Source organism: uncultured Erythrobacter sp., from assembly GCF_947502395.1.
In the GTDB taxonomy this organism is placed as follows: domain Bacteria; phylum Pseudomonadota; class Alphaproteobacteria; order Sphingomonadales; family Sphingomonadaceae; genus Erythrobacter.
In genome coordinates, this window is sequence record NZ_CANMZM010000003.1 from 113089 (window position 1) to 225082 (window position 111994).

Genomic DNA, 111994 nt, shown 5'->3' on the forward strand with positions numbered 1-111994 from the left:
GCAGCAAGGCCGAGCGCGAGGCCCGCTACAAGACCGAGACGCAAAAAGCGACTCACGAGAGGTGAACGCGAGGTCATATTAGAGAGGTTCATGGCATATCCTTCACAAAATCGCCAGTGTGCAGCCTTGCAAAAAGGGTCCACGCTGAAGGTCGTCGCAAGGAGCTGGCGCGTATCGCCCTCGCTTATCGTCCAATCTCAAAGCGCCGGCTTCTCAAGAGAAGTCATTGGGCTATATACTTGGACGAAGACACCTATGTGCGGTCAGCCACTCGCGTAGTCGACATTACCCTTAGGGTCTGAACCAAGTTTGAACACAAGGCGAGGGTTCAAGCTACCCGCGCACGAGGCCAAGCGCCGTGTAGGTAGCATTCAGCGTGGGGATCCCGTGCTCGCGAGCCTGAGCTGCCCCGCGTGCAAGGATTGCATCAAGCGCCTCCTGGTCATCTTTCAATTCCATAAAACGTGCGTTGATAGGTCGCAGCGTTTCCACCAGCAGCTCCCCCAAGGCTGGCTTGAACGCGCCAAAGCCTTGCCCACCAAACTCCGCAAGGATGTCGCTAGTATTTGTGCCGGTCAGGGCACCGTAGATCCCGACAAGGTTCTTAGCTTCCGCGCGGTTATCCAGGCCCGCCTCTTCGCTTGGTAGCGGTTCTGGATCGGTCTTGGCCTTTTTGACTTTCTTCATGACCGTATCGGCGTCATCGGTGAGGCTGATGCGGCTCATCTCGGATGGGTCCGACTTGCTCATCTTCGCCGTGCCATCGCGAAGACTCATAATCCGGGCTGCTGCAGGAGGAATGTAGGGCTCTGGCAAGGTGAAGAGCGGCGCGTCCTCAGGGCAAAAGTCATTGTTGAACTTCTGCGCGATGTCCCGTGCCAGTTCCAAGTGCTGCTTCTGGTCTTCGCCTACCGGCACATGGGTTGCTTGATACAGCAGTACATCTGCCGCTTGCAGCACAGGATAGGTAAAAAGCGCAACGCTCTGCCCTTCGCGGTTCTTGCCTGCCTTGTCCTTCCATTGCGTCATGCGGTTGAGCCACCCCATGCGCGCCGTGCCATTGAGGAGCCATTGGAGCTCAGCATGGGCAGGCACCTGGGCTTGGTTGAAGAGGACAGTTTTTGACGGGTTCACCCCGCAAGCAACCAGAGTTGCGACCATTTCTCGCGTGTTCTGGGATAGTTCATTCGGGTTATGCGGCTGGGACAGCGCGTGAAGGTCAGCAAGGAAGATAAAGCACTCACCGCCAGCAGCCTGTGCCTCGTCCTGTAGCTTCACATAGTTGACGATCGCGCCAAGGTAATTGCCAAGATGCGGCTTTCCGGTGGGCTGGATGCCCGAAACAACTCTCATTAGTTTAGTCTTTCTTCTGATAGGGTGTGGCTGTGGCTGCGCTTTCTAAAGCGTCAGAGCCATCGCCAGGCCGCCCGCCCGCGCACTGCGTAACGCAGCGGGGCTGAACGGTGAAAGAAGAATGGATCATTCATGCAATCGGCGCATAGCAGATGAGGGTAGAGGTGCAAGGCTGGCTCACTGCTTACGAGTGAGTTGAACAATGCGCTGCTTGTCGACCGCACCAAGAGTGAAGGCCAGTCCGAAATAGACCGCGCCGGCCGCTCCGACGAGGACACCTAGTGCTCCGAGACGTGCCAGCACTCCAGCAGCGTACCAATCGGCGAGGTAGGCATTCGCGTAGTACAATGACGCTCCCATCCCGGCGGCGGCAAGCGCTTGCTTGGCGATACGGAAGAGCAGCAAAGCTGGCATGCGATAATGGTCGCGCAACGCCAATACAATCAGCAGAAAGGTGACATTGATCCACGCGCCTACAACACTGGCGAAAGCAACGCCGACCACGCCATAGGTGTCAAGGAAGAAGATGGCCGAGACGATGAACACGCCAAGAGCGATGAACGCGGCCACCACCGGGGTGCGCGTATCAGCGCGGGCATAGAAATTGGGCACCAGCACCTTCACCAGCACATAGGCTGGCAGGCCCAGCACCAGGGTTGCGAGGACCTCTCCGGTCACAGCCGCATCGGCAAGGTCAAAACGACCGCCTTGAAAGATCATCGTAACGAACGCCTCTGCACAGATCGCCAAAGCAACGGCGGCCGGAATGGTCAGCAGCATCGCCAACTCAATTGCATCCGATTGCAAACGGTCAGCACTTTCCTTGTCATCGCCGCCCACAAACTTGCTCAGCGAAGGCAGGATCGCAGTCGAGAGCGCAATCCCGATGATCCCGAGTGGCAGCTGATTCAGCCGGTCGGCATAGTTCATGTAGCTGACCGACCCATCTTCGAGCTGGTTGAGGAAATAGAGCTGCACCAGAGTGTTGATCTGATAGGCACCGCCACCAATCGCGGCGGGCAGTGCGATGATCGAAAGTCGCTTCACCTCCGGCGTGATACGCGGCCACAGTAGCTTGGGTCGAAAACCCTCAACCCGTACCCAATAATAGAGCCAGGCAAGCTGCATTACCCCCGCGCCCGTCACCGCCCACGCGATCCCATAAGCGACGTCAGTGACGCTAGCGTCGGTGGTTTGTGCATACCATTCGCCCGTCAACAAGGCTGCGATGAGGACAAGATTCAAGATGATCGGAAAAGATGCACCTGGGGCAAAGCGCGAGACTGAATTGAGCATCCCAGTGAACAGCGTCACCAGGCTCACCAGGATTATGTAAGGGAACATGATCCGCGCAAAATCGACAGCAAGCGGAAAGGTCTTGCCGTCAATCGGCTTCTTAGAAAGCAGCCAGATCACCCCAGGCATGACGATTTCGAACACCGCCACCAGCGCGATCAGAATAGGCAAGAATACACTCAGCACATCGGCGCTGAAGCTCTTGGCCTCCTCAAGTCCGGCTTCGGGGTCGTCATTCCCATGCAAGCGCTTCGAAAACATCGGCACAAACGCCGCTGAAAATGCCCCTTCCGCGAACAACCGGCGAAAGACATTGGGAATTATGAAGGCCTGAAACCACGCGTCGGTCACGCCATTCGCCCCAAGGACGCGCGCGAAGATCATCTCGCGCGCCATCCCAGCGATACGGCTGACAAGAGTGAGGGAACCAATGGTCCCCACGTTGCGCAACAGGCTCATACGTCAAGCTTATGCGATCCGCCTCATCTCATGGCAAGGTGGCCAGACCGGGCATGCCCGATGAAATGTCTAGGCGTCACTCGTCGGTGTGGGTGTGGTCACACCGCCTTCTTGCGCACGGCGTGCTTGCAGTTGCTGGATATAGAGGCCGTTGAAATCAATCGGCTCAATCATCAGGGGCGGGAAGCCAGCATCGCGCACGGCGTCAGCGATCACGCGGCGTGCAAATGGGAAGATAATCCGCGGTGCTTCTGCATAAAGGAAAGCATGCGCCTGATCTTCAGGGATGTTGCGAATGCCAACCAGCGCGCAATAGGACAATTCTATGATATAGGCTGGACCTTTCTCGGCATTTGCCGAAATATTGATCTTCAGCTCGATCTCGCTGATCTCCTCGCCCTTCGGTTCAGCGCCGATGTTGAATTGCACGTCCACCTTGGGTTGGTCGGCCCATTGATACACTTCTGGTGCATTGGGATTCTCAACTGAGAGGTCTTTCACATATTGCGTCACGATCGCGGCGGCAGGCTGGTTGTCCACGCCATTTGCGCCGGCGTTCTGGTTGTCGAGATTGGTGAGAACGTCGCCTTCGTCGGCCATAATCTTGTGTCTTTCGCTTGAATACTTGAGCGTCTTTGGCGCAATGCAGGTGAGCGTCCAATCCTGCCTCTTCTACCAAGGACTTTTGATCCGGTGAGCGCGCCTAGCAGGGGGCGCGCAGTCAGGCAATCCTTCCTATTGGCCTTCCTGTTGGCCTTGCAATCGGCAAGCCAACAATATCTGCGTTTGGACCCGGTTCGTGCTGATCGAGCGCCGAAAGTCGCCCCTTATCTCAAATAAAGCCCGGTTCTGGCGGGATTAGGGCGTTGGCGAATTGAATTTTGTGCCTATTTATGGGAGTGAGAAACGTGGCGTTGACGCATCTTGCGCCAATCCGGGCCGTATCTCGTGTTGGCATACACTTTGAATTCAGTCATTGTGGCTATGGATGGGAAGTGAACGCAGGCACAACAGTGGCCAAACCAAGGAAGTAATGTGATTCTAGAAATCGTCATCCTCGCAATGATCGCAGCCTTTTTGGGCCTGCGCCTATACGCGGTGCTCGGTCGCCGGGCAGAGCATGAGGAGGAATCAATTCCTCAGCGTTTCGATGCTGGCGAGAATGCACCTGCACAAACACCGGCAGCCGCACAAAGTCCGCAAGCTGCGCAACCGCGCCCCGCAGAGCTTGAAGGTGTTATGCCAGCGGTCGAACGCGGCATTCGCGAGATTGCCAGCGCCGACCGTAATTTCGAGTTTACCTCGTTCATGGAAGGCGCAAAGGGCGCTTATGAAATGGTGCTTGAAGCGTTTTGGTCGGGCGACAAAGACACATTGCGTGAGCTGTGTGATGAAGACGTCTATGCTGGGTTCGAAGGTGCGATTGATGCACGCGAGGCAGATGGACATACTCTGCAGAACAAGTTGATCCGCATTGAAGAAACCCGTGTTCATGCGGCAACTCTTGACACCGCAAAGTTTAGCAAGATGGCGCGCATTTCCGTGCTGTTCGTTGCCGATATTGCGGCGGTAACGCGCGATAATGAAGGCAATGTTGTAGCAGGCAGCCTCGACGATGCGGTCGAAAGCCGCGACATCTGGACCTTCAGCCGCGATGTCTCATCGCGCGATCCGAACTGGATCCTTGATGAAACCGATCAGGGCTGAGTTGGGGCTGGGACGGACGCATGTTTGGGCTGCGCAGAACAACAGCGGCCAAGCGTACCGAAACGATTTGGCTCGAAGGGCCTGAAACGCGTCAGCACGCTCCGCGTTCGATTGGCGCTGGCATCAGCGCTCTCGCATCGCTGGTCCTTCTTTCAGGCTGTCTGCGCCTGGTACCCGATGCAACGCCTCCACGTCCCGATCTGGCGACGCCTCCGCCTATACCGGCTGCAAGCAGTGCGGCTTTTGCGGGCGTGCAGCGTGGTCCCAGCGTTGGGGCTCTTGGAATCGGTCAAGGTGATGCTGGAACGGCGCTTGCCGCATTTATCGAAAGCTGCCCCCAGCTTCTTCGCCGCGAGGACAAGAGTGGGCTTTCCTACAATGCTGATTGGCGCCCTGCATGTGAGGCTGCTGTCGGATGGTCGATGCGCGATGCGCCCCGTTTCTTCCAAACCCATTTTGAAACAGCGCGCATTGGTGATGGACGTGCCTTCGCTACCGGATATTTCGAGCCGGAAATAGCCGGCTCGCGCACTCGCCGTCCCGGTTTCGAAGTTCCAGTGTATGTCAAACCCGATGATCTGGTGCGCGGTTGGCCCGCTGACGTTCCTCAATCCGAGCGTACGGGCCGTGCGCCGCTTGGGCGCTACAACGCCAAAGGCACTTTTGAACGTTATCACGACCGTGCGGCTATCGAAGACGGAGCGTTAGAAGGCCGCGTTCCGGTAATCGCTTATGCCGCTGATCCTGTCGAATTCTTCTTCCTGCAAATCCAAGGTTCGGGCCGTTTGCGCACACCGGAAGGTGACATCATTCGCATTGGCTATGCCGGTCAAAACGGGCGCGGATACACGGGCATTGGCGGGGTGATGCGTGAGCGAGGTCTCTTAGGCAATGGTCCGGGTCAGTACTCTGGCTCAATGCAAGGGATCATGTCGTACATCCGCGATAATCCGCGTGAAGGCCGCGAGCTTATGCGCATGAACAAGAGCTGGATATTCTTCCGCGAATTGAACGGTGACGGGCCCTTGGGCGCGCTTGGTGTGCCAGTTCGTCGTGGCGCATCTGTTGCAGCTGATCCATCCTTTGTCCCGCTGGGAGCTCCGGTTTGGCTCGATCTGGATCGCAATGAGGCTGACGGGCTTTGGATTGCACAGGACACTGGCGGCGCAATTAAGGGGGCCAATCGGTTCGACACATTCTGGGGAGCAGGCGATGATGCGCGCCGGATCGCCGGCGGAATGAGTGGGCGCGGTTCTGCCTTGTTGTTCTTGCCCAAGGGCACTGTTGCTCGGCTCAACTCTGAAAGATGAGTTATCCGCGCGGCCTCAGTGAACCCGAGCAGCGCGCTTGGGCCCATCTTGCATCGAGTGTGACACCCCTTGCTGGTAAGAAGGCACCCCAGCTGGCAGGGCCGGTTGAAAGGAAAGCGGCACCCAAGGCAAAGCCAGTAAAAGCAAAGCCTAAGCCTTCAGCTCAATCGCCTTCAGCCTCAGCTGCGAGGCGCCCATTGATGCGCGCTAACAGTCCAACTTCTGCAAAGAGACGCATGGCTTCCAGCCAGTTGGATGGCAGTTGGAACCGCAAACTCAAATCCGGCCAGATTGCACCCGATTACACGCTCGACCTCCACGGCCATAATCTAGACCGTGCCTATGACCGGATCATGAGTGGTCTGGATCAAGCGCGTATGATGGGGGCTCGCGTTGTCTTAGTGGTTGCGGGAAGAGAGCGTCCTGTGGATCCGGCTGACCGTGCATCAAAGCGCGGCGCGATACGGGCAAAGTTGCTCGATTGGCTAGCGGTCAGTCGTCATGCCGAAGCAATCGCAGCAGTGCGGCGCGCCCACATCCGGCATGGCGGAGAAGGCGCGCTTTACTTGGTACTCAAAAGGCCGGATTAGAGCTTAAAGGGTGTGAACCACTCACCCAAAGAGCATCACATTCATCAAACGACCTGGTAGGATGATCGCGAAGATGCCGGGGATCATAAGTGCGCCAAGGAACAGGCTCACGATTTCGGCCTTGTGGCGCTTGATATCACCCTTGCGAGCGCTGCTCACGATGATCCACGAAGCGCGGTAGGTGATCGGCACGAAGACGTGGATCCATGACAGCGCCATGCCTTCATGAATGAAGAGGGTGGAGGTTGCAGTCACCACCATCAAAGCAACCCAGAGCTTGCCCAGCGCTTTATGCGTCGCGGTGCCCTTTGGAGCGATCAGCAGATAGAGCCCCAGAGGCACGCAAGGGACCACTGTCGTCACATGAAACATGACGGCTGCATTGCCGAGGTGGGGGAGGTCGGGGGCAAATCCCAGAAACGCACGGGCAATGGCAGCAACGCAAACAACGGTCATCGTGGTGCCGGCAAACAGGACCAGCGCCCTGGTGAATAAGCCCAATTTCATCACGCCCTTGGGCTGGTTGAGGCGTTTGAAGGTATCCAGCGGGTTTGAAAGTGTTGCGGTCGTCATGGCGGGCCTTTCGAGTTCGTTGCGTCGTTGAAACTCAATCTGACCAGTGCCCATTCGCCAGCAATGCTCCTTGCGCGTTTCGGCTCTTCCCTTCGTGAAATGGCTCAAAAGCCCCCGATTTTGTAGGCTTTGCCACTTTACGAAGCGCGAATGGGCAGGCATTTTGAAGGCCTATGAACGGTCCTTCAGGCGAATTGGCGAATGCGCCACAATTGGGAAACCGAGCCGCTTTCCTGCGCGGAATGCTGAGCGATCTTGCAATAATGACCGCGATCGGCTTGTTTCTAGGAGTGCTTGGTCCGTTTGGGACAAGCGACCTGCCCTTCACGGTGCGGCTCTTAAGTTGGCTGGTCTTCGCCTATATTGGCTATGCTTGTTATCGCCCCATGGCTCCTCTGGTGGAATGGGCGGAACGCGCACTGCACTTGCCGAGCATTGGTCTTTGGATTGCTGCTGCTGCGATTTCGTCTGTGCCCATGACCTTCTTGGTTTTGGGCATAGGAAACCTTCGCAACCCTTTCCACTGGCCGGGTCTGGATATCGCGCTCACTAGCTATTTCTACGTCTTTATGGTCGGCGGGGCGGTGACACTGCTGTTCAACATTCTGGGTCTACGTGGTAGCGGTGAAGCGAATGGGCCAGTCCATAGCGAGGCCTCGGCTGAAGCAGCGACCAATCCTCCACCGCAAGAACCGACAGCCTCATCGCAACAGGTCCAATCAAGCCCGCTACTCGATGCTCTTTCGCCAGTGCTCGGCAGCGACGTGATCGCTCTGCAGATGGAAGACCACTACGTCCGCGTCCACACCGCGCTTGGCTCGGAAATGGTGTTGATGCGGCTGCGCGACGCGATCGTGCATGTTTCTGACATTGAGGGGCGTCAGGTCCACCGCAGCTGGTGGGTGGCCCGTTTGGCCGTTGAGGATGTGCGCCGCGAAGGGCGCAATGTACGGCTGGTACTACCCGGCGGTTTGGAGGCACCAGTCTCGCGCGCGCAGGTGTCCGAGCTAAAGGACGCGGGTTGGATTTAGCCTCGAGCTTCTCGGAACATTGGGGTCATTATCGGGGAAGATGGAGTGGTTATCTCGCCCATCATGCTAAAGCCGTGGCGCTCATAAAGCGAAATGTTTCGCGGATTTGACGATTCCAGATAGGCAGGCATCCTCGCCTCATCGATTTTGTTCAAAGCGTGTTTCATAAGGGCAGCGCCCATGCCTTGGCCCGTGGCAAAGGGATCAACGGCAATCATTGGGAGATACCAGCACGGCTCTTCTGGGTGGTAGCCATCCATCTGAGCGAAGAACATGCCGATTTCCTCCATGCGTTCTGGTGCAACTGTCTCTGCAGCAAGAGCGCCAATGCGTTCTGAGTCTGGTTCGACATTTGGGGGAAGCCACAATGCAGCGGCTCGTCCGCATGATGTTTCGAACACTGATCCGTGCTCAAAGCCGTTGCCGCCAAAGGCATCGACGAATTTGGGCTGCACGTCAAAATACACTGCTGGATCAGGCCAAACCCATCTCGCAACTGGGTCCGAGGCAAAGCCAAGAGTAATTGTCGCAATGACGGATGAGCGTCGAGCTTTGTCAGCAGCCTTGATTTGCGGAGGCACCACCAAGCTTCTCCTATATTATGGAAACCGGAAAGCAGGATAGGCGATTGAGATACCGTGGCAACCGCAATAAAAAGGCCCCCGGCGAGCGTTTCGCCGAGGGCCTTTAGTGACCCAAGTCAAGGAGCCTGGGGGGATGGCTCCGATCTTGGTTCGGCATCTCGCCTTAGGAGCTACCCCTAGAAACGACCTGCATTCATGACCTTGGTGAAGGCTGCGACGAAGTCGTTCACGAACTTCTCGCCTGCACCGTTCTCCGCATAGACTTCCGCTTGTGCGCGAAGCTGCGAGTTGGAGCCGAAGATCAGGTCAGCGCGGGTTGCGCGGAACTTCTCAGCGCCGGTCTTGCGATCTGTGCCCACATATTCCTCATCGCCGGAGCCATCGACCGGGGTCCATTTGGTGCTCATGTCGAGAAGGTTGGTGAAGAAGTCCGTGCTGAGCACGCCCGGACGGTCGGTGAAGACACCGTGGCCGGTGTTGCCGCTGACCGCACCCAAAGCGCGAAGACCGCCGACCAGAACGGTAAGCTCTGGAAGTGAAAGGCCCAAAAGGTGCGCCTTGTCGATCATCATGTCTTCAGTTTTCACCGAGAGCTTGGTCTTCAGATAGTTACGGAAACCATCGGCAAGCGGCTCAAGCGGCTCGAAGCTCTCTGCATCGGTTTGCTCAGCGCTTGCATCGCCGCGGCCACCGGTGAACGGTACGCTTACGGTGAAGCCAGCGTCGGCTGCCGCTTTCTCAACTGCTGCGTTACCAGCAAGTACGATCGCATCAGCAACCGAGATAGAGCCACGAAGCTCTTCGATCTTGGCAAGAACGTTTGAAAGCTCTGCTGGATCGTTTGCTGCCCAATCGTTTTGCGGTGCCAAGCGAACACGTGCGCCGTCTGTACCACCACGGTGGTCAGAGTTGCGGTATGTGCTGCCTGATGCCCAAGCTGCTTTCACAAGCTCGCTGACCGACAGGCCAGAGGCGAGGATTGCTGCTTTAAACGCGTCCGCTTCAGCTGCCGAAGGCGCCGTGCCAGCAGGCACTGGATCTTGCCAGATCAGGTCTTCTGCTGGAACTTCTGGGCCTTGGTAACGAGTCTTTGGACCCATGTCCCGGTGGCACAGTTTGAACCATGCACGCGCAAATGCATTGTCGAGCTGCTCTGGGTTCTCAAGGAAGCGCTTCGAAATTTTCGCGTATTCCGGATCGCGCTTAAGAGCCATATCAGCCGTGGTCATCATGGTTGGGACCTTCTTGTTCGGGTCCCGCGCATCTGGTGCCATGTCTTCTTCAGACTGATTGATCGGCTGCCACTGGTTTGCGCCAGCGGGGCTTTGCACGAGCTCATAGTCGTACTTGAACAGCAGACGGAAGTAGTCGTGGCTCCACGATGTTGGGTTGTTCGACCAGGCGCCTTCGATGCCTGAGGTCGTGATGTGACCCTTGGCGATTTCATCGGCGTCGGTCAGCCAACCAAAGCCTTGCTGGTGCAGAGCTTCGCTTTCAGGCGACTCTGAGAAAGTGTCCGATGGCTGTGCGCCGTGCGCCTTACCAAAGGCGTGACCACCAGCAGTAAGAGCGACGGTTTCCTCGTCATTCATCGCCATATTGGCAAAGGTGCGACGCATATCGCGGGCCATGCCTTCGGCATCGTGCGGATTCCCGCCTGGACCTTCTGGGTTCACATAGATGAGACCCATTTGGATCGCTGCGAGTGGGTTTTCGAGCTCCATTTCCTTGTCAGGCTGGATGCGAGTTTCAGCGCCGGTGTCGACCCATTGGTCTTCCGTGCCCCAATACACCATTTCTGGCTCGTAGACGTCTGGGCGACCGCCGCCGAAGCCAAAGACGGGCCCGCCCATGCTTTCGATCGCAACGTTACCAGCAAGCACGAAAAGGTCAGCCCAGCTGATGCCTTTGCCGTATTTCTGTTTGATCGGCCAAAGAAGACGGCGCGCCTTGTCGAGGTTGCCGTTGTCTGGCCAGCTGTTGAGCGGCGCAAAACGCTGTTGACCTGAACCTGCACCGCCGCGGCCATCACCTGTGCGATAAGTGCCAGCTGCGTGCCATGCCATGCGGATGAAGAACGGGCCGTAGTGACCATAGTCCGCAGGCCACCAGTCCTGATCATCAGTCATCAGGGCCGTCAGGTCTGCTTTCAACGCGCTGTAATCAATCGCATTGAAAGCAGCGGCGTAGTCAAAGTCTTCGCCATAGGGGTTGGCGGATTTGCCTTGCTCGGTCAGAAGTCCAAGGTCGGTTGCCTCAGGCCACCAATCTTTGTTCTGGCGGCCCAGCAGCGTGCGGCTTGCGCCGTCGCCGTGGAATGGGCAGCCGCTGATATCACCGGTCTTCGCGTCCATTGTCTCTTCTCCTTAGGGGTCGTTAGGGATCATTACGCCCGACTCGTCGGCGGGAGCTCTGACCCCTCACTGATTGAAATGAATGCCCCGGTCCAATCGATTAAACTGTCGAGATTGATTGCAAATTCCGATGACGCGATGGGTATTCTTGCAGATCGCGAAGCATCAGCGAACGAGCACAACTCAGTCGCAACCTTCAATCGGATTTCGAGAAAAAGAGGAACCGGAAGCCGCCGTAACCGCAAAGGGGGGTAAGGGGAGGGAGCCAGCAGGCTTCCGGTTCTTTAGGGCGCAAACCCAAACTTGGTTGGGCTTGGCCGAGTTGGAGGGACGATCCGGCGGGGAGAGGGGGGATTAGCCGGTAACGTCAGTATCGGGTGGGGTGGACCCGATGCATTCTGAAATAGGGGAATCCGTCTGCAATGGAAGTTGAGAGTTGCGATCAATGCAATCGAAAAAACTGATGTAACCTATTCGGGGTTTCGTGTTCGCGAGCCCCATACCCGGGTGCTGCGGATAAGACAATCGCGATCTAGGGGACGTGACAACTATGGATAGCCTTGCAGAACAGTATTTTAGACTACTCACTATTGGGTGCGGCGGCCGCTTTGTATGGCAAGACTTCAAGATCGTTCCGTTCCAACTGGGCCAAAACTTCTTCCCAGCCCCATTTCGTTCGCCAACCCATCTGTGCCTGAGCAGCGCCGGGATCGTAAACCCGATCGATTGATCGCGGCAGATCCCAACCGCGAGTGGCGAATGCTCTGGCGAGTTTGGGAGCTCGTGCCCGGATGATGGCGGGGGCATCGCTTACAAGTCCTTCGCAGTCCTCGCGGGTGAAGGGTGTTGCCCCCGATAAAATGAACCGCGTGAAAGCTGGTCCCTTATGGTCAAGCGCAAGTCTGTGCCCTTCTCCCACATCACGAGCATCCACGCCGCGATGAAGGCGGTAGGTTGCCATAAGGGCTGCATTCTCAGGAAAGCAGCGCGACATGCGCAGCACGCGAACCGGCAGGTCAATAGTTGCCAACGCTTCCAGACGCTCTTCGCCAGCAAGTTTGCTGCGGTGGTAGATGCTCTTGGGCAAGGGGGCGGTCGTCTCATCGACCCATGTGCAGTTCGCTGGCACAATCGCGTGACCATAAAGCGCGGTGGTAGAGGTGTAGACGTAGCGTCCAACTCCACTCGCGCGCGCCCATTCATAGAGTTGCCCGGTCGCCTGTACATTGACGCGTTCAAACTCATCATCGGAGACTTCGCCTACATGCGGCGCGTGGGGGCCAGCAGTGTGAATGACTGCATCCGCGCTTTCCAGCAGCGGTCGCATTGTCCCCTCATCAGCGCAGTCACCCATTACCTGCGTTGTTGAGAAGGCATGAGTATCAACGCCAATCACCTCATGCTCGGGAGCAAGACTGCCGAAGATGGCGCGACCAATGCGGCCCGAGGAACCGGTGAGGATGATCTTCATGTGGTGGGTCTTGCCACAATCATACTGGTGCGGAAAGCTATCTGATGATCTTCGTTGTCGCCTCTCGAATAGAGGCACGCGCAACCATTCGCATCGATGCTACCCGTTCGGGGGGTAATCCCCAATTCCCCATGCTTTGAACTCCTGAAGCCGCGACATAGGCCTGCCAAAGCGCAAACCGGAATGGGTCGACTGGCAAAGCTTTTTGGTAGGATTCGCTAAACTGGGCCGCGCCCTCTTGACCGTAGAGATAGCTTAGTTCGAGGCACGCGCAGGCCACATCAGAGATCGGATCGCCAAGGCCAGCATCCTCCCAATCGATCACCGCTGCGACAGCATTATTTTTCCAGATGATATTCTGCGGCCAGTAATCTCCGTGGAGCAGCGAAATTCGACTGGTTGATGGACAATCGCCGAGCAAACGCAAGGCTGCTCGTAACCGGTCCCATTCAGCATCTTCTCCCAGAAAGCCAAGCAGCTCCGGCACTGGGTCACTCCGTGGCGGAAGCGCAGGAAGAGCCGCGGTGTCTGATTGATGAATCGCGACCAATTGTTGCGCCATCGCGTCAATGCGCTCACCCACGCAGTCTGAGGGAATCTCAGTTGAGCCCTCGACATACTCGAGCAGCACATAAGGGTGCTCCAAGATCGCATTGCTTTCGTCCTTGTCCAGCGGTTCCGGAACCGGAAGGCTGGCCGAGGCTAAAGCGCGCAGCAAATCAAATTCAGTGCCTAGAGGAAGGCCACAGTGCCGTTTCCCGTGCGCGCGCAAAACAAGTTTTCGCGGCGTGCCATCCGCAAGAATGAGTTCCAAAAGTGACACATCGGCGCTAACACCGCCGGCGAGAGCGCTAAATGACTGAAGCTGTGCTCCAGGAAAGTGGTGCGCGATCAACCGCTCAAGGGTTCGCTTAGCGGTCACATCCGCCTCAACCCATTTGCGCGCGGTGCAGCAATTTTTGATCGGCCAGCACCAGCGCCATCATTGCTTCGACCACTGGAGCGCCCCTAATGCCTACACAGGGGTCATGCCGGCCTTTGGTGCGCACTTGTGTCGCCTCCCCGTCAGAGGTGACGGTGTCGACAGGTGTCAGGATTGAAGAGGTTGGCTTAAACGCGACCCGGCACACCACAGGCTGACCCGTGGAAATGCCGCCAGCCGTACCGCCTGCATGATTGCTGGCATAGACGGGTTTGCCGTCTTCACCCGGCGTCATTGCATCGGCATTTTGCTCACCCGTCAGGCGGGCTGCTTCAAAACCATCGCCAATCTCAATGCCCTTCGTCGCGTTGATCGTCATCATGGCTGCGGCAAGCTCGCTGTCTAGTTTCGCGTAAACAGGCGCGCCCCATCCTGCCGGGACACCTTCTGCCACGCACTCGACCACCGCGCCCAATGACGAGCCACTTTTGCGCGCACCATCAACCAATTCCTCCCAGCGCTTGGCAGCCCAACTGTCAGGGCAGAAGAAGGGGTTCTTGGTGATGTTCTCATAGATAATCGCATCGCGGTCGATTGTGTCGCCGCCGATTTCGCAGACGAATGCCGTGATTTTGACCTCGGGGATAACCAACCGTGCGATTGCGCCAGCGGCCACGCGTGCGGCGGTCTCCCGCGCACTCGATCGGCCGCCACCGCGATAATCGCGAATGCCGTATTTGGCATCATAGGTGTAATCGGCGTGGCCCGGACGGTAGCTTTTGGCGATCTCTGAATAGTCTTTTGAGCGCTGATCGGTGTTCTCGATCATCAGATGAATCGGCGTGCCCGTTGTGACCTGTTCGCCCGCATCATCGGTAAAAACGCCTGACAAGATGCGAACCTGATCCGCTTCCTGCCGCTGTGTGGTGTATTTGCTTTGCCCCGGACGGCGCGCATTCATATAGGGCTGAATGTCCTTCTCGGTAAGCGGGATATTCGGCGGGCAGCCGTCAATAATCGCGCCCAATCCCGGCCCGTGGCTCTCTCCCCAAGTGGTAAAGCGGAAGACCCGCCCGAAGGTGTTATAACTCATAAGGGCAAGCCAATAGCGCGTGAGGACCTTTTGTCGAGAGGATCACTTGCGCAAAACGGCCAGTTGGCTCTGGCGCTTGCCGGGCGTTTCCTTCAAGAACAAAACGCGCTCAAGCCGCTAAGCGGTAGCGCCAAGGAAGACGTATGATTGCAAAGCTTTCCGGCAGGCTGGATTCCATTGGCGAGGATTGGGCCATCGTCGATGTGCAAGGCGTGGGCTATCTGGTCCACTGCTCTGCGCGCACCTTGTCGGCTTTGGGCGAGGTGGGCGAGGGCTGCACGGTCCACACCGATATGCAGGTGTCGGAGAACGACATGCGCCTGCTTGGCTTTGCCCAAAGTGCAGAGCGCGATTGGTTCCGCCTTTTGACACAAGTGCAGGGCGTGGGCTCCAAGGTGGGCTTGGCGATCCTCTCCGCGCTCTCGACCGGCGAATTGCGCGATGCCTGTGCCAGCGGCGATGCGGCCAGCGTGGCGCGCGCGAACGGCGTGGGGCCAAAGCTTGCGGGGCGGATCGTCAATGAGCTGAAGGACAAGGCAGGCGCGCTTCCAGGTGGCGGTATGGCTGGCGCTGGCGTGGGCGGTGCAGCTCCCAAAGGCGGCGCGAGCGCAGATGCGGTTAGCGCTTTGGAGAACCTCGGGTTTAAGCCAGCGATTGCGGCGCATGCGGTGTTGCGGGCGGTGGAGGAACTGGGCGAGGGTGCGAGCGAGGGCGACTTGATCCGCGTGGCGCTGAAGAAGGCGGCTGGGTGATGGGAGGCCACACCCTTACTCGTCATCCTGGACTTGTTTCAGGATCCATCCTGCCTCCCACTCTGTTCCAGCGGAGGCAAGCCGAGCCCGACGGTCAGGTCATGCCAATCGGGGTTCTCGCTCTCGATCAAATTGATCTTCCATTGGCGTCGCCAATTCTTGAGCTGTTTCTCCCGTGTGATCGCGGAGGGCATGTCGCCAAACATCTCATATCGAACGAGCCGGTGGACTTTGTGTCGCGAAGTGAAGCCCTCGACGGCGCCCTCACGGTTCTGCCAAAGCCGTTTGATCAGGTCGCTTGTGACACCGATGTAGAGCGTCCCGTAGGGTTTGCTGGCAAGGATATAGACGCACGGGTTCCGCTCAATGGGCATGGCTCAGAGCGTTACGCGAAATGGACCCTGAAACAAGTTCAGGGTGACGAAATTGGCAAAGCATCCCGATTAAAACCCCGTCATGCTGAACTCGTTTCAGTATCCATTTGTCAGCTTGATGCGGAGAGAACGGGATGAAGTTCCTCCGCAAACAATCAGCCACTCAAGCCTTTGAAAAAGAGCTCATGGAACTCTTGATCGGATTGTATGTCCGATTGGAGAGAGATACCAGCCAGTGGTCTGTTCTTATTGGCCAAGACTTTGTTATAACAACGCTCAGCTGGCGTTTGATTGGTGCAAAGAGCATCATCGTTACGGACGAAGACGATGGCCATAAGTTCGGCCTACCTGAACCAGTCGATGCAAAAGTGCAGGCTAACGACGCGCTGAACGGATACGTGATAAGTAGACTGGACATTGATCGAAAGACCGGAGATTTGAGCATTCAAGTGGGCGATGGGCTAATCTTCCAGATAGTTTCTTCATCAAGCGGGTACGAAATCTGGCAGGTATATCGCAAAGGTGAGTTCTTCGGTGTCGTTGGAAGTGGGGGGCTATATTGACCGACGCTGACCCACCCATCCACTCAGGCGAGAACCAGCCCGGCGATCCGGACACAGCTCTGCGCCCAAAGCGCCTCGCTGAATTCATTGGTCAGGAGAGCGCCAAGGACAACCTCTCGGTCTTCATCGCCAGCGCTAAAGCTCGCGGGGAGGCGATGGATCACACCTTGTTCCATGGGCCGCCGGGGCTTGGAAAGACCACGCTTGCTCAGATCGTCGCGGGCGAGCTGGGTGTGGGTTTTCGCTCTACGTCAGGCCCCGTGATCGCCAAGGCCGGAGACCTTGCAGCGCTGCTCACAAACCTTGAGCCCCACGACGTCCTTTTCATCGACGAAATTCACCGATTGAACCCGGTGGTGGAGGAGGTGCTCTACCCCGCGATGGAGGACCGCGCGCTCGACATCATCATCGGGGAAGGGCCTTCTGCGCGCAGTGTTCGGATCGACTTGCCGCCCTTCACTTTGATCGGCGCGACCACCCGCCAAGGGCTGCTGACAACGCCTTTACGCGACCGTTTCGGCATCCCCGTGCGCCTCCAGTTTTACTCCCATGATGAACTTGATTTGGTGGTGACGCGTGCAGCGAACCTGCTGGGGTTGGACATTGAGCCTGCAGGCGCGCGTGAGATTGCGCGTCGCTCGCGCGGGACGCCGCGTGTGGCAGGTCGCTTGCTCCGGCGGGTGAGAGACTTTGCTCAAGTGGCAGGGCAAAGCACCGTCACGCAGGCAATCGCCGACAATGCGCTGACCCGGCTTGAGATCGACCGGCTGGGACTGGACGCGATGGACCGGCGGTATCTCACTATGATTGCGACCACTTACAAAGGCGGTCCCGTGGGCGCAGCGGCGCTGACCGCAGGGCTCGCCGAGCAACGCGACACGGTCGAAGAAGTGATCGAGCCCTACCTTATTCAGTTGGGTCTAATTGCACGAACAGAGCGTGGCCGTATGCTTAATGATGCCGGGTGGGAGCACCTTGAAATGGCCAAACCGATTCTTCGCGGGAACCCCACGCAGAGCGGCCTGTTCGATGAAAACGGCTAACATTGCGGTTAATTTCGGTTCCAAAACGGGACAGCGAACCTGAAAACATCCCCGATCCGCTCCCTTAGGGTGCTGAAGCGGCCTCCGAACATGGTTAACCGCGTTGCGGTGAAGCGAATTACAAGACCATCATAGTTTTGGATTTGGTGAAGGTGCGGACCGGCTGCGCCTGACCATTACAAGCTAAGGTTCGGTTTTATGTCGATCAAAATGGTAACAGCTAAGCTCGCGGCAACCGCTGCCGGCGTTGCGCTTCTGCAGGGTGGGGCGGTTCGGATGGCCGAGCCGATGAACACCGATGAGCCACGTTTCGCCTCCGATGCGGATGGCAAGCTTGTGGACTCCAAAGCGCTCCCCGTGGCTCAGCCGATCGGCGAGCCGCGTTATCTAAAGACGCAAGGGGTGGCTCAGCCACGTTACGTGAAGACGGACCGTGCCCGCGAATTGCCGCCTCTTCCTGAGGTGGAGCCTGACCGTCGTCGTCGCATTGTTGAGCGCACCATTGAGTGCCAACCAGTGCCGGGCGGCTACGCGCCTTCAGGTGCGACTGGTGCGGTTGCCGGTTCCGCACCTCTGCCCGACGGCGCAGTCAACGCCTATTTCGATGACGCGGAATGCCCACCGATTGCCCAGGTCGCATATGCGCCTGCTCCGCTTCCACCCCTTCCGCCTATCCGCGGCGGCGGTGGCGGCTTTGGCGGTCCAATCGCTGTTGGTGGCGGGCTCGGCGGATTTGGTGGTGGTTTCGGAGGAGGTTTCCTAGGCGGTTTCTTTGGCGGCGGAGGCGGCGGTGGATCGTCTTCGGGCGATGTCTCTATCTCAACCACAACCGGAGGGTCAGGTGGTTCTGGCGGTTCTAGCACCAGCACCAGCGGCGGCAGCACCAGCACCGGTGGCGCCAGCACATCGGGTGATGTGAGCACCTCAGGCGGTACAAGCTCGGGCGGAACGCCGACAAGCACGACGACAACGACGACGACAACCACTACCTCAGGGAATGTATCGTCCTCAGGTAATGTCTCAAGCTCGACCACTTCGGGCAACGTTTCAACTTCGACTTCGGGCAACGTTTCAACTTCGACTTCGGGCAATGTTTCGAGCACTACGTCGACGACCTCTGGCAACGTCTCAAGTTCCACGACTTCAGGGAATGTGTCGAGTACATCGACGACCTCAGGAAACGTATCGAGTACGTCTACGACCTCGGGGAATGTATCGAGCACGAGCAGCACGTCGGGCAATGTCTCAAGCACGAGCACGACCTCCGGCAACGTGTCGAGTACAAGCACGACATCCGGCAACATCTCCAGCACGTCAGGCAATGTCTCGAGCACCAGCACCGGTGGAGGCTCATCGTCGAGTTCTTCCTCCTCGTCCTCCAGTAGTTCGTCCTCATCAAGCTCTTCGAGCGGCGGTAGTTCGGGCAATATGGGCGGGACCAGCTCTGGTAACATGGACGGCACTAGCGGAGGCTCAGGTTCGTCTTCCTCCAGCAGCAGCTCTTCTTCCTCGTCGAGCTCTTCAGGCGGGAGCAGTGGTGGCAACACCAGTGGGGGTTCAGGCTCCTCATCGTCTTCCAGCTCAAGCTCTTCTTCGAGCAGCTCGTCTTCTTCGGGCGGCGGAAGTTCAGGCGGTGCGACCAGCGGCGGCAGCTCGGGCAACTTCAGCAGCTCAACCAGCTCGTCCAGCAGCTCCTCGTCGAGTTCTTCGTCATCGTCTTCGGGCGGTGCAAGCTCCGGCGGCTCGAGCAGCTTTGGTGGCAGTTCTTCGTCTTCGAGCTCAAGCTCTTCTTCGAGCAGCAGTAGCTCTTCTGGCGGTGCATCGAGCACAACATCAGGCGGCACTTCCGGGCATCCTGGTGGCAGCACCGGCGGTTCAACCAGCTTTGGCGGCTCGTCCTCATCCAGCTCAGGCTCCTCCTCATCAAGCGGCAGTTCTTCAGGCGGCTCCGGCGGTTCTAGCAGCTTTGGCGGCAGCTCAGGCTCCTCGTCTTCGTCTAGTTCAAGCTCTTCCTCGAGCAGCAGCTCGTCGGGCGGTTCTGGTGGTTCAACCAGCTTTGGCGGTAGTTCCAGCTCTTCGTCTTCTGGCTCAAGTTCGTCGTCCAGCAGCAGTTCGGGTGGCACATCTGGAGGCTCAACGAGTACTTCTTCCAGTGGCAGCTCAAGCTCCTCGACTTCGACCAGCTCGGGCGGAAGCACGAGCTTTGGCGGAACAACCTCGACCTCAGGTTCTTCGTCAAGCAGCTCAAGCTCTAGTTCTTCAAGCTCCAGTTCAAGTGGCGGCACATCGACCAGCAGCGGCGGCACCGACGTTCCAGCTCCGCCAATGATGATCCTGTTTGGCCTTGCCGCAGGTGCGATCCTTTCGCGCAGAGCACTCGGCAAAAAGATGGCCGGTGGAAGTCAAGGTGCCGAAGTCTAAACGCTCCTAAAAGGGCGGCTAACAAAAAAGGCGGCTTTCCAACTCGGGAAGCCGCCTCTTTTAGTGATGAATTGGAACTCTGATCTAACCGCCAGTGTCTGGCTCTAGGCCTCTGCCAGAGCGTTGCATGCCCTGCGTCGCATCTCGGCTGCGCTGTCGCATCGATTCCCATTCTTTTTGAGTTCCGCAAAGGCGTTTCTTAAAGCGAGAACCGACAATGGCAGTCCGACGACAAATGATCTTGTCCTCGTCATTCACAACGGGCTCTTCTGAGACGACCGAGGCCTCTGGCTCGGCGAGCGCGACTTCGGTAACATCTGCGGTTCTCTCAGGAGCCGGGGGTGCTTCCGGGGCGGAGACAGGTGGCGCGGCCTGAACTGACGCGAGCAAACCGGCAGTTAAGACTGATGAAATGAGCATTTCGAGTATTCCCCCTAATGAAGTGCCTGATATCTGGCATATGCCAAATCCGTCCTAATTCATTGCTTTCGCAAAACCAGTTGTGTTCGACCAAGTGTCAATACCTGCGCACCGGTGGTTTCTTAAGCGTCATTACCTCGACGGCGCCCGCAGTTCTCCCGCATTATGCGCTTCAAGGTGAGCGAACTCATACCCAAAAGGTGCGTTCGACGGTGCGTCCTTTCCATCATTGCCGCTCGGTGCGCAGGCAGAAATTGCCAGCGCCATCAGAGTGCAGAATGTGAGGCGTCTAATCATAAGTAGAATGCTGGTCCCTTAAGCAGCAAGCTTTCTCAAAACGTAATGGAGGATGCCGCCATTGCGATAATATTCCATCTCATTTTCAGTATCTATACGGCAAAGTGCTGTGAATGTGAAGTTTGAACCATCCGCTCTTGCCGTCTCGACTTCAACATCTTGACCGGGTTTAAGGCTTGCGAGACCCTTAATCGAGAAGGTGCAATCGGCATCGAGATCTAGGCTTTGGCGCGTGTCACCCTCTTTGAACTGCAAGGGGAGAACGCCCATGCCCACGAGGTTTGAACGGTGAATACGCTCATAGCTCTCAACAATGACTGCGCGCACACCGAGCAAGATCGTGCCTTTGGCAGCCCAATCGCGTGACGAGCCAGTGCCATATTCCTTGCCGCCAACCACGATAAGCTGCGTGCCGTTTTCCTTATGACGCATCGCTGCGTCATAGATCGGCATTTGCTCGCCATTGTAGGTGGTGACGCCGCCTTCAATTCCGGGGGTCATCTCGTTTTTGATGCGGATATTGGCAAAGGTGCCGCGCATCATCACATCGTGATTACCTCGGCGCGAGCCATAGGAGTTGAAGTCCTTTCGAGCGACCTGATTGCCTTTGAGATAGGAGCCAGCAGGGCTGTCTTCCTTGATCGCACCAGCAGGTGAGATGTGATCGGTCGTCACACTATCGCCAAGGATAGCAAGCGGCTTTGCATCGACGATGTCGGTGATCGGTGCAGGCGTCATCTCCATGCCTTCAAAGTACGGCGGATTGGCGATGTAGGTGGAGCCTGCGCGCCACTGATAGGTGTCGGAGGGCTCAACCGTGATCGCCTGCCAATGCTCATCGCCGTCAAACACGTTGGCATAGCGGTCAACGAACATGGAACGATCAATATTGGCCGCGCGGTGCTCAGCGATTTCGGCATTGGAAGGCCACAGGTCTGCGAGCATGACGTCATTACCGTCTTGGTCTTGGCCAAGCGGTGTTTCGGTGATGTCTTCAGTCACAGTGCCTTTGATCGCATAGGCGACCACCAGCGGCGGGCTGGCCAAGAAATTTGCGCGAACGTCAGGCGACACGCGGCCTTCGAAGTTGCGGTTGCCTGAAAGTACGGAGGCAGCGACAATATCATTGCCGTTGATGGCTTGGCTGATGGGCGCCGCGAGAGGGCCCGAGTTGCCAATACAGGTTGTGCAGCCATAGCCCACGAGGTCAAAGCCTACCGCGTCGAGGTCATCCTGAAGCCCTGACTTCACAAGGTAGTCTGTTACCACCTGGCTGCCCGGAGCAAGTGAGGTTTTTACCCAGGGCTTTGGCCGCAACCCGCGCTCATTTGCCTTCTTGGCAACGAGGCCGGCGGCAATCAGAACATCTGGGTTCGATGTGTTGGTGCAGCTGGTGATCGCCGCAATCACAACATCGCCATCGCCGATATCGTGATCGGTATCAGCCACATCTACGCGTGCCGGTTCGCTCTTCTTATAGACCTTCTCAAGGTCATCATTGAACAGCTCATCCACCATCGGGAGCGTCATCCGATCCTGCGGGCGCTTTGGTCCGGCAAGGCTTGGCACCACGGTCCCGACATCAAGCGAAAGCGTGTTGGAGAACACCGGCTCATTCGCTGGATCAAACCACATGCCTTGGGTCTTGGCGTAGGCTTCGACCAGAGCGATTGTGTCCTCAGACCGGCCTGTTAGGCGCATATAGTCGATCGTCTTGTTATCGATCCCAAAGAAGCCACAGGTCGCACCATATTCGGGCGCCATATTGGCGATGGTAGCACGGTCAGCGAGGGTGAGGTTCGCAACGCCCTCTCCGTAAAACTCGACAAAGCGGCCGACCACGCCGACTTCGCGCAGCATCTGCACACAGGTGAGTACAAGGTCGGTCGCGGTCACACCTTCGGCCATTTTGCCGGTAAGCTTAAAGCCGACGACTTCCGGGATCAGCATCGAAATCGGCTGGCCCAGCATGGCAGCCTCTGCCTCAATCCCGCCTACGCCCCAGCCAAGAACACCAAGCCCGTTGATCATGGTGGTGTGGCTGTCGGTGCCCACGCATGTGTCAGGATAGGCGACCAGTTCGCCGTTTTCGTCTTCGCTCGACCACACGCCGCGGCCGATATATTCAAGGTTCACCTGATGACAGATACCCGTGCCAGGAGGAACGGCGGAGAAGTTTTCAAAGCTCTCCGCGCCCCATTTGAGGAAGTCATAGCGTTCTGCATTGCGCTCATATTCGAGCGCCATATTGGCTTCCATCGCTTTGGGGTGGCCAAACTCATCGACCATCACAGAGTGATCGATCACAAGGTCAACGGGCACTTGTGGATTGATCTTGGCCGTGTCTCCGCCAAGTTTCTTGATCGCATCGCGCATGGCGGCCAAGTCCACAACGCAAGGAACGCCGGTGAAGTCTTGTAAGAGCACGCGGGCAGGGCGGTATTGGATCTCCTCGCCCGTCACTGGGTTCGCCTGCCAGTCGATGATGCCCTGAATATCTTCGCGCCCAACGGTGAAACCGCCATCCTCAAAGCGCAGCATGTTCTCCAGAAGCACCTTCATCGAAATCGGCAATTTCGACACATCGCCCATTTGCTCGGCTACTTTTGCAAGCGAGTAAAAGGCGTAGGATTTGCCGTTCACATCTAAGGTGGAGCGTGTGTTGAGGCTGTCTTTGCCGGTAGCGGTCATGAGCGTAGTGTCCCTTTGGCTGGCCCCACGTACATCTCCTGTCCGCGAGGCGACATTTCCTGCAAATGATCTGGGCAAGGTAGGCCACCAGGTCAAGGCAAAGCCTTGAATGGGCTAGGTCTGGGCAGCCTCGGCCTTGCCAGTCTGCCCTTTTCGTGTAGCCAGCCAGCAACCGGTCACAATCAAGAGTGTTCCAGCGAGAGTTGGGACTGTGACGGTCTCGCGGAAAAAGGCCCATCCGAGAACACTCGCCCAGATGAACCCAGAGTACTCGATCGGAACCAGTGCCTGTGCTTCGGCCCGTGCGTAAGCCCAGGCCAGTGACATGGCACCGAGCACGGTGAGCATGCCCGCTGAGACCAGGGGTACGAGCGCTTCGGTTTCAATCGGCGTGGCCAGGAAGGGTGCGAGCGCGAGCAACACAATGCCGCCTACGCCGCTGTGAAAGGTCGCAACTTCAACTGGCCCCGCCAGTTGCGACTGCTTGCGGATCACAATGAAATTGTAGGCATAGAGCATGGCAGAGAAGAGCAATGCGGCGAGGCCCAAAGCAACATCATCGTCAAAATTGCCCTGGCCAATTTTGCCGCTGATTATGACCAGAGTGCCTGCGAAGCCCAACAGGCTCGCGAAAATCGCCTTGGCATGGATTTCTTCGCCCAAAAGTATACGTGCAAGATAGAGCGCAATCAGAGGCGCAACGAAGCTGATCGCAATCGCTTCTGCCAGTGGAAGTTTCGTGAGCGAATAGAAGAAGCTCAAAGCCATAATGGCGCTGATTATTCCGCGCTCTAAATGCAGTTTCATGGTTGGACGGTCAGGCCAACCCGTGCGTTTCCAAAGCCAGACAGGAGCGATGATCGCTGCTCCAATGAGCGAACGCAGCACCGTTGCGGTGTATGTGCCCGTGGTGAGCGCAGCCTCTTTCATAAAGGCATCCATCATCGACAAGAACCCCACGCCTGCCAGGGCAGCGGCGAATGGGAGCCAAGGAGCGGATGATAGGGACCGTGACATTGTCGGTGCTCTCTAGTCACCTCTTGGCGTGCAGTCACGTGGATCAGTGCTATCCGTGTCGGGACAAGTTTTCACGGCCGATTCATCGCGAGGAAAGCTCTTGCAGTTGATAGCAGGGGCAAAGACACGATATATTCACCGTAACAGGGTTCGAACGTGGTCTAAATGCTCACATTGAGCAGGCTATATTGGGTGGAAGAAATGCACAAACGGGTAGGCACTGTCATGATTGGATGGGTCGGAGCGGCAGCTTTGGCCACGGGTGCGCTTGCCCAAGAGGAGCAGGTTGATCAGACACAGCCCGCAACTGAAGCTGATGCCCCGTCCGAAACTCCATCCGATACAAACTTCGACGAAGCATTCCCGCAAATGGTGTCTGAGCCGCTGGTGCAGGGCGATTTGGCGCCTCCCGGGCCCATCATTGAAAGTTGGGAACCCGAACAGGTCACGGCCCTTGTCGCGTTTATCGAAGGGATCGGGGCTGAGGGACTGGACCCAGCTGACTACGATGCCGAGGCGCTGAGGGCATTGGCTGCGGAAGGGCCTTCTGAAGCGCTCGACCAGCTCGCCTCAAAGAACTTTGTCTGGCTGGTTGAGGATCTGCGCGATGGGCGCACGCCGATGGAAGCTCGGGTGCAGTGGTTCGTGGTCGATCCCGACCGTGACCGGTTCCGTTCACGCGAACTCTTGGCTGAAGCCATAAGCACCAGCGATATCGCTGGAACGCTCGCCAAGCTTCACCCCACTCACCCTGACTACGCCGCCCTACGAGCAGCGCTGGCCGTGACCCCTATGGAGAATGCCGAAAAGCACAAGCTTATCCGGGCCAATATGGACCGCTGGCGTTGGCTTGCGCGTGATCTGGGCAACCAATATCTGATTACCAATGTGCCGGAATTTCAACTGCGCTTGACCGTCGCCGACAAGATCATCAGCACTTATCGCACTGTCGTCGGCAAACCTGGCCGCACCGCTACTCCGCAATTGGCCGAAGTTGTTTCAGGCGTTGTCTTCAACCCCACCTGGACCGTGCCCCAATCCATCGTGAAGGGCGAAGGGCTGGGCCAACGCGTGCTCAATAATCCGTCATGGGCGCGCTCGAAAGGCTATCGCGCAACCCGGCACGAGAGCGGCTGGATCAGCGTTGTACAACAACCCGGACCCACCAATTCGCTGGGCCGGATGAAGCTGGAGATGCCTAACCGCCACGCGATTTTCTTTCACGATACGCCCTCACGCCATTTGTTCAACAACGACATGCGCGCGCTTTCACATGGTTGCATCCGCACCGAGCGGGCTCTCGAACTCGCGATCACTATGGCAATACTTGGCAAAGGTGCGACACGCGATGAGGCGGTCGAGATCGCGACCTCCGGTGAGTACACCAAGGTGATGATTGAAAAGAAGATGAGCGCCTATATCACCTATTTCACCATGGGTGTGGACATTGATGGCGAGCTTCGGACCTTTGACGACATCTATGGCCGAGATGCGCCGGTACTGGCGAGCCTCGACAAACCGCGAGTTCAGAAGCGCTCGGGCGAGAGCGATGATGAAGTTATCGTGATCGAGAACAACCCGCTGGCGGGTTAGCCCAGCTTAGAACGCCCCTGGTACGTACCTCTGCATGGCACTCGGATTGTCAGGTGTCAGCATTTGCAAGTTCGGCTTGTTTAGCGCGAGCTGCTGTTCGCGGGACAGCATCGCGCCATCTTCCTGTATGCCAAGACTGTCAGTGTAGAGCAGCCGTCCGCCGGAAAGGTTCAAGAGGACGTGCCGGAAATCGTCGGTCCCAAAGACAAAGCACCCTTGTGAGCGGCCCATTTTGCCCCAGCGTTGCAAATGTGAAGGCTCGGCATAAGCCGCGCGGTGCATCACAATATAGCGGCGCAGTGCTGCTTCATTGGTGGGCTCCAGCCCACCAAGTCGAACAGATGTGCCATACCGCCCCTGATACCACTCCCAAGTGACATAGGCCCCGCGGCTACTTGCATGGGAGCCTTCCTCATTGGAGTAGCTATCGAGCCAGCCGTCATGGTTGCGATCAGAGCCAGACCCATGACTTACATGGAAAGCCTGAACCTCTTCGAGCCTTAGATTGACCAGATAAAAGCGTCGCTGTGCTGAATGCACGCCGTAGTCACAAATGCCGACAATATCGCGCCGCCAGATGGCATCGCCTGCCTTATCGAGCTCTCGCTTCGCCACTTCGAACAATGTCCGGTCAAGTGGTGTTCCTGCGCGCGGCCTTGCGGCCAGTTTCGCTGGTAATGCTGGGAGCGCGGCCGACCCGACCAGCGCAACGCCGGTGGCCAGAGAACCCTTCAAGAGATCGCGGCGATTCATATCGGACATACTATCTAACGGATAATGACGTTCCCGTGAATCCCCAAAAATCCTTAGTCTACCCTCTCGTGAATGGCTTTGGCGGCCATGCCCAATTTGATGACTCCGGGCATATTGGTCTTAATTTTGAGGGCGATATCGGAAAGCGCTTCAAGCCTAGGGTTGCCTTCCGCCATCATCCTCGCAATCGCTGGCCCCGTAGGATGCAACCGGCTCTTGGCATTGAAAGCATTGGTCTTTTCATTACCAGAGAGGATCGCCGTGCTCATCAAATTGGACATCACCGCGTAAGGATAGGTTTCCGTGCTGTCGGTGAGCGGGGTTGGCGGGGTGAGATTATTCTTCTCTTGGTCCGTTTCGAAATTGGCCTCGATAAATGCTGCCATCGCGGCGCTGTATGGGACGAAGGGCGACTGCACAAGCTGTAGAGTGATCGTGTCGCCGTCAAAGAAAGGACGGGTCTTGTCGCGCTGTTCAAACGGCACAGCGCTGGCGGTGCAATTGATGAAAAGCGTGCCTTCGGGCATATCCACGCTTTCCCGGCCAAACACCATGGCCGAAGGCTCCAACGCGGTCACTCGCCTGTTACGATGGACCTTGGTGATGTGCCTTAGCAGGGCCACTTCGGCCTCAGAAATGACTGCAAAGTGGAACATTTTGGGTGTCACGCTCTCATCGATCCGCAGCATCGTGCCGCGCTCATCAAGCTTGGCAAACATCTCATCGCCGGTCTCAGATTCATTGGCGCATTCGACCAGATCGACCTGGAACTGCACCAAATCCTCAAGCCGGTGATAGGCAGGCTGAAGAAGCTTGCGGTTGAACATCCAACTGTCGCGCGGACGCACCCAGTCGATCTTGTCGGCTGGCACACCCGCCTCAAGCAACCAAACGGCTGTGTCCATAGCGGTCTTGCCGCCACCGATGATGCAATAGTGCTGAGGCAGATTATCTGTCTCCATCCAGAGCTTCGGCAAGTCTCCGGGCACCGCAAAACGCGTGCCTTCGGCAATATCAAAGCCCGGCGTGTGCGTCGCGGGGACGCTGGTCTTGAACCATGTGCCATCGACCAGCTTGCGACGCACAACAAAACTGTGTTCTTCGCCTGATAGGATACTGCGGGCGCTGTGCCGCCCACCCCGGCCGCTTAGATACTCGGTCAAAGGTAAATAGGTGACCCGACCACTCGGCACCAAACGCTCGGTCATCAGCTTGCTGTAATAGGAAAGGATCTCTGCATGTTTCGCGAGTGGATACATGCCAGCGTTGTGGCCATGCTCATCTACTCGGTCTGGGCACATCTCCATCGAGTTGACGCCGTAGGTGGCGCTAGGCTGGTGCAGGGCGACGAAGGAATAGGCATCGTTCCAATGCCCGCCGGGCCGTGCGTGCTTGTCGATTATCGTAATGTGGCAATCGGGATCTTCATCGAGCAATGTATCGACAAAGGCCAAACCCACAGCGCCTGCGCCAATGACAAGGTAATCGGTTTCTTGGGACCTCATGCGCGCATTTTCCTTTGGGACCTAAGGGTTTGCTATGGTGCCTCTCGAATCACGAAAGAGACCAGATATGCTGTACCTAACACGCCTCAGAACCGTTTTTGCGAGTTTTTGCATGTTAGCTGCCGCAACCGCTGCGATGGCTCAGGAAGGTGAAGCTCAAGTGAGAGAGGATGCAGGCTCGCAGAGTTACGAGGTATCTTTGACTGAGCTAAAGATTGTGCGCAGCAGCCGGACGGATGTGCCTGGTACAATCACGGTAGAAACAGCCGAAATCCCTGAGCAGCCTACGCGGATACTCGATCAACGGGGCGCAGAGCGGATGATGCGCAATGAGGGCGTGACGCTGCAATGGATCGATTGGGAAGAGCGTGGCCCAGTTTGGGTGGGCGTGACAGAAACCGGAAATTGGTCGCTTTTAGGTGGGCAAAGGGGCGAGGATGGTAGCTTGCTCGAACTAGAGGGGTTTGTAACGGAGATTGGCTCTGACTATTTCATTTATGAAGGAACGATCAAAATTCGTGGTGCTCCCGATGCGGATCGGGGATGTGGCAGAACTAAGCAGTGGCGCTTTGAGGTGACGCAGAACCGTTCCTACTATCGTCTGCGTGAATTTGAGTGGTGCGACAGTCTGACCGACTACATCGACATATACTTCCCACCAAGCCTTCGGTGAGAATAGTGCCTAACTCCCGCTCAGCACCATGCGGTTGCCTTCGATCTGGACCGAGCTGATCTGGCCCAAATAGGACTGGCCCAGAAGAGAGATATCAAGGCCTTGAGGCACGATCATCGCCCTCACATTGCGCCGTGTGAACCCACCGACATCGACAACTTCGAGCTGTCGCTCAACGCCATAAACGGTGCCGCTGGCACCGCGTGCGACAGGGCTAACCTCACTTTGATCCCAGTATATGCCAGCTGCACGTGCATCCGATCCGGTAAGCGCAATCACACTGGCACCGGTGTCGACTAACATGCGGAGGCTTGCGCCATTCACGGTGGTGCTGGCGTAGAAATGCCCATCATATTCGCGCGACAAAGTGTGGGTGCCGGCGTTCCAATCACTTGTTCCGGCGGTTCCGCTTTGGGCAACTGCACTGCGCGGGACCCAATCGCCGCCATTGGGCGAACCATTGCCGTCAAAGCTCCCAGCGACAAGCGCTGCGAAGAGGCAAATTCCTGCAGTTAGGGCGAGCGAACGTCCAATCATGGCAGCAACGTCTAGGGCAAAAGGTTTAAGACGCTCTAAATCTCGCGTTTTGTGCAGCGTTCTCATGGGCCATGGCGAGCATTGAGCGGGCGTGGCGTGCAGCCACTTCTCGCTGATCGTCGCCGTAACCTCCGCCCAATGCAGAGGCTATAGGAAGGCCCCGTTTTCTTGCTTCGCGCACAACAAAACGGTCGCGCTCAATCAACCCTTCGCTCGTCAGTGCAAGGCGGCCCAGTTTGTCGCCTTCGTGGGGATCGACACCAGCCTGGTAGAAAACGAAATCAGGTGCAAATCCTTCCAAAAGCTTGGGTAAATGGTTTTGAAGGACCGTCATATAGGCCGCGTCTGCCGTGCCATCTGGAAGGCCGATATCGAGATTGGAGCGTGCTTTGCGCACCGGAAAATTCTTCTCGGCATGGACGGAAAAGGTCACGATGTCCTCGCGCCCCGCGGTTAGACTGGCGGTGCCATCGCCTTGATGGACATCGAGGTCGACAATGAGAATGCGCTTCGCATCGCCCTTCGCGATCAAGCGATTAGAAGCGACGGCGAGGTCGTTGAAAACGCAATACCCGGCGCCTGTGTCTGCAAGCGCATGGTGGCTCCCCGCAGCGCTATTGGCAGCATAGCCGTGTTGCTTAGCGAGCTTTGCCGCGAGCCATGTACCTCCATTGGTATGACGCACCCGGTCGCGGATCGCTTCGGTGACTGGAAAGCCAATACGCCGTTCTTTGGCGTGGGGGACTTCTGCGCGGAGAACTTCATCGACATATTCAGGATCATGGACCGCTTCGAGCCATTCGCGCGGGCAGGGATCGGGGGCATGTTCGGTGATAGCGCGACCGGCACTTCGCAACTCTTCCATCACCAGGAAATACTTGTCGAACTTGAACGTGCCCCGCTCAGGTCGAGGCGCCATGTAGTCGGGGTGATGGACGACGTGGAGCAGGGTTACGCGCCCTTATCCGCCATGGTCACCAGCTCACCGTAAATCTCATCTTCGCTGCGGCTGGCAGTGTTGCGCCAGCTTTGAGCGGTTTCTGCATTGAGTGCTTCACCCTCGTGCGAAACCACCAACACGAGCGGCGTGCCTTCCTGTTCTCCAATGCCGAAGCGGTTGAGAAGATGCTGATTATGGCCATCACCGGCTTGTGGGTAGCCAACATTGATAAAGACCAGCTCGTAACGCTGTTCGATCATGCCGCCGATCCGCTCGCTTTGTGTCCACCCAGCAAAGGCGCGGCTGTCATGGCACCAGTTGGCACCAAAAGCGATGAGGACGTGAACTTGCCGCTCCTGCGCGCGCTTCAAAGCAGCGTCCACCGCCGCGCCCGCATCAATAGACGCATCGTAAAGCCGTGCCTCAGGGTAGTCATGGTCCCCCTCTGCGCCCGCTACCACAGCGCCGCCGATCACCAGAATGGCGGCGAAAAGGCCTGACAATATCGCTTTGATCATTGTTCTTTGGGGCTTTCCTCGATTTCGATTCTGCCGATGGTGAGCTTGTCGATCCGTGCCTTGCGGATTCGCATCTTACCTATTGCGAGCCTACCGATTGCCAGCGCGCCAATCGCAAGGGCACCCAATGCAAGTGCTCCTATAGCGACTGCACCAGCACTTGTCCTGCCGACAGAAAGCGCTTCTGCTGAGGCTTGCTGAACCGCTGTGTCTTCACTCGATCCAGTCTCAAGGTTTCGGGCCTTGGCCATTCTATTCTGCCGCCTCTACAGCATGCGGATCGAACGCCACCGCTTCGCCCGCCTCAATCGCAGCGGCTTTGTCTTCGACCAGCTTGACGATGTGGCTGAGCATGTCCTCATCCTCTATCGCATGCGCTTTGACGCCGGAGAGGTAGACCATGTGTTTGCCATTGCCACCGCCGGTAAGCCCAATGTCGGTTTCGCGTGCTTCGCCCGGGCCATTGACCACGCAACCGAGCACCGACAAGCTCATCGGGGTTTTGATGTGCTCAAGGCGTTTTTCGAGGGTCTCAACCGTTCGGATCACGTCAAACCCTTGGCGCGAGCATGAGGGACACGACACGACTCTCACCCCTCGAGTCCGAAGGCCGAGAGATTTGAGCATCTCATAGCCGACTTTGACCTCTTCCTCCGGCTCAGCCGAAAGCGACACGCGGATGGTGTCACCAATGCCTGCCCAAAGAAGCGAGCCCATGCCGATGGAGCTCTTGACGGTTCCGCCAATGAGCCCGCCAGCCTCGGTGATGCCAAGGTGCAGCGGGCAGTCCACCGTCTCGGCTAGCCCGTGGTAGGCCGCGACAGCGAGGAACACGTCCGAGGCTTTCACAGCCACTTTGAAATCGTGGAAGTCGTGATCTTGCAAGAGCTTGATGTGATCAAGCGCGCTTTCGATCAGCGCCTCTGGGCAAGGTTCGCCGTATTTTTCGAGCAAATCCTTTTCGAGGCTGCCAGCGTTCACTCCAATGCGGATTGCGCATCCATTGGCCTTTGCAGCGCGGACCACTTCAGCAACGCGCTGCGATGAGCCGATATTGCCCGGATTGATCCGCAAACACGCAGCGCCCGCATCGGCGGCTTCGAGGGCACGTTTGTAGTGGAAGTGAATATCAGCGACGATCGGAATACGTGCAGCCTTGGTAATCTTGCCAAAGGCGGCGGTCGCTTCCTCCGTAGGGCACGAAACGCGGATGATATCGCAGCCGACCTCTTCACATCGCCGGATCTGGTCCAGCGTTGCCACCGCATCTTCGGTGGGGGTGTTGGTCATGGTTTGAACGGTGATCGGAGCTCCGCCACCCACGGGCACATCGCCCACCATGATCTGGCGGCATTCCCGCCTATCGATATCGCGCCAAGGTCTTACGGACATGAAGGCCATATAGGCCCGGAATCATGAAGGGGCAATGACAGCGTCCCTGCCGTCATTGCCCCTTCGAACTTTTGAGATTTACCAGCGAATGAGTGGCGGAACGACGAGCCGTCCAATAACTGCGGAAATCCCAACAGGCGCAACATGCCAAAGACCGACATGCGAGAAGGTGTCGAGCGGGCAGGTGATGCCATAAGCAAGGGTTCCAAGTGCGCCGGCAGCAATGCCGGTAAGCCAGCTTGAACGCTCAATCGATACTGGTGCGCCGCGCCGCAGCCAAAGAATCGAGGCGACCATCACAATGGCTGCTGCAGACAGAGAACCCGTTAGGCACATCAAGGCGACCGGGTCATTTAATCCTTCGTGTGCGTGATTGCCGTGGCCAGAAAGCAGGCTTAGAGCTGCTCCAATGGGCAAAACGCCGACCATCAACGCGCCCCAGAAAGCCGCACTGCTTTGCCCGCCAACGCGGGGCATCGCTCCATTCACAACGCCCGCACCACTGGCGGCACCGAGCAGAAGAAGCAACCCATGCGTAATTAGGAAGTATCCCGATGCTTCGCCGGTCAACAATCCGTCCCACCACTCGTAAACGGCGATGGAGACGACTGCGGCAATAATCGTCGCAAATGCGATGAGAGCAACGCCGTCCGAAGAGCGTACGCGCTTCACCGGGCTCACATCTTCTGTCAATGCTGCGATCAGATCGTCGCGGTTCGAATACTTGTCCATGTCAGTCAGCTTTCTCAACCATCATGGCCAATTTCTTGAGGCCGCGATGGATATTAACTTTCACCAGGCTTTCACTTTGCCCGGTCTTTTCGGCGGCTTCGCGTATCGAGAGCCCCGAGATTTTTACCATCTCAATCACTTCTGCCTGTCGGTCCGGAAGTTGACCGAATAAGCGATCCAGACTCACCCGAGCCATAACGACTTCTTCTTCGCTGTCTTCGACCGCATCATCATCCATGAGTTCCTGACCCTCATGTTTGTAGACTTTGCGCAGGTGATCGACCCAGCGATAGCGTGCAATGGCTGCGAGCCACGGCAAGAACGGACGGGATTGATCCCAAGTCGCCCGTTTTGAATAAAAGGCGATAAGCACATCCTGCACCAGATCATCGATCGAGTGCGGTGGGACACGCCTTCTAAAATATCTCTCAAGCCAGAGCCCGGCTTCTGAAAGTAGCACGTTAGTAGCGGCTTTGTCGCCGTCTTGTGCCCCTATCATCAGCCGGGCAAAGGTTGGCTCGTCTGCAACCATATTAGGCAGCCTTTGCTCCGAAGAAACGGTCACCCAGACGGTCGAGCGCAAACATGCCTCCGCCACGGCTGATCAGGATTGCGGCCATTGCAATGATGCCTAGCGCCCAACCCCAGAAGTGTGCACCAGTGGGGTAGATGAAGATCTGAATCACGATCGCCATCACCGCAAGCGCTGCTGCGCCAAAGCGCGTGAACAGACCTGCGAACAACAGGAGCGGGAAAAAGAACTCGGCATAAATCGTCATAGGCATGGCGATATCCGTTGGGATCGGAAGCCCTGCATACTCATCTTGAAAAATGTAAGGCAAGAACTCGCTAGGTGTGAACCAGGTGCCTTCTGCCACTTTGGTGTTGTACGACCGCCAGAACACGCCGCCAAGCGCGATACGGATGCCAAGCAAGCCGAGGCTTTCGACAACTGGGCCTGAGAGAAGCTGCACGATGCGTCCGTACAGCGAAGTGATTGCGTTCATTGTATCCTCCTCAAAAACCATGGACGAAGGCGCTTGGTCGAATTGCCTGAACTTTGCGCTGTTGTCTTGGTCTTATTGAATTTCATCAAGGTTCCTATAACTCTCTCGCACGCCCTTTGATCCGGGAGGAACGGACAGCGAGAGAGCTTTAGGGGGCAACCGAAACCTATTAGCGGCGGATCGGTTTCAGCGAGCCATTGCCTTTAGGGGTCTTGATGGTGGTGCAAGTGCCCTTGTCAACATACTTCCAGGCGTTGCCCTGATAATCGCGGGTCGAGGTGCCGGCACAGCTGGTACCTGGCCCTGCAGCGCAGTCATTCTTACCTGCGAGCGAAATGCCGTAGCACTTTTCTTTGGCGCCTTGAGCAGCCACTGGCGTAGTGGCGAGCCCTGCAGCGATGCCTGCGGTAAGAGCAAGACCTGCGAGTGAAGCAATTGATTTCTTGTTCATGGATATTCTCCAAACTGTCATTTCAATAAAAATTCGGTGTCCCATTGTGTTGGAACTGTCTCGTCTTTCGCAGCAGGAACAGGGTCGGTTACACTTTTTAGAAAAATCTCATTTCTCGCGCTCGATATCATGGCTGTAACGGCCCCGGTACTTCGCGCGAACTTTTCCATGAAAATGTCCGCGTCACTTGCGGTCACAAATCTGCTAGGGAGGCATCTATGAGCTCGCAATCAGGCAATATCGCAACCTACTCTGGCTTTGGCCTTGGCCTTAGGCGCACCCATTATGATGACTTTCTCGAAGGTGATGTGCCGGTCGATTTTGTTGAGGTGATTAGCGAAAACTACATGATCGAGGGTGGTCGCCAGATGCGCATTCTTGAGCAGGTGCGTGAGCGATTGCCGGTGATTATTCACGGCGTTTCGATGTCGATCGGTTCGGCGCGCGGCCTTGATGAAGATTATCTCGCGAAGCTCAAACAGTTAGAGCAACGGATCGAACCATTGTGGGTTTCTGATCACCTCTGTTGGACCCGCACCAGCGCGCACAATTCGCACGATCTGTTGCCTATGCCGCTGACTAAGGAGGCACTTGCGGCGGTGTGCAACAATATCGACCGTGCGCAGTCCGTGCTTGGCCGCGCGATGTTGTTTGAGAACCCATCAAGCTATCTCACTTTTCCGGAGGATGAGATGAGCGAATGGGAATTTCTGACAGAGATGGTTCGCCGCACGGGGTGCTATCTGCTGCTTGATGTGAACAACATCTATGTGTCGTCGAAGAACCACGGTTTTTCTTCCCAAGAGTATCTCACCGGTCTCCCTCTTGATCGCGTGCGCCAGATCCATCTGGCGGGGCACGACCCGGCAACAGCTGACCGGGATATCATCATCGATACGCATGACCGCGAGGTGATCGAGCCCGTGTGGAAACTCTATGCCAAGGCGCTGGAAATGCTCCCCCATCTGCCCGCAGTTATGATCGAGCGCGATGAGAATATCCCGCCGCTCGGTGAGTTGCTGACTGAGCTAGATCGGGCGCGCGAAATCGCTGACCGGGTGTTGGAGCCAGCATGAGCAGTTTGGCAGAGCGGCAAGACGCATTTCTGCATTCCATTCTGGATGAGGCAGCACCTCTGCCGGACGGATGGGGGAATTCGCAAGCCGCAGGCATGACAGTCTATCGCGGCAATTACCGTTCAGCGCTGATGGGTGCTTTAGCCGAAACCTATGAGCGCACCGCCCTATGCGTGGGGTCCAAGGCTTTCGCGCAGGCCTCAATCAATCATGCGATTGCGCATCCTCCCAGCGGATGGACCATCGATGAGGCGGGGGAGGGCTTTAATGAAACCTGCGCAAAACTATTTCCCGAAAGGTCTGAAGTGGCGGAGCTCGCGTGGCTCGAATGGACGATGTTGGAACTTGCAACCGCACCCGATAGCACGCCCATAAATGCCCAAGACTTTGCTGCAGTGAGTGTCGATTTTGTTGACGAAGATTGGGGTGAGCTTCGCCTTGAATTTCAGCCTCGCGCAACGGCTCGCCTAGTCGGCCATGATCTTGAGACGCTTTGGCGAGCGCTTGGGGGTGATGAGCCCCTACCGGATACCCGATTTGACGCCCCTCATACCTGCATCGCATCACGCGCAGGAGAGCGTCCTACGTTCACGATTTTGGAAGCTGATCACGCTGTCGCTTTCGCCGCCATTCAAGATGGCGCGAGCTATGGTGAGTTGATCGCAGTTCTCATTGGCGAGAATGAAGCGCCGACACCTGAGGATATCCAAACTGCAGCGATGCGGGCAGGGGCCATGCTTGGTACCTGGCTCAATGAAGGCCTGATCGTCGCGATCAATCCTTGACTTGGGGGAAGGGTGCTTCACTCTCGTTCCCCAAGGAGAGAGACATTGTTGACCGACACCTCAATCGAACTGCGCAGCGCCAAGCCCAGCATCCTGATGCGTGTAGTCAAATGGGTGATGTCCAGGCGTAAACCCGTTTTTCCACACACTGCGCCGGAATTTGAAGCTTATATGGCTGGGCGGGCATTGCCGAAAGATGCGGCCATGCCGAAGAAGTTCCGCACCCAGTTCGATGTTCAAGAGTGGGAAGCTGCCGGGCAAAAGGTGATTACGCTCCATCCCAAGTCGGGGCCTGGTGAGTGGCACATGCTCTATTTCCATGGCGGCGGATTTGTCCTGCCGATGTTCAAAGAGCATTGGCCACTCGCACAGGCGATGGTCGAGACACTGGGTATCAGCATCACACTGCCGCTCTATGATGTCGTACCTGAAAGTCCTGCTGCACGGCAGGATGCACTCGCCGATGCGGCATTTGCAAAGCTTGCCGAGAGCCATGACCCAGTCAAAATTGTACTAAATGGTGACAGCGCAGGAGGGCACATGGCTCTCAGTCTTGCGTTGCGTCTCGCCAGAGCCGGCGGCCCGCAGCCAGGAAAGCTGGCACTGTTTGCGCCTTGGCTTGATGTGACAATGGCCGATCCGGCGATCGCCGCAGTCGAACCGCATGACATAATGCTCAAGATTGGCACATTGCGCTCTTGCGGCAAGATGTTTGCTGGTGGCCGGGAACCTTCTGGTGCCGAATGCAGCCCGTTCTTCGCCGCCAAAGAGGACCTTGCAGCTCTCCCACCGACCCGCATCTGGACCGGCCGGCACGATCTCTTCATCATCGACAGCCGCAGCTTCACTGGCAAATTGCGCGATGCAGGGGTGGATGCCAAACTATATGAATATGGGGGCGCACCGCATGTCTTTATGGCCGTGGTTCCCACCCGCGAATCCAAGGATTGTCTGCACCTCTTGCGTGAGTTTCTCTCCGAATAGCGGCACGAAAAAAGGGCGCACTGGACTTGCCAACGCGCCCTTAAGTTCTGCGACCCGACGCCGCAGCTAGCGACCCGAGGTCTCGATCACATCTGATCGAGTTGCTCGAGTTTTTGGCCCCCCGTTGTTGCCCAGTTTTGGGCAACAGGCCTGCATACCGTTAGTGGCGTGACGAATTTGTGAATTTCTGGCAGCGCTTTTTTCGCCCCTGCTCATGTTCTGGAGGTTTAATACACGGATTCACGGTGGGCTGTGGTAAAGCCATGTAAATTGTAAAATCAGCCTGATTTGACAAGGATATCTGCATCAGAATCGGATGTACTTTACCTTCAGAAAGCCGCGCCGGTCATCTGTTCAGACAAAGCCCACAGTTGATCGGCGCTCGCTTTGTCCAAGGCGTAGCTCCGTACGCCACTATTTCTCGAAATGTCATCGACCTTGGCGATATTACAGTCTTCACAATAGACCCCGCCTCGACCTTCGAGCTCCGAAGCGGTCGCGGCCCAAACCTGTGTTGCGGCGCCCTGGGGGATGCTCTTGAACTTGAAATTGGGATCAGACGCGGTGACGTTCTTGATCAGCTCTTGCTCGGCTTTGTCGGAGAGGTGGCGACTAAGGTTGGTGTTAATACCGCCTGGGTGGACGGCGTAAGCGTGGATGCCCTTGTCACCATATCGATCTTCAAGCCCTTTGGTGAAGAGGATGTTGGCGGTCTTTGAGCGGCCATAGCTCACCCAAGGTGCGTATTCTCCTGTCTCGAAATTGGGATCATCAAGATCGGCTGGGCAAATGTGATGGCCTCGGCTCGAGAGGTTGACAATGCGGCCGCTTCCTTGGGCATCGCTGCCCGCTTCAATCAAAGGCATCAGTTGCTTGGTGAGCGCAAAGTGGCCCAAGTGGTTAGTGCCAAACTGCATCTCAAACCCGTCAGCGGTCTGCGTTTTGGGGCAAGCCATAACACCAGCATTGTTGATGAGGACGTCGATCTTGTCGAAGCGCTGATTGGCTTGAGTGCCTGCCTTCTTGATGCTTTCAAGCGAGGCGAGATCGCAGGTGAGTGTTTCGACACGCGCGCCTGGCGTCTCACCCTTGATTGCCGCGACCGCTTCATCCATTTGGGCCGGATTACGAGCGGTGATGACAACATGAGCGGCTTTTGCCGCCATCGCGCGGGCGGTCTCTTGGCCCAGCCCCGATGACCCGCCTGTGACCAACACTGTCTTGCTGGAAAGGTCTATGCCTTCAAGCACCTCGTCCGTGATGGTTGTCGCTCCAAAGCCGCTCATGTGTGTGTCCGTCCCATTCCTCTGGCCAAAATCAGTGTCTGGCGTGCTGACCTTAAAATGGGTAGCGATGCAAGCTATGAAAAACGCATTTCTCACGATTGTCGCCGCCACGCTTGCCTCAGGGCTGGCCCTGCTTGCCCCCACAAACGCTTTTGCCGATGACCACGCCGAAGCTGAGAAGCCCAAGTGGTCGCTCGCGATCCACGGCGGGGCCGGGACGATCTTGCCTGAAAACATCACGCCTGAGCAGCGCGTGGCTTACGAGGCAGCACTGCAAGAGGCATTGGATGCCGGGACCGAGGTTCTCAAAAACGGCGGCAGCGCGATGGACGCGGTGACAGCGGCGATTATCCCGATGGAGGACAACCCGCTGTTTAACGCAGGGCGCGGCGCGGTGTTCACTTGGGAAGGCGAGAACGAGCTCGACGCCTCGATCATGGATGGCCGTGATCGCAGTGCAGGTGCGGTGACTGGGATCAAGACCGTCAAGAACCCGATCCTGCTTGCCAATAAAGTGCGCACAGACAGCCCGCATGTTTTCTTAATGGGCGAGGGCGCAGAGCAGTTTGCGGGTGAGCAAGGGTTCGAAGTCACCCCGCCTGAATGGTTCGCGACCGAGCGTCGGCGTGAGAGCCTTGAACGGATGAAAGCGCGCGAGTTGTCTTCGCTCGATGTTGATCTGAAGTTCGGGACCGTTGGCGCGGTGGCGCTCGACCAGAACGGCAATCTTGCGGCGGGCACTTCGACCGGCGGCATGACCGGCAAGCGCTGGGGCCGGATTGGCGATGCGCCGGTGATTGGCGCTGGGACCTATGCAGATAATCGTTCGTGCGCGGTGTCAGCGACGGGTTGGGGTGAGTACTTTATTCGTGTGGGCGTGGCTCAGGAGATTTGTACGCGGTTGCGGATAGGCCCCTCACTCAACGAAATCCTCGAACGTCCAGAAGGCGAACGACGTTTGATCACCAATCCAAAGTCGTTTGTTGATCCGCAAGTCGTCGCTTCGAATGCTCAAAGCACAGCCGATAGCGTCATTGCTGAGATCCAAGAACTCGGCGGAGATGGTGGCATCATCCTTGTGACCCCCGAAGGTCACGCAATCTACAGCTTCAACACCGCCGGCATGTACCGGGGCCGCGCGAATAGCGATGGGCTCAACGAAGTGGCGATCTTTGGCGGCGAGGAGGCCGAGGCCTCGAACACGCCAGACCATTAATACAACACCCATTCGTGCTGAGCTTGTCGAAGCACAGCCACCGTCTGCGAGCGTCCTTCGACAGGCTCAGGACGAACGGGTTTGGTGAGGCGCGTTACAACTCCCCCAAATCACATCCGCGCGCTTCCAAAATCGGCTTCATCTCCCAGAACGCCGCCGGGGTGCGGGTGAGCGGGATATAGGGGTGCAGGTGGTGGACGATATGGAACTGCATCCACATCGATCCCCAATTGCCCACCTTCGATTTCCACGCGCGCGAATTGCGATAGCGGCTCGTCTCATTGCTAGGATGATGCGGTGCCCATGACAGGAAGAACACTATGTAAGTGATCGCGATGTGGTAGGGCAGCCACCACAGGAACAAGGCCTCCATCGCGTATCCATTCCAAGCCAGCGTTCCCAATATGCCGATAAACCCAAGCATATAGCCAAGCGTTAGCAGCAGAAGGTCAGGCCGTCCTGCGCGCGTTATCGAAGCGGTATAGTCCTGACTTCGCTTCGCACCCGGTTGTCGTTCCTGAATTGCGCGCCAAATCGCTGACCAGGGGCCTGCAGCCTTCGAGGTGATGTCCACATCACGCTCGGGATCATTGGTGTGACGATGGTGGTCGAGATGCGTGATGCGCAGCACTTGGAACGGATAGATCAGCATCCAGCTGGTTCCATGTCCGACAAGCTCATTCAGCCAGCGCCACTTGGTGCCGGGGCGTCCGATAATGTCATGTTGTGCTTCGTGAGTGGGTAGGTACACCAGAGCCATGTTCACGGTCGCAATTGGGAAGGCGATCCAGAGCGGCAAGATCTCGAACATCACCAGCGGCCAAAGCGAGAGCCAGACAGCCATATTGCCGAAAGCCCAGACCACCGCTTCCCATGGGAACATACCTGAATGCTTTCGAGCAATTTTGAGCTCAAGACGCTTAAGCTCTGCGTCGGAAAGCTGTGAGAGATCGTCAGGGACAATGACCGAATGCGCGTTCATATCCACCTCCCTGAAACTTGCGCAAAGAGCCCCCAAGTGCCGCCTAAGATGAGCGCAAAGAGTAGGGTGGATATCCCAAAGGGTGCACCCAAACCGACCGCTCGCATCCCCTGGTCGATGACAGGGACAAGAAACGCAAAGGCAAAGATCAGCGGCAAAAGCCACACGATCGCCTTTAGGGTTTTCTCCAATATCATATTACGCGGCCTCCTTACCAGTATCTGGCCATTCGACCTCAGGCGAAGACAACGCTGCAATCCGCCTGAGCAACTCCTCGCGAAACTCCTCCGAAGCATCGGACGCGAGCACAGTGTAAAATCCGATCCGCTGACGCCTCAGCATCTCGTTTGCATCGATTGCTTGATGAACCCAATCATCGAGCGGTGCGCGGTAAGTGGCGAACATTTGCAAGGCGAGTTCGTGTGAGCTTAAGTTGCCTCGCAATTGACCAACGCTTTGGGCAGCGTCGCAGGCATATTGGGCCATCTCAATAGAGCGGCGCGCAGTGTGAGCCCCGGCATCTTCGCGCGTTGGATGATACGAAAACGCAATGCCCATCCGCTCAAGCGCGATAAAAGTGGCGCAATTGACTTCGGGTTCAGCCAAGATCTGGGCAAACGCTTCATCAAGGATTGCATCGGCCATCTCAATTGGACTGTTGCGCTCATCAAGATGCAGGCGCTCCCACAATTCATCAATCGAAGCGGTGGCCATGGCGCTTACAATGGCGAGTTTGTCCCCGATCAGATTGTAAAGCGTGGGTGCCGTCACCCCGGCTGCCTCAGCAATGCCGCGGGTTGTCAGCGCATCATAGCCATCGCGTGCAATGATAGTGCGAGCCGCATCAAGAATGCGGTTTTTGCGGTCCGCTATCGATTGGGCACGTTTGCTGGACATGAAGCATGACTACTCCATCTTCCAACTTTTATCAATGATAAAATTTAATCAATGATAAAATTATTGTTCTCACACCTTTTCGAAGCTTTCGACAAAGGCCCCTAGCACTTGGCCAATTTGGGCCAATGGCTCTTCATGGGCCTTGTCATAAGAGTTGTCTGTGCCCGCCGGGCGGTAGTAGGTTGCATAGGCCAAGGCCCCGCGCGTGGGTGGTTCGACGAAGCCGATGTCGATGTAGATCCCACCCGTGCCCGGTGCGAGGCCGGTTCCAGTCTTATCGCCCGCTCGCCACTCTTCGGGCAGACCTTGGCGCACTCGGTCAAGTCCCGTTGGAGTATCAACCATCCACTGCCGCAAGGTTGCTTGCTCGCCTTCGGGCAAGGCATCGCCATAGGCCAATTTTGCCACCGTGCGAGCCATAGCTGCAGGTGTAGTTGTGTCACGAATTTCGGTAGGCGGCACGTTGTTGAGCGCTGGTTCAATACGATCAAGCCTACTCACATCATCGCCAAGCGAGCGCCAAAAGGCGGTCAGGGCCGCTGGCCCGCCAATCTCGCGCAATAGTATATTAGCCGCTGCGTTATCCGAATACTTTTGTGTCGCCTCGGCCAGCTCGCGCAAGGTTGCTCCTTCGGAAAGCCTGCGCGTGGTGAATGGCGAGACGAACATGAGATCATCCTCACTCCACATGACGCGGCGATCCGCATTGTCCTCACCGCTCGCATTGCGTTGCAAGATCATTGCTGCCAACGAGAGTTTGAACGAAGAGCAATGGCCGAAACGCATGTTGCGATTAATGCCGACCGATTGTCCGCTAGCCACGTCAACGAATTCAGCGCCAAGCGTGCCGTTAGTTTTTCCTTCGATCTGACGCAACATGGCTTCAAATCGGTTTCCTGGGCCAAGCTCTGGCACGGCGACCTGGGGGAAATCAAGCGAGCACCCGCTAACGGCAAACCCAGCCAATGTGAGCGTACCGCCAACGAATTGCCTTCTGTCGATTGTCATGAGTGTTTGTCCGCCTTGCGTTTTCCAAACCGCATATCGCCTTCAAGCTTTGCCCGCAGCTGTGCGTAAAAGGCTTCAAGAAAGGCTCGTTCATCACCTGCACCCGGATCCCAGCCTATCTTGCGACAGATCGCCGCGTGCACAGGCTCAAGCGCTTCATCCTTGTCTTCGCGCAGCACTCTTTCGAGAACTTGCAATTCGTGCTCGCCGTAGACCGAGAGTTCAGTTTCCCCGAAGTTATAGCGTGCACCCGTCACATCGCTTGAACCACTTGTCGCTGCAGCTCCGCTGGTGGAGAGCGTCTCGGCCAACTTGGTTCTCGGGGCTTCGACAACCCAAGTTCCCGCAATCACATCTCCGGCGCGCAACTTGTCCTTGTTAAGGAAGGGGAAGAGCATAAAAATCGCAAACCAGATAAGGCCGGCTAGTCCGAAGTTACCTGAGTCTCCGACAGAGGCCCCTTGAATAAAGGCAAGCGGCAGGAACAGCTCCATATCGCGAATAAGGTTGCGGGCGATGACCGCTTCAGGAGTTAACCTGCCACCGGCGCGCGCAGCCACTCGAATACCAACCATGCGCTTGCCCCAAGTCGCGCCACGCGGTCCCAGTTCGAGCACCATGAAATAGCCGTATCGGGTAAAAAAATAGACGAGGATGAGCACAACAACCAAGAACTCAAACGCGCCCTGGGTGTTCTCATCCTCAATTGATGCCAGTTCTTCAGCAAAGCCGCCAACCATGAAGGCCATGATCAAGAGAAGCAGTATCGGGATCGCGGTCAAGATGATGTAATCAATGATCAGCGCGCCCAGTCGGCTACCTCGCGAAGCGAGCCTGATGGGTACGCTAATCCCCTCTGGCGTGACCAAAGTACGCTGCTGTTTGGCAAGCCTCTTGGTGTTTGTAGGGCTCATCATGCCTCCTCCAAACGGCGTGGCGCGTATAGGAAGAAGTATGCTAACCAGAAGGCGAGGAAACTCCCGCCAATTGTGAGGCGTGCTTCGACACTGCCGACCAGTTGGCGGGCGTACGATTCAAGCAGCCCCGCGATCACCATCATGATGGTCACGCCGACCATGACGACTGCGCCACGCCTCCCGCTTTCGGTCGCAGCGTCGAGGACCGATTTGTGGCCCGGGAAGGCCATCGATCGGCCAATATGCATACCAGCGGCCCCGGAAAGCAGGATCGCAAACAGCTCCGTTGTGCCGTGGACGCTGAGCCATGCGGCAAACTCCACCTCAAGGCCTTGGCCGGCGAACACCCACATCATCGCGCCCAACATCGCTAGATTGTGAACAAGCAATAGGAGCGATGGAATGCCAAAGGCGAAACCCAATGCGAAAGCCAGGATGGCGACACCAGCATTGTTCTGGAAGAGGAAGGCACCGAAGATCGCGAGGCCGTCAGTGTCGGTCTTCGTGCCCAGTGTTTCTAACAAGTCCTCGCGGCTTGCACCGGGAACGCGCGTTTCGCCAAAGCCGCCCGGGACCATGCGATAATACCATTCGGTGTCTTGCGCGACGAGCAACCAGCCTACAATCGCGCCCGCGACCATCACAAAGAGCGCGACACACACATCAAGCCAAATTGCGCGAACCGCGCGGCTCCACCCGCCGAGGATGAACTCTTTGAACCAGGCGAAGAACCCTTTGCGCGGGCCATAGACCTGAAACCATGCGCGCTGCACCAACGCTTCTAGATAGTTGAGCGTTGCGGCATCCAGTGACGTCTCGCGTGCGACAGAAAGGCTCGATGCGGCCGTGCGGTAAAGCGTGGGAAGGGCGAGCAGATCCTCATCCTTAACCCCGCGAAGGCCACCTTTTTCCATGCGTTTCACAATGTGTTCGAGCCGGCGCCAATCATCTTCTCGCTCGAGACGAAAACGGTCGGAGCGAAGGGCGGCGCTTTCGATATCGGGCGGCGCATTGACAGCGGATTTCCCAAACCACGAAGACAGAACGGGAGTTTTCATCCGATCGCCTCGCTATTTTTGATCGTATAGTATCGGTCGATGAGGTCGTAGCCGATCTGGTTGTAAGGTGCTTCGATAACATCAACGCCCATTTGCCGAAGGCGTTGGAGCACAATGCGGCGCTGCTGGAGCAGGGTGTCGGCGGTGACGCTCCGGGCGAGTGTCGCGATGTCGCCGGGATTGTGCTCGATAAAGGTTTCGAGCTCGCTATCCGCGATAGTTACGAAGAGCAGCAGGTGCTTTTTGACCAGCCGGCCCATGCTTTCGACCATAAGCTCGGCCGCCGTGGGATCGGTAAAGTCAGAGAACAGAACGATCAGAGAGCGGCGCTGTAGCTTTGAAGTGAGCGTTGCGAGGGCAAGTGTGAAATTGGGTTCAGTGCTCTCATAATCAAGCACCGCAGCTGCGCTCTGGAGCCGGTGGAATGCGCGCGAATCTGATACGAAAGGCGTCATCACTTGCGGGCGCTGCGCAAAGCCGAACAGGGCCGCTTTGTCTCCGCTTTTCAATGCAACATAGGCGCAGGTAAGCGCCGCAGATACCGCACGGTCAATCCGCGGAAGACCATAGACGGGCTCGCACATGGCCTGACCGCAATCGAAGGCAAAGACGATTTGATTGTTACGCTCGCTTTCATTTTCGCGGGCGTAAAGCTGGATGTGGCGTGCGCTGGCTCTCCAATCGATCCGGCGGCGGTCCATGCCCGCTTCATATTCGGTGAGCGCTTCGAATTGCGTTCCTTCGCCGCGAATGCGCCGCGCGATGAGACCGGTTTGTGCGTCGCGAAGGAAGGTCTGCAATTCCTTTGATCGCACAGGCGAGAGATCCGGCCAAATGCGCACCTCGTGGTCTTGGAGGGTCTTTTGTTCCTGCCTCGCGCCGAGACCTAGTGGTCCGCGCCACCTTAGCCAGGCACGCGTGATCGCAGCGGTCCCGCGCCTCGAAGGGCGTACAGTGTGACTCCCGCTGAACTCGCTCGGATTGGCGGAAGGAACAAGCTCAAAACTTGCCCCGCCGTCTTGACCAAGTCGCGGGTCGAACTCCAGAGCGGCCTCGTATCTGGTGGCTCTTCCACCGGCGAAGCGAGCGTGCACGTCAAGTTGTGTTTTCTGCCCTACTTCAGTGTCAGCGGGCACAACCAAGTGCCATTGCTCGCACCGACCTGCGATCAGCCCATCGAGCACGATCATGAGCGCCAATGCAAGAGCTGCTACCGGGGTGATGATCCAGTTTTGCGGCGAGAATGCTCCGATCACCACCGCAATGGGGGCAAGCCCGGCGATCATCCAGGCGGCGCGCTCTGTGGGCACTAGGGGAAGGGCGGATAGGCGAAGCACGAGAGGGGCTACCTGGGTGCCTCAGTCATCTCGATAAGCTCGGCAACCAGCGCTTCAATATCGCGCCCCTCAATTTCTGCCGCTGGGCTCAAGGTTAAGCGGTGGCGCAGCACCGGCACCGCGAGCGCTTTCACATCATCGGGTATGACATAGTCACGGCCCTCCAGAGCGGCCCGTGCTTTAGCAGCGCCGGCAAGCATAACGGCTGCACGAGGCGATGCGCCTACTGAAAGATCAACATGTTCGCGCGTCGCTCGCACCAGCCGGACGACGTAGCCCGCAACTTCTTCGGCTAATGTAACTTGTGAGAGCGCAGCCGTGGCGGCGGCAAGGCTTTCTGCACTGGCAACCGGGCTAACTCCAAGATCAGACGGATGCTGCGGGCCTTGCCGTGAACCAAAATTTGCAACAATCCGTGCCTCATCGGCCTCATCGGGATAGGGCACGAGGAGCTTGAACAAGAAGCGATCGAGTTGCGCCTCTGGTAAAGGGTAGACCCCTTGGTTTTCGATCGGGTTTTGCGTCGCCACTACCATAAAACGTGAAGGGAGTTGATGAGTTTCTCCGTCCAAAGTCACCCGGCGCTCTTGCATGGCTTCAAGCAAAGCAGCCTGCGTCTTGGGCGGTGTGCGGTTAATCTCATCGGCTAGCAACAGCTCGCAAAAGATTGGCCCGCGCGTAAGCGTGAACTGGCTTGTTTGGAAGTTAAACAGGTTCGAACCCAGAATATCGCCGGGGAGCAAGTCGGGTGTGAACTGGATGCGGCCAAATTCAAGGCCGAGCGCAGTAGAAAATGCCTGCGCGAGAAAGGTTTTGGCGGTGCCCGGAGGCCCTTCCAAGAGGACATGACCTTGGGCAATCATGGCGACCAGCAATTGGTCCACCATCGCCTCCTGTCCGACGATCGCTTTTGCGATCTCGCTACGGATGCTGCTTGCAAGGGAGCGCACATCGCCAAGCGACATGGTGCCGCTCAATGGGGGCGTGCTTGATTGGGGGTCGCTGATGCTCATCGTTTGGAAATCCCTGTTACCTTGGAGGCAAGATTGTTGAGGCTTTGCGCTGCGCGTAAGACCTCGCCAGCGCGGCTTGCGCTTTTCAGCTTGTCCACGCGGTTAGAAAACGGCTCTTCATCCGGTAATCGCTGCGCCAGAGCTGCGTCGATTGCGTCGGCATCCGGATTGCTAAGGCCAAGCGCGCGCGCGACCTTGCGCTGAGCCAGGTTTGCAAAGGGTTCAGCCAGTAGTTGCAGGCGTCCGGCGCGAACGATCAGGCCAGCGCCATTGGTCACCAGTTGCGTTTTACCGAACCTTGCTTCTTGGCTCTGTGCAACGACGGGCCCAAACCGCAAGAAAGCCCGCCAACCAACAATAAGCGTCGCGAGGATCAAGCATAGCGTTGCTGCCAGGAACGGCGGGCGAAACGCAAGGGTGAGCAGATTGGTTGCACCGCCAATGCCGACCATTGTTAAGTCGAACGTCACCCTTTTTTCATCGTATCCCGCCTGTTCAATCAACGCGAGCGCAAGAGCGGCGCGAGCGGGATCAGCAAGTCCATGATTGTTCATCAGATCAGGTTCGACCACGATAGTAAGCCAATGTGCTTCGTCATAGAAATAGGTTCCTTCTTGACCGATTACGTTAAGGGCCAATCGGCGACCGTTGTCATCTATGACGAGCGCTTCATGATTAGGGTTGTGCTCGCTTGATAGGATACTGTTCATCGGAAGCTGCCCGGCAAATCGCATCCCGCCCCACCGGGCTGGTTGTTCCTTAAACTCCACCGACAGATTCATAGAATACAGCTCTGGTAACTCGCCCGCCCATTCCGGCGAGTATGGTGAGATCAACTGCACCCAATCATCTTGCACGCGCTCTTCGTCTTCCTCAGCCACCTCCCCTTGAGGTCTGGCAGCAATCCACTTGGGCAAAATCACTAGAGTTGGACCTTGATATTGCCTGCTCTCTAGGATTTCAGCAAAGTCATCCGGATTGGTGCTTCGTGTCGGTGTCAGGATCAGAAGGTCTGGAGTTTCCAGCCCGCTACGCTCCCGTGATTTCTCAACGTTATACCCATTCGCCTCAAGCAATCGCGTTAGACCAGCAAAACCGTGGAGCGCATTGGACGAGGCGTGCGCATTTCGGTTCGCGCTTTCACCGCCGGTATCGCCCGCCCCTAGGAAATAGAGCATTGCGACAAAGGCACTGAAACCCACCACCAGGATTGCCAAAACAGAGCCGCGGGTGAAGGGTGAGGCCGTTCGGACTGCGGAACCCTGCGAAGGAGAAGCCAATGCCTCGCTCATGCAGCGCCCGCTGACTGGCGGCTGATGGAGATGCTTGCAAAGTCTGCGTAGGCCGCGCGCGCGGCCTCCCAATCGCTTTGGTCTAATGCCCGAAGAGCGAACAAGCTGCGTTCAACCCGCTCGGCGATTGTACGAAAAGCTCGACGAGCGCGATCTGATAATGCGGGAAGCACAGCGAGCTCTCGTGCTGTGCTGCTGGGATCGACCCAGCTGGGCTGAGCTTTGGCGATCTGACTGACGCTGCGTTTGAGCAACAAATGCGTCGCTTCATCAAAGCGTCCCTGTGCCGCTAGCCTGTCGGCATCCTCGAGCAACGCTAAGCTCTCTTCTCGATTGGGTTGCCAGTTTGGATCGCTGTTGGCGCCAGTTGCGGCATCGTTCGCATTAAACTGGATTCGTGCCATCCGGCCCAAGCTGCGCACAAGCCAATAGAGCACGAATATGGCCAAAAGCCCGAGGAGCAGCCATTTTAGAATGTGCCAATTGCGTACGAGAAAGTCGCCCACAGGGCCCAAAAGACTTGCCATAAATTCGGCAAATGCGCCCCAAAGCCCATCGAACCATCCGGGCGTGCGCACTTCGGGAGCGGCCATGGAAAACTCGTCGAACTGAATATCGGTATCGCCGCGCAATTCGCGCCAGCCAACCGGCTCTGACGGGCCGGTCTCCGCAAGCGGACCTTGCACTGGTGAAGAGACGCTGTCGTCGGGCGCTAAGCCATTGTTCGGCGAGGGGGGAATCATGCTGAGCGAAGGGGTGGCATGGGTTATCCATGCAAGCAACAAGCTTCGCGCTTCAAATCACACCAAAATGGTCATCTGGCACCATAGGAGAAACGGGGAACTTGGTTCAACCGCGTTTGCGTGCCTGTTCATAGGTGCCCAAAATACGCAGTTCCTTGGAATGGAAGGCGCATTCTTCGAGCGCGCGATCCACCGCCGGATCGCCCGGTATACCGATGATGTCGGCATAAAAGCGAGTTGCTGAGAAACTTGCGCCGACCTGATAGCTTTCGAGCTTGGTCATATTGACCCCATTGGTCGCGAAACAGCCCAGTACTTTGTAGAGTGCAGCCGGGATGTTCTTTACGTCAAAAATGAAGGTCGTCATTGCGGGCTTGTCCGGATCAACCGACAGAAAAGTTGGCTTGTCCGCGAGAATCACAAACCGCGTCATATTGTCATGAGCATCCTCGACGTGGTCCTCGACAATCTCGAGCCCGTAAAGCTCTGCCGAAATGGCTGGAGAAATTGCACCAATCGTACGGTCGCCAAGCTTCGCAACATGTGCGGCTGCGCCAGCCGTATCGACGAAATCTAGGGGGACTATATCGTGCTCACGCAAGAATGCGCGAGACTGACCCAGCGCTTGCGGGTGGCTGTAGGCGCCCTTGATCGATGCAAGACTGGGCTTAGGCCCGCCTTCAGCAGTAGGCGGAGCCATCAGAGCGTGGTGAATGGGAAGGAAGTATTCCCCCACAATCGAAAGCCCGCTCTCGGGCAGAAGGAAATGGATGTCAGCCACCCGGCCGTTGTGAGAATTCTCAATCGGAATAATCGCTTGGCCAGCCTCACCTGATTTGACCGCATCGATAGCATTGGCAAAACCATAGCAGGGAAGCGGTGCCATATTGGGGCGCGCTTCCAGCGCAGCACGGTGTGAGTTGGCTCCGGGTGAACCCTGGAACGCAATCGCTTTGGCAGGGTTGCTTTGCGCCTCTGCGCGCAACTGTTCCACAATGGGGAGGGCAAGGTCCGGAAAGCTCATCATAGCGGACCGGGTGCTATCCTTCCCCCAACACAGTAGCAAGCCCTAGGTCTCGAGCCATAGATTGTGATCAACCGGATTGTATTTGATGCACCAATTGATGATGCGATTGATCTTGCACAGTGACCAAGGCCAGATTATGGGGGCGCCGGGATGACACAGGACAACTCAAACATGTCAGAGAACAACGCGGGATCAGGCGATCTTTTCAATACCGCCGCAGGCTGGGTGCTTTTTGCTGGCATCGTTGGCTTGGGCCTTTCGGTTCTGAGCGGCAAGTTTTTCCATGCAGACAAGCCAGAGCGTCCTGAAACACTCGGCTACGTGATCGAGGGCGTAGAAGAAGAAGGCGGTGCAGCTGCCGAGATGACTATGGCGGCAGCGCTCAACATGGACGGCGTTGATGTATCAGCCGGTGAGCGTGTCTTCGCAAAATGCGCAGCTTGCCACACGGTTGAGCAGGGCGGCGCAAACGGCGTTGGCCCCAACCTTTACGGGATCATGGGGGCCAAGTTCGGAAACAATGCCTCCTTCAGCTATTCGAACGCTCTTGCAAGCACCGATGCCAATTGGGGCTGGGAAGAGATGAACGATTGGCTCGATAACCCGCGCGGCTATATCGATGGCACCAGCATGGGCTTCGCTGGACTTTCTAAGATCGAAGACCGTGCAGCGCTTGCACTATATCTCAACACTTTTGGTTCGAACCTAGAGGTGCCAAGCTATGTAGCTGACGTGGTCGAAGAGGCCGAAGCCGAAGCGATTGCTGCCGAAGTCAATGAGGCGGAAGCCGAGCAAGATGTTGCTGAAGGCGCTTCAGAAGAAACGGCTGAGGCGGCAGCAGGCTAACCAGCTTTGTAAGAGCACGATCTTAGTCGCGCCCCTTAAATCCTTGAGCCACAACATACCATTCGGATGAGCCCTTGCGGCTTGCTGGTGGCTTGGCATGCTTGACCGTCTTAAAATGTGTCTTCAGCAGTTTGAGGAGCTCGGCATCGGTGCCTCCAGCCAAGACTTTGGCAACGAATGCCCCGCCTTGTTCAAGCGTCTCAACGGCAAACCATGCCCCCGCTTCGACAAGACCCATCGTCCGCAGGTGATCGGTTTGTTTATGGCCGACGGTGTTTGCTGCCATATCTGACAGGACCAGATCTGGCGCACCTCCCAAGGCCTCTTCCAGCCGCGCGGGCGCTGCATCATCCATAAAGTCCATCTCGAGGATAGTGACACCTTCGATGGGCTCAGTCGGCAAAAGATCAATTCCGACGATCTCTGCCTTGGGCGATTTTGCGCGCACGACCTGGCTCCAACCGCCAGGTGCAATTCCCAAATCAACCACGCGCTTGGCGCCTCGGATAAGCCCGAATTTCTCATCAAGCTCGATCAATTTGTAAGCTGCGCGGCTGCGATAGCCGTCCGTCTTGGCCTGTTTCACATAGGGGTCATTGAGCTGACGCTGTAACCAACGCGTCGAACTTTCGCTGCGTTTCTTGGCGGTTTTGACCCGCCGATCCGGATTGCGGCCTGAGCGTGTCATCTTTTATCCTGCTGCACTTTGTTGAGGGCTGTCAGCGCGGGCGTCATGCAAAGATTGACGGCTGCGTTCTCCCTGACGCTCAGCTGCCATCATGCTACGCAATATACCTTCGCGAATGCCGCGGTCCGCAACGCCTAACCGCTTTGCAGGCCACAGGTCGAGAATTGACTCCAATATAGCGCAACCTGCCACCACCAGGTCCGCGCGATCCTGTCCGATACATGGCAGTTCGCTGCGTTCGGCCGGTGACATGCCTGAAAGTCGTTCGCTTATGTTACGCATCGAGGATGATGGAACGATCAGTCCGTCGACGGCCTTGCGATCATAGTGCGGCAATTCGAGATGCAGACTGGCCAGAGTGGTCACAGTACCGCTGGTGCCGAGCAGTCGGATGTCATCACAAGCCGCAGCCTTTGCAATCCGATTTGCAAAGGGTTCGAAACTGTCGGAAACCACTCTGCGCATCTCGGCATAGCGGGCGAGGCGTGCGTCTTTGGAGGAGAGTCCATCTGTATTGACCGAGCCCACTGTGTCAGTCAGCGAAACCACGCCCCATGGCACACTTTGCCAGTCGAGGATCTGCGGGATTTTCTCTCCGGGCTCTAACAGTACCAACTCGGTCGAGCCGCCGCCGATATCGAAAATCACCGCTGGGCCCTCACCGGATTCGAGCAGGATGTGGCATCCGAGAACCGCGAGCCGAGCTTCTTCTTCCGCACTGATAATGTCGAGCGCGATCCCCGTTTCGCGACGGACACGCTCAATGAATGCCTCGCCATTCGATGCTCTGCGGCACGCTTCCGTGGCGACCGAGCGAGCGAGCCGTACATTGCGGCGACGCAGCTTTTCCGCGCAAATCGCGAGGGCGCTCATCGTGCGTTCCATTGCATCGTCGGAAAGGCGACCACTTGTGGTAAGATCTTCGCCCAGTTTCACAACGCGGCTAAAGGCATCAATCACCGTAAAGTCGCGTCCCGAAGGGCGTGCGATCAGCAAACGGCAGTTATTGGTACCCAGATCAAGCGCTGCATAGGCTTCCCCTGGACGAGGACCGCCAGTGTTTGGGGCTCGCGCGAATTGCTTGCTGTTCGATCGAGGATTGCAAGCTTTCGAATGGCTGCGATTGTCGCGACCGCTCACATCATTCCTGTTGTTCGCAAGGTTACCCTTTTTGCTGGCCCGCTTCTGACTGGCGCGTTTGGGGTTGGCCTTGCTTTGCTGACTGGAGCGCTTGTACCGAAAATCGGCTACTTTGCCGGACTTACCGCTCCGTCTTTTGCCAGCTCTTTTCTTTCCGTCCGGCGGAAGCGTATCCGCCATAAGTCATTCTTCCATTTCACCGATACGCCTGTTGCATCGGCACCTGAGGTAGAAGGTAAACCAAGGTGCAGCTAAGAGCAAGCAAGCTTGGTCTTGACCCCTGGCACCTGCAAACTTAACAGGCGCGTCTCTCGTCACAGGTGCAGATGAAATCTGAACACTGTGTCATATGTGGGAAGCGATCATGCCCCGTCGTCTAATGGTAAGACTACGGACTCTGACTCCGTCAATTGAGGTTCGAATCCTCACGGGGCATCCAAGCCTTCGGTATTAGGTAGCAAACGCACAAAGGTGTGATCGGAACTTATTCGACTGCTTCGAGTAGCTTCACGCCTCTCATCGTGAATTCTTGACTGTAGCTGTTTCGGCCTAGCGCATCTTGCGCGTAGGCGATGATCACATTGTTCCCCTCATCGATAGCTTCATCAATCTTGTCGAAAGGAACCCAAACATCCACCGAATTCAGGGGATCGATAGCTCTTGGAAGGTCATCGGCTTTATGGTCTTCGGGCAGATGCCCACGCACCCAACCAATACGGCGTGGGAAGCGTTTGTAGAGAACCATATGCCTGATCCGCTCGGCGAGACTTACGCGTCGATAGTTCCACATCAGCCCGACGCCAAACAACACTAGTGGACGGTGACCCAAGTTTGATATGCGAATAACTGCGCAGACGCCTTCATGTTTTTCAGCATCGACTCCGTGCGAAACAGTTACCTTTAGCCGGACACGGTTGTCTCGCCATTCTCTAACAAAAATGAAAGTGCTGAGCAGCGCGGCATATACCGCTATCCAATCCAGATCAGTCACTGCGTCCGCCAGCAAATATGCTAAAACCATTACGGATGTAGCTGGCCCCTAGCCAAAGCTTGGCGCTTGAGGCGCTTACCAATCTTTCGCTGCTGTGAGGTGCCATGGTTCGTATAGTCCGCGAGTGCGTGCGCATCGTTTGCTGGATGATCTTCAGTCTCTTCAGTTGGTGCTGCGTAGACTGGCACTGTTTCACTAGCAAACTCACCGACAGACACACCAAAGACTGCCTGCGACTGCTTTCCGCTACTCGTATAAAGCAGATGGGAGTGCTCGGCTGTCGTTATCCCACCACGATCAACAGACAATTTTCCGTCATCGTTCGACTGAGGATAAAATCGATGGCTAACAGGTTCGCCATTCTGAATGAAATCTGGGTGAACCTGACGAAAGAGCACTTCGTCGCTATCATGAATCTGGTCACTCATCAGTTCGCGACCCTCTGATCGAATTCAGCCAAAAACTCGTCACTAATCTCGTCGAATTCGATTGAGTCAAAATCATCCTGATCGCCAAGCGCGATTCCGTAGATTTCCACCCCGCCACTAGAAGAGAAAATTATCGATAGGTCCCAAGTCTCAGTTTCAAATTCAAGAAAGATCGTACCGGCCTCGCCCGGAAAGAACTTGTATGAGTTACTAAGGGTAGGGCGACGCTTTAGAAAGTTGTGAGCGGAGGAAACAGCACCTTCCGTCACAGGAGGAACCTCACCCCCCGCTATGTCTGCGCCTTTTGCCAGCATTTCATCAAGTCTATTGCGGCAAACTGCCAATGCTTCACTCACTTTCTCGTCAATGACTGTTAAGTCGTAGACTTCGATAACGTCTTTCAACCCATCATTATGATCCAGTTCGATCTGGAGATCGAATTGAACATCAAACTCAAGATTGCCGTCAAATTCTTCCTTAACCGCCTGACGGTCAAGCTCTATGGTCATGTCGCCGTATTCAAACGTCCTAATGGTTACAGAACCGTTAGCATCATTCTTAATTAAGGTGCCCAAGCCCTCAAATCGTACCTGATAGGTCTCACGAGCATCTGTTATCAGCTTACGACGCCTCGCAAAGTCTAAGTAGATTACATTGCCATCTGGATCATTTGCACCAACAAATTCGATCCGCTCAGCATTCTTTAGCCCAGAACCCAAACGATTAAGTGCATATATTTGTTCAGAACTAAGAGCCTTCCCAACATTTTCTTTCTCAGCATCCGCAACTAATGCTACGAACCGGCGATACCCATCATCCAGCACATCTTTCAGGTCACCGTCAAAGCCGGGGAGGTTCTGTTGTTGCTCCGTCCCGCGCCATTCCAACTTAGGAATTGCGCTACCATCAGCGATATCGAGCAAGTCAAAAGTAAGGCTCTTGTCGAACCCTTTAGGAACACGCTCTCGGCCGGGATGTTTTTGCTTCCAAGAAGTTTTAGCAAACGCGACTACGAGGTCCCTGAATGCCGGGAGATCAAGTAGCACCTCCACTGGCAGACGCCCACCTTCGAAACGCGCACCCACGTAACGTAGATTAAATTCTCGCGTTTCGTCTGTCATGACTTCCCCTTCCCGAGGGTGGTTAGAAAGACAAGGACCTAAGATCAAGCTGAGGACGCAGGCAATAATCATTTTGCGAGCGTATAATTTCACAGCCGACTTTGTGAAATTTAGCACAAATCCGATCCTTTGTCAAGTTACGCGCCACTGAATAGCCCGCCCGTTACTTAGGCGATGACCTGAAAGATGTGCTGGATGATGTTGGAATGCCACTCGTTATCGTAGCCACGTCACACCCCATCGCTCGACACAGCCTTACCAATGAGACAAATGTCAGATTGTGCTCGCCGCGCTCGATCCGTCCAACGTAGCTGCGATCCAGCCCAGCCTCATTGGCTAAGCCTTCTTGCGACATGCCGAGTTCCTTCCGCTTTGAACGGATGCGTTGGCCGAGGATGTCGAGATAAGGGTCCACATCGCCAAGTCGCGGCAAAGGGGAGTATCAGTCCACGGCGTATGAATCCCGCTGTTAACCTTTTGGCGTTATTGCTCTCGTTGTCGAGTAGGGAGCAATTTGATGAGCAAGTTCAGAAATTACGTGCTGGTTGGCGCATTTGGATTGGCGGCTGTAGCATCAGCCATGCAGATCACTTTCAATGACGGCAATGCCTCTGCGTCAGCCTCGAAGGCCATGGCGAGCGTCAATGAAGTGCAACAGCCTGAGCCTGCACCAATCGAACAGCAAACGACTCAACTAGAAAATGCGATCCAAGTAGCGTTTTCAGGCGATGCTGAGCGCACTCCGGAGGAGGACAAGCGTTGGCGCAAGGCGGTGGACCATCTGCGAACATCAATCACGTCGCGTGGCTACCGATGCGTCGTGCCTTATGAGTTTGAGAGGATCGATTCCACGCTCTACGGAATTGGATGCGTAAACAACCGTCAACGGACCGGACAGACAAACTATCTGGTCAATGTTCGCACTGGTGATGTGGAGCCGCTATGATGCTCTGGTTTATCGCACTTCTGATCTTGGTTGCTGTCGTAAGCAAGGGTGCTCGCGACGCGATCAAGGGGCTGTTGATGCTAATGTTCGGCGGACTGTTGCTGCTACTCTTCTAGGCCTCAATAGCACACTGAATGCGGCTCGTAGCGATCATCACACGCCTACAGACACCATCCTCATCTGCCTGCGCCATGTGGCCTGTCAGATAGCGGGCCGTAGCGGACTGATCCGCCAGATCGTCGATGTCGGCGCAAGGCAAGTCGAGAGTGATGGGCTGGTTCTGTCCCATTAAGTGTATTGTGAAGGTGGCCACTACGCGGCCTCCTTCCGGCGCTGCCAATAGCCTTTCCACTGACGCGACACGGGATGGTGCAGCCCCGCTGACGCTAAGGCTAGAAATTGCTCACCATTTGAGAGTCGGCGATTGTTTTCACGCCAAGCCATCTCGTCTCCATAGGCCTGTGTTTTGTCTGAGATATGGTGATAGACGCCTTGCTCGGCCCGCCTCACCCTAGAGTGGAAGGATTCTGCGTGGTTCGTTGAGATGTCACCCTCTGCGTAGCTTTTGGAGTGATCGATCCGTTTGATGTCGAACAGTGCGTGCAGGCGGTCGTAACTCTTGGCCTCATCGGCATAAAGAATGCTTCCCGGCTTGATGATCTGTGGAGCTAGATTGGCCCCTTCGAGTTCGCTGCAAACGAAAGGCCGAGTGCGACCGTTTCGTTCACGCATGACCGTGATGCACTTCCTTTTACCCGATTGGTTGCTCAATTTCCGGCGATCCCGCCGACCAGCCTTCCGCGTTGAAGGTTTTACGTAGCCGCCAAAATATGCGCCATCCATCTCGATTTCGCCCTCAAGCCGCTCGGCGTGAACTTGAGCGCCCATTGCCTCCCTCAATTTGTGAAACAAGACAAAGGCGGTTTTGTATTGCACGCCCAGATGCCGGGTCATTTCAAGGGCACTGGTTCCCTTCGCGCCGTTTGTCCAAAGCGCGATAGCGAGAAGAATATCTCGGTATTCCAGTTTGCGACTTGCGAAGATCGTCTGAGATGTCGGAGAGAATTGGCGCAGGCAAGACGCGCATTTGAAGATGCGAAGCTTCTTTACGACCTTACCTGTCTTACGGTTCTTCACATTCCTGTTGGACTGGTAGACCGCTGAACACTGACAATGCGGACAGAACGGCTCTCCCTCTGTCTCGGCGTAGCGTAGTGCTACAAACGCATCCACAGCCTCTTCTTCGGACATGCGAGCGACACGCTTAACTTTAAGCGTTCGAGCCCTTGCCGAAGTGAGAAAATGTTGCGACTTATCCTCCGATACAGTGAAAGTGCATCGAATTTGATGAATAAGTCCGAGTCTGTCAAGTGACTTTTCATCATATTTGGTGATTTAACCTCGTTAGGGATGATATGGATAGGGACTGGAACAGCTACGCAAAGGGTGTGCTGCAAGCAGAAATGGCTCGCAGACAGATTAAAGCGCCTGATCTCGTGAAGCTGCTCGCCGATGTCGGTGTGAAAGATAACCAACGAAACGTGGCGAATAAGATCGCCAGAGGCACGTTCTCTGCGGCGTTCCTCTTTCAATGCCTCGCCGCGATGGAGGTGCGAAACCTCCATCTGGGCGAGGACTAACTATTCTATGGACTCCACAGTAAGAGTCACGTATGGCGTAATAACGCGCAGTTGATCTGCGCGGGACACCTCCTTCTCACACGAGGATGGATGTTCAAGGGGCCACGAACACTTGCAGGTGTTTGTGGCTCCGCCCATTTTTAGGGCTGGAATCCTCGTATCTAGGGTGATTCGCACTGCTTGTAAATAGCATTTATTTTCAGATATTTAATGTATACTTATGATTGCAGTGAAAGCAATTTTTGCTTTACTTCTACGGATCGAACTTAATCTCCGGTTTATTGATGGCACGCCACTGTTTGGGATACTCTCCAGAGGACTCGACCGTGCGTCCGTCAAACTTGCGAAATGAGGACTCGATTGCATTCTGCACCCGGCGCAGGGTTTCCAATTCAGGCTCATCGACTCCAACTTCGCAAAGCACTTGTTTGGCGACTTGCCGGACGCTCATTGCACAGTCGGCTTCCTTGAGGACTTTCATCCCACGGCGTCCGCACTGACCGAACGGAACCGGGATATGATGAGTCCAAGGCTTGAGGCCGGGTGTTTCGTTGGGATCGAAGTCGGGATCATTATCGCGGAGAAGTAGCTCGGTCGCTTCGATCAACTGATCGAACTTCGGAAGCTCAGCTTCCATCTCATCTAGCTTCGACGCATCCCTGCGAACCGCTTCAACGCGAAGAGCTAGGTCTGCCCTCTGGCCCTTCAATTGAGAGTATCGCTTCTTGAGCGAAGCCCTGAGGTTAGTTTGGCCCATTATCTATTCCTTTGCTGTTTCGTGGACAGCAGGAATGTATGGGATCAGGGCTGGATCAAGCTAGGTGGGCCTTTGTGCGTTTGCTACCCAATACCGCAAGCCTTTCGCGCTGGTCCACAAAACTGGAGCACCAGCCGACGTGACAGAACCCGATTACTGGTCTCTCCACGAAGAAGCCTGCAATCGCGGTGAGACAATCTACACTGATCCGAAGACAGGGTTCGTAGTCTTTACGAGAGTGGGCCTGACGGAGCGTGGGAAATGCTGCGGAGCAGGGTGCCGTCATTGCCCTTTTGGACATGAAAGTGTGCCCACGAAGCGCCGCAGCCAGCGGATCCAGCAACCCGCTTGGCTAACCGGGTCGCGGCCAAATGGCTCGGGCGAAACGGTCATTCTCTTCTGGAGCGGAGGGAAAGACAGCTTCCTCGCCTATCGTGCGCTGATGGAGAAGCAACGATTTGCCCCTGTATTGCTGACTACCTTTGACGTGCGCACCAGAATTATCGCACATCAAGAACTCTTGATCGATGATGTGATCAACCAGGCTGAGGCACTAGGAGTTCCACTTATCGGTGTGCCACTTCACTCGGGCCGCGACTATGTGGAGCAACTTGTGCCAGCGCTCGATCTTATGCCGGCATGCAAATACCTCGCCTTCGGTGATTTGCATCTCGAACATATCCGCAATTGGCGTGAGGAAGCCTTCAAGGCCAACGAACGCACCGTCGCAATGTCGCTCGAGTTTCCACTCTGGAGGGCGGACTATGCGATGCTCTTGGAAGATCTCGCAGCATCTGGAGCGCAGTGCAAAATCAGCGCCATTGTTGCGGATTTGCCAGGTGTCGCCGTTGGCGATGACTATGATGCTAATCTGATCGCTAAGCTTCCAGCGGGAGTGGATGCGTTTGGTGAGAATGGGGAGTTCCACACAAAGATCGTGATTTCTGAAGCCGGATGAGCTTTTGCGGATACAAACGGCAACGGCCTTCGCTGTTCGGGCAAAAAATCAGCGACTTTGCTTGCTAAGCAGCGCGCTGGAGCAGTAGCATTGGCCGATAGTTAAGGGGAATGAATGATCGAGGACATCCATCTCGACGAAGATGCGCGCGAAGCGCTCGCCTTAAAGAAGGTCTTCACCCGCGAAGTGCGCAGTGAGGATGGGCGTTTATTCAGTCGCCAGGTGGAGCCCTATAAATCAGATTTCGGTGGGGTGATTGTTACTTACAATCCCATTGAATCAGCCCAATCCCGGTCAGGATCCGAGTGCAAGGCGAGGGCTGAGCACGCGAAGGACCTTAGTACCGAGGATTTGATCCAATCGCTCACGATGGGCGTGACCAAGATCGGTGTATGGACGATTGACACCGATGGCAGCAGCATGGAATGGGACCAGCGTTTCGCCGAGATTGTCGGACTTGGCAAGATCCCTACTCCCGCAACCCAAGCTGAGTTTGCAAATTACATCTTCGACGAAGATCGCGCCGAGTTTGACCAGAGAATTGCAGCTGTGCCCGAGGATGGCAGTCCTCAGGACTTCGAGCTGCGTTATTGTCCGCCGAGCAAGGAAACAATCTGGCTGCAATTGCGCTGCGCGCGCGTCGAGAATCCTGGCGGCGCGGTGATTGTTGGTATCATTGCTGACATTACAGAGCGCAAAGGCGATAGAGAACGCAGCGAGTTCATGATGCGCGAGCTTGACCATAGGGTGAAAAACCTGCTCGCCATCATCTTGTCGATTGCAGAAATCTCGGCTCGCTCCAACAGCGATATCGAAACCTATAAGGCTGATTTCCGTGAGCGGTTGGAATCGATGGCGCGCACACACAATCTGCTTTCGCAAACGCAGTGGGCTGGTTCGGATATGTTTGCGTTGGTCGAAGGGGAAACACTCAGCCTTGCACCGAAGGATTCCGTTTCCCTCGAAGGCCCTTCATTGCAGATTTGTCCGACCGCGGCGCAGTCGCTTGCGATGTTCATTCACGAATTGACCGCAAATGCGCTTAAGCACGGGGCACTTTCAAGTGAGGCGGGCCGGGTTTCGGTAAGCTGGAAGAGGACGGAAGACCGAGACGGACGCTTACGGCTATCATGGGAGGAGAGTGGCGGACCGAAAGTTTCTGAGCCGAGCAGCGAAGGCTTCGGTGGCAAAGTCATCAACCGCATTGTCAAACGCCAGCTTGATGCTGAAGTTGAAACCGAATGGCGATCGGATGGGATGAGACTAACGGCATGGATTCCGCTTTCGAACATCGAGGCACTCTCAAAGCCCGATGCTTCAGACGTTTAGGACGTGCAAAGTTCCCTCGATGAGGAAAAGGTGGTGTGAATTGCCGACTTGTCGCAAGCCAGCCGCGCGCCTAGGTCACCCGAATGAAAAAAGAAACGAATAATACGAGCCACGGCAACGATCACAATCTGGTGAGCCGTAAGTTCTATCCGGCTGAAGAAGAAAGCCGTTTTGCTGATGAGGCGCCTGACAGGACGCCTCAAACTGAGCATCCCGCGTATAAACTTGCCTTTCGTGATACAGATTTCCTGCTCCGCGATGAGCTTCGGCCGGTGCGTTTTCAGCTTGAGCTTTTAAAGCCCGAAATGATTCTGGACGAGGCGCGCGTGGGCTCGACAATGGTCATGTATGGTTCTGCGCGCATCCCTTCGCAAGAGGAGGCGCAGGCCAAGATTGATGCAGCAAAGAATGGCGATGAGTGGGATCAAAAGGTTGCTGCGAACCTCGCAGCGAAGGCGAAATACTATGACGAGGCTTACAAACTCGCGAGGTTGGTTTCGCAAAAGGCCATCATTGAAGAAGGCAAGCGCCAGTTTGTTGTGTGCTCAGGTGGTGGCCCTTCGATCATGGAGGCCGCCAATCGCGGGGCAAGCGATGCTGGCAGCGAGTCCATTGGCCTCAACATCATCCTGCCTCACGAGCAGGCACCGAATTCTTATGTAACGCCGTACCTCTCGCTCAATTTCCACTATTTTGCGCTTCGCAAGATGCACTTCCTGCTGCGCGCTCGCGCGGTGGCTGTGTTCCCGGGTGGTTTCGGCACCTTCGATGAGTTCTTTGAGCTTCTGACGCTGATTCAGACCGGAAAGATGAAGCCACTTCCTATCCTGTTGTTCGGCAAGAATTTCTGGACCCGCGTGATCGATTTCCAAGCGATTGCCGAGGAAGGGACGATCTCAAAGAAGGATCTGGACCTTTTCCATTGGTGCGAAACTGCCGATGAAGCGTGGGAGCATATCGCAGAGTTCTACGGGCTGGACTAAGGGTTTCGTACGGCCTGATGGCCGAGCGGGCCGTTCCCCGCGCCATAGCCTGGCGCGTTTTGAATAGCGCGAACTACGAATTGCCGGCCTAGTCGCACTGCGTTTTCAAGGCTCTGTCCGTGGCCTAGCAATGTTGTGATGGCCGAAGACAGTGTGCACCCTGTACCATGAGTGTGCGGCGTGTCGATCCGGGCATGGTCAAATTGCACAGCGCGCCCTTGCGGTTCGTAGAGCAGATCGATGACTCGCTCATCTTCGGTGTGTCCACCTTTGGCAAGCACAGCGGTTCCGGTCTGATTTGAGAGGATTTCTGCGGCCTCAACCATTTGTGCTGTGTTGGTGAGATTGCGTTCCAACAGGTGTGAGAGCTCGGGCAAATTCGGCGTGATAAGGCTGGCGAGTGGGAACATCTTTTCACGCAAGGCGGTGATCGCCTCGGGGTCGATGAGGGCCGCTCCGCTGGTCGCGATCATCACTGGATCGATCACAATTGGCGCCTCGATATCCTCTAATGCTTCCGCCACATGGGCAATCACATCGGCATCATGAAGCATACCAATCTTGACCGCATCCACTCCGATATCGTCCACGCAAGACGCGATTTGGGTCGCAACAACGCTGCCAGCCATGGGTGCGATCGCCTGCACGCCGACACTGTTTTGTGCCGTCACTGTGGTGATTGCACTCATCGCATAGCCACCCAGCATGGTGATGGTTTTGATGTCAGCCTGAATGCCTGCGCCACCAGAGGAGTCTGAGCCAGCTATGGTCAAAATGCGGGGAGGGGAGGCCATGGAACTGCTTTTCCCTAGGCCGCGCCGCGAACCGCTTCGCACACCCGGTCAACAACGGCTTCAACCTGGCTGGCATCGTCGCCTTCGGCCATCACACGGATCACTGGCTCTGTACCAGAAGGGCGGATCACCAGCCGTCCTTCGCCTTCCAGCTCCGCCTCAGCATTGGCGATAGCCTTCTGAACATCAGCATTCTCGAGCGGTGCACCCGCCTCATAACGCACATTTTTGAGCAACTGAGGAACAGGATCGAACAGATGCAGGATCTCGCTTGCTGGCTTGCTGGAGCGCACCAGCGAGGAGAGGACCCGCATCGCCGCAACCGTGCCATCGCCCGTGGTGGTGTGGTCGAGCATAATCATGTGCCCTGATTGCTCGCCGCCGACGTTGAAACCGCCTTCCTTCATGCGTTCGAGGACATAACGGTCGCCCACCTTGGAGCGCTCGAGCGTCAGGCCTTGAGTTTGCAGATAGCGCTCTAGCCCCAGATTTGACATCACCGTCGCGACAACGCCGCCACCCTTAAGTGAGCCTTTTTCGTGCATGCGTGTGGCGATAAGTGCCATTATCTGGTCGCCATCGACCTTTCGCCCTTTTTCGTCGACAACGATCAGCCGATCGGCATCACCGTCCAACGCAATCCCGATATGAGCACATTCTTCGACGACTTTGGCCTGAAGCGCTTCAATCGAGGTGGAGCCCACTCCATCGTTGATGTTGGTGCCATTAGGATTGACACCCAGAGTGACAATCTCCGCTCCCAATTCCCAGATCGCCGATGGCGCAACCTGATACGCCGCGCCATTGGCGCAGTCGACCACCACCTTGAGCCCATCGAAGCGCACTTCATTGCCAACCGAGTTTTTGACCGCGTGAATATAACGACCACGTGCATCCTCAATCCGGCGTGCGCGACCGATGTTTTCTGCGGTAGCGAGCTTAGGCTCGACCTCTAAAAGGGCTTCGATCTCAGCCTCAGTCTCGTCTGACAACTTAAATCCATCGGGTCCGAAAAGCTTGATCCCATTGTCGGGGAAGAGGTTGTGGCTGGCAGATATCATCACGCCCAAATCCGCTCTCATCTCTCGGGTGAGGAGTGCGATTGCCGGTGTTGGTAGCGGGCCTGTCATGATCACATCCATGCCCACACTGGTGAAGCCTGCGACCAGGGCGCTTTCCATCATATAGCCTGAGAGCCGAGTGTCCTTTCCGATAACGACGCGGTGACGGTGGGTGCCACGCACGAAGTAGTTGCCCGCAGCTTGTCCAACGCGCATCGCGGTTTGTGCGGTCATTACGCCTGCATTGGTGCGGCCTCTGATGCCGTCTGTGCCAAAAAACTTGCGTGTCATCGCTGTGATTGGTCCCCAATATTCAATGTGTGGCCAATTGGCCGCTTACGTTTGTCACAGCCTTCTGGCGCGGTTATCGCTCGAAGGGAAGGCAGCGAAACACGCAAAGGACCGATTTTTGAGCGATAAACCCGTAACAACCGCGCGAGAGAGCGGATTTGAACTGGTCACAATCCGTCTGCCTGTGATCGCGACCTTTGCAGCGCTGATCTTGGGACTTGGCCTTGGCGTGGCAGTTTCAGGTGCTGATTTGCCGCAACGGCTCTTGCAGTCACTTGGTATCGTAGGGTCACTGTGGCTGCGCAGTTTGCAGATGACGATTATCCCGCTCGTTGCGGCGCTGCTGGTGCTCGGGCTTGCGCAAATGGTTCAGGCCGCACGAGCTGGTGCCGCTGCGAGGCGGTTTTTGGCGCTTGTATTCGGCGTTTTGATTGTGGGTGGCATCTTCACGGCGGTGGTCATGCCGCTGCTCCTAGACATCTTTCCCATTCCCGAAAGCGCGAGTGGGTTTCTCGCCGAAGTGCCCGATGACGAGCTCGCCGTACCCGACATTCTTGACTTTCTGGGATCACTGGTCGCACCCAATATCATCGCGGCCGCAGGCGAGACCGCGATGCTGCCGCTGACGATATTCTTCGCGCTGTTCGCGATTGCCATCTCACGGCTTCCTGAGAAGCAGAATGCGTCGCTGATGGGGTTCTTCCATGCACTGGCTAACGCGATGCTTTTGATCATTGGTTGGGTACTGTGGATCGCGCCGGTGGGCGTCTTTGCTCTCGCTTTTGGAGTGGGAATGCGGAGCGGTGGCGGAGCCTTTGCAGCTTTGGCGCACTACATCCTGATTGTATCGGCCATGGGCGGATTTACCTTATTGCTCGCTTATGTGGTCGCGTGGGTATTGGGTGGAATCAATCCCTGGCGCTTCGCTCGCAACGTGGCCCCTGCTCAGGCGGTGGCTGTTTCGACCCAAAGCTCGCTGGCGAGCCTCCCGGCAATGCTCGACAGCGCCAGCCGACTGAGGCTGCGTTCGACCACGAGCGAGTTCGTTTTGCCTCTGGCGGTCGCGATTTTCCGTGCAACCAGTCCGGCGATGAATGTGGCTGTTGCGATGTACGTCGCATCGCTTGCGGGTGTTGAAATCACATTGCCTCTCGCGATCGCGGGAATTCTGGTTTCGCTTATCATCAGCGTTGGTTCTGTCAGCTTACCCGGCTCGATCAGCTTTGTGGTTTCGATCGGTCCGATTGCGATCGCGATGGGCGTTCCGATTGAGCCGCTTGCCCTGCTGGTTGCGGTGGAAATGTTGCCTGACATCATGCGCACTCTGGCCAACGTGACTATGAATGTCGCGGTGACGAGTGCTGTGGATCGTGGGGAAGGCTAGGACTATTGAGGCCCCATTGGCATAGGACCAGCTTGTTCGTCTTCCAGCCCGCGCTCCTGTATATCCCCTTTGAATAAGGGTTCTCCGAATACAAAGCCCACGAGGTTAGGTCTGCCAATATGGTCGAACAATGCGGTCAGCGTCAGCAGGATCGGCACTGACAAAAGGGCACCTGGAACACCCCAGATCCATGTGAAGTAGGAGAGCGAAATCAGGATCATCACTGGGCTCATTGTGAAGCGCGCACCCAAGATTGATGGAGTGATCACATTGCCCTCAATCGCATTCAATCCAAGATAGGCGAGTGCAGGTATCATCCCCAACCAAACCGTTTCTGCTGTGCCGAGCCCGAACAGCGCCAGCAGTGCAGTCATCGCTAACGGTCCGATGTATGGGATGAAATTGAGGATCATCGCAAGGCCGCCCCACATAATAGGAGCGTCAACACCAAGGGCCCAAGCGCCTAACGCGACGACCACTCCGACCCCTGCGTTAATGCAGCCAACAGTCATGATGTATGCGGCTACCCGATCTTGCACCTCACGGATGGCGCGCGCAGCCTTTACGCTCGATCCAAAACTTGCCCGATCAAACAGCAAGTGCCGCCGCATCCGGACACGCGCTTCGATCATGAAGAAGGCCATCAGCACCATGATCAGCACAGAGACCAACACCGAAGGCGTGGCAAAGGCGATCTCTTCCAAAAGGCTTGGCGTGGCGAGGACCACCTGCGACGTTCCGGTGTCTCCCATAATCTGAGCAATCTCGGCATTGGCAATTGCAAGCCATTCAAACTCGCCGCGCAAGTCTTCGAAGCGTTGACCCACTTGGCCTGAGATTTCCGGGATTTGATCAAACAAGTCGAGCGCGGGCTGCAGGATCAGACCCAGAGCAAGGAAAACCACTCCTAAGAAAACCAAGAGCGATCCCAGCGAGGCGAGGACATTGGGAAGGCCGAGTTTGGTAAGCCGGTCTGCAAGTGGAGAGAGCAGGATGGAAAGCAGCACCGCCGTCACAAGAGGCAAGAATACGACCGAGCCTATCGAAAGAACGAACGGCAACGCGAGAAACAGGCCGATGCCGAGGAGCATTACCAAAGCCGACATGAGCCTTAGCTCTTGCTGGGCAAAGCGAGGACCGTGTTTGTCCAGCCGCTCTGCGGGCCCGTTGCCAAGCCCTTCAATCGGTCTGTCTGGTGGTTGTTGGTTCATTCTCGCGCACGGTCCCCCAAGGGTACACTATGAGACGGGCCGCAATGCGCCAAGTCCGCTCTTCAGCGCGTGCTCAAATTGAGCCTAATCCGTGGCTTTTTCGCTACCGGTGCTCTTCGCGCCGGCAACGACTTCGTCCAGCTCATCAAGGATCGCGCCATGCGCAACCAGGTCATTGGGAGAGCGGCCAGGAATATTGTCCTTGGAGAGCATCTCGTTCAGGGCTGCGCGCGCGCGGCCAACACGGCTTTTGATTGTGCCAAGCGCACAGTCACAAATCTGCGCAGCTTCTTCATAAGAAAATCCGCCTGCGCCAACCAGCAAGAGTGCCTCGCGCCGCTCAGGGGGCAGGGTCAAAAGTGCGCGGTGCATATCGGAGAGGTGGATCGGTTCTTCTTGCGCAGCTGGCTGCGTAAGAATGCGCTCGGCCACCCCTTCATCATAGGTGCCGCGGAAGCGGTTGCGCCGCATGTCCGTGAGGTAGGCGTTGCGCAAAATCACGAAGGTCCATGCCCGCATTGATGTGCCCGGCTCAAACCTCTCTTGTGCTGCCCAGGCTTTGAGAAGTGCCTCTTGCACAAGGTCGTCGGCCATGTCTGCCCTTCCACACAACCCACGCGCGAATGCGCGAAGGTGCGGGATTACGTCGGTTAACTCGCGTTTGAAGTCTGAGCGCTGTTTAGCGGAGAGTTTGGATGAAGTGTTCTCTGCCGCCACTAATCAGGCTTTCCGGTGCCGGCATCATCGCCGGGCCCAGTGCCATCATCGAAAGCATCGAGCAGGTTCTTGAAACTATCCGGCAATGGTTCATCCACCACCGAATCGTAGAGCTGTTTAAGCCCCTGAGCCCAAGCCGGAGCATCGGTAGCTTCACCTGAGCGCGCATCCGCGCCTTTGGCAGCCTTATTCTTGTCCGGTTTTCTCGCTGAGCTCATTTACGAACCTGCATCATCCCATCGCCAACAGAAGATGCTGCTGGCGTACTATCGCCACCGAGCGCATGACCGAACGGTGGAGGTAGTGATGAAACCTGCAAGCTGCGCAAATGTTCCCTCGATTCATTGGGCTGGACAAACTTATCCATGTAAACAGCATTAGACGCTGTAGCCTGACAAATAAACTTGCTTATCCATTTTTTCGGCTAGCCGAAAAACAAAGCCTGACTGATGGCTGCTTTGACGGTTTGCTCGCGGAACGGCTTTGTCACGAGATAAGTTGGCTCAAGCCGGTCGCCTGTCAAAAGGCGCTCCGGATAGGCGGTGATAAAGACGACCGGCACCTCACTGCGACCGAGAATGTCTTCGACCGCGTCCAAGCCTGATGTTCCATCAGCCAATTGAATATCCGCAAGCACGAGGCCGGGCTGCTTATTTTCGAACGCGTTGAGCGCCTCGGAGCGAGTGGTTGCCGTTCCGCACACTTCATGTTCGAGTGACATGACCAGATCTTCAAGCTGCATCATGATCATCGGTTCATCCTCAATGATCAGGACACGTGTTTTTTGTTCCGCGTCAATTTCCGAAACAGCATCTTGGACTAGCGCTTCGACTTGGTTCGTATCAAGCCTGAGAATCTGTGCCGCTTGGCGCGGCGTGAATTCTTCAACAGTCGTCAACAAAAGCGCGTGTCGCTTGCTGTCCGTAATCGCTTGCAGCTTGGCGACAGCGTTCGCTTCTTTTGAGCCCGGGATGGAGCTAGGGTCGATTGTGAGTTTGTCATGGTCGAGGACCGCGTGAAATGTACGATAAAGCGCAAGTCGACCCTCGTTCAGAGATTCTTTGAGTGCCTCGTCGCCAAGTGCTTGCTCAAGTGTGACGCGGACCATTGCATCACCAGTCTCCTGAGAGCCGCTGAGCGCTCGCGCATAGCGGCGAAGAAAGGGAAGGTCGCTCGCAAGTTGTTGACTGAGTGACACAATCATCTCCAGAAAATCGTTCTTTGTGGCGCACTCGGCGGCCAGATTACCAATCCATGTCCCGATGGACATCCCCTTCCGGTTGCGGGTCTATGGACCTTACGATGGGTCGACGCAAAGCTGAAACCAAAAAAGTGTGGTTTCCCGGGAACCTCCGGCATGGTCACGCATTATGCTACTGTTGCTGGCCTGACCCCCCTCCCGTCCATGTGGTCGGCAGCAAGATCCCGAAAGGCCTTCACTCATTCGAGTGGAGGCCTTTTTTGTTAGGCTTCGAAGGGAAGTCCGCGCGGAATACTCCGCCGACGATCAATCAAGCGGCTTTGCATAGATCGCATATTCGCGGTTGATTGAACTGTCGATTGCATCGGCGATTGCCACCATTCCTTGGTTGTCATCTAGTATCCAACCGATTTCGGCGCGCTTTGACTGGAATTTCGCCGAGGCATTGCGGCGAATATAGCTGATCATCATAAAGGCCAACTGGCTTGCGAGGCGTGAACTTTGATACTCTTTCAATACGCCCATGAGTGGAACGCGCATATCGCAATTCTGCGGATTGCGTGCCCATTTGAGGAGGTGCCACCAACCAGTCGGGAAAAGTTTGCCTCCTGATTTCGCCAATGCATAATTGACATCGGGAAAAGTCAGCATGAAGGCCACTGGCTTGCCTTCGACTTCCGCTATCATGTTTAGCTCTTGATGGATCACTGGCTTCAGTTTGATGCCCGTGTATGCAACTTCTTCGGGTGTCAGTGGCACAAAGCCCCAATTGTCTGACCAGGCATCATTGAGGATTCCGAGAATTTTGGCGACCTCAGCATCCCAATCCTTCTTTCTGACCGGACGAACGGTGATCCTCTTGTTGCGCTCACCCGATTTCACAATCCTTTGAACAAGCGGCGGGAACTCTTTGCTGATGTCGAGATCATAGGTATAGAGCGTTTTTGCCCGAATATAGCCAGCGTTCTCGATCCACCTGGCATAGTGTGCCGGATGGTGTCCCATCATAATGACCGGCGCGTGGTCTTGCCCCTTTACGAGCAGACCTGGTTCTTCCCAAACCGACATAGATATAGGGCCTACGCTGCGGGTCATCCCCTGACTACGCAGCCAGTCTTGTGCGGTCTCAAGGAGAAGTCTTGCAACGTCCTTATCTTCAGCATCGAAATAGCCAAACAGTCCTGTGCCCGGACCGAAGCCCTGCTCGGCCGACATTTCGAGAGCCAACTCATCTATATGGGCAGAGATGCGCCCTACGGGTCGACCATCGCGCATGGCGATAAAGAGTTGGGCGTGGGCATGACCGAAGAATGGGTTCTTGTCCGGGTTGAGCAATTCAAGCTGCTCAGAACGCAATTGTGGAACCGAGTTTTCAACCCGAGCTGCAAAAGTGCGCCCCAGATCAACGAAGCGCGCGCGCCCTTTTTTGCCCTCGACCGGCTCGATAGCCAGGGTTGAATCGCCTTCAGTTGAAACCATTTATTCGCGCTCCCAGTACCTTTTCTGGTCGTTTGTTCTTGTGCATTTTGATTTTTATCAATGTGCTGTCCCTTTGCCCGAAGGAAACACGCAAGCCAATCGATCACTCTGATCAAATGACCGCGTTTGCGCCTTTGTGCCCCTATGCGGTAAGGGGTAGCGCTAGGAAACCCAATATTGATGACGATGCACCAACCTATTGCCTCAAACAACTCAGCTGACGCTCTCAAACCTCGCGCAAAACGCGAGGATTTTCAGAGCGCGGATGATAAGGACATGCTTCGCGCAGCGCGCGATTTGACCAAGGACTTAGGCGAAGCGCGAGGAAGCATTTATTGGCCCGATATGCTGATCTCGACCGCTGCTGGCTATGGAGGAATTGCGCTTGCAATCCTGACGAGCAATCTGGCTGTCGCGATTATTGCAGGATTGGTGGCCTCGCTCGCCCTCTATCGCTCGCTGATGTTCATTCACGAGCTTACCCATATTCACAAGAGCGCGCTGCCCGGTTTTCGATTGGGTTGGAACCTTCTGGTTGGCATTCCGCTTTTGACGCCCAGCTTCATGTATGAGGGCGTTCATGTCATCCACCACAAGCGCACGCAATATGGGACGATTGAAGACCCTGAGTATTTGCCACTGGCTTTGATGAAACCCTGGAGCCTGCCGCTGTTCGTGATTGTCGCACTGCTTGCGCCAATTGCGTTGATAGTGCGCTCCGGTGTGTTGGTGCCGCTCGGATTGATCATTCCACCAGTGCGTAGACTGGTGTGGGAGCGGGCCTCTTCGCTTTCGATCAATCCGGATTTCCGCCGCAAGCCTGCAACCGGTGATTTTGCGAAGCGCGTGAGGTGGCAGCAGATTGGAGCGAGCCTTTGGGCAATCGCGCTTATCGTCAGCCCATCGGTTATTGGTTGGAAACCATTGCTTATAGCCCTTGCTGTTGTCTCCTTCACAGCTCTCCTCAATCAACTGCGCACTTTGGTCGCGCATTTGTGGGAGAATGAAGGTGAGCCAATGACCGTCACCGCGCAATTTCTGGACAGTGTGAATGTGCCGCCTCCGGGCATTGTCGCGGAGATTTGGGCTCCTGTGGGCCTACGCTATCATGCTCTGCATCACTTGATGCCTTCTATGCCCTATCATGACCTGCCCGAGGCGCACCGTCGGCTGGCACGTGAACTCGGTGACGGTTCAACCTATGAAGGCGCGAACCATCCCGGCATGTTCACTCTTGTGGGTCGAATTGCTCGCAGCACGATGCTGCCACGCTAATTCATCAAGATCAGTTGACCCTTTGGACTTTGGAGCCTTTGGGAGGCTCAGTCATGTTAGGCGGATTGCTGCCTGATTGCATGGACTCTGGAAGCGACCTTTCGCCTGACGTTTCACCATCGGAAGATGCGGCGGAAAGGTTAGAGCTATCACCCGAAGCTTCTTCACCACCTTCCCCCGCGGCATCAGGAGATGAGTCATCTGAGTTGAGCGGGATTGCCTCAGTTATATCAGCAGACTCTTCCGTCTCTTCTTGGCATCCGGCTAGCATGAGTGCGAGGCTGATACTGCTTATTTGAATAAGGCGTTGCATGGACGTGTTCTCCTAAACCCACCTTGCACATAGCATCGGAACTACTCGATGAAATGGATCATTGCGCAGCGTCTCTCTGCGGGAAGGCCAAATTCGACAGCGGCCGCATGGCCGGCGGCTAAACGTGGGTAGGTTTCCAAGTCCTCCACAACTACAAATCCGTGGCGCTCATAGAACGGCGCGTTCCAAGGGATGTCGCGATAAGTGTGCAATGTTATCGCCCGAATGCCGCTGTTCTTGCAGTCGATCTTCAGCGCATTCATCAGGGTTGCACCGATACGCTGACGCTGGAACGCAGTCGCGACACTCAGCTCGTGCAAGTGGACTTCATTCCTATGTCGACGCGACGCCGCGAAGCCTACGACGCAATCTTTGCTGACCGCAGTCAGGCAATGGCGCTGCCGGATCATTGCGCGATATTCGTCCGGTTCGCGGCTGGGCGGGACCGGGATACCGGCAAGACTTGGCTCTTCCGCTAGCAGCTGCGCTGCGTCCTCTTCTACCTCGTGATAAGCTTCTGCGTCTTCCGCACGCGCAAGACGGATCGAAAAGTCACTCATTCTTCGGTTCGAATGAGGACGGTCTCACCCACCAGCAAGAACAGCAGGAACGGTGCCCAAGCGGCGAGGAAAGGCGGGTATCCGCCAAAGCTGCCCATGGCGAGTGCCGCATTGTCGACCACGAAATAGGCAAAACCCAAGGCCATGCCGATCACTGCGCGGACAAAAAGCTGTCCCGATCGCGCCAAACCAAACGCCGCTATCGAGCCGAGGAGCGGCATCAGCAGCGCCGATAGCGGACCTGAGATACGGTGCCACCATTTCGCGCGCATTTCGGAGGTGCGCCTACCTACCGCTTCAAATGAATCGATAGTCTCGGACAGCTCCCAAAAGCTCTGGCCATCCGGATCAACCGATTGGAGATCAATCTGATCCGGAGTGAGTGTTTCGCCCACGACTAGCGTTGGAAGATCCTCTGTCTCCGCGCTGCCAACATCAAACCGCTTTGCTCCGTCAAGCTGCCAACCAGGCGCGGCGTAGGTGGCTTTGTCACTGCGGATCTGTTCGCGGATAATACCGCCAGGGCCGCGCGCATACCAGGTGACATTGGAAAGCTCGATATTCGCGCCTGTACCACGCATGGAAACTGCGGTCAGAATGTTCTCACCATCTGTCAAATAAACATTGGCGCGCACCCCTGAGTCTTCCGGGATTGGCCCATATTCGACCGCTTCCCATGCCTTGATGGTCGAGTTTGCGCGGGTGACGATCCGCTCGTTGAAACCGAAGCTGATGACTGACACCAAAGCGGCTGTAAGAAGTAGTGGCGAGAGCACTTGATGCGCAGAAAGCCCCGCCGCCTTCATCGCCACAACCTCGCTATTCTGGTTGAGCGTCACCAAGGTGATGAGCGTCGCCAATAGCACGGAGTATGGTAGGAAGCGCGATATGAGCTGAGGCACGCGCAGACTTACATATTTCAGAATCTCGGCCTGCCCGTTGCCTTCAGGCGCGAGGATATCACCCGTATTGCCCAGCAGATCGAGCGCCATCAACACCAGCACCAGCATAACCAGCACCGCCAGAATGCGCACAACGAACATCTTCGCCAGATAGAGCGTCAACGAACGCGAAGGGAAAAAATCGAGTTGCATGGGATGTGATGCTTGTTTCTATTCCGCCGGGGCCATTCGTGGATCCTCGGCTTCGGCCTGATGATCGGCGACAAGGGATTTGGGTTGCGGTCCAGCAAACAGTTTACCCAATTGCTTGCCGATCTTGTCGAAAACACGCTCGAGCGCCCCTAAGGCTTGTCCGCCCGGCACATGAGCAGTGCGATGATACATCCACAAGATCAGCGCCCCAAAAAGGACGAAAGGTCCCCACAATGCGATGATCGGATCGATCCTGCCGAGTGTGGCGATGTCTTCTCCATATTGGTTTATTTTGTGATAGGCGACGACCATGACAATCGAGGCAAACACTCCCAGCGCGCTGGTCGATCTCTTGGGTGGGATAGCAAGCGCCACCGCCAAAAGCGGCATCAACAGCATCATCACAATTTCGACCATGCGATAGTTGAAGCTTGCTTGTGTCGCATCGCGTTCAGCCTCGGTGGCGTTCTCATCGGCCCAGCCGATGCTGAGCAGCTCGGGGAGAATATACTCCCTGCTTCCCTCGCCGCGGGCACGGAATTCTTCAATTGCGGGCAGATCGATCGGGAGATCGTGGCGTGAGAAGGACAGGACTCGAGGCGTTTCGCTGCCAGTGTCTTGGACGATGGTCCCTTCGGTGAGGCGCAGAATGATCGTGTCGGGATCATCGCTCGTCGCCATGAATGAGCCTTCGCGCGCGCTTATCGAGAGCACCTGATCCTGGCTGTTTGAGACGCGAGCGAAAATACCCATCAGGCGCTGGCCTTCGTCCTCGCTCTGCTCAATTCGCAGCGCCATGCGATCTGCCAAAGTAGTGAATTCGCCAACTTTGATCGAGGCACCGAGCGCCCCTGAACGCAGCTCATACTCCATCTGCTCATAATAATAGCGGCTGAGCGGCTGGATGTAGAAGACCAGCGCTACATTGACCGCCACAAGCACCACGGTAATCGCGTAGGGCACGCGCAATAGTCGCCAATAGGAAAGTCCCACTGCGCGCATGGTGTCGAGCTCGGACGACGTTGCGAGCTTGCGGAAGGCAAAGAGCACGCCGAGCAAAAGGCCCAAGGGAATGGCGAGGCTGGCATATTCCGGGATCAGCGCGCCGAGCATTTTGAAGACCACTGCGATCGGCCCGCCTTCCACAGCGACAAAATCAAACAGGCGCAGCATCTTGTCTAGCATCAGCAAGCTCGCTGCCAACGCGAACACACCAAGCATCGGCACGATCACGAGCCGAAAAATATAGCGGTCAATACTGGGAATGAAGTTCAGCACATTCGCTCTCGGGGCTCACCTGTCTTTGCTTAGGAGCTCATGAAGCGCCCTAGCGGCAAATTGCGCGCGCGTCATGCCCCCATTGCTCCGCGCTTCCACGCATATGTGGTGCCGGTCAAAGCATTTACCAGAACTGACTGCCCGGAATGCCCTTAAACGGTCCTGCTTCATACTGGCTAATCCAACCACCATAGAATTGCCCTGGCTGCGGGGTGATTTGTTCGCCATCAATCAGGCATTGGTCGAGCAGGTCAGGATAAAAAGCAACATAGCCGCGGATGTTCGCGAAGTTAGGCGTGGGCGAGGCGTAGCTCCATGCTCCAGCCGAAATTCTGTCACGGTCCACCACGATATCGTAATATCGCGCCTGCCCTTTCCACTCACAAATAGTCCGGCGTGGGTTGGCACAAAGATGATCCATCGCAATGTCGGCTTGCGGGATGTAATAAGTGGGTGGGTGGCTCGTCTCGAGGGTTCTCCAGGCAGAGCTGCTATCGACCAGCTTGGCGCCTTCGTGGATGATTTGGACGCGGCGCTTTGTGGGTTCGCAAATTGCGGGACGAGGGTAGTCCCAAACACTTTCCTGCCCCGGTCCCACTGGGTCGGGTTTGGGATGACTGATCATCTGCGTATTCCCTCTAAAGGCCTCAGGTCAGGCCTTTTCAAGAGTGCACTGAAGCGGGTGCTGATTTTGTCGCGCAAAGTCCATCACTTGATTGACCTTGGTTTCAGCCACCTCATACGGAAAGATCCCGCAAACACCGACACCCTTTTGATGGACATGCAACATGACACGTGTCGCCTGCTCGAGGTCCATTCCGAAGAATCGCTTCAACACCATCACCACGAATTCCATCGGCGTGTAGTCATCGTTGAGCATGAGCACTTTGTACTGGCTCGGCCTCTTGGGCTTGGTGCGAGTTTGCGTGGCAACGCCAACCTGCGCATCGCCGTCATCCGTATCATCACCTCCGTCGGGCTTGTCCGTGTCTGCGCTAGACGCACCTCTGCAAATGAGGCTTTCAAGCGCGACGATGTCAGCAAGGTAAGGATCAACGGTGGACATGAACCCCCATTATGGGATTCGTTTCCACCTGTGCAAGCCAAGACCGCACCGATGCAGCAGTTTCTCGCAGCAAAGTGGGGTCCGTTAATCGCAAATATCCAGCACAAATGAAAAGGGCCAGAAAGACCGGGGGGATGGTCTTTCTGGCCCATGCGCTTTCGCGCGCTTTCTTAAACCGGGTTGAAGAGAGAGAGGAGAGACCCGGCCTAGAAATCTGATCGAAGGTTGCTGTTAAGCAGCCTTTGAAACCTTCTCAGCGGCAACGCTGACGCGGTTCGAGATCGGAGCAAATGCGTCATTGTAAAGCTTGACGATTGCTTCGGTGCGCTTCGAGCCAAAAGAAACGGCTGCGTCGAAGTTGCGGCGAGCGATTTCGCCCTGAAGTTCGAACAGCTCGGTTGGAGACTTGATCGCAGCGACTTTCTTGGCATCTTCAGTGACGATTTCGAAAACGGTCTTGCCGGTTTCAACGTCTGACTTCACCATATCTTGTGCGCCAGTGAAAAGGATCTTGCCGCTTTCAACGACGGCTTCGACGTTGGCTTTGTTGAATTCGCCAGCTTCAGAAGCAAGCTCGGTTGCTTTGCCGTAAGCGCCCTTTACGCGGGTCTGCACGTCAGCGGCGAGTTCTTTAGCTTGTGCGGTGAAATCAGCTTTTTCTGCGGTTGCCATGATAGTGTCCTTGAGTTTTGAAACTGGGTTGATGTCGACCGCCTTTGCGGCTGCTTTAACTGGTACTCTCTTGGCTGGGGCTTTCTTCGCCGCAGCTTTCTTTGCCACTGGCTTTTTGGCCGAGGCTTTCTTGACTGGAGCCTTGCTCGCTGCGGCGGTTTTCTTTGCTGCAGTTGTGGCGGGCTTCTTTACTGTCTTTGCTTTGGCAGCGGGCTTTGCAGCCGGTGCTTTCTTAGCAGCAGCCTCGGCATAGGCCTTTTCAGCTGCGGCATCGATCTTCGATGTGTTACTGGCTTCAGCCATGACTTACTCCTGTTTGTTGCACTGCACAAAATAGCGAGTGCAAGTGCGAAGTCAAGGCCTTTTTGTGCAGCGCACAAAAACCTGCAATAAGTTTTCAAAGCAATAGGTTAACCGGATTTCATGGAGGCTGCGGCAAAGATTCTTTGACCGCTCAACGCGATTTCACATATCCACCAGGGGCGTCTTCGATCACTTTATCGCCGCGCCCGCCAGGCTTGCGCTTACCCGTTGCCGTGACCTTCTTGCTGTCCTGGGTATCCAGCCATTCCAACCAATGCGGCCACCAGCTTCCTGGATACTCGGTTGCGCTTTCGATGAACTCAGAAAGCGAGCCTGCGTCCTTATCGCCGAGCCAATACTGATATTTGCCGGCATCGGGGTGATTCACAACGCCAGCGATGTGGCCAGAGCCTGCCAGCAGAAACTCAAGCGGCCCTTTGAAATGATCGGTTAGCCGCCACACACTTTCGGCCGGAGCAATATGATCCTCTCGCCCTGCTTGCACAAAGGTTGGTGTTTCCACCTTGGTGAGGTCAATTGGCGTTCCGTCTGCGTGCAGAGCGCCGGGCACCACTAGTTTATTGTCGCGATAAAGGTCACGCAGATAATCATTGTGCCATTTGGCAGGCAGATTGGTGACATCTCCATTCCAGTGCAGCAGGTCGAAAGCCGGGTAGTCGTCGCCCAAAAGGTAATTGTTGATCACATAATTCCAGATGAGATCCTTACCCCGAAGCGCATTAAAGGTGGCGGCGAGGTAGCGCCCGTCGAGATAACCATCGGGCGAAAGTTGACCGATCATCTCAAGCTGATCGTCACCAATAAAGTGCTTGAGCTCGCCGCTGCGCTCAAAATCGACCTGCGCCGTAAAGAAGGTTGCGCTCTTGACCTTCTCTGCTTGGTCTCGCTCGGCAAGCACTGCGAGGGTTGCTGCCAGCGTGGTCCCAGCGACACAATATCCAATTGTGTGAACACTCGGCACATTTAGCCGCTCACGGATGGTTTCGATTGCTTCGATTTGGCCTCGTATATAGTCGTCCCACACCACATCTTTCAGGCTCTCATCGGCGGATTTCCAGCTCACGACAAAGACAGTGATGCCTTGATCGACAGCCCATTTGATGAAGCTCTTTTTGGCCGTCAGGTCGAGAATGTAGAAGCGGTTGATCCAGGGCGGGAAGATCACCAGCGGCACATCGTACACCTCTTTGGTAGAGGGCGAATATTGAATGAGTTGATAGAGCGGGGTCTGAGCTACCACCTTGCCTGGCGTGGCCGCGAGGTTCTCACCGAGGGTAAATGCATTGGGATCGGTATGGGTGAGCTGCCCGCGTTCGAGATCTGCGATGAGATGACGAAGCCCTCTCACAAGGTTCTGTCCGCGGGTCTCCACTGTGCGTTTGAGTACCACAGGATTGGTGAGCAGGAAATTGCCTGGGCTCATGGCCTCAGAAAGAGCGTTCACCGCGAATTTAAGCTGGACTTTCTTGTCGTCTTCGATGCCTTCCATATTGGAGGCAGCTTGCTGAAAATACTCCGTCAACATAAGATAGGTCTGATGCAGCAGAGCGAATGCGGGGTTCTCGCTCCAGGCTTTATCTGCGAAGCGCCGATCCTTGCGGGGCAATTTGGAGGTCCCATCCGCACCAATGCTTCCGGTCACCGCTCCGGCAATTTCGCCCACGCCGCTCATCATTTGCGACGCGACGCTCTGCCAGAATTTCATGACATCGCCTGTCGCTTTCGCGCCCTTTTTTAGAATGTCCTCGGGTAGCGTTTTGACCATGCTCTGAGACACCAGGAGCCATTGTGCTGGATCGAGCAGATTTTTGCCTGAGGCACCTTTTGCAGCGACCTTGGTTGCCTGACCCATCACGAATGTGAACCACATCTGCTGCATCTCGGCGCTGGCCTTGGTCCATTCAGCCAGGTCTCCAAAATCACTTGGCTCCATGCCCTCAGGAAGGCTTGCAATCGGCGTGGCCGTGCCTGGACTGTGTCCAGAGGTCACCTGTCCAAAAAGCGCGCGCATGGCCTCGCCCTGCTTCTCCATCAAAGAGTTAAGAGGGGCCATAGTGTCGAACGGGAAACCTGTCCCTGTTCCGTCTTTTTCTTTGTCAGCCATTTTCGCCAATCCGTTTATGATGGCCTTACCTTATTCTCCGATACTAGGATTTGCCACCCTGATAGCTCTATCTTGTGGCGGCTTTGCGAAAGCGCGATATATAGTGACTGAGGTCGGATAGAATATTCGGCAAATTGGTAGCGGCTTTCACAGATTGAAGGCTGGATAAACCGCTCGGGCAGGAACTGATGGACGAACAATTCTATCGAATGAAACGGCTTCCGCCGTATGTGATTGCCGAAGTCAATTCGATGCGTCACGCCGCGCGGCAGGCGGGCGAAGACATTATCGATTTGGGCATGGGCAATCCTGACCAGCCTCCTCCTCAGCATGTGATCGATAAGCTCTGTGAAGTCGCTGCAAAACCGGATGCGCATGGCTATTCGCAATCGAAAGGCATTCCTGGTTTAAGGCGAGCTCAGGCAAACTATTATGAGCGCCGTTTTGGGGTCGATCTTGATCCTGAGACAGAAGTTGTTGTGACGATGGGCTCCAAAGAGGGGCTCGGCAGTCTGGCAACCGCGATCACTGCTCCTGGAGATGTGGTGCTTGCGCCCAACCCGTCTTATCCGATCCACACATTCGGCTTCATTATAGCAGGCGCTACAATTCGCGCGGTTCCAACGACACCGGACGAAGAATATTGGCGTTCGCTCGAAAGCGCGATGAATTTCACCGTTCCCCGGCCAAGTGTATTGGTTGTGAGCTATCCTTCCAACCCGACATCAGAAGTGGTCGATCTGGCCTTCTATGAGCGGCTCGTTGCATGGGCGCGCGAGAATGAGGTTTGGGTCCTTTCCGATCTCGCTTATTCGGAGCTTTATTACGACGGCAATCCGACACCGTCGATCATGCAAGTGCCCGGCGCAAAAGATGTCGCAGTCGAATTTACCAGCATGAGCAAGACCTACTCCATGGCCGGTTGGCGAATGGGCTTTGCAGTGGGCAATAAGCAACTCATCGCGGCGCTCACGCGGGTGAAGTCGTACCTCGATTATGGCGCCTTCACACCAATCCAAGCGGCCGCTTGCGCTGCACTCAACGGGCCTCAAGATATCGTTGAATCGAATAGGCAGCTTTATCAAAAGCGCCGTGATGTCATGGTCGAAGCGTTTGGGCGTGCCGGTTGGGAGATTCCGCCACCACCAGCCTCCATGTTTGCTTGGGCTCCGCTTCCGCCAGCCCTCAAAGCGATGGGTAGCCTTGAGTTTTCAAAGCAATTGCTGATTGAGGCCAAAGTAGCTGTGGCGCCGGGAGTAGGTTACGGCGAAGAAGGGGAGGGCTTCGTGAGAATAGCAATGGTCGAAAACGAACAAAGGCTTCGTCAAGCTGCGAGAAATCTGAAAAGGTACCTTTCTTCAATGGGAGTTAACTCTCCTGTGGTTTGATTTCTAAGGGGGGAATTGAATCAAACGCGCGCGGCGGTTTGTGTCGTTTTACAACTGGCCGGATCATGATGTAAGCCGGTGTTAACAGAACTAAGTAGGAGTGATCCATGTCGTCGTATCAACTGCGGCCCCTTACCAAGAGGCAGCAGGCGGTAATTGAGCGAATTGATCGGCGTGCTCCGATAAAGGTGATCGCACGCGATCTGGGGGTCTCGGAAACACGGATCAATCAGCACATCCGGGCCCTTAAGGATATCTATAAGGCTGAAAGCCTGGCGGATCTTGTCGAGGCTTATCGTGTCCATAAGATCGCTGATGAAGAAGCGCCAGAACCTGAAAAAAATGAATGGGATCAGAATCCAAAACCTGAAGAGCTGGCCTTAAGTGAATCTGTATACAGCAAAAATCAGGTCCCCGTTGGCACATTAATGAGCGATCAATCTGGGCAGGACGACCCGGGCGAGCTCGTAATCCGCGATGTTTCTTCCATGGTCGACGAGGCGCCTTGGCTGCGCCCCGCCGAGCCGCAGGTTGTCCCCCGGGTGCTCGATGGTGATAATGCCATCTGGTTCCGCCTCGCGGCGATCATGGGGATCGCTTTTGGTGTACTTGCTGCTCTCGTACTCTCGGTTACAGCAGCAATTACAATAAGCGAGGTGCTAGATGGAAAGGCGGCCATCCCGGTTGACGAACAAGGCTATAGCTAACGAGCAGCTATCGCTTACCGGAGATCAAATGATGACACACCGCATCCTCAGTGACGCGCAAAATCTAAAAAAACTAATTCGTGAGGCTGAAGCGCTCGCTGATGAGTCAATGATTGCCTTTGCACGATTAAAGCAAGCTATGCTGTCCGCGCGCCAAAACCCTCAAGTCGAGGTGCATACCGGTCAAAGGGCGTTGATGAGGTTGAATCAGGCTGAAGATCAAGCCATCGCGATGTCGACAAACCTCCTGCGGGTGCATGACGAACTTAGCAAGGTAGCGGTTGAGACTATGGCTGACGACACAGTCAAAACACCGCCCTCCCCTATGGCAATAGACGACATCAAATCCGTCGAAAAAGCCGTGGGTTAAAGGGCGATATCCAGTGGACTGGATCGATCTGATTACGTGGGACAACCGTGTCGTTGTTCAGCAGACACTGTCATGGATCCTCATTTTGACCGCATTCATTTGGGGAGGCGGTCCGGAGCGCGCCGTCGCCGCAACATGGTTGATTTGTTTCAAGCTTGTCGGCTTCTTACGTGAGAATCTTGTTGGAGACGAGATCCAGTTGGTCCGGATAGATTTCTACTGGGCATTGTCCGATCTGACAGCGGGCGTTTCGTGGGTCGTGATCGCGCTTTATGCGAACCGTAACTACACGTTGGGCATTGCTGGATTGCAAGTCTTGGCGATGACAGCACATCTCGCAAGAGGGATGGCGGAAGCAGTATCTCCGATTGGATATGTCTTCATGGTGGCTGCGCCGGGATGGGGTCAGCTTCTATTGCTGGCTATCGGGCTGACGCGCCATATCCTCCGCAAGCGCAAGCACGGTCAATATCGCGATTGGCGGATACAGAAGCCCGAAATAGGCTCGGGAACCGAAGCTACAGTCTTGCCGGGGAAAAAAGCGTGGCAGCAGGCTGAGCAACCCAATTGGCGGGACGAGCTGAAATGATCCAGTTACCAATCACTAAGGCGGTGTCGTCCAAAGCTCAACGCGACAGTGCGATGATCGACTTCTTAAAAGCAATGGTGATCGTCAAGCCCTTTGATGTTGAGCGGCTCCATGTGCTCTTTGTAGACAGAGATCGTGCTTATCTTGGCGATGCGCCGATGGGTTCTAGGCGGTCCTGCAGTGTGTCTCTTCGCATGCGCGATCTGTTTGCAATGGCGCTTTCGCACGGCGCGCATGGCATTATTGTCGCTCACAATCACCCGTCTGGTCTGTGCCGTCCAAGCCGTGCCGATATTGAGTCAACTCAACGCATGGGCACGGTCGCAAAAGCGCTCGATATCGATCTGCTCGACCATCTCATTTTCACAAAGGACGCGGTCTATTCGATGCGCGCGGGGGCAATCCATGAATTCAAAAGTCGCAAACCGGTTCTTTCCCGATAGCGGAACCCTGATTCCACGCTTTCGCCAAGCGGGCGAGGTGACACTCGACCTGTTTCATCGGGACGGGCGTGTCGATGACCATTGGCTCGCTTTTCATCCACGCGAGTTTGAGGTTTTGTGGCGCCTCGCGGAGGAAGCTGGGAGGCGAGTTACTAAACGCCAGCTTTTGATCGATGTTTGGCGGATCGACCACGAGCCGGAAACCAACAGCGTTGCTGTCCATGTCGCACGAATTCGTAGCAAGTTAGAGCCGCTTGGACTTGCTGGAATTCTGGCCACACACCCTGACGGAGGATATTACATCAATGCTCCGGAATCGGGCATCGACCTGGCCTTTGTCGACAGTAGTTGAGGGCTCGTTCCAGGTCTGGCTGACAGATGTCAGGTTGCGCAGTGCAACTGATTGCTGGACAGGCCAACAGGCTTGCGCCACATCATCTCTGATTCAAATTGCGCAGTGGAGAGACGAGGATGTCACAAGCCCAGACCATCTCAACAAATGATCGTGTCACGATTGAGTTGGCGGATAATGGGGTAGCCCATGTTCGTTTTGTTCGCCCAGAAAAGATGAATGCTCTTGATGCGGAGATGTTCGATTCGATGATCGAAGCTGCGCAAACCTTGGCCTCCACGCAAGGCGTGCGGGTCGTGGTCCTTTCAGGCGAAGGCCGGGCGTTCTGCGCCGGGATCGACCTCAGCAATTTCACCAATTCTTCTGACGGCGGTGAGCGCCGTCTTGAGACGCGCACTCATGGTAATACCAATAAGTTCCAGGAAGTCGCGTTCCAATGGCGCCGGCTTGGCGTTCCGGTGATTGCGGCGGTTCATGGCGTGTGCTTTGGCGGTGGCCTGCAAATTGCAAGTGGCGCTGACATTCGGATTGTTCATCCCGAAACCCGTATGTCAGTTATGGAGATGAAATGGGGCCTTGTGCCAGACATGGCGGGATATGCCCTGTGGCGTGGCCTCGTGCGCGATGATGTGCTGCGCGAATTGGTTTACACCAACCGTGAATTCTCAGGTGCTGAGGCGCAGACTCTCGGCTTCGCAACCTATGTCGAGAAAGATCCGCTTGCCCGCGCGATGGAGATTGCTGAAGTAATCGCAGGCAAGAATCCCGATGCGATCCGGGCTGCCAAGCGTCTGCAAGATGCGATGCATGATAGGCAAACTGATGAAATCTTGATGATGGAAAGCGTGGAGCAGGACAGCATCAGCCGCACGAAAAACCAGATCGAAGCGGTGATGTCTTCTATGCAGAAACGACCAGGTAAGTTTGATGAGGTGGAAGTCGCCTAAGCCAGTCGACTAACCAAACACCGCGACGCTCTGTAGTCCATCAAGCACTTGACTCCCTTCGACATCGTACATGCGCAGCCTTTCTGAAGAATAGCCATGGTCTAGATGCTGGCTGGCGTTTTCGGCAAGATACCAGCCCTCCTTCGATTCTGAGTCCGGGTCCAGTATATTGAACGACCAGTTGATGGAACTGATCGGGCCTGGGCGCCGCATGACTCGCATGGCCCCTGGTGGCATCACATCGCCCATCAGTACGAGCTTGCTGACTGGATCAAGTTCGTGCTTTTCGGTCAACCGCGCCCAGCGACGGATCGTTGCGCCGTGGTCTTCACCTTTGGTCTGACCATAACGCAATTCAAAGTTGTTCTGAATGAACGTTGGCCCTTTCCCCTCCATTGCACGCGGATTCTCTTGAGGAAGGCCTGGCCAGTTTTCCGGAGTAGGCGCAGGCTGCTGGCCATTGGGCTCACGGCCTTCAGCAAACAGCCAGAATGCTGTGAGCGCGACACCTTTGTCGCTGTGGATTTCGCTTCGCACCTGCGTTACGTTGCGCCCCTGCCGGATGATCTTAGCTGTTAGTTCGACCTCTTCGCCAACGGGAGCCACAAAGCCGATTTGGGCGGAGCGCAACGGAGGTAGATCGGGAAAGGCTCTCTTCGCCATAGTGAACGCCACAAGTGCGGATGCTCCGCCATAGAGTGTGCGTCCTTGCATCCAGTCCATTGATCGAGAAAGGCGAACGGGTCCTGGCTGGCCGCTTATCGGTTCTAAAAGGCTTGCGATCGTCATAATCGTCCTTTGCCTTGAGCTTTGGGCTTGGTCCAGATTGACGTTGCGTCAGGTCGAGCATTTCGTGGCTTCGCATGCAATTGATGACCGCCAGCGCGAAAGCTGCATTGCCTTTGTGCCGCCGAATCGCTAGTGCGCCGCTTCCGCCTTATTTCAGGCGGCTCGGCCCGATGGCGGAGTGGTGACGCAGCGGATTGCAAATCCGTGTACGCCGGTTCGATTCCGGCTCGGGCCTCCACCCTCTCTTGAGTGAGAGAATGCGCCGCTTTAGCTCAGTTGGTAGAGCACATCATTCGTAATGATGGGGTCACGTGTTCGAGTCACGTAAGCGGCACCAGAGCTTCCTCCCAAATCGTCCCGAAACCGTTGATTTTCAGCGGTTTTTGGGGTATTTCTAACTTTCTGATGTTCCCGCTTTGTCCCGCGTCATGCCCCCAAATGCCGATTTTAGCGCAAGAAATCCGTAGGTTACGCCCGAAAAGCGTGTCATTTCGGAAAACCGACTCAAAAGGCCTCTATTTGGAGGTGTTTCCGAACGGGTCGAAGCTCTGGCGATACAAGTTTCGCATCGCCGGAAGGGAAAAGCGGATGGCCTTGGGAGCATGGCCTGACATATCCCTCGCGGATGCGCGCAAGCGGAGGGACGTGGCGCGGCTAAAAGTTCTTGACGGAATCGATCCCACGCTAGAACGCAAACGGAAGAAGCGTCTGGCACGCATGAACGCCGGGAACAGCTTCAAGAGCGTCGCCGAGGACTTCATCAAGGTGCGCATGGAAGACAGCGGGAAGGCGGAATCGACCATCCGCAAGGCGCGCTGGTATGTCTCACTACTTGAGCCCGACATCGGGCGCCGCCCGATCAATGATATCGAGCCGGTCGAGGTGCTCGAAAGCCTCAAGAAGATCGAGCGTAGAGGGCATCGTGAAAGCGCCAACAGAACCCGCGCGCTGGCCAGCAGGGTGTTTCGGCACGGGATCGCCTGTTCGCTCTGCAAGAGCGATCCAGCGGCCCACCTCGGGGATGCCTTGGCCACCCCGATAGTGACCCATCGTGCGGCCATCCTGGACCCCAACAAGTTCGGTCAGCTCCTACGCGATATCGACGACTTCACGGGCACGCCCTTGGTCCGCATTGCCATGCAGATACTGCCCCACATCATGACCCGCCCTGGCGAGATGCGGATGGGGCAATGGTCGGAGATCGATTGGGGCCAAAGGATCTGGAACATCCCGGCCGAGCGGACCAAGCTACGACGGCTTCACGCGGTGCCCTTGTCGGACCAAGTGATGCTCCTGCTACGCGAGCTGCACTGCCACACTGGCGGCTTCGAGAAGATGTTCCCTGCACAGCAATCGCACCTGAAGTACATGAGCGATAACTCGATCAACCAGGCCATGCGGCGGATGGGCTACGGCCCCGACGTGGTGACTGCACACGGCTTCCGTTCGACTGCTTCGACTTTCCTCAACGAAAGCGGTAAGTGGCATCCGGATGCTATCGAGCGATCCCTAGCGCACGGCGACAGCAACGCAATCAGAGGCATCTACAATCGCGGCAATTACTGGGACGAGCGCGTGCAGATGGCGCAGTGGTGGAGCGACTATCTGGACGAGCTGAAGGCCGGAGTGAAGGTGTTGCCGTTTGCCAGAGTAGGCGCTGTTGAAGGACCTTATTGAAACCGCCACAAGCAGGTCAAAGTGGCTTGAGAAATTTGAGAACGACAAGGCCCGGGATGCACGCGCTTGTGAGGAACTCCAACGAATTGGCTGGAAGATACTCGTCATCTGAGAGTGCGGGACACGATCACACGAATTTGTTGTTTTGAAACTGCACTCCAGGCCAAAAATTTCTAGCGAAGGCCTCCAGGCTCGACAAGTGACATGACTTGAACGATAAAGCTAAGTCTGGGGGTCCGTGATCAATTTTGAGTGTATCATCTTCCGGCAGTCAAAGAAGAGTCGAAAGCAATGTTGAACTGTGCCGATCTGTTTGCAGGTGCAGGCGGCTTTTCTTTAGCTGCGCAACAGGCGGGTTTACGGGTCCGGCTTGCGATTGAAAATGACAAGCATGCGGTTGATACCTACCGAAAGAATTTTTGTGCTGGTTCGATAGGGCCGCAGCTCTTCACCGATGACATTCGGGAGATAAATGCATCTAAGGCTTTTCGGGAGGTCTTTTCGGACGGCGATCAATGCGACCTGCTTCTTGGCGGCCCGCCATGCCAAGGGTTTTCAACTCATCGACTGAAGGGCTCCGGCATTGACGATAAACGCAATGATCTAATTCATACCTACTTCGACTTTGTCAGAGCCTTTTCACCGACGGCATTTCTCATGGAGAATGTTCCAGGAATGCTGTGGGACCGGCATGCGTCAGCGCTTGATCGTTTCTATCGCGAGGGAGCTCTCGCAGGGTACGAAATCAGACAACCCATTATTGTTGATGCACGTGACTATGGTTTGCCGCAGCGTCGAAAGCGAGTGTTCATTCTTGGGCTGCGTAAAGGTTTAGATGCGAGTGACTTGAGTTGGCCTCCGGCTCCCACGCACGGGAACGAGGCGGCTCGGCGAGGCGATCCTGAACTTGCTCCTTGGGTCAATTGTGGGGCGGCATTCTTCCCCGCCGCGTCCAATGACCAAAACGACGTTCACATGACACACAGCGCAGAGCTTGTTGAAGCATTTCGCAAGACGCCTCCGAACGGTGGAAGCCGGAAAGACTCGGGTCGTGTGCTTCCATGCCACCGCACTCATGACGGACATAAAGACGTCTACGGCAGGATAGACCCTCGACTACCCGCGCCGACGATGACAACAGCGTGCATTAACCCATCAAAGGGGCGTTTCGTACATCCCGTCGAGCATCACGGTATAACCGTTCGGCAAGCTGCAAGAATCCAAACCTTCCCCGACGATTTCGTGTTCTCGGGCGGGCTGATTGCCTCTGGCAAACAAGTGGGCAATGCAGTGCCGGTAGAATTAGGACGCCATTTGATTGGACACATTCTGCCTTTATTGCGCCGAGGCCGAGCCGTTGAGAAACTTGAGCAGCCCAAAACGAAAGTCGATGCACTCGACAAACTCCAAACTGTATGATGTCCTGCGTCGCATTTCAGAAAAATGCTCAGACGGTCGATCAGCTAGGCCGCGAGCAGATCGCCTGAAGCTGGACTCTAGAAGTGGACCATCTCGATCCAGAGCGGCGCAGCGAGAACATGCGCCGTGTCAGGGGCAAGGACACCCAACCGGAATTGACGGTCAGGCGCGCGCTGCACGCACTCGGCAGACGCTTCCGCCTGCACCGCAAGGACCTTCCGGGCAAACCCGACATCGTACTCGCCAAGGACCGTCTGGCGATCTTCGTTCACGGCTGCTTCTGGCACCGTCACGAAAATTGTCCTCGCGCATCCATGCCCTCGACGCGGAGGGAATTATGGGAATCGAAATTCGCATGTACCGTTGAGCGCGATGCCGAGCAGACCGCAGTTCTGCGCGCGGCCGGGTGGCAGCCTGAAGTGATCTGGGAATGCGAAACGCGAGATGCTGAAATGCTCAGTAAGCGCCTGTGCGACATTTTTGAGCGAAACGATCCGGAGTAAGTCTACGAAGCATCAAGCACCGTGTGTTGCTGATCTAGATCAACGCTGTTTTTGCGGCGTCGTTGCGGCCAAGCCGGTCTACAGTCGCTTCATTGCCGATGACGATGAGATGGCTCTTGGCACGTGTAAGGCCGACATAGGCGATTTCCGCATCGGCCTCCTCGATTTCGCAGAGGATCACCACCGGCCGATCAAGACCTTTGAACCGCATGATGCTGTCAACGATGATCCGATCGTCGGCAGGCTCGTCGGCAGGGGTCCAATGTCGCCCCGCCAAGGTCGGCGCCTTTCGAAGGACCGACATTTCGGCACCGCAGCCGCACAGCACGGCAATATCGCCAGGCGCGATGTCGTCCGCCGTCAGCAGTCGGCCCAATTCCTTTTCGACTGTTCGCAGGGTTTTGTCCTGAGTGCACGGCACCCAACTGACCGGCGCGCCTTCCGGCCCGAGGCACGTCTGTTCGCGGCCTTGCCGAAAGACATTTCCAGCGCGGAAAATCGCCTGGGTGTTGCGCACGTTCTCGGTCAGCTCAAGCGGTTCGGCCTGCACAGCCGCGGCCGCATCATCGCCGCTGTAGACATTCTGGAAGTCGTCGCGAAAGACGTAGAGTGAGCCCTCAGGGTCGAGGAACAGTCCGAGCGCTTCGACCCAGACCGACTTGAAGTCCTGTCCTTCATCGATGATGAGGTCATCATATTGCTCCGGCGGGATATCGAGCCCGATGTCGGTCAGCAGTTCGGGGAGGCGGACCGACCAAAAGTGCCGCTCCTCGCAAGCGATGCGCTCCGCGTCGAGATCGATGCCCTTCTCAAGGCACATGCGAGCGCAGAACTCGTGGAACGTCGCGACCGACGCGGTGCTGCCTTCAAGCTCGCTGCGAAGCTGTAAGAGAAGCGGTCGGTTGAAGCACAGCATGAGAACCCGCCGATCCGCCCGGCTGGCGCGGCGCGCTTTCTCCGCCGCCAAAACGGTCTTGCCGGTGCCCGCGCCTCCTTGAATGAGCGCTCGTTTTGTGGTGCCGAGGAAATCGAGATAGCGGTACTGCGTCTCGGTGAGCTTTTCGATTGCCGCCTCGCATTCCTCGATGACCGACGACAGGCGCGGAGTGAAGTCGATGTCGCGTCCGTAAAAATCCTCGAGCATGGCGATACCCGCGGGCCCGAGGCCGCCCAAAGTCTCCCGTTCTCCGTCGGGCTTCCAGACCATCATCTGCAGCAGGCGCGCGCCGAGATTGGGCAGGTCTTCGCGGAACGCGAAGATTTCCAGCGGAGCGGCTGCACCCATATGCGCAGCATTGGCGGGTCTGCTGCAATGAGGCAGGATCACCCCGTGCCTCGCCGAAAGCCACGGCGCATTGCCGGGCCAGCGCTTCTTCAGCGCATTGAGGATGATTTTCTTCGACTTCATCGCTTGATGCACAGGGTTCTCGATCTCGAAAACCTCGTCGTTGCGGTTCTTCGTCGTCCATTTGCCGTCGGCCACGCGCCGCTGAACACGACCGCCTTTGACCTCGAGCACGAGAAAACCGATCTGCGGATGGGCAATCACGAAGTCGGCTTCCCCGTCGCGCAGCAGCTCGCCGTCCAGCCCGACCCATTCACAGGAGTAGAATACCGTTGCACCGGTCAGGATCGGATCTTGCGCGAGCAGGTCGTAGACCGCAGTTTCGCCGCTTCGCTTCGGATCACTGCGTATCTCGGGCGGGAGCATCGGCGGGATCATCCGCGCAGGCACCGGCTCAACCGTCCGTTTCGATGAAGGAATCGAAAAAGCCCTTCACGCCGCCCACTCCGTCGCCGACGAGCATCGAGCGGTCGAGATAACGGTTGCCCTCTTCACAGCAGGTTTCGGGCAGCAAAAGGCAGCTGTGGCAAGCCGCAAGGTTCATGCTCTCCGAAAGGCTCGAAACGCCGGTCCGGCACAGGGGGTCGGATGAGCACCAGAATGCGTCGCGCACCGCCGAGGCGAGAACAGGAATAAAGCGATCGGCCCGCCCTTGGCGCTCCAGTCCCCCGAGCGTCCCGTCGGCATCGCTGGTTGAGGTGTAGATGAGAAACCCCGCCATGCGCGGGTTTTCGCCGACATAAATGCGCTCGCGAAGCGATGCGACATCGTAACCGCATTCGAAGGACAGGCGCTTGATTACGGCGTGGGCGAGCGAGTGGACGAGGAGGAATGCCGGCGTGATCGGATCACCCACGCTCTCCTCTTCGTGAATGCGTTCGTATTCCGCAGCGCGAGCCTCTTCGACGAGGCGGGCGCGCTCGTGTATCTCAGGGTCGGCGAGCCAGGCATCTATCGCTTCGAGCTTGAGCGAGACGAAGATGCCCTCGCCGCGCACCTCGATTGCGGGAAGCCACGGCAGCGGGGCAAGCGACAAGTCGCCGAACCGGCCGCGGCCGGGTTCATCGATCGATGCGTTTTGATAAATGCGTTTGAAACCGGTCAGGGCACGCACTTCGCGCAGGCGCTCGACCCGGCCTATCCTTGCGATAAAGGGTTGCGCTTCCTCGGGCACTGGTTCCTGCTTGACCTGAAAGTCGCTCCCTTCCGCATCGCGCTCGAGCCGGATGAACTCTTCAAAGCGCAGCGTATCAAGCGTCGTTTCCTCGTCCAGCTTGAGTCGTTCGCGGATAACCGCCGCATATTCGTCGGCGGACATATTGTGCATCGACGCGTTGGTCACAGACAGGCTGTCGATCATCGTCTCTCGCATATCGGGGCTCAATTCGCGCAGTGCGCCCCAATAGGCATTGAGCTCCTGCTGAATCGCATCGGTCCACGGTGGGATGCTGAGCGTAGAATAGGTGACCGGGAAATAGAGATTGGAGGCCCCGCGCTGCAAGGTCCGCGGCGATGCGGTGCACGTCTCGCGGTCGTTGGTCAGCCATGGGCGGCGGCCTGAGCATTTGTGACCTTCGAGACCCTTAGAGGAAAACGCGCCCGCCATTGAGGCGGAAGCGCCGCAACCTTCGGCCGAGCAGCTCACGCGCAAGCCTTCGATGCCCGAGCCGCCCACGCTCTCCAGCCGCAGGCGGCACTGTTTGAAACCTTCGTCGCCTGCCTCGGCATCGCTGTCCGACAGACAAGCCAGGGGCTGTCCGCCGCGCATGGCCAGCCAGCGGACCCATGGGAATTCATCGATATGACCGTTTTCGCAGGCCGTCACGAAGCGCGAGGGCACTGCAAAGACCCGCCGCTCTTCACTCGAGCACCGCGCGCACCAGCGCGACGGGTCGCCCATCTCCTTTGCCCATTTGCCCGCGAGTTTGAGCGATTTGCAGCTCGGGCACTGCAGCCACGCCGGAAACCGATAGCCGTTGAGCCATCGGTTGGGGAAAGCCGCATCGCGTCCGGCATCGTCGACCGGCGGCAGGCGGAAATGACCTTTGTTGAGGACCTTTTCGAGCCGCGCTTCGCGCAAGACATGCGGATCGTTAAGGCCGCCCGCGATTTTGGCGGTCTGCTCCCAACGGTCGAGCGACGCAGCAATGACCGAAACCGGCCCACCGCCCTTGGTGCCTGCGCGAAAGTCGATCACAGCGCCAGGACCGTATCCGAGAACCTGCCCCCGCCTTACCTTACCCAGATGATTGTTGCGGCTCACACACGTTCCTTCATGAGGAAATCCACCCCGGGCTCGACATTGCGCACGCTGTTGGGCGTCGGCACGGCAGCCGCATCGGCTTTGCCCGTCGCGCGTCGCGCAGCTGCCTCTTCGGCGGACATCAGCAAGCTGGTCTGCAGCCTGCGGTCATCCCAATAGCTCTTGATTCGGCCGTCGCCGACCGCCTCGATCCAGGCATCGACAAAGCGCGTGAGCTCGGTCCGCGCTTGCGGCGCCTCGCCTGAATCCACGTCCTGGACACGGTCGACGATCTCTTCGACCAGCCGCATTACCTGTGCACGGTCGGCGACAGCGGCGCCGGCGCCTGTCGCATTGATAAAGTGTCTGACCAAGGCGACAAGCGGAGCGTGCAGTGCCTTGTCCCGCGCGCGAGGCGCAAACGGCGTTACGCTCGAAGGCTCAACCGAGCGGTAGAGCGCGGCATGGCGCGATGCGAATGTCTCGAAATGCGCGCGATCGCGGATCTTGTTGTTGTTGAAGAGGGTCACCACCAGGCCTGGCTCGCGGCGCCCGACGCGGCTCGTCGCCTGGATATATTCTGCCATGTATTTGGGTTGTCCGTTCACGAGCATGAGCCCGAGGCGCGGAATATCGACGCCGACGCTGAGCATGTTGCTGGCGAGCAATACATCGACCGCTTCAGGATCTGAATGCGAGAGATTGAGGCGATCAAGGATGAGAGGAATTTCCGAGGATGCCTTGCGGCTCGTCAGTTCTTCGGGATTGCCGAGCTCGCGCGCCTTCTCGCCTCTGCGCGATGCCAGCGCGTCGATCGTAATGCGAACGTCGTCTTCCATCAGCACCAGCGCACCGCCGAGAACTTTCAAGGAATTGAAATAAGCGACCAGAGTCGCGTAGGCGTCGAAGTCGGGATTGCCATGCGCCGCGGGGTCGCTTTCGGCCTGCAGAAGCGACGCAGACGCGGCCTGCAGAGCAAACTTCTCCGACCGTCCTGCCGTTGTCAATCCGACGTAGAGACGCCCGTCGTCGTCGCGCACCTTGGCAAAGCAGGAATTCGACCAATCGAGCGCGGGTGGAGGGAACTGGAACGCGCTGCGGTTGAAAACGGCGCGCACCTGTTCGTCGGCGCGACGGATCGTAGCTGTCGATCCGACGATCTTCGGCGGTCCCTTGGGCGTGCTGCAAAGCCGGTCGATCGCGGCTTCATAAAGACCGGTCAGCGAACCTAGCGGTCCTCCTATCAGATGCAGCTCGTCCTGGATGATCAGATCCGGCGGCTCAACCGCGCCGTTCGTTCCGAACAGCGCGCCGCTTTCCGCCTTGCGCACGATCTGCGCGAACTTGTCGACCGTGCCGATGAGCAGCGAAGGCGGTTCGGCATAGAGATCATCGTCGACGGTCATTACCGGGACCGCGCCTTCGGGCCGCGCGGAACGGCAGCTTTCCGAAGGGCAGCGGCATTCGATGCGCCGGCGCGGCTTGTCGCTGCTCCACTCGAGTTCGCTGGCGCAGACAGGACATTTCGTAAGTTGCCGCGGCGTCGATTTCGCGTCGTAGTCATGTAGCGCATCGGCGGCATCGGCGAAGCGGTTCGGCGTGCTGTCGCCGCCGACCCACAGTCCGATTGAGAACCGCTTGGCACCCAAATCTTCGCTGCCGGTCAATCGTAGGGTCTCGCAGGCGAGTATCAGAGCCGCTGCGCGCTGGAACTGCTGCACCGTCAGCGTGCGCAGCGTGTAACGCATGATGATATTGACCCCGGCTCCCCGCGCGCCGTGGGTGGAGCGGCGATGGAACAGGACGAAGGCCGAAAGCAGAAGATAAGCCTCGGTCTTGCCGCCGCCGGTTGGGAACCAGATCAGGTCGAAAATGCCCCGATCGTCATGTCCGCGATCAGCGGCGGAAGGCAGGCACATCAGTGCAAAAGCCAGCTGGAACGGCCGCCACTCGAATTTGAACGCATTCGGGTCCGTGTCCGCAGCCGCCTGCAGGCGCTTAGCCGCCCATGCGGCCTGGATATACATTGCTCGGTTGGCGAGACGAAACGCCGTCAGACCCTTGCCGTCATTGCGAAGGAAGGCGATACCATCGCGTATTCTTCCTGCCGCTTTCCGGCAGCGCGCAAGGTTATCGCGCGCCTGCGGCTGCAACGCCAATGGCAGCTCCGGAACCTCAATGCCCCGCGCGTCGATCCAGTTTTCGTACCCTTGCGAAAGAGCGTCGAGCGCTTCAAATAGCGCCGCATCCTCGGCAAGAGCAAGCTCGAGGCCGTGCAGCCGGCCGAGTGAAGTGGCCGCGATCCGGTCGCGCAGCAGGGCATCGCCCGAAGCGTCCATTCCCTGCACGACGGCTTCCGGCGTCCATGTGAGCGAGACGTTATCCGGCGCGGTTTCAGGCGACCAGGATGCCGAAGCGGTATGGCCGACAGCATATTCGGCGCAGTCGCGGTAGATCAGGTCGGCGACGCGTTCATCCTCATCGTTGCCGCGAAACGAGTTGCGTCGCGGCACGAACCGACAGCCGTCCGAGCAGCGGAAATCTGCGGCAAACTGGAAAAAGGACGCTTCTTCGCTCGCCACCAGCCCCTGGATGATCAGCGGATCGGCCGGTTCGTCTTCGGATGCGGAGCCGCGCGGCAATTCGCGATGAGCGTTGACGAACTGGATCGTGACGGTCGCATGCGCCCCGTCGCGCCGCACTCTTCGGTACATGAGCAGGCCTTCGGCGAGTTCGACATCGTCGCTGCCCGCAACAAGCGAAATCGCAACGTCGGGCAGTCTGTGTCCGGTCCGCACCCATTCGAGCCGCGGCCTTCCCTTGCCCTTGCCGTCTTCCTCGACTTTCTCTTTAGCGCTGTAGCGCGCGTAGGAAAGATCAAGCACGAGCAGCGCGTCTTCATCCGCGACCGCGACGGAAAACGACAGACCGCAGGTGGCAGGCTTGAACGTGCGCAGCAGCGAAACCGCGTCGCGTTCCTCATTCTCCGCATCGCCGCCGCCGTTCTCCGCAGCGATGCTCTCATCTTCCTCTTCCGTGATTTCCGACTGTTGCGGATAGAGGATCGCGGAGAGATAGCGGGCCGAAGGCCTTTCGTTCAGCACCTCGTCCTCGGCGCCCGGTCCGATCAGATCGGTCTTGAACCGCGACAGAAGATGCGCGCGTGCCTGAGCCGCCCCGCTCATACGAAGACCAGCGGTAAGCCGCATAATTGCGGGACAAGCCAGAAACCGCTCTTGGCGCCGCCCTGCTTAGCCCCGTTGAGCCGTTCGTCACCCGGTGCTGCAATCATCGAACCAAAGCCCATTAGAAAAATGTTGCGAATCTGATCATTCAAACGGCGTCCGGAGCCGTGGTACTTTTTCGAGATTTCGTAGAGATCGTTGGTTATCTGTTTGCTCAATGTTCCAAGCGGAACGCCCGTTTCGGTTTCAATGCGCCAGACCCAGGTTCCCGGTTCCAGACGCGCGCGGCACCGAAGCGGAAGATCTTCTGTCGTCGCCGTATCAAGCGAATTCGCCAATTTAAGAGGTGAATAGGCATCGAAGTCACCCTGCAGGCCCAGCTGGAATTGATATCCGTTCTTATATTTTGGCATCTTGCGGTAGCAGCGGCCGCTCTCGGTCGTGCTTGCAAACTTCATAGCAAAACCACCCTGCACAGCCAGGCTGCGCTTGGCACGGGTCGCTCCGACAAACAAAACGCGGGCTTCTTCTGAAAGATCCTTCTCGTCAGAGCCTGATCTTGCGCCCCAATTGTTGTTGATCTGGAGAAAGACATGATCCGCCTCACGTCCTTTGGATGCGTGGATTGTCCCGAGGATCGGACCGGCATGTCCGAATTCCGGTGCCATGAATTCGTCGGGCGGAGCACCAGCGAGTCTACTCCTTAGCTTGAAGAGATCGATGCGGTCACTGCGCAGCCCCGCATAGCGGCTCAAACGGTCCCATCGAGCCTCAACTGAGTTGCCTTCGATGTCCTCACCAAAGAGCAGCGCAGGAAAGCGGTCTCGAGCTTCGGCCCAACACTCGGCAAACTCGGCGCGCTCGAGTTCGCGCGTTTCTGTTTTGCCAAGCACCAACGCAAGCCATGGCAGCGCGAATCGCCCCAGACCCGACATACGCAGCCGGTGACGATGTCCGTCGCCTGCCATGAACGCTGAAGCCTGAGCTACTTCCATGCGCTTGCGGAAGAGGACAAGCGCATCATCGTAACCGTCGAGCGCATCGTGATCGAAACCCTTATCCTGCGATACAGCGGCGGATTTGACGAGATCGGTCTTGGACTCGAATGAATCCGCGTCGACATCGGCATTGCCCAAGATATCAAGCCGCAGGTCTTCGTAGAGCTTGAGCAGCGGGACCTCATCGGTGCGGTAGATCTTCTTCAGCGGTCGTTGCTGCAGATTATCGCCGAGAAGCGTTGTCAGTCCGTCTGTAAAGCGGAAGAGCTCCTCCCCTGCGGCATAGTCGTAGATTGCCTGCGCGGGGTCGTGGAATACGGTAATTCCGCAGTCTGCAGGCAGGAGTTCGATCAGCTTGAGCAGAAAGCGCGCACGGCCGCCGGTAATGTCCTGCGCCTCGTCCACGATAAGATGCTCAAGATCTCCGAAAATGTCCCGAAAATCCTCTATGCGCTCGTCAATAAGCTCTGCTGCCGAATCGATCCCGGTTTCGAAGCCGCCGAACAGCTTTTCGACTTCTTCCGGGGAGAATCCGTAGCGGATCTTCCAGGCCTGCGAGTCGATGGTGGATATCTTAACCGCGAAGACGTTGCTGGGATCTTCCGCAAAGTCACCGATCCGTCCCTTGAGTTCAGCGATGGCCGAACGCGTAAAGCTGACCAGCCAGACGTTGGTATCGGCGACGTCCTCGTATTCGATAAGGTGGGCCACACGCGAACAAGCGACCGCAGTCTTGCCCATGCCGGGTCCCGCAGACACAAGCATACGCGACGAGCGGTCGGCCTCGATCACGCGCAGCTGGTCCTCGTCCCATTTGATCGGCTTGTTGAGGAAGGAAACCGTGACTCCCCAAGCCTGCTGCATTGCGCGCAGCATTCGGGCTTCACGGTCGTCCAGCTTTTCGTCAACCGATGCGATCTCGAACAGAATCGACGCGAGGCGCTCACGGTCCGCCGGGTGTTCGACACGCAGCAGCGTCTCGGCGAAGCTTTGCATGGGGTCGCTCATGGCAGTGCCTAGTGCGTTATCAAGCAGCTCAAGCGGAATAGCGAATTCTTCGCATGCGAGCCGTGCGAGAGCGACCTCGTCGCCGTCCACTGTGCCATCGGCATGAATGATCGCTGCAAGCAGCATTGCGGCGTGTTCGGCGAGCATTCGCTCATCCGCCTTAGGCAACAGGTCGACCCCTGCTTTAATCCTGCTCATGATTCCCCATTGCCCCTTCGTTGGCAGAGGTCATCCTGCCCATCTATGTAGGCGAAGTCATCAATAAACTATTGCTTTGGCACAAAGTAATAGTGCCCCGCGTGAAAAGTTATGAAAGATTCTGCGGCCGAATTGCCTGCCTGAAGTATGTAGCGGGGATACTTTCAGAAGCGCAACTCAGAGAGTCGCACATGGCCTTAGAGCGGGTGCAAGTGAGGCCAGCGACCCCTCTTGTTCCCGCCATGGTGCTCGTGAGGTATCGATACGAGACTTTAGCATCGTGATCATTTTTTGTCTTTGCCCTGTGTCCTCCGCACCCAGTCTGCGCTGGTTTGTAATGGACTTGCCGAATGTCGCTCCTAAAATTGCATGCGGGAGGTGCCTCTTTGACTGATGTATGGAACGATACAGAGATCGACTTAATCGTTGCGGACTACTTCGCGATGTTGGCGGACGAGCTTGACGGTAAGATGTTCAATAAGGCGGAGCACAATCGCGCTTTGCAGGAACTCATCTCGCGCGGCCGTGGATCGGTCGAGTTCAAACACCAGAACATCAGTGCAGTTCTGCTTGGCCTCGGGCAGCCTTGGATCGATGGCTATAAGCCCGCAGCCAACTTTCAGAATGCGCTCGTCGACGGGGTGCTTCGGTGGCTTGATGCCAAGCCCGACTGGCTTGCTCCCGAACAACCCTCAATCAAACAATCTCGTGTAAACGAAATGCCAGCGCTTTGGATCGGGCCGCCGCCGACGCAGCGAAATGAGCCGCCGCCCATTGATTCAGAGTTCATCGCAGCCATTGGACGGAAGTACGACGTTGCCGAACGTGATGCTCGCAATCGTGCACTAGGCAAGGCGGGAGAGGAGATCGTACTACAGCACGAGCAAAACAACCTGCGGCAAGCAGGCCGCGATGACCTAGCCGATAGGGTACGATGGACGGCAGTTCAGGACGGCGACGGCTATGGATATGATGTCGCCAGCTTCGAGCCGGATGGGCGCGAGAGGTTGATCGAGGTGAAGACGACCAATGGCTGGGAACGCACACCCTTTCATATCTCGAGGAATGAATTGGCAGTGGCGGATGCTCGCCGAGACGACTGGCATCTTGTCAGACTTTGGAATTTCGCGCGGGAGCCGAAGGCCTTCGCGATTAGGCCGCCGTTGGAGGCACATGTCGAGCTGACAGCTACCAGTTTTCTCGCTCGCCCCAATTAAAGGCTCTTGCTCACGCTCCGACTATGTAGAGGGCAAATGCTTTCCTAGTTCGATCAACCCATGAGACCGGCACCACCCGCGCACATTGGAACTTGACAGGCACACCGTACGCAGCGGTAGCTGCATGGGATGGCAAAAAAGCACGAAGAAACAGAGGCCTCGCTTGTCCAAAAGGGCAAGCAATCAGGTGGTAGCCAAGGCGCAGGAGTATCCCGTCGTAGGCATTCCCACCGTCTCAAACTGACCGGTTATGTCGCGCGGCGAAAGTCGCTTCCAGTTGGCATTACATGGGATACAGAGCTACCCGGCTTCGGACTTCGCAAGCGCCAGTCGGGACACCTCACCTGGATTGTGAAGCACAGGCCAAGAGGCGTGCAGCGGATGGTGACGCTGGGAAACGCGGGAGTGGCGGCAGGAGCGCTGTGCGCACCCGCCGCGCGCGCTGCCGCGCGCAGATTGCTCATCGAAGCAACGCTTGCCGACCTCCCGCAAGCTCCGGAGAAGCTCAAGGCTCCACTCTTCGCAGAGTACGCTGAAGAGTTCTGGCTCGACTATTCGCCGCATTGGAAGCCTTCCACGCGCGATGCCTCGCGGGCTTACATCGACAAGCGGCTTATCCCAAGGTTTGGAACACTCTCTGTCGACGCGATTGAACGGGCTGACATCAATCGCTGGCGAGACAGCATGGGTGATGTGGGAGGAGCCTTCAATCGCAGCATCCCGGTCATGTCGGTTATGATGCAATATGCTGAGAAGCTTGGATATCGCGAGAAGAACACCAATCCTTGTCGCGGCGTCTCTCGCTTCAAGCGGGACTTGCCAGAACGCTACCTGTCAGCCGATGAATATCGAAGGCTCGGTAAGGTGCTGGCAGAGCACCGCGGTGCCAATGCGTTCGTAGTCCCAGCTCTCCTAATGCTGATCTATACAGGCGCAAGGGTTTCAGAGATTACGACGTTGCGCTGGCGCTACTTCCAGATACCGCGCCTCGCATTGCCTGACAGCAAGACCGGCCCGAAAACGATCTACCTCAACCCGCAGGCAGTCGATGTGCTCAATGGGCTGCAACGGCGCGGAGACGATCAACTCGTATTCCCGGCAATGTATCGCGAGGTGCCGATCAACCTGGGCCAACACTGGGAGAAGATCAGGCGCAAGGCGGCCTTGCCCGATGTCCGGCTCCACGACTTGCGTCACAGCTTTGCTTCGGTGGCCATCGCGAAGGGCATACCGCTTGCGACCATTGGCAAGCTGCTTGGCCATGCGCTTCCTGAAACGACGGCACGATACGCGCACCTCGCCGACGAGGTGATTTCGGAAAGCGCCGACCGCATCTGTTCTAGCCTCGCAAGCTCAATGGGGATGACCGCATGACCAGCTATGACCTCAAGCGTATCCTTGCCGAAGAGCTGGCGCGCGTTGTTCCTGGCGATGCCGGAAAGCGCCGCACGAGGTTCGACTACGTCCTTCCCGGCTTTGGAGAGCGTATCCATCCGTCCGGCAGAAAGAGTTACGTTCTTCAGCGCACGATAGGCGGCAAGCAGAGGCTCATCACCATAGGTGATGCGGCTATTCTAACCGAGCGGATCGCCAAGGATGTTGCACGCCGCCTCATCTTGAGGATCGAACTGGGCCAGAATCCGGCGGACAAGAAGCAACACGGGAAGAAGACACCGACCTACGCTTCCTTTCTTCGGCACTATTGGAAGGTGGCGGCTCCGACCTGGAAGCCATCCACGCTTGATATACACGACATCTACCGGCGAACGCATTTGAACCATGCGTTCACCGGAAAGTTCATCGACGAGATTTGCCATGCTGATGCGGTGCGCTGGCATGCAACGCTGACGCGCTCGGCAGGACCGGGCGCGGCAAACCGCGCTATGGAAATCCTGAAAGCCATGTTCGGCAAGGCGGAGGCATGGGGCTATCTCCCCGAACACTCCAATCCCTTTCGTGGCGTGAAGCGCAACAAAGGGCGGAAGATCGAACGTTCTCTGAGCAAAGCCGAGATGGCCCGTCTTGGAGAAGCCCTGGCACAGCATCGAGCCGACAAGCCCAATGAGGTGGCGGTCATTTCGCTCCTCGCTTTGACAGGATGTCGGCGCGGCGAAATCCTCAACCTCACTTGGGGCGAGGTTCAGGGACGCAAACTCAAGCTGATCGATACAAAGATTGGGCCACGTATCGTTGGGCTTGGTGAGGAGGCCAAGGCGATACTTGACGGTTTCCCTCGCTCGAAGAAACACGAGCGAGTTTTCCGCTTCGATACTCTGCCTGTCTCTGGAATCGAAGGGTTTTGGCGCATGCTGAGGGTCGAAGCAGGCATCGAGGATGTCAGATTGCACGACCTGAGACACAACTATGCGAGCCTCGCTGCAAGATCATCAGAAACTCTCCCGATGATTGGCAGCTTGCTTGGCCATAGCAACGTTAGAACCACCGCCAGATACGCGCATCTGGATGATGCTTACCTGCGAGAAACCGTTGAGTCAGTGGGAACCGAGATAAGAAGTCAGCTCTTCGAGACGTAGCGCTAGAAGCCGACATTCGGCTATCGACCTCAATTGCGGACGTGGAGGGCACGCTTATCCAATCATCAAAGCGGACGCAGTCGTCCACCTTTTCATCATCTGAGACTGTCGCTTACAAAGGTGAAAAAGGGACAATAGTGGTCTTTTACCGACGGTCCGTTGCAAGTTTGAAAGCTAACCCGACAAAGATCAAACTGGAAAGATATTGAAGGGCTGCGGCAGCGCTTGCATTCTTGGCTAGGTACTGGCCGACACGTCCCGCGAAGATACCCACCAAACCACATATCAAGGTGCCGCCGATATTAAGAATAGTTCCAAGGACGAGAAACTGCACGAAGACGCTTCCTTGCGTTGGATCAACGAACTGGGGGACAAGAGCGAGCATGAAAATTGCAACTTTGGGATTTAGTAAACAGACAAGTGTTCCTTCGCGCCAGATTTTTTGCAGGCTCTCGGATTCCGTTGGATGTTGTGCCGCGATATTGGACGGCGAACGCAATGTCTGAATTGCCAGAAAGATGAGGTATGCGACGCCGGCCCATCGCACAATTTCAAATGCGAGCGGGAAAGCCCCAAGAAATGCAGCCAGACCAAGGCCCGCTACGACAGCATGAATAAATGATCCGGTTGCGATCCCGAGCGCTGCGACTACACCGGCTCTGGCTCCAGACTTAGCACCTTGACCAAGGCAGAAAAGCATATCGGCACCCGGTGTTATGTTCAATGCGAGAGCGATTGGAACAAAGACCAAAAGTGTTTCAAGCCCAATCATAAAAAAACTCTCAATTCTAACGCTTTGCTAGATCGAAGATCTGGACCCGGAAAGGGGACGCGGGTCGGATCAACTATCACGAAATAATCAGAGATCAAACTCCGTCCGGCTTCTGAGTTTCTCTATTAAAACCAGACCGTCCGCTTCCCACCCCAGTATTGGACGTTGAAAGGCGGCTCGAACTGGGCCGATTGCGGACTGTCCGGTATCGGGCACTCGTAAACAGAAAGCGTACCTTCGCTTCCCAACCCAATTGTCAACTTTAGCGCGCAGCTAGAGATACGTCTGCGTTTATTGGCTCGGCAATCCGCCGTCCTTCTGCGCGCTCTCAGCCAATAACCTATCCAGTTCTGCAATCAGGGTTCTCCCTTTGATCGGCTTAATAATGATTTCGGAACCCCCGTCCGTGGGACTGCTCACGTTTCAGACCATGGCCGGAACAGTCAATGCCAGCGCTAGTGAGAGGGACCAGCAAGACATTCCAAGCCGAGTGATGTCGGTTGCCGAACCTAGCATCATCAAACTCAAGAGATGATCAGAGATCATTATACACTGGGCCTTGGTTAGCAGATTTGTCTAAACGAGATTCAATTCGTGACAGACAGGCTGGCGTATCCACGTCGAGCAACTCAATCTCGGGAATCCGGATTGTGCGGGTTGAGGGCTCTTGCAGCAGAACTCTGGTTGCGGTGTGGTTGCCGTTCGAGAGAAGGCGGCAGAAATCACTTCTTGGGAAGACTGCTGGAACACCACAAGCGTCGGGGTACTTGGTGCCAGCCCTCTGACCTGTTGATCCAGTTGTGGCGAGCTTTGCGATCGTTTGCGGCGACACCAGAGGCATATCGGCAAGCAGGAATACAACTGAGGCAGCTCCAATCTTATAGGCCCATTGTGCACCAATTCTGATCGATGATCCCAAGCCTGTCTCCGCTCGGTTGTTGAGCAGAAGAGTCCCCTTATTAGCGAGAGAGGCCCACGCTGCTCGATGATCTGGCCGGATCACAACACCGAAAGGTAAATCGACGTGCTGCACTGCTTGGATAGGAAATGAAGCAAGCGCTCGACTACCCAGTTTGACAAAAACCTTGTCGCCGCCAAAGCGCGTGGAATGCCCGGCAGCCATGATGCAAGCCACCGCGTCAGTGCATTTCATCGACTAATCTCTCATAGCGTTCCACAAGCTCAGCCAGGAGCGACACTGCCAGAGCATCCGGGTGCCGGGCAGACTCGAATAGCCCAACCGGGGCCCTGAGGCGCGCAAGAGCCTCGGGTGGGACTGCCAGTTCATCGAGCAGTGCAAGTCGCGCTGCTCTCGTTTTGGCACCGCCGATCGCTCCAACATAGAACGCGTTCGTTTCTAGCGCCCACAGCAGGATCACTCGTTCCCACTCATGCTCATGAGCTAGACAGACGATCGCAGTCCAACTATCGATTAAGATCGCACTGAGCTGCTGAGATGATGCCGCGGCATCGCGAAGACTGACATCGGCGCCGTAGCATGATCCGAGCCTCCGAAGTGCTCTGCTTTCGCCACCATCACCAAAGGCTACAATCCTAAGCGGGGGGATGTAGTGACGCGAAAATGGCTTAGCAAATTCATGCGCTGGCAGATCAATCTTTGCGGCCCGCCGCTGATCGAGCTGCTCAACCACAGGCCGAGCTATGGACGGCCCAATATCAGGATCGATTCTCACGTCAATTGTTGAGCCACAGGGTAGCCTGAAATCGATGATCGGAGACCCTTTCCCAAACCGTACTGTTCTGGGACTTCGAGTGGCTATCGCAGACCTTGCTTGTGACACCAGCTCCCGCTCAAGACAATTGTCTGCCAGATCTCCCATGGTTCGTTCATTAGGTGCGATCGCAAGCTGTGCCCCCTTTCGGCGAGAATAGCTGCCTTGGACAGCGACGAGCGTGCACAGCGAGCCACCGGCGTTGGCCAACATTCGGATCGCAAGATGATCGGCCGGGACACAATAGGTACTGTCTGAGGGGCTAGGAGAAGGCAGTTTCATGGATCACCTTTGATCGAAGTGGGACAGGCGGGAAGGCTTTCCAACCGGCCAGAAGGCCTAATCAGACCGGTCTCCTAGCTTGGCGTAGAGTTCGCTGACGGCCGCCTCGAGTATCCGCACACGCTCGTCGAGCTGCGCAGTCTGGGAGGTGGAAGGGTCGCCGAAGAGGCGGGCCGCCAAAGCTAGCTTTTCAGAAAACAATTCACGTCCTGTCATTGGTCAAACTCCGTTTGAGAGCGTGGCGCGCACGAAATTGGGCTTGCCTCTATTACTACAATTATTGTAGTGATTCGCAAGACAGCCTTGTCGAAGACCTCAGTCCTCACCGATCCTAAACGGAGATTCTCCCATGCTTACGATTGAAAACTATCTCACTGGATTTCGACATGCGATGGCCAATGGGGGGACTCTTCCCGCTTCAGCTCGCATGGATATTGAGGGCGCCGGTTCAATTCATATCGCCGATGGCCAAGTGAGTGACGGAGAAGAGCCTGCCGATTGCATCATGCATGCGAGCCACGAAACCTTTGACCAGCTTTACAACGGCACCCTCGATCCGACGATCGCGTTTGCAAAGGGCGACCTCAAGATTAATGGCGACATGGCCGTTGCGCTTGCCACGCAGGCTCTCTTCGAAAAAGCACGGTCGGCCTGACGATGGCGAGTGCGCCCACCGCACCGGCCCGAAATCTCCGACTGGAGATTGATGCCAGGTCATGCGTAGCCGTTGTCGAACCTCGTGACTTGCTCGTCACCGCGCTCAGGGAAAAGTTTGGCGCGACTGCGCCCCATGTCGGGTGCGAGAGCGGTCGGTGCGGCGCTTGCACTGTTCTTCTGGATGGCTCGCCAATCAAGAGCTGCATGATGCTCGCTCTGCAAGCGGAAGGTGCATCAATCACGACAGCCGAAGGCTTGCGTGAGCATCGGATTGGCTCGGTTCTTCAGGATGCCTTCAAGGCCTGCCATGGATTGCAATGCGGCTACTGCACGCCTGGTATGCTGGCGGCAGCCGTCGGGCTCCTTCAAGCCAATCCCAATCCAACCGAAGACGATGTGCGTCAAGCTCTGCGCGGCAATCTATGCCGCTGCACCGGTTACGAGCATATCCTCGACGCTGTCCAATTGGCTGCTGCCAATCTCCCTGAAGAGGCGTCGGCATGAAGCCGGAGACTGCGTATTCTGGAGAGCTGGCCGAGCCCGAGGGCTGGGTTGGAAAGGCCCTGCCGCGCCGAGAGGATGATCGGCTGCTTGAGGGTGCGGGGCGCTATGTCGATGACATATCTCTGTCCGGGCAATTGTATGCCGCCTTCGTGCGTAGTCCGCACGCTCATGCAACGCTAAGAAACGTCGATTGCAGCCAGGCATCGCGCGCGGCAGGTGCGAGCCTATGCCTCACGGCCGAAGATTTCAAAGAGCTCCACGAGGTCGCCCCGAATTGGGTCCTGCCACGCTCGACGCCGCGTGGTCGTCCTATCCTTGCCAAGGGAAAGGTACGCTATGTCGGGGAGCCCGTTGCGTTGGTCGTCGCTAGCAGTCCGGCCTTGGCGCGCGACGCAGCCGACCTTGTCGAGATCGATTACGATCCCTTGCCCGCAGTCCTCCACCAGGACGATGCCCGAGATGTTGGCGCACCGCTTGTCCATGACGACATGGAGAGCAACCTCGCTGCCACCTTCGCGCCGGGAAATGGCGGGTTCGAGGAAGCGGCAACCGGCGCACCGTTCCGCACGCAGTTCTCGCTGCGCAATCAGCGTTTGGTGCCATTCTCAATCGAAGGCCGGGCGGTTAACGCGGACTATGATCCCGTCACCGATCGGATGACGTTGTATATTGGGCATCAGATTCCGCACATGGCGCGGCGGATGGTTGCGTCGACAATCGGCTTCCCCGAGCATCGGCTGCGCGTGATCTCTCCCGATGTTGGCGGGGGCTTTGGTCCCAAGATGCACGTCTATCAGGAAGAGGCCGTGTGCGCGCTCGCCTCCATACGTCTCGGACGCCCGGTCAAGTGGACCGAGCGCCGCAGCGAGAATGTCTGCAACACAACGCATGGCCGTGACCACGCGATGCACGTCGACGTCGCGGCTGATCTAGACGGTCAGCTGCTCGCCATGAGGGTCGAAAGCCGCGCCAATATAGGCGCTTACATGTCGAGTATGGGATCAGGGATCCCAACCGTGAATGTCGGCCTGTTCGTCATGGGCGTTTACGATATCCCCAATGTCGAAGTCGACATCAGGTGCTTCTATACAAACACTCCGCCCGTCGACGCCTATCGTGGTGCCGGACGCCCAGAGGCGAGCTACCTTATCGAACGGACGATCGACCGCGTGGCCTTGGAGCTTGGGATCGATCAGGCGGAGATGCGGCGCCGCAACTTTCTGACCGAGAACCAGATTCCGCGCCGGCAGCCGACCGGAGCGATGATCGACACTGGTCGTTATCACCACACGCTCGAAGAGGCTCTCAAACGCAGTGATTACGAAGCGTTCAGAGCCGAGCAGAAGGCTGCAAGGCAGACCGGAAGTCTCATCGGCATTGGGATCGCCAACTACACCGAAAGTTGCGGAATCGGTCCCGGCCAGGTCCAGAAGCTCGTTGGCTTTGACCGTGGGGGCTACGAGAGCGCTCGCGTTCGTATGACGAGCGATGGCGGCGCAGTCGTGTTCTCGGGCTCTCACAGCCATGGGCAGGGCCATAAGACGACCTATGCACAAATCGCTGCTGACGAATTGGGTATCTCGCCTGATCGCATTGATGTGATCCAGGGTGATACTGAAAGCGTGCCCCAAGGCGTCGGGACCTTCAATTCGCGATCTGTGGCCGTTGGCGGGAGCGCGGTTAAGGTTGCAGCAGGCCGGGTTGCGGATCGCATTCACCGCCTCGCTGCGCATTTGCTGCAAGCAAAGCCGGAGAAACTTGAACGCGACGGGGACGTGTTCAAGGCCCCAGCTTCCAACACCAGCGTCACATTTGCCGAAGTGTGTCACGCTGCATGGACCGGCCACAACGTGCCGCCAGACCTAGGTGTGGGCCTAGAGGAAACCGAGTTCTATCATCCGACTTCGATGTCGGCCCCCTATGGCGCTCATATCGCTCAGGTGGAGATCGATAGGGAGACGGGCGAGCTTGCTCTGACACGATATGTTGCCGTCGATGACTGCGGTAAGGTGATCAATCCCCTGCTTGCGCGCGGCCAGGTGCATGGAGGTCTTGCCCAGGGCATTGGGCAAGCCCTTTGGGAAGACGGCATGCCGCAGGCCGATGGCAGCACGGTCCTCGATACGCCGCTGCCCCGTTTCGACATGCTGCCACGGTTTGAAACTTCGCACACCGTGACAGAGAGCTGGACTAATCCGCTGGGCGCGAAAGGGTTGGGTGAAGCCGGCGCGATCGGCGCTCCACCCGCAATCGTAAATGCAGCCATAGATGCCCTGTGGCATCTGGGCGTGCGCGAGCTCGAGATGCCACTTACACCAGCGAGCGTGCTGGATGCGATCGAGCATGCCGACGCAGGAGGCGAGCCATGATCCCGGCCTCCTTCGACTATGTGGCACCCTCAAGTCCGCGAGAGGCAATCCGGCTGCTCGAATCCGATAAAGATGCAGTCCTCCTTGCGGGGGGGCACAGCCTTCTGACGGCGCTGAAGCAGCGGACTAAACGCGCGTCTCGCGTCATCGACATCGCCCAAATCGGGCTCGGCGAAGTTTCCATTACGGTCGATGGTGATCTGAAGATCGAGGCCGCTGTGACTCAAACCGCACTCGCAGAGTATTGCGCGAAAGTGGGCTGGACCATCCTTGCCGAAGTTGGGGAAAAAGCTGGCGACCCGATGATCCGTGAACGGGGAACGTTCGTGGGCGCTCTGTGCGCTGCGGAACCGGGCGGAGACTGGGCGGCGGCCGCATTAGCACTAGACGCCCAACTGCACATTTACACTTCTAGCGGCGAGTATCACCTGCCCTATGCAGAGTATCTCGAAGATGGCCTTGCTGAATCGCACATGGTTCTTGGCGCCTTGGTTCCGGCACAGCATCGCAAGGCGCGACAAGGCTATGTGAAGGTCAAGCATGCCGGCATCGGATGGTCGGTCGCCAGTGTCGGCTTCGTCGAATGCGGAGAGGGCATTCAACTCGGCGCGGGTGGAGCACTGTCCAAACCGGCTCGGCTTCGATCGGTCGAGGATCAATTCGCGAAAATCGCTGCAACCGACGATCGACTGGCGTCCATCTTTTCGGCGCTCGAAGGGCTCGAATTCCATGGAGATCGTTACGCGCCCGCCGTCTGGAGGCGAAAGCGACTTGCGATCCTCCTTCGCGACATCACCCAGGCTCATTCATTCAAGGAACCAGCATGACAGATACAGCCGAACCGAACACGCCTGTTCGGAGCGAAGTGCGGGGGGCGCTCTCTCTCCTGACTCTTGCGCGCCCTCCGCACAACCTCGTCGAGCACAGCCTGCTCCAGGGTATCCTGGATGGCTTGAACGAGGCTGTCGAAAGCGGATGCAGGGCCGTCCTTATCAAGAGCGGACTGCGCAACTTCTCCGCTGGCGCTGATCTTGCACTCTTCACTCAGGATACGACTGATGGGGACCAGCCTTCGGGCCCAACGGTCATAGAGTTTCTCGACGCGGTCGAAAGCACGCCGCTACCAATCGTTTGCGCCATCCACGGCGCTTGCCTTGGCGGCGGGCTCGAAATCGCGTTGGCAGCTGACTACATCATCGCTGCTCGATCCTCGAAGATCGGTTCTGTTGAGGTCACTCTTGGTCTTCACCCGATCATGGGCGGTGTTCAGCGCCAGGTCGAACGTGTCGGCCTTGTGCGGGCCAAGGAGATGTCGATGCTCGGACGGCGCTATGACGCGGAAACCCTCGAATCCTGGGGTCTTATCAATGCCGTGGTCGATGACGACAAGCTGGAGGCTGCGGCGCTGTCGATAGCCGAAGAGCTTGCCAACGGTCCAACCATCGCAAACGCCGCGACAAAAGCGCTCGCGCGCGTCGCAGCCAATGAGGGTGTCAAGGCGGCTGATGATGTGATGGGCCGTCTGCAGGGGCCCGTATGGAATTCGGAAGACCTTCGCACCGGCCTCAACTCCTTTATGAAACGCGGGCCTGGTCAGACCCGGTTTGCGGGGCGCTAATGGCCGGTCCGCTCTCTGGCCTCAAAGTGGTCGATTTCAGCCGCGTTCTGGCTGGCCCGTTGTGTTCACGAACGCTCGTTGATCTCGGGGCTGACGTCACAAAGGTTGAGCCCCCGATCGGTGATGTAACCCGCTACGCGGCGCCTACGGACGGAGCGATGTCGGGTTACTACGCCCAGCAGAATGCCGGTAAGCGCAATATCAGCCTCGACTTGAACGTTCCAGAAGCTCGCGAAGTTGCCCTTCGGCTTTGCGATGGGGCGGACATCGTGGTCGAGAATTTCCGCGCTGGCGCCCTTGGAAGCTTCGGTCTTGACTACAATAGCGTTGCCGCGCGCAATCCGAGCGTGATTTACTGCTCGATCACTGGCTACGGTCAAGAGGGGCCCTGGCGAAGCCGCATGGCTTATGCGCCGACAGTCCAGGCCGAGGCAGGCTTCACTGCCACGAGTGAAGCGCATTATGGTGAGCGTCTTTCTGCGTTTATGACGGATAGCCTCAGCCACGCCGACGTTTACGCGGGCCTGCAGGGCGTCATTGCAATCCTTGCGGCGCTGCATGCCCGCGACAAGACAGGCGAGGGGCAGTTCATCGATGTTGCGATGGCGGCCACGCTCTTAGCGGTAAATGAAAAGGCACATCTTTCGCTGTCTGATCTTGATCCGCGCGACGAACCTCCAGTCCTGGGGGCAACCGATTGTCCCTTCTTCGTCGGACCTGAAGGCGAGCGCATCATTGTCGCCAGCAGTTTGATCGGAAGTCTCACGTTCCGGTTCTTCCTGACCGCCATGAGGCGCGTTGATCTTGCGAAAGATCCGCGCTTTGCGACCGCGGGCGACCGGCAAGCGAACTTTGATGAACTCCACGCGCTGGTGCAGCGCTGGATCGATGGCTTTCCGAACAAGCGTGCCCTTGATGCACAATTCGACGAAGCCAAGATTGCCATGGGCGAGGTTCGCACCATGAAGCAGATCGCCGCGTCCGAATGGTCCGAGTATTGGGGGGCGACACAGACCGTATCGGACCGCGCGGGAGGAGAATTCACTCTTCCTGGGCGACCGTGGCGCTTCTCTCGCGACCGGCTCGATGGCTTGGGAATGCCTGCCTTCCAGGGCGAAGATAACGAGGAGGTTTGTCGGGAGCTTGGCTTTAGCGAAGAGGAGCTTGCGCGGCTGATCAAGCAGCGCGCATTGCTATCAAACATTCCAGCGACCAGAGAAATGCCGAAATCGAAGCCCGAGGCGGCTACATGATCCCGAACCTGGCCCTTGGTATCATGGGCACGCTCGAGGGCAAGCGTGTCGTCGCCCGAGTTGATGACTTTGCGCTCGATCTATTCTTGCTGGCTGAAGCGGGTCTCTTACCGATGGCAGACGGCCAGGCTGAGGCGCTGCTCTCAAGCGACCTCAAAGCCTTCATTTCTCTTGGCAAGGCGCATCATCGCGCGGTTTATGAAGCCCTGGCCAACCTTCGTGCCACGCAGACTGATGAGCTTATCAAATATGGGCGGGTTGCCAGGGATGTTGAGTTATTGAGGCCGCTGGACCCTGGCGACTTCACCGATTTCTACGCAAACCGTTACCATGCCGCCCGTTCCGCAAAGCTGACTGGTGACCCCGACTTCTTGCCGGAAGCCTGGGACTGGATGCCGCTATGTTATCACGCTCGCACGGCCAGTCTCTTGGGCCATGGGTCGCAGATCATTCGCCCGACTGGTTGGCTCAAGGGTAAGAGGGGCTGGGGACACTACCCAAGCCGGGTTCTGGATTTCGAGATTGAACTTGGCTTTATCTTGAGACAGTCCACCCAGCCCGGAGAGAGGCTAAGAGCAGCAGACTTTGACGATGACGTCTTTGGATGCGCTGTTGTCATCGATTGGAGCGCTCGCGACCTCCAAAGCGCCGAGGCGAAGCCTCTAGGGCCGTTCCACGCTAAGGCCTTTGCAACGCAAATTGGCAACTGGGTCGTGCCCGTCGAATGCCTCGCATTGTCGGAGCGACCGGCCGGCGATCTGAGGCCAAATGGAAGAATGCCTGTGGAAGGAGCGCTGTTCGATGTCAGTTTTGAGGCGCATGTCCGTTCTGCAAAAAGCGATTGGGCCAAAGTCGCCAAAACCAGTCTGCTCGACATGGCTTGGACACCCGCCGAAATGATGGCGCATTTGACCCAAAGCGGAGCGCCCGTGAGAGCGGGTGATCTCTTCGCCAGTGGTACGATCTCAGGGCGCGGGCCCGATGCCCTCGGCTGCCTGATCGAACGAAAAGCCGAGGGATTGCCGAATCTTCCTCTTGGCGATGGAAGTGACCGCGCGTTTCTTTGCGATGGCGATTCTTTGCGGATTTCCGCATTCCTGGACCAGGCTGGTAATCAAGTGCCGCTTGACGAAGTCCAAGGCGTCATTACGCCAGCGAAAGAGGTATTGGAGACAGCGTAGTGAAAGTTAAGTCTTTCGAGGGAATGGTCTGCTCCATTGCCGGAGCGCTTGAATGGGTCGGTGATCGCTGGACCATGTTGGTCCTTCGCGACCTGTTCATAGGACTCACGCAGTTTGAAGAGTTCCGGGAATCGACGGGGATATCTCCAACCACCCTGTCTTCCAGACTAAACGCGCTTGTCGATGCGAGTCTCGTAACGCGCAAGCCTACCAAACCCGGTGGTGAACGTTTGGAATACCGCCTAACACAGAAAGGACGCGACTTGTGGCCCGTGATGCTCGCAATCGCGCATTGGGGCGACCGGCACGAGGCTTCTGGCAAATCCGAGCCGCCGATCCTCTTTGTCGACCGTGAGACCGGAAAGCCAGTCGAGCTGCAACTCGGAAACCGGGAGGACGGGAGCACAATTCGTCCGCAAGATATCGAGATCATCGCCGGGCCTTCGGCGGATTCCAAACATCAATGGCGCTTTGAACAGGCCGGGTCGAAGGTCATAGCTTTCCCGGGGCGAGCATCAAGAGAAGCATCATGAGCCGGCTTGTCGGTATCGGGATCCAGCTGTGGTCGCATGTGGCGCCTCGCGTTGCTGCGAAATGGCTGCTCGATAAATTCATGACCCCGCGACCATGGCGTCATTCATCGACCGAGCCTGATGGTGAGCGATACGATCTGGCGGATGGCGGTGTCCTATGGCGGGTCGGCGCCGGGAAGAAATCAGTACTGTTCGTGCATGGCTGGTCTGGTCATCGCGACCAGTTTGAGCCTGTGATTGCGGCCCTGCGGGAGCAAGATTGCGCGGTCTACCTGCTCGATCCGCCGGGTCACGGTGCCTCGGCCTCACAGCGTTCCAATCCGGTCCGCTTCATTCGAGCTGTGGAGGAAGCATTTTCCCTTGCTGGAAAGCTTGACCTTGCCGCAGGCCATTCGATGGGAGGAAGCGCATTGCTGCATGCAAGCCTCTCCAATCCTGAGCTGGCGCCGCGCCAGCTGGTTTCGATCTCGGCTCCCGCTGACTTCGA

114 protein-coding genes, 3 tRNA genes and 2 pseudogenes (2 of these 119 running past the window's edge) are annotated in these 111994 nt (G+C 56.7%); 48 read left to right on the top strand and 71 right to left on the bottom strand.

Going from position 1 to position 111994, the window contains the following annotated elements; all coding sequences use genetic code 11:
- The 4 genes from Q0778_RS11860 to secB all read right to left on the bottom strand — a co-directional run.
- Positions 1-92 carry the beginning of a DUF4136 domain-containing protein gene (locus tag Q0778_RS11860; RefSeq protein WP_298336311.1) on the bottom strand. Its footprint begins 598 nt before the window's first position, so the window shows 92 of its 690 coding nt (coding positions 1-92); the start codon lies at positions 90-92; its stop codon lies off the left edge, out of view.
- A 241-nt stretch (positions 93-333) separates the two neighbouring features.
- Complete coding sequence (trpS, locus tag Q0778_RS11865; RefSeq protein ID WP_298300871.1) at positions 334-1353, bottom strand: tryptophan--tRNA ligase; 1020 nt, start codon at positions 1351-1353, stop codon at positions 334-336.
- A gap of 177 nt (positions 1354-1530) precedes the next feature.
- Entirely contained in the window at positions 1531-3108 is a 1578-nt protein-coding gene (murJ, locus tag Q0778_RS11870) for a murein biosynthesis integral membrane protein MurJ (RefSeq protein WP_298336313.1), read from the bottom strand.
- 69 nt (positions 3109-3177) lie between these two features.
- Positions 3178-3708, bottom strand: coding sequence for a protein-export chaperone SecB (gene secB / locus Q0778_RS11875; protein WP_298300878.1), 531 nt, complete (start codon positions 3706-3708; stop codon positions 3178-3180).
- A gap of 435 nt (positions 3709-4143) precedes the next feature.
- On the opposite strand from secB, the gene Q0778_RS11880 reads away from it, so the two are divergent.
- The 3 genes from Q0778_RS11880 to Q0778_RS11890 are packed head-to-tail and all read left to right on the top strand — an operon-like array spanning position 4144 to position 6715.
- Entirely contained in the window at positions 4144-4815 is a 672-nt protein-coding gene (locus Q0778_RS11880) for a Tim44/TimA family putative adaptor protein (protein WP_298300880.1), read from the top strand.
- 20 nt (positions 4816-4835) lie between these two features.
- Positions 4836-6125 carry an MltA domain-containing protein gene (locus Q0778_RS11885; protein WP_298300882.1) on the top strand — a complete coding sequence of 430 codons (1290 nt, stop codon included), beginning with the start codon at positions 4836-4838 and terminating at the stop codon, positions 6123-6125.
- Positions 6122-6715 (top strand): Smr/MutS family protein, encoded by a 594-nt coding sequence (locus tag Q0778_RS11890; protein WP_298300884.1) that lies wholly within the window; start codon positions 6122-6124, stop codon positions 6713-6715. Before Q0778_RS11885 ends, Q0778_RS11890 begins: the two co-directional genes overlap by 4 nt.
- Before the next feature lie 21 nt (positions 6716-6736).
- Here the strand turns inward: Q0778_RS11890 and Q0778_RS11895 are convergent, their stop codons facing one another.
- Positions 6737-7288 carry a hypothetical protein gene (locus Q0778_RS11895; RefSeq protein ID WP_298336315.1) on the bottom strand — a complete coding sequence of 184 codons (552 nt, stop codon included), beginning with the start codon at positions 7286-7288 and terminating at the stop codon, positions 6737-6739.
- Between the two features lie 173 nt (positions 7289-7461).
- On the opposite strand from Q0778_RS11895, the gene Q0778_RS11900 reads away from it, so the two are divergent.
- Complete coding sequence (locus Q0778_RS11900) at positions 7462-8319, top strand: LytTR family DNA-binding domain-containing protein (protein WP_298336317.1); 858 nt, start codon at positions 7462-7464, stop codon at positions 8317-8319.
- On the opposite strand, the gene Q0778_RS11905 is transcribed toward Q0778_RS11900, so the two are convergent.
- From Q0778_RS11905 to aroC, 5 genes are all read right to left on the bottom strand, one after another.
- Entirely contained in the window at positions 8316-8903 is a 588-nt protein-coding gene (locus Q0778_RS11905; RefSeq protein WP_298336319.1) for a GNAT family N-acetyltransferase, read from the bottom strand. The genes Q0778_RS11900 and Q0778_RS11905 overlap by 4 nt on opposite strands.
- Positions 8904-9079: 176 nt before the next feature.
- Positions 9080-11257, bottom strand: a complete 2178-nt coding sequence (gene katG, locus Q0778_RS11910) for a catalase/peroxidase HPI (protein ID WP_298336321.1) — start codon at positions 11255-11257, stop codon at positions 9080-9082.
- A 580-nt stretch (positions 11258-11837) separates the two neighbouring features.
- Complete coding sequence (locus Q0778_RS11915; protein ID WP_298336323.1) at positions 11838-12728, bottom strand: NAD(P)-dependent oxidoreductase; 891 nt, start codon at positions 12726-12728, stop codon at positions 11838-11840.
- 37 nt (positions 12729-12765) lie between these two features.
- Positions 12766-13650 carry an aminoglycoside phosphotransferase family protein gene (locus Q0778_RS11920; RefSeq protein WP_298336325.1) on the bottom strand — a complete coding sequence of 295 codons (885 nt, stop codon included), beginning with the start codon at positions 13648-13650 and terminating at the stop codon, positions 12766-12768.
- A gap of 7 nt (positions 13651-13657) precedes the next feature.
- Complete coding sequence (aroC, locus tag Q0778_RS11925) at positions 13658-14743, bottom strand: chorismate synthase (RefSeq protein WP_298336327.1); 1086 nt, start codon at positions 14741-14743, stop codon at positions 13658-13660.
- 143 nt (positions 14744-14886) lie between these two features.
- Here aroC and ruvA point away from each other — a divergent pair, with 143 nt between their 5' ends.
- Positions 14887-15495: a Holliday junction branch migration protein RuvA gene (gene ruvA / locus Q0778_RS11930; protein ID WP_298336329.1), complete on the top strand. Its 609-nt coding sequence runs from the start codon at positions 14887-14889 to the stop codon at positions 15493-15495.
- A gap of 38 nt (positions 15496-15533) precedes the next feature.
- Here the strand turns inward: ruvA and Q0778_RS11935 are convergent, their stop codons facing one another.
- The gene (locus Q0778_RS11935; protein WP_298336331.1) at positions 15534-15869 is read right to left on the bottom strand and encodes a GIY-YIG nuclease family protein; all 336 of its coding nucleotides are present in this window, start codon (positions 15867-15869) and stop codon (positions 15534-15536) included.
- Between the two features lie 134 nt (positions 15870-16003).
- On the opposite strand from Q0778_RS11935, the gene Q0778_RS11940 reads away from it, so the two are divergent.
- Together Q0778_RS11940 and ruvB are read left to right on the top strand one after the other, a co-directional pair.
- Positions 16004-16432, top strand: coding sequence for a hypothetical protein (locus Q0778_RS11940; protein WP_298336333.1), 429 nt, complete (start codon positions 16004-16006; stop codon positions 16430-16432).
- Positions 16429-17475, top strand: coding sequence for a Holliday junction branch migration DNA helicase RuvB (ruvB, locus tag Q0778_RS11945; protein ID WP_298336335.1), 1047 nt, complete (start codon positions 16429-16431; stop codon positions 17473-17475). The genes Q0778_RS11940 and ruvB overlap by 4 nt, the downstream gene beginning before the upstream one ends.
- A gap of 596 nt (positions 17476-18071) precedes the next feature.
- Here ruvB and Q0778_RS11950 read toward each other — a convergent pair.
- The 4 genes from Q0778_RS11950 to Q0778_RS11965 form a co-directional block, all read right to left on the bottom strand.
- Positions 18072-19859: a hypothetical protein gene (locus Q0778_RS11950; RefSeq protein WP_298336337.1), complete on the bottom strand. Its 1788-nt coding sequence runs from the start codon at positions 19857-19859 to the stop codon at positions 18072-18074.
- A 121-nt stretch (positions 19860-19980) separates the two neighbouring features.
- The gene (locus Q0778_RS11955; protein ID WP_298336339.1) at positions 19981-20316 is read right to left on the bottom strand and encodes a hypothetical protein; all 336 of its coding nucleotides are present in this window, start codon (positions 20314-20316) and stop codon (positions 19981-19983) included.
- A 315-nt stretch (positions 20317-20631) separates the two neighbouring features.
- Positions 20632-23304, bottom strand: a complete 2673-nt coding sequence (acnA, locus tag Q0778_RS11960; RefSeq protein ID WP_298336341.1) for an aconitate hydratase AcnA — start codon at positions 23302-23304, stop codon at positions 20632-20634.
- A gap of 114 nt (positions 23305-23418) precedes the next feature.
- Complete coding sequence (locus Q0778_RS11965; RefSeq protein ID WP_298300914.1) at positions 23419-24321, bottom strand: DMT family transporter; 903 nt, start codon at positions 24319-24321, stop codon at positions 23419-23421.
- Positions 24322-24522: 201 nt separating this feature from the next.
- Here Q0778_RS11965 and Q0778_RS11970 point away from each other — a divergent pair, with 201 nt between their 5' ends.
- Positions 24523-25914, top strand: a complete 1392-nt coding sequence (locus tag Q0778_RS11970; RefSeq protein ID WP_298336343.1) for a L,D-transpeptidase family protein — start codon at positions 24523-24525, stop codon at positions 25912-25914.
- Between the two features lie 6 nt (positions 25915-25920).
- On the opposite strand, the gene Q0778_RS11975 is transcribed toward Q0778_RS11970, so the two are convergent.
- Together Q0778_RS11975 and Q0778_RS11980 are read right to left on the bottom strand one after the other, a co-directional pair.
- On the bottom strand, positions 25921-26676 hold the full coding sequence (locus Q0778_RS11975) for a murein L,D-transpeptidase catalytic domain-containing protein (protein ID WP_298336345.1): 756 nt from the start codon (positions 26674-26676) through the stop codon (positions 25921-25923).
- A 44-nt stretch (positions 26677-26720) separates the two neighbouring features.
- Positions 26721-28172 (bottom strand): NAD(P)-binding protein, encoded by a 1452-nt coding sequence (locus Q0778_RS11980; protein WP_298336347.1) that lies wholly within the window; start codon positions 28170-28172, stop codon positions 26721-26723.
- Positions 28173-28284: 112 nt separating this feature from the next.
- Here Q0778_RS11980 and Q0778_RS11985 point away from each other — a divergent pair, with 112 nt between their 5' ends.
- Positions 28285-28845 carry a hypothetical protein gene (locus Q0778_RS11985; protein ID WP_298336349.1) on the top strand — a complete coding sequence of 187 codons (561 nt, stop codon included), beginning with the start codon at positions 28285-28287 and terminating at the stop codon, positions 28843-28845.
- A gap of 9 nt (positions 28846-28854) precedes the next feature.
- On the opposite strand, the gene Q0778_RS11990 is transcribed toward Q0778_RS11985, so the two are convergent.
- The 9 genes from Q0778_RS11990 to Q0778_RS12030 all read right to left on the bottom strand — a co-directional run bounded on the left by Q0778_RS11990 (position 28855) and on the right by Q0778_RS12030 (position 34422).
- Positions 28855-29382 (bottom strand): TIGR02281 family clan AA aspartic protease, encoded by a 528-nt coding sequence (locus Q0778_RS11990; protein WP_298300926.1) that lies wholly within the window; start codon positions 29380-29382, stop codon positions 28855-28857.
- 25 nt (positions 29383-29407) lie between these two features.
- Positions 29408-30301, bottom strand: coding sequence for a histone deacetylase (locus Q0778_RS11995; protein WP_298336351.1), 894 nt, complete (start codon positions 30299-30301; stop codon positions 29408-29410).
- A 32-nt stretch (positions 30302-30333) separates the two neighbouring features.
- Positions 30334-30840, bottom strand: coding sequence for a thioredoxin family protein (locus Q0778_RS12000; RefSeq protein ID WP_298336353.1), 507 nt, complete (start codon positions 30838-30840; stop codon positions 30334-30336).
- Entirely contained in the window at positions 30837-31091 is a 255-nt protein-coding gene (locus Q0778_RS12005) for a hypothetical protein (RefSeq protein ID WP_298336355.1), read from the bottom strand. The genes Q0778_RS12000 and Q0778_RS12005 overlap by 4 nt, the downstream gene beginning before the upstream one ends.
- A 1-nt stretch (position 31092) precedes the next feature.
- The gene (ispG, locus tag Q0778_RS12010) at positions 31093-32232 is read right to left on the bottom strand and encodes a flavodoxin-dependent (E)-4-hydroxy-3-methylbut-2-enyl-diphosphate synthase (protein WP_298300936.1); all 1140 of its coding nucleotides are present in this window, start codon (positions 32230-32232) and stop codon (positions 31093-31095) included.
- A 78-nt stretch (positions 32233-32310) separates the two neighbouring features.
- Entirely contained in the window at positions 32311-32964 is a 654-nt protein-coding gene (locus tag Q0778_RS12015) for a DUF1109 domain-containing protein (protein WP_298300938.1), read from the bottom strand.
- A 1-nt stretch (position 32965) separates the two neighbouring features.
- Complete coding sequence (locus Q0778_RS12020; protein ID WP_298300940.1) at positions 32966-33496, bottom strand: sigma-70 family RNA polymerase sigma factor; 531 nt, start codon at positions 33494-33496, stop codon at positions 32966-32968.
- Between the two features lies 1 nt (position 33497).
- On the bottom strand, positions 33498-33971 hold the full coding sequence (locus Q0778_RS12025) for a DoxX family protein (RefSeq protein ID WP_298300942.1): 474 nt from the start codon (positions 33969-33971) through the stop codon (positions 33498-33500).
- 169 nt (positions 33972-34140) lie between these two features.
- The gene (locus tag Q0778_RS12030) at positions 34141-34422 is read right to left on the bottom strand and encodes a DUF2282 domain-containing protein (protein WP_298300945.1); all 282 of its coding nucleotides are present in this window, start codon (positions 34420-34422) and stop codon (positions 34141-34143) included.
- 218 nt (positions 34423-34640) lie between these two features.
- On the opposite strand from Q0778_RS12030, the gene Q0778_RS12035 reads away from it, so the two are divergent.
- From Q0778_RS12035 to Q0778_RS12045, 3 genes are read left to right on the top strand one after another with little or no spacing between them, the layout of a single operon-like run.
- The gene (locus Q0778_RS12035; RefSeq protein ID WP_298336357.1) at positions 34641-35498 is read left to right on the top strand and encodes a DUF692 domain-containing protein; all 858 of its coding nucleotides are present in this window, start codon (positions 34641-34643) and stop codon (positions 35496-35498) included.
- On the top strand, positions 35495-36283 hold the full coding sequence (locus Q0778_RS12040) for a DNA-binding domain-containing protein (protein WP_298336359.1): 789 nt from the start codon (positions 35495-35497) through the stop codon (positions 36281-36283). Before Q0778_RS12035 ends, Q0778_RS12040 begins: the two co-directional genes overlap by 4 nt.
- A gap of 48 nt (positions 36284-36331) precedes the next feature.
- Positions 36332-37267 (top strand): alpha/beta hydrolase, encoded by a 936-nt coding sequence (locus tag Q0778_RS12045; protein ID WP_298336362.1) that lies wholly within the window; start codon positions 36332-36334, stop codon positions 37265-37267.
- Positions 37268-37596: 329 nt separating this feature from the next.
- On the opposite strand, the gene Q0778_RS12050 is transcribed toward Q0778_RS12045, so the two are convergent.
- Entirely contained in the window at positions 37597-38553 is a 957-nt protein-coding gene (locus Q0778_RS12050) for an SDR family NAD(P)-dependent oxidoreductase (protein ID WP_298336364.1), read from the bottom strand.
- A 76-nt stretch (positions 38554-38629) separates the two neighbouring features.
- Here Q0778_RS12050 and Q0778_RS12055 point away from each other — a divergent pair, with 76 nt between their 5' ends.
- The gene (locus Q0778_RS12055; RefSeq protein ID WP_298336366.1) at positions 38630-39769 is read left to right on the top strand and encodes an isoaspartyl peptidase/L-asparaginase family protein; all 1140 of its coding nucleotides are present in this window, start codon (positions 38630-38632) and stop codon (positions 39767-39769) included.
- Positions 39770-39863: 94 nt separating this feature from the next.
- Here the strand turns inward: Q0778_RS12055 and Q0778_RS12060 are convergent, their stop codons facing one another.
- The 10 genes from Q0778_RS12060 to Q0778_RS12105 form a co-directional block, all read right to left on the bottom strand.
- Complete coding sequence (locus tag Q0778_RS12060) at positions 39864-40751, bottom strand: fatty acid desaturase (protein ID WP_298336368.1); 888 nt, start codon at positions 40749-40751, stop codon at positions 39864-39866.
- Positions 40752-40949: 198 nt separating this feature from the next.
- A complete protein-coding gene (locus tag Q0778_RS12065) occupies positions 40950-41648 on the bottom strand; it encodes a TetR/AcrR family transcriptional regulator (RefSeq protein ID WP_298300960.1) in 699 nt (232 codons plus the stop codon).
- A 69-nt stretch (positions 41649-41717) separates the two neighbouring features.
- On the bottom strand, positions 41718-42656 hold the full coding sequence (bla, locus tag Q0778_RS12070) for a class A beta-lactamase (protein WP_298336369.1): 939 nt from the start codon (positions 42654-42656) through the stop codon (positions 41718-41720).
- Entirely contained in the window at positions 42653-43573 is a 921-nt protein-coding gene (locus tag Q0778_RS12075; protein ID WP_298336371.1) for an RDD family protein, read from the bottom strand. The genes bla and Q0778_RS12075 overlap by 4 nt, the downstream gene beginning before the upstream one ends.
- A complete protein-coding gene (locus tag Q0778_RS12080; protein ID WP_298336373.1) occupies positions 43570-44631 on the bottom strand; it encodes a stage II sporulation protein M in 1062 nt (353 codons plus the stop codon). Before Q0778_RS12080 ends, Q0778_RS12075 begins: the two co-directional genes overlap by 4 nt.
- Complete coding sequence (locus Q0778_RS12085; RefSeq protein ID WP_298337636.1) at positions 44628-45917, bottom strand: DUF58 domain-containing protein; 1290 nt, start codon at positions 45915-45917, stop codon at positions 44628-44630. Before Q0778_RS12085 ends, Q0778_RS12080 begins: the two co-directional genes overlap by 4 nt.
- A 59-nt stretch (positions 45918-45976) precedes the next feature.
- Positions 45977-46933, bottom strand: coding sequence for a MoxR family ATPase (locus tag Q0778_RS12090; protein ID WP_298337639.1), 957 nt, complete (start codon positions 46931-46933; stop codon positions 45977-45979).
- A 44-nt stretch (positions 46934-46977) separates the two neighbouring features.
- The gene (locus Q0778_RS12095; protein WP_298336375.1) at positions 46978-48273 is read right to left on the bottom strand and encodes a DUF4350 domain-containing protein; all 1296 of its coding nucleotides are present in this window, start codon (positions 48271-48273) and stop codon (positions 46978-46980) included.
- Complete coding sequence (locus Q0778_RS12100; protein WP_298336377.1) at positions 48270-49016, bottom strand: hypothetical protein; 747 nt, start codon at positions 49014-49016, stop codon at positions 48270-48272. The genes Q0778_RS12095 and Q0778_RS12100 overlap by 4 nt, the downstream gene beginning before the upstream one ends.
- A gap of 106 nt (positions 49017-49122) precedes the next feature.
- On the bottom strand, positions 49123-50043 hold the full coding sequence (locus tag Q0778_RS12105) for a prephenate dehydratase (RefSeq protein WP_298336379.1): 921 nt from the start codon (positions 50041-50043) through the stop codon (positions 49123-49125).
- A gap of 171 nt (positions 50044-50214) precedes the next feature.
- On the opposite strand from Q0778_RS12105, the gene Q0778_RS12110 reads away from it, so the two are divergent.
- A complete protein-coding gene (locus tag Q0778_RS12110) occupies positions 50215-50889 on the top strand; it encodes a c-type cytochrome (RefSeq protein ID WP_298336381.1) in 675 nt (224 codons plus the stop codon).
- 22 nt (positions 50890-50911) lie between these two features.
- Here the strand turns inward: Q0778_RS12110 and Q0778_RS12115 are convergent, their stop codons facing one another.
- Both Q0778_RS12115 and Q0778_RS12120 read right to left on the bottom strand, forming a co-directional pair.
- Entirely contained in the window at positions 50912-51577 is a 666-nt protein-coding gene (locus Q0778_RS12115) for an RlmE family RNA methyltransferase (RefSeq protein WP_298336383.1), read from the bottom strand.
- Positions 51578-51580: 3 nt separating this feature from the next.
- Positions 51581-52717 carry a Ppx/GppA phosphatase family protein gene (locus Q0778_RS12120; RefSeq protein ID WP_298336385.1) on the bottom strand — a complete coding sequence of 379 codons (1137 nt, stop codon included), beginning with the start codon at positions 52715-52717 and terminating at the stop codon, positions 51581-51583.
- Here Q0778_RS12120 and Q0778_RS12125 point away from each other — a divergent pair.
- Complete coding sequence (locus Q0778_RS12125; protein ID WP_298336387.1) at positions 52691-52972, top strand: hypothetical protein; 282 nt, start codon at positions 52691-52693, stop codon at positions 52970-52972. The two genes, Q0778_RS12120 and Q0778_RS12125, sit on opposite strands and share 27 nt — an antisense overlap.
- A gap of 110 nt (positions 52973-53082) precedes the next feature.
- Positions 53083-53156, top strand: a tRNA-Gln gene (locus Q0778_RS12130).
- Positions 53157-53201: 45 nt separating this feature from the next.
- Here the strand turns inward: Q0778_RS12130 and Q0778_RS12135 are convergent.
- The 4 genes from Q0778_RS12135 to Q0778_RS12150 all read right to left on the bottom strand — a co-directional run bounded on the left by Q0778_RS12135 (position 53202) and on the right by Q0778_RS12150 (position 55672).
- Complete coding sequence (locus tag Q0778_RS12135; RefSeq protein WP_298336389.1) at positions 53202-53738, bottom strand: hypothetical protein; 537 nt, start codon at positions 53736-53738, stop codon at positions 53202-53204.
- Positions 53738-54136, bottom strand: coding sequence for a hypothetical protein (locus tag Q0778_RS12140; RefSeq protein ID WP_298336390.1), 399 nt, complete (start codon positions 54134-54136; stop codon positions 53738-53740). The genes Q0778_RS12135 and Q0778_RS12140 overlap by 1 nt, the downstream gene beginning before the upstream one ends.
- Positions 54136-55257 carry a hypothetical protein gene (locus Q0778_RS12145; protein WP_298336392.1) on the bottom strand — a complete coding sequence of 374 codons (1122 nt, stop codon included), beginning with the start codon at positions 55255-55257 and terminating at the stop codon, positions 54136-54138. The genes Q0778_RS12140 and Q0778_RS12145 overlap by 1 nt, the downstream gene beginning before the upstream one ends.
- Positions 55258-55420: 163 nt before the next feature.
- Positions 55421-55672 carry a helix-turn-helix transcriptional regulator gene (locus Q0778_RS12150; RefSeq protein ID WP_298336394.1) on the bottom strand — a complete coding sequence of 84 codons (252 nt, stop codon included), beginning with the start codon at positions 55670-55672 and terminating at the stop codon, positions 55421-55423.
- Between the two features lie 102 nt (positions 55673-55774).
- On the opposite strand from Q0778_RS12150, the gene Q0778_RS12155 reads away from it, so the two are divergent.
- Positions 55775-56203: a hypothetical protein gene (locus Q0778_RS12155; RefSeq protein ID WP_298336396.1), complete on the top strand. Its 429-nt coding sequence runs from the start codon at positions 55775-55777 to the stop codon at positions 56201-56203.
- Between the two features lie 112 nt (positions 56204-56315).
- On the opposite strand, the gene Q0778_RS12160 is transcribed toward Q0778_RS12155, so the two are convergent.
- Both Q0778_RS12160 and Q0778_RS12165 read right to left on the bottom strand, forming a co-directional pair.
- Complete coding sequence (locus tag Q0778_RS12160; RefSeq protein WP_298336398.1) at positions 56316-56516, bottom strand: hypothetical protein; 201 nt, start codon at positions 56514-56516, stop codon at positions 56316-56318.
- Positions 56516-57547: an IS1595 family transposase gene (locus Q0778_RS12165; protein WP_298337642.1), complete on the bottom strand. Its 1032-nt coding sequence runs from the start codon at positions 57545-57547 to the stop codon at positions 56516-56518. Before Q0778_RS12165 ends, Q0778_RS12160 begins: the two co-directional genes overlap by 1 nt.
- Before the next feature lie 71 nt (positions 57548-57618).
- On the opposite strand from Q0778_RS12165, the gene Q0778_RS12170 reads away from it, so the two are divergent.
- A complete protein-coding gene (locus tag Q0778_RS12170; protein WP_298336400.1) occupies positions 57619-57843 on the top strand; it encodes a DUF6471 domain-containing protein in 225 nt (74 codons plus the stop codon).
- A gap of 253 nt (positions 57844-58096) precedes the next feature.
- Here Q0778_RS12170 and Q0778_RS12175 read toward each other — a convergent pair whose 3' ends face one another.
- Positions 58097-58600 carry a hypothetical protein gene (locus Q0778_RS12175; protein ID WP_298336403.1) on the bottom strand — a complete coding sequence of 168 codons (504 nt, stop codon included), beginning with the start codon at positions 58598-58600 and terminating at the stop codon, positions 58097-58099.
- A 139-nt stretch (positions 58601-58739) separates the two neighbouring features.
- On the opposite strand from Q0778_RS12175, the gene Q0778_RS12180 reads away from it, so the two are divergent.
- The 3 genes from Q0778_RS12180 (at position 58740) to Q0778_RS12190 (ending at position 61870) form a co-directional block, all read left to right on the top strand.
- Positions 58740-59558: a DUF5522 domain-containing protein gene (locus tag Q0778_RS12180; RefSeq protein WP_298336405.1), complete on the top strand. Its 819-nt coding sequence runs from the start codon at positions 58740-58742 to the stop codon at positions 59556-59558.
- Positions 59559-59672: 114 nt separating this feature from the next.
- Positions 59673-60887, top strand: a complete 1215-nt coding sequence (locus tag Q0778_RS12185) for an HWE histidine kinase domain-containing protein (RefSeq protein WP_298336407.1) — start codon at positions 59673-59675, stop codon at positions 60885-60887.
- An 83-nt stretch (positions 60888-60970) separates the two neighbouring features.
- A complete protein-coding gene (locus Q0778_RS12190) occupies positions 60971-61870 on the top strand; it encodes a TIGR00730 family Rossman fold protein (protein ID WP_298300980.1) in 900 nt (299 codons plus the stop codon).
- Here the strand turns inward: Q0778_RS12190 and thiD are convergent.
- Positions 61867-62664 (bottom strand): bifunctional hydroxymethylpyrimidine kinase/phosphomethylpyrimidine kinase, encoded by a 798-nt coding sequence (gene thiD, locus Q0778_RS12195; RefSeq protein ID WP_298300982.1) that lies wholly within the window; start codon positions 62662-62664, stop codon positions 61867-61869. The two genes, Q0778_RS12190 and thiD, sit on opposite strands and share 4 nt — an antisense overlap.
- Positions 62665-62678: 14 nt before the next feature.
- Complete coding sequence (gene glmM, locus Q0778_RS12200) at positions 62679-64016, bottom strand: phosphoglucosamine mutase (protein WP_298336409.1); 1338 nt, start codon at positions 64014-64016, stop codon at positions 62679-62681.
- 118 nt (positions 64017-64134) lie between these two features.
- Here glmM and Q0778_RS12205 point away from each other — a divergent pair, with 118 nt between their 5' ends.
- The gene (locus Q0778_RS12205; RefSeq protein ID WP_298336411.1) at positions 64135-65400 is read left to right on the top strand and encodes a cation:dicarboxylase symporter family transporter; all 1266 of its coding nucleotides are present in this window, start codon (positions 64135-64137) and stop codon (positions 65398-65400) included.
- 2 nt (positions 65401-65402) lie between these two features.
- On the opposite strand, the gene Q0778_RS12210 is transcribed toward Q0778_RS12205, so the two are convergent.
- The 5 genes from Q0778_RS12210 to Q0778_RS12230 all read right to left on the bottom strand — a co-directional run bounded on the left by Q0778_RS12210 (position 65403) and on the right by Q0778_RS12230 (position 70008).
- Positions 65403-66611, bottom strand: coding sequence for an AI-2E family transporter (locus Q0778_RS12210; protein ID WP_298300988.1), 1209 nt, complete (start codon positions 66609-66611; stop codon positions 65403-65405).
- Positions 66612-66695: 84 nt separating this feature from the next.
- On the bottom strand, positions 66696-67205 hold the full coding sequence (locus Q0778_RS12215) for a sigma-70 family RNA polymerase sigma factor (RefSeq protein ID WP_298300990.1): 510 nt from the start codon (positions 67203-67205) through the stop codon (positions 66696-66698).
- 122 nt (positions 67206-67327) lie between these two features.
- The gene (locus Q0778_RS12220) at positions 67328-67546 is read right to left on the bottom strand and encodes a NepR family anti-sigma factor (protein ID WP_298336413.1); all 219 of its coding nucleotides are present in this window, start codon (positions 67544-67546) and stop codon (positions 67328-67330) included.
- Positions 67547-67752: 206 nt separating this feature from the next.
- A complete protein-coding gene (locus Q0778_RS12225; protein ID WP_298337645.1) occupies positions 67753-68526 on the bottom strand; it encodes a response regulator in 774 nt (257 codons plus the stop codon).
- Between the two features lie 309 nt (positions 68527-68835).
- Positions 68836-70008 carry an N-acetyltransferase gene (locus Q0778_RS12230; RefSeq protein ID WP_298336415.1) on the bottom strand — a complete coding sequence of 391 codons (1173 nt, stop codon included), beginning with the start codon at positions 70006-70008 and terminating at the stop codon, positions 68836-68838.
- A 180-nt stretch (positions 70009-70188) separates the two neighbouring features.
- On the opposite strand from Q0778_RS12230, the gene Q0778_RS12235 reads away from it, so the two are divergent.
- The gene (locus tag Q0778_RS12235; RefSeq protein ID WP_298300998.1) at positions 70189-71283 is read left to right on the top strand and encodes a fatty acid desaturase; all 1095 of its coding nucleotides are present in this window, start codon (positions 70189-70191) and stop codon (positions 71281-71283) included.
- A gap of 10 nt (positions 71284-71293) precedes the next feature.
- Here the strand turns inward: Q0778_RS12235 and Q0778_RS12240 are convergent, their stop codons facing one another.
- From Q0778_RS12240 to Q0778_RS12275, 8 genes are all read right to left on the bottom strand, one after another.
- Positions 71294-71596: a hypothetical protein gene (locus Q0778_RS12240; protein ID WP_298301000.1), complete on the bottom strand. Its 303-nt coding sequence runs from the start codon at positions 71594-71596 to the stop codon at positions 71294-71296.
- A 41-nt stretch (positions 71597-71637) separates the two neighbouring features.
- Positions 71638-72156: a GNAT family N-acetyltransferase gene (locus tag Q0778_RS12245; protein ID WP_298336417.1), complete on the bottom strand. Its 519-nt coding sequence runs from the start codon at positions 72154-72156 to the stop codon at positions 71638-71640.
- On the bottom strand, positions 72153-73250 hold the full coding sequence (lptG, locus tag Q0778_RS12250) for an LPS export ABC transporter permease LptG (protein WP_298301003.1): 1098 nt from the start codon (positions 73248-73250) through the stop codon (positions 72153-72155). Before lptG ends, Q0778_RS12245 begins: the two co-directional genes overlap by 4 nt.
- Positions 73251-73268: 18 nt before the next feature.
- Positions 73269-74525, bottom strand: a complete 1257-nt coding sequence (locus Q0778_RS12255; RefSeq protein WP_298303304.1) for an LptF/LptG family permease — start codon at positions 74523-74525, stop codon at positions 73269-73271.
- 127 nt (positions 74526-74652) lie between these two features.
- A complete protein-coding gene (locus tag Q0778_RS12260; RefSeq protein ID WP_298336419.1) occupies positions 74653-75153 on the bottom strand; it encodes a DUF427 domain-containing protein in 501 nt (166 codons plus the stop codon).
- Positions 75154-75180: 27 nt separating this feature from the next.
- Positions 75181-75594: an ATP-dependent Clp protease adapter ClpS gene (clpS, locus tag Q0778_RS12265; RefSeq protein ID WP_298301007.1), complete on the bottom strand. Its 414-nt coding sequence runs from the start codon at positions 75592-75594 to the stop codon at positions 75181-75183.
- 231 nt (positions 75595-75825) lie between these two features.
- Entirely contained in the window at positions 75826-76569 is a 744-nt protein-coding gene (locus Q0778_RS12270; protein ID WP_298336421.1) for a phasin family protein, read from the bottom strand.
- A gap of 151 nt (positions 76570-76720) precedes the next feature.
- Complete coding sequence (locus Q0778_RS12275) at positions 76721-78694, bottom strand: alpha/beta fold hydrolase (RefSeq protein ID WP_298336423.1); 1974 nt, start codon at positions 78692-78694, stop codon at positions 76721-76723.
- Positions 78695-78882: 188 nt separating this feature from the next.
- Between Q0778_RS12275 and Q0778_RS12280 the strand changes: the two genes are divergently transcribed.
- From Q0778_RS12280 to Q0778_RS12310, 7 genes are all read left to right on the top strand, one after another.
- Positions 78883-80082 (top strand): LL-diaminopimelate aminotransferase, encoded by a 1200-nt coding sequence (locus Q0778_RS12280; protein ID WP_298301013.1) that lies wholly within the window; start codon positions 78883-78885, stop codon positions 80080-80082.
- 188 nt (positions 80083-80270) lie between these two features.
- On the top strand, positions 80271-80789 hold the full coding sequence (locus Q0778_RS12285) for a hypothetical protein (protein ID WP_298336425.1): 519 nt from the start codon (positions 80271-80273) through the stop codon (positions 80787-80789).
- A gap of 28 nt (positions 80790-80817) precedes the next feature.
- Positions 80818-81159 carry a hypothetical protein gene (locus Q0778_RS12290; RefSeq protein WP_298336426.1) on the top strand — a complete coding sequence of 114 codons (342 nt, stop codon included), beginning with the start codon at positions 80818-80820 and terminating at the stop codon, positions 81157-81159.
- 13 nt (positions 81160-81172) lie between these two features.
- Entirely contained in the window at positions 81173-81748 is a 576-nt protein-coding gene (locus Q0778_RS12295) for a hypothetical protein (RefSeq protein WP_298336428.1), read from the top strand.
- The gene (locus Q0778_RS12300) at positions 81745-82191 is read left to right on the top strand and encodes a JAB domain-containing protein (RefSeq protein WP_298301021.1); all 447 of its coding nucleotides are present in this window, start codon (positions 81745-81747) and stop codon (positions 82189-82191) included. The genes Q0778_RS12295 and Q0778_RS12300 overlap by 4 nt, the downstream gene beginning before the upstream one ends.
- Positions 82154-82543 carry a winged helix-turn-helix domain-containing protein gene (locus Q0778_RS12305; RefSeq protein WP_298301023.1) on the top strand — a complete coding sequence of 130 codons (390 nt, stop codon included), beginning with the start codon at positions 82154-82156 and terminating at the stop codon, positions 82541-82543. The genes Q0778_RS12300 and Q0778_RS12305 overlap by 38 nt, the downstream gene beginning before the upstream one ends.
- A 119-nt stretch (positions 82544-82662) precedes the next feature.
- Complete coding sequence (locus tag Q0778_RS12310) at positions 82663-83490, top strand: crotonase/enoyl-CoA hydratase family protein (protein ID WP_298336430.1); 828 nt, start codon at positions 82663-82665, stop codon at positions 83488-83490.
- Positions 83491-83499: 9 nt separating this feature from the next.
- Here the strand turns inward: Q0778_RS12310 and Q0778_RS12315 are convergent, their stop codons facing one another.
- Positions 83500-84213: a thioesterase family protein gene (locus Q0778_RS12315; protein WP_366519546.1), complete on the bottom strand. Its 714-nt coding sequence runs from the start codon at positions 84211-84213 to the stop codon at positions 83500-83502.
- A 230-nt stretch (positions 84214-84443) separates the two neighbouring features.
- Here Q0778_RS12315 and Q0778_RS12320 point away from each other — a divergent pair.
- The 5 genes from Q0778_RS12320 (at position 84444) to Q0778_RS12340 (ending at position 87878) form a co-directional block, all read left to right on the top strand.
- Positions 84444-84517 (top strand) — tRNA-Cys (locus tag Q0778_RS12320).
- 23 nt (positions 84518-84540) lie between these two features.
- Positions 84541-84616, top strand: a tRNA-Thr gene (locus Q0778_RS12325).
- Positions 84617-84717: 101 nt separating this feature from the next.
- Positions 84718-85956, top strand: coding sequence for an integrase arm-type DNA-binding domain-containing protein (locus Q0778_RS12330; protein WP_298336434.1), 1239 nt, complete (start codon positions 84718-84720; stop codon positions 85954-85956).
- A 252-nt stretch (positions 85957-86208) separates the two neighbouring features.
- A complete protein-coding gene (locus tag Q0778_RS12335; RefSeq protein WP_298336436.1) occupies positions 86209-87375 on the top strand; it encodes a DNA cytosine methyltransferase in 1167 nt (388 codons plus the stop codon).
- Between the two features lie 119 nt (positions 87376-87494).
- Complete coding sequence (locus Q0778_RS12340; protein WP_298337648.1) at positions 87495-87878, top strand: very short patch repair endonuclease; 384 nt, start codon at positions 87495-87497, stop codon at positions 87876-87878.
- Positions 87879-87912: 34 nt separating this feature from the next.
- On the opposite strand, the gene Q0778_RS12345 is transcribed toward Q0778_RS12340, so the two are convergent.
- The 4 genes from Q0778_RS12345 to Q0778_RS12360 are packed head-to-tail and all read right to left on the bottom strand — an operon-like array spanning position 87913 to position 96854.
- Positions 87913-89601 carry an NERD domain-containing protein gene (locus Q0778_RS12345; protein WP_298336438.1) on the bottom strand — a complete coding sequence of 563 codons (1689 nt, stop codon included), beginning with the start codon at positions 89599-89601 and terminating at the stop codon, positions 87913-87915.
- Positions 89602-89617: 16 nt separating this feature from the next.
- Complete coding sequence (locus Q0778_RS12350; protein WP_298336440.1) at positions 89618-91486, bottom strand: DUF1998 domain-containing protein; 1869 nt, start codon at positions 91484-91486, stop codon at positions 89618-89620.
- Complete coding sequence (locus Q0778_RS12355; RefSeq protein ID WP_298336442.1) at positions 91483-94650, bottom strand: helicase-related protein; 3168 nt, start codon at positions 94648-94650, stop codon at positions 91483-91485. The genes Q0778_RS12350 and Q0778_RS12355 overlap by 4 nt, the downstream gene beginning before the upstream one ends.
- Positions 94647-96854, bottom strand: a complete 2208-nt coding sequence (locus Q0778_RS12360) for a UvrD-helicase domain-containing protein (protein ID WP_298336444.1) — start codon at positions 96852-96854, stop codon at positions 94647-94649. The genes Q0778_RS12355 and Q0778_RS12360 overlap by 4 nt, the downstream gene beginning before the upstream one ends.
- 350 nt (positions 96855-97204) lie before the next feature.
- On the opposite strand from Q0778_RS12360, the gene Q0778_RS12365 reads away from it, so the two are divergent.
- The 3 genes from Q0778_RS12365 to Q0778_RS12375 all read left to right on the top strand — a co-directional run bounded on the left by Q0778_RS12365 (position 97205) and on the right by Q0778_RS12375 (position 100605).
- A complete protein-coding gene (locus tag Q0778_RS12365) occupies positions 97205-98071 on the top strand; it encodes a DUF3883 domain-containing protein (protein WP_298336446.1) in 867 nt (288 codons plus the stop codon).
- 129 nt (positions 98072-98200) lie between these two features.
- Complete coding sequence (locus Q0778_RS12370; protein ID WP_298336448.1) at positions 98201-99445, top strand: site-specific integrase; 1245 nt, start codon at positions 98201-98203, stop codon at positions 99443-99445.
- On the top strand, positions 99442-100605 hold the full coding sequence (locus tag Q0778_RS12375) for a site-specific integrase (protein WP_298336450.1): 1164 nt from the start codon (positions 99442-99444) through the stop codon (positions 100603-100605). The genes Q0778_RS12370 and Q0778_RS12375 overlap by 4 nt, the downstream gene beginning before the upstream one ends.
- A 145-nt stretch (positions 100606-100750) precedes the next feature.
- Here Q0778_RS12375 and Q0778_RS12380 read toward each other — a convergent pair whose 3' ends face one another.
- The 5 genes and pseudogenes from Q0778_RS12380 to Q0778_RS12395 form a co-directional block, all read right to left on the bottom strand.
- Complete coding sequence (locus Q0778_RS12380) at positions 100751-101377, bottom strand: LysE family translocator (protein ID WP_298336452.1); 627 nt, start codon at positions 101375-101377, stop codon at positions 100751-100753.
- A 535-nt stretch (positions 101378-101912) separates the two neighbouring features.
- Positions 101913-102530 (bottom strand): NTP transferase domain-containing protein, encoded by a 618-nt coding sequence (locus Q0778_RS12385; RefSeq protein WP_298336454.1) that lies wholly within the window; start codon positions 102528-102530, stop codon positions 101913-101915.
- Positions 102517-103071 carry an XdhC family protein gene (locus Q0778_RS12390; RefSeq protein WP_298336456.1) on the bottom strand — a complete coding sequence of 185 codons (555 nt, stop codon included), beginning with the start codon at positions 103069-103071 and terminating at the stop codon, positions 102517-102519. Before Q0778_RS12390 ends, Q0778_RS12385 begins: the two co-directional genes overlap by 14 nt.
- 63 nt (positions 103072-103134) lie before the next feature.
- A pseudogene (locus Q0778_RS16370) lies at positions 103135-103392 on the bottom strand (XdhC family protein); the annotation flags it as partial.
- A gap of 57 nt (positions 103393-103449) precedes the next feature.
- The gene (locus Q0778_RS12395) at positions 103450-103608 is read right to left on the bottom strand and encodes a hypothetical protein (RefSeq protein WP_298336458.1); all 159 of its coding nucleotides are present in this window, start codon (positions 103606-103608) and stop codon (positions 103450-103452) included.
- Positions 103609-103819: 211 nt separating this feature from the next.
- Between Q0778_RS12395 and Q0778_RS12400 the strand changes: the two genes are divergently transcribed.
- From Q0778_RS12400 to Q0778_RS12445, 10 genes and pseudogenes are all read left to right on the top strand, one after another.
- Positions 103820-104047 carry an SCP2 sterol-binding domain-containing protein gene (locus Q0778_RS12400; protein ID WP_298336460.1) on the top strand — a complete coding sequence of 76 codons (228 nt, stop codon included), beginning with the start codon at positions 103820-103822 and terminating at the stop codon, positions 104045-104047.
- Between the two features lie 2 nt (positions 104048-104049).
- Positions 104050-104238: pseudogene (locus Q0778_RS12405) on the top strand (2Fe-2S iron-sulfur cluster-binding protein); the annotation flags it as partial.
- A 15-nt stretch (positions 104239-104253) separates the two neighbouring features.
- Positions 104254-104553 carry a 2Fe-2S iron-sulfur cluster-binding protein gene (locus tag Q0778_RS12410; RefSeq protein WP_298337651.1) on the top strand — a complete coding sequence of 100 codons (300 nt, stop codon included), beginning with the start codon at positions 104254-104256 and terminating at the stop codon, positions 104551-104553.
- On the top strand, positions 104550-106922 hold the full coding sequence (locus Q0778_RS12415; RefSeq protein WP_298336462.1) for a xanthine dehydrogenase family protein molybdopterin-binding subunit: 2373 nt from the start codon (positions 104550-104552) through the stop codon (positions 106920-106922). The genes Q0778_RS12410 and Q0778_RS12415 overlap by 4 nt, the downstream gene beginning before the upstream one ends.
- Entirely contained in the window at positions 106919-107749 is an 831-nt protein-coding gene (locus Q0778_RS12420) for an FAD binding domain-containing protein (protein WP_298336464.1), read from the top strand. Before Q0778_RS12415 ends, Q0778_RS12420 begins: the two co-directional genes overlap by 4 nt.
- Positions 107746-108540 (top strand): enoyl-CoA hydratase/isomerase family protein, encoded by a 795-nt coding sequence (locus Q0778_RS12425; protein WP_298336466.1) that lies wholly within the window; start codon positions 107746-107748, stop codon positions 108538-108540. Before Q0778_RS12420 ends, Q0778_RS12425 begins: the two co-directional genes overlap by 4 nt.
- Positions 108540-109793, top strand: a complete 1254-nt coding sequence (locus Q0778_RS12430) for a CaiB/BaiF CoA-transferase family protein (RefSeq protein ID WP_298336468.1) — start codon at positions 108540-108542, stop codon at positions 109791-109793. Before Q0778_RS12425 ends, Q0778_RS12430 begins: the two co-directional genes overlap by 1 nt.
- Positions 109790-110974 (top strand): fumarylacetoacetate hydrolase family protein, encoded by a 1185-nt coding sequence (locus Q0778_RS12435; RefSeq protein WP_298336470.1) that lies wholly within the window; start codon positions 109790-109792, stop codon positions 110972-110974. Before Q0778_RS12430 ends, Q0778_RS12435 begins: the two co-directional genes overlap by 4 nt.
- On the top strand, positions 110974-111507 hold the full coding sequence (locus tag Q0778_RS12440) for a helix-turn-helix domain-containing protein (RefSeq protein WP_298336472.1): 534 nt from the start codon (positions 110974-110976) through the stop codon (positions 111505-111507). Before Q0778_RS12435 ends, Q0778_RS12440 begins: the two co-directional genes overlap by 1 nt.
- Positions 111504-111994, top strand: the 5' portion of a protein-coding gene (locus Q0778_RS12445; RefSeq protein ID WP_298336475.1) for an alpha/beta fold hydrolase. It continues 322 nt past the right edge of the window; the window shows 491 of its 813 coding nt (coding positions 1-491); it begins with the start codon at positions 111504-111506; its stop codon lies beyond the right edge, outside the window. The genes Q0778_RS12440 and Q0778_RS12445 overlap by 4 nt, the downstream gene beginning before the upstream one ends.

Excerpts from the sequence above, each read along its gene's own strand:
- Q0778_RS12025 (WP_298300942.1), bottom strand. The coding sequence starts at position 33,971 with ATGAACGCAATCACTTCGCTGTACGGACGCATCGTGCAGCTTCTCTCA.
- Q0778_RS12095 (WP_298336375.1), bottom strand. The coding sequence starts at position 48,273 with ATGAGCGAGGCATTGGCTTCTCCTTCGCAGGGTTCCGCAGTCCGAACG.
- Q0778_RS12235 (WP_298300998.1), top strand. The coding sequence starts at position 70,189 with ATGACGATGCACCAACCTATTGCCTCAAACAACTCAGCTGACGCTCTC.
- Q0778_RS12190 (WP_298300980.1), top strand. The coding sequence starts at position 60,971 with ATGAAAAAAGAAACGAATAATACGAGCCACGGCAACGATCACAATCTG.
- Q0778_RS11955 (WP_298336339.1), bottom strand. The coding sequence starts at position 20,316 with ATGCTCATTTCATCAGTCTTAACTGCCGGTTTGCTCGCGTCAGTTCAG.
- katG (WP_298336321.1), bottom strand. The coding sequence starts at position 11,257 with ATGGACGCGAAGACCGGTGATATCAGCGGCTGCCCATTCCACGGCGAC.
- Q0778_RS12100 (WP_298336377.1), bottom strand. The coding sequence starts at position 49,016 with ATGATTCCCCCCTCGCCGAACAATGGCTTAGCGCCCGACGACAGCGTC.
- Q0778_RS12000 (WP_298336353.1), bottom strand. The coding sequence starts at position 30,840 with ATGATCAAAGCGATATTGTCAGGCCTTTTCGCCGCCATTCTGGTGATC.
- Q0778_RS12030 (WP_298300945.1), bottom strand. The coding sequence starts at position 34,422 with ATGAACAAGAAATCAATTGCTTCACTCGCAGGTCTTGCTCTTACCGCA.
- Q0778_RS12365 (WP_298336446.1), top strand. The coding sequence starts at position 97,205 with ATGTCGCTCCTAAAATTGCATGCGGGAGGTGCCTCTTTGACTGATGTA.
- Q0778_RS12345 (WP_298336438.1), bottom strand. The coding sequence starts at position 89,601 with ATGATCCCGCCGATGCTCCCGCCCGAGATACGCAGTGATCCGAAGCGA.
- thiD (WP_298300982.1), bottom strand. The coding sequence starts at position 62,664 with ATGGCCTCCCCTCCCCGCATTTTGACCATAGCTGGCTCAGACTCCTCT.
- Q0778_RS12015 (WP_298300938.1), bottom strand. The coding sequence starts at position 32,964 with ATGGACAAGTATTCGAACCGCGACGATCTGATCGCAGCATTGACAGAA.
- Q0778_RS11895 (WP_298336315.1), bottom strand. The coding sequence starts at position 7,288 with ATGACGACCGCAACACTTTCAAACCCGCTGGATACCTTCAAACGCCTC.
- Q0778_RS12395 (WP_298336458.1), bottom strand. The coding sequence starts at position 103,608 with ATGACAGGACGTGAATTGTTTTCTGAAAAGCTAGCTTTGGCGGCCCGC.
- Q0778_RS12090 (WP_298337639.1), bottom strand. The coding sequence starts at position 46,933 with ATGTCGCTTGGCGATGTGCGCTCCCTTGCAAGCAGCATCCGTAGCGAG.
- Q0778_RS12210 (WP_298300988.1), bottom strand. The coding sequence starts at position 66,611 with ATGAACCAACAACCACCAGACAGACCGATTGAAGGGCTTGGCAACGGG.
- Q0778_RS12145 (WP_298336392.1), bottom strand. The coding sequence starts at position 55,257 with ATGACAGACGAAACGCGAGAATTTAATCTACGTTACGTGGGTGCGCGT.
- Q0778_RS12430 (WP_298336468.1), top strand. The coding sequence starts at position 108,540 with ATGGCCGGTCCGCTCTCTGGCCTCAAAGTGGTCGATTTCAGCCGCGTT.
- Q0778_RS11940 (WP_298336333.1), top strand. The coding sequence starts at position 16,004 with ATGAAGTTCCTCCGCAAACAATCAGCCACTCAAGCCTTTGAAAAAGAG.
- Q0778_RS11970 (WP_298336343.1), top strand. The coding sequence starts at position 24,523 with ATGCACAAACGGGTAGGCACTGTCATGATTGGATGGGTCGGAGCGGCA.
- Q0778_RS12040 (WP_298336359.1), top strand. The coding sequence starts at position 35,495 with ATGAGCAGTTTGGCAGAGCGGCAAGACGCATTTCTGCATTCCATTCTG.
- Q0778_RS12080 (WP_298336373.1), bottom strand. The coding sequence starts at position 44,631 with ATGAAAACTCCCGTTCTGTCTTCGTGGTTTGGGAAATCCGCTGTCAAT.
- clpS (WP_298301007.1), bottom strand. The coding sequence starts at position 75,594 with ATGTCCACCGTTGATCCTTACCTTGCTGACATCGTCGCGCTTGAAAGC.
- Q0778_RS11900 (WP_298336317.1), top strand. The coding sequence starts at position 7,462 with ATGAACGGTCCTTCAGGCGAATTGGCGAATGCGCCACAATTGGGAAAC.
- Q0778_RS12115 (WP_298336383.1), bottom strand. The coding sequence starts at position 51,577 with ATGACACGCTCAGGCCGCAATCCGGATCGGCGGGTCAAAACCGCCAAG.
- trpS (WP_298300871.1), bottom strand. The coding sequence starts at position 1,353 with ATGAGAGTTGTTTCGGGCATCCAGCCCACCGGAAAGCCGCATCTTGGC.
- Q0778_RS12215 (WP_298300990.1), bottom strand. The coding sequence starts at position 67,205 with ATGGCCGACGACCTTGTGCAAGAGGCACTTCTCAAAGCCTGGGCAGCA.
- Q0778_RS12370 (WP_298336448.1), top strand. The coding sequence starts at position 98,201 with ATGGCAAAAAAGCACGAAGAAACAGAGGCCTCGCTTGTCCAAAAGGGC.
- Q0778_RS12435 (WP_298336470.1), top strand. The coding sequence starts at position 109,790 with ATGATCCCGAACCTGGCCCTTGGTATCATGGGCACGCTCGAGGGCAAG.
- Q0778_RS12410 (WP_298337651.1), top strand. The coding sequence starts at position 104,254 with ATGATGCTCGCTCTGCAAGCGGAAGGTGCATCAATCACGACAGCCGAA.
- Q0778_RS12420 (WP_298336464.1), top strand. The coding sequence starts at position 106,919 with ATGATCCCGGCCTCCTTCGACTATGTGGCACCCTCAAGTCCGCGAGAG.
- Q0778_RS12385 (WP_298336454.1), bottom strand. The coding sequence starts at position 102,530 with ATGAAATGCACTGACGCGGTGGCTTGCATCATGGCTGCCGGGCATTCC.
- ispG (WP_298300936.1), bottom strand. The coding sequence starts at position 32,232 with ATGTCCGTAAGACCTTGGCGCGATATCGATAGGCGGGAATGCCGCCAG.
- murJ (WP_298336313.1), bottom strand. The coding sequence starts at position 3,108 with ATGAGCCTGTTGCGCAACGTGGGGACCATTGGTTCCCTCACTCTTGTC.
- Q0778_RS12175 (WP_298336403.1), bottom strand. The coding sequence starts at position 58,600 with ATGGGCCAAACTAACCTCAGGGCTTCGCTCAAGAAGCGATACTCTCAA.
- Q0778_RS12400 (WP_298336460.1), top strand. The coding sequence starts at position 103,820 with ATGGATATTGAGGGCGCCGGTTCAATTCATATCGCCGATGGCCAAGTG.
- acnA (WP_298336341.1), bottom strand. The coding sequence starts at position 23,304 with ATGACCGCTACCGGCAAAGACAGCCTCAACACACGCTCCACCTTAGAT.
- Q0778_RS12260 (WP_298336419.1), bottom strand. The coding sequence starts at position 75,153 with ATGATCAGTCATCCCAAACCCGACCCAGTGGGACCGGGGCAGGAAAGT.
- Q0778_RS12280 (WP_298301013.1), top strand. The coding sequence starts at position 78,883 with ATGGACGAACAATTCTATCGAATGAAACGGCTTCCGCCGTATGTGATT.
- Q0778_RS12300 (WP_298301021.1), top strand. The coding sequence starts at position 81,745 with ATGATCCAGTTACCAATCACTAAGGCGGTGTCGTCCAAAGCTCAACGC.
- Q0778_RS12425 (WP_298336466.1), top strand. The coding sequence starts at position 107,746 with ATGACAGATACAGCCGAACCGAACACGCCTGTTCGGAGCGAAGTGCGG.
- Q0778_RS12360 (WP_298336444.1), bottom strand. The coding sequence starts at position 96,854 with ATGAGCAGGATTAAAGCAGGGGTCGACCTGTTGCCTAAGGCGGATGAG.
- Q0778_RS12035 (WP_298336357.1), top strand. The coding sequence starts at position 34,641 with ATGAGCTCGCAATCAGGCAATATCGCAACCTACTCTGGCTTTGGCCTT.
- Q0778_RS12060 (WP_298336368.1), bottom strand. The coding sequence starts at position 40,751 with ATGAACGCGCATTCGGTCATTGTCCCTGACGATCTCTCACAGCTTTCC.
- Q0778_RS12075 (WP_298336371.1), bottom strand. The coding sequence starts at position 43,573 with ATGATGAGCCCTACAAACACCAAGAGGCTTGCCAAACAGCAGCGTACT.
- Q0778_RS12240 (WP_298301000.1), bottom strand. The coding sequence starts at position 71,596 with ATGCAACGCCTTATTCAAATAAGCAGTATCAGCCTCGCACTCATGCTA.
- Q0778_RS12110 (WP_298336381.1), top strand. The coding sequence starts at position 50,215 with ATGTCAGAGAACAACGCGGGATCAGGCGATCTTTTCAATACCGCCGCA.
- Q0778_RS12005 (WP_298336355.1), bottom strand. The coding sequence starts at position 31,091 with ATGGCCAAGGCCCGAAACCTTGAGACTGGATCGAGTGAAGACACAGCG.
- Q0778_RS12220 (WP_298336413.1), bottom strand. The coding sequence starts at position 67,546 with ATGAGCTCAGCGAGAAAACCGGACAAGAATAAGGCTGCCAAAGGCGCG.
- Q0778_RS12380 (WP_298336452.1), bottom strand. The coding sequence starts at position 101,377 with ATGATTGGGCTTGAAACACTTTTGGTCTTTGTTCCAATCGCTCTCGCA.
- glmM (WP_298336409.1), bottom strand. The coding sequence starts at position 64,016 with ATGACACGCAAGTTTTTTGGCACAGACGGCATCAGAGGCCGCACCAAT.
- Q0778_RS12065 (WP_298300960.1), bottom strand. The coding sequence starts at position 41,648 with ATGTCCAGCAAACGTGCCCAATCGATAGCGGACCGCAAAAACCGCATT.
- Q0778_RS11980 (WP_298336347.1), bottom strand. The coding sequence starts at position 28,172 with ATGAGGTCCCAAGAAACCGATTACCTTGTCATTGGCGCAGGCGCTGTG.
- Q0778_RS12170 (WP_298336400.1), top strand. The coding sequence starts at position 57,619 with ATGGATAGGGACTGGAACAGCTACGCAAAGGGTGTGCTGCAAGCAGAA.
- Q0778_RS12085 (WP_298337636.1), bottom strand. The coding sequence starts at position 45,917 with ATGATCGCCGGGCTTGCCCCCATTGCGGTGGTGATCGGAGCATTCTCG.
- Q0778_RS12290 (WP_298336426.1), top strand. The coding sequence starts at position 80,818 with ATGATGACACACCGCATCCTCAGTGACGCGCAAAATCTAAAAAAACTA.
- Q0778_RS12050 (WP_298336364.1), bottom strand. The coding sequence starts at position 38,553 with ATGAGCGGCTTTGGAGCGACAACCATCACGGACGAGGTGCTTGAAGGC.
- Q0778_RS11965 (WP_298300914.1), bottom strand. The coding sequence starts at position 24,321 with ATGTCACGGTCCCTATCATCCGCTCCTTGGCTCCCATTCGCCGCTGCC.
- Q0778_RS11935 (WP_298336331.1), bottom strand. The coding sequence starts at position 15,869 with ATGCCCATTGAGCGGAACCCGTGCGTCTATATCCTTGCCAGCAAACCC.
- lptG (WP_298301003.1), bottom strand. The coding sequence starts at position 73,250 with ATGCAACTCGATTTTTTCCCTTCGCGTTCGTTGACGCTCTATCTGGCG.
- Q0778_RS12375 (WP_298336450.1), top strand. The coding sequence starts at position 99,442 with ATGACCAGCTATGACCTCAAGCGTATCCTTGCCGAAGAGCTGGCGCGC.
- Q0778_RS11975 (WP_298336345.1), bottom strand. The coding sequence starts at position 26,676 with ATGTCCGATATGAATCGCCGCGATCTCTTGAAGGGTTCTCTGGCCACC.
- aroC (WP_298336327.1), bottom strand. The coding sequence starts at position 14,743 with ATGAGTTATAACACCTTCGGGCGGGTCTTCCGCTTTACCACTTGGGGA.
- Q0778_RS12275 (WP_298336423.1), bottom strand. The coding sequence starts at position 78,694 with ATGGCTGACAAAGAAAAAGACGGAACAGGGACAGGTTTCCCGTTCGAC.
- ruvA (WP_298336329.1), top strand. The coding sequence starts at position 14,887 with ATGATTGCAAAGCTTTCCGGCAGGCTGGATTCCATTGGCGAGGATTGG.
- Q0778_RS12020 (WP_298300940.1), bottom strand. The coding sequence starts at position 33,496 with ATGGTTGCAGACGAGCCAACCTTTGCCCGGCTGATGATAGGGGCACAA.
- bla (WP_298336369.1), bottom strand. The coding sequence starts at position 42,656 with ATGACAATCGACAGAAGGCAATTCGTTGGCGGTACGCTCACATTGGCT.
- Q0778_RS11915 (WP_298336323.1), bottom strand. The coding sequence starts at position 12,728 with ATGAAGATCATCCTCACCGGTTCCTCGGGCCGCATTGGTCGCGCCATC.
- Q0778_RS12230 (WP_298336415.1), bottom strand. The coding sequence starts at position 70,008 with ATGGTTTCAACTGAAGGCGATTCAACCCTGGCTATCGAGCCGGTCGAG.
- Q0778_RS11890 (WP_298300884.1), top strand. The coding sequence starts at position 6,122 with ATGAGTTATCCGCGCGGCCTCAGTGAACCCGAGCAGCGCGCTTGGGCC.
- Q0778_RS11985 (WP_298336349.1), top strand. The coding sequence starts at position 28,285 with ATGTTAGCTGCCGCAACCGCTGCGATGGCTCAGGAAGGTGAAGCTCAA.
- Q0778_RS12135 (WP_298336389.1), bottom strand. The coding sequence starts at position 53,738 with ATGGTTTTAGCATATTTGCTGGCGGACGCAGTGACTGATCTGGATTGG.
- Q0778_RS12305 (WP_298301023.1), top strand. The coding sequence starts at position 82,154 with ATGAATTCAAAAGTCGCAAACCGGTTCTTTCCCGATAGCGGAACCCTG.
- Q0778_RS12140 (WP_298336390.1), bottom strand. The coding sequence starts at position 54,136 with ATGAGTGACCAGATTCATGATAGCGACGAAGTGCTCTTTCGTCAGGTT.
- secB (WP_298300878.1), bottom strand. The coding sequence starts at position 3,708 with ATGGCCGACGAAGGCGACGTTCTCACCAATCTCGACAACCAGAACGCC.
- Q0778_RS12185 (WP_298336407.1), top strand. The coding sequence starts at position 59,673 with ATGATCGAGGACATCCATCTCGACGAAGATGCGCGCGAAGCGCTCGCC.
- Q0778_RS12055 (WP_298336366.1), top strand. The coding sequence starts at position 38,630 with ATGAAAAACGCATTTCTCACGATTGTCGCCGCCACGCTTGCCTCAGGG.
- Q0778_RS12315 (WP_366519546.1), bottom strand. The coding sequence starts at position 84,213 with ATGGACTGGATGCAAGGACGCACACTCTATGGCGGAGCATCCGCACTT.
- Q0778_RS11990 (WP_298300926.1), bottom strand. The coding sequence starts at position 29,382 with ATGATTGGACGTTCGCTCGCCCTAACTGCAGGAATTTGCCTCTTCGCA.
- Q0778_RS12340 (WP_298337648.1), top strand. The coding sequence starts at position 87,495 with ATGCGCCGTGTCAGGGGCAAGGACACCCAACCGGAATTGACGGTCAGG.
- Q0778_RS11995 (WP_298336351.1), bottom strand. The coding sequence starts at position 30,301 with ATGGCGCCTCGACCTGAGCGGGGCACGTTCAAGTTCGACAAGTATTTC.
- Q0778_RS12330 (WP_298336434.1), top strand. The coding sequence starts at position 84,718 with ATGCCGATTTTAGCGCAAGAAATCCGTAGGTTACGCCCGAAAAGCGTG.
- Q0778_RS12105 (WP_298336379.1), bottom strand. The coding sequence starts at position 50,043 with ATGATGAGCTTTCCGGACCTTGCCCTCCCCATTGTGGAACAGTTGCGC.
- Q0778_RS12355 (WP_298336442.1), bottom strand. The coding sequence starts at position 94,650 with ATGAGCGGGGCGGCTCAGGCACGCGCGCATCTTCTGTCGCGGTTCAAG.
- Q0778_RS12310 (WP_298336430.1), top strand. The coding sequence starts at position 82,663 with ATGTCACAAGCCCAGACCATCTCAACAAATGATCGTGTCACGATTGAG.
- Q0778_RS12155 (WP_298336396.1), top strand. The coding sequence starts at position 55,775 with ATGAGCAAGTTCAGAAATTACGTGCTGGTTGGCGCATTTGGATTGGCG.
- Q0778_RS12270 (WP_298336421.1), bottom strand. The coding sequence starts at position 76,569 with ATGGCTGAAGCCAGTAACACATCGAAGATCGATGCCGCAGCTGAAAAG.
- Q0778_RS11885 (WP_298300882.1), top strand. The coding sequence starts at position 4,836 with ATGTTTGGGCTGCGCAGAACAACAGCGGCCAAGCGTACCGAAACGATT.
- Q0778_RS12245 (WP_298336417.1), bottom strand. The coding sequence starts at position 72,156 with ATGAGTGACTTTTCGATCCGTCTTGCGCGTGCGGAAGACGCAGAAGCT.
- Q0778_RS12415 (WP_298336462.1), top strand. The coding sequence starts at position 104,550 with ATGAAGCCGGAGACTGCGTATTCTGGAGAGCTGGCCGAGCCCGAGGGC.
- Q0778_RS12125 (WP_298336387.1), top strand. The coding sequence starts at position 52,691 with ATGGCTGCGATTGTCGCGACCGCTCACATCATTCCTGTTGTTCGCAAG.